Genomic DNA, 109,661 nt, shown 5'->3' on the forward strand with positions numbered 1-109,661 from the left:
CCAGTTCCGCCCTCCCACCGGAGTCGCGCAAGCGCCGGAGTCGCGCGGGCGGTGCGAGCGCGGTGCGGTCAGAGGATGTGCAGCGCCGACAGGACGCGGGTGAAGCTCGACGCCACGCCCAGCTCGTCCGCGACCACCGACATCAGCCGCACGTCCGCCACCTCGGTCGGCAGGCGCAGCGAGCCCAGCGTCACCCCGGGCAGCGGCGCGTCGTGCGCGACCCGCACCACGCGGGGCGCGACGTCGAGATAGGCCGACGCCTCCTCGAGCCGGGTGCGGCGGGCGCCCTTGATGGCGGGATCGCCACCGTCGACGGCGGCCCGCAGTGCGGGCAGGTCGCCATACTGCTGGATCAGGGCGGCGGCCGTCTTGTCGCCGATGCCCTGGACGCCCGGGAGGCCGTCGCTGGTGTCGCCGCGCAGCACCGCCATGTCGGCGTAGGCCGCGCCGGTCGGCACCCCGTGCTTGGTCGCGAGATAGGCCTGGTCGATGACGTCGGCGTCGCGCACGCCGCCGCGCGCGGTGTAGAGCACGCGCACCCCGGAGGCGTCGTCGACGAGCTGGAAGAGGTCGCGGTCGCCGGTGACGATGTCGATGGGGAGCTTGCGGCGGTGCCGGTGGACCAGCGTCCCGATGACGTCGTCCGCCTCGTAGCCTGCCGATCCGACCCGCGAGATCCCCAGCGCGGCAAGGGAGTCCACGATGGCCGGCACCTGTGGGGCCAGCGCCTCGGGGGTGTCCTCGGAGTCCGGTGACCCGTCGGCGAGGCGGTGGGTTTTGTAGGTCGGGATGGCCTCCACGCGGAACGCCGGACGCCAGTCCTCGTCCCAGCACGCGGCCAGGTGGGTCGGGGCATAGGTCGTGACGAGCGTCGCCACCATGTCCAGGAAGCCCCGCACCGCGTTGGACGGCGGCGAGTCCGGCGTCTTGCGACGGTCCGGCACGCCGTAGAAGGCGCGGTAGTAGAGAGACGCCGCGTCGAGCAGCATGAGACGAGGGCTCGCGGAGTGGGGAGGCGGCGTCATGGGGTCAGTCTGCCGGATCTCGGCGCCGCCGTCCGGATGCTCGGGGCATCCGGCCGAGAGCCCCTGCGGCCGCTAGTGTTGCGGGATGGAGTCTGTCGACCAGCAGATCGTCGCGCACCTGTCCCGCGACGGCCGCATGTCCTACACCGACCTGGGCAAGGCGACGGGGTTGTCCACGTCGGCCATCCACCAGCGCGTGCGACGGCTCGAGGAGCGCGGGGTCATCACCGGCTATCGCGCGACCATCGACCCGGACTCCGCGGGGTTGCCGCTGGCGGCCTACATCTCGATCGCGCCGCTCGACCCGACCGAGCCGGACGACATCCCCGACCGGCTGCGCGACGTGAGCGCGATCGAGGCGTGCCACTCGGTGGCGGGGGACATGTCCTACCTGCTCAAGGTGCGGGTCGCCACGCCGCACGAGCTGGAGGAGCTGATCGCGCTGGTCCGCTCGCGCGGCAACGTCTCGACGCGCACCACGGTGGTCCTGTCCACCTCCTGGGAGGGTCGGTCGGCCAGCGGTGGCGGTATGCCGGGCCGCTCGGCGGGCGACACGGCGGCCGCGACGGCGACGTCGGGCACCTCGCCCGGTGACCGCGACGACGTCTGCGAGCGATCGGAGCCGTGACCGCGCGGGTGACCGCGACCAGGTCGGCCGGCGCCAGCTCCAGGTCGAAGCCCCTGCGCCCACCGCTGACGAGCACGGTGCTCTGCTCCACGGCGGACTGGTCCAGGACCGTGGGCAGGGCGCGCTTCTGACCGACGGGGCTGATCCCGCCGACGACATAGCCCGAGCTGCGTTCGGCCGCAGCGGGATCCGCCATCACCACCCGCTTGACGCCGAGGGCGTGCGCCAGGGCCTTGAGGTCCAGCTGCCGGTCGACGGGCACGATGCCGACGGCCAGCCCGGACCCCGTGTCGACGAGCAGGGTCTTGAGGACGCGCGCGGGGTCGACGCCCAGCGCCTCGGCCGCCTCGAGCCCGAACGACGCCGCCGGGTCGTGGTGGTAGGCACGCACCTCGTACGCCACGCCCGCCCGGTCCAGGGCGACCGTGGCGGGGGTCCCGGACGAGGCGTGCTTCTTGGCCATGCCCGTCACTGTATGCCGCAGCCGCTCGCCTCCACGCGGTGATCTGCGTGGCGGCGAGGGGCTCCGTCATACGGCCCGAAGACCCGCCGGGGGTAAAGGCATCGACCTGGCGAACGAAGGCCGGTCGATGCCTCTACCGCCGGTAGGTCTAGGCGTTGATGTCCGAGGGGTGCGTCGCCAGCGGCGTGACCTCGACCGTCATGTACGCGAACAGCGGCAGCCCCCAGAGGATCTCGTGGAGCCGCTCGTTGCTCTCGACGTCGAAGATCGAGATGTTGGAGTACTGCCCGGCGCACCGCCAGATGTGCCGCCACTCACCACCGCGCTGCAGGTCCTGGGAGTACGCCTTCTCGCGGGCGATGGTGGCGTCCCGCTCCGCTGGATCCAGGTCGTGGGGGATCGCGACGTCCATCTTCACGGCATACAGCATGGTGGTGCTCCTCGGTGCAGGTGGTGGGTGACGGCAGGGGCGGTCAGGCGCGGACCGGGTCGATCACGAAGTCGTAGTCGACGACCTTGCCCTGGCCGTCGGCCGCCGGCTTGGGGTCGAGCATGAGCTCGGGCTTGACCGCCGTCGCGATGTCGTCCTGGTTGTGCGGGTCGCCGGGGAAGTAGAGCTGCGCGGTGAGCAGCTCGTGGTCGGGCGCCGACACCTTGAGGTGCAGGTGGGCGGGGCGCCAGGCGTGCCAGCCGGCGGCGGCGATGAGCTTGCCGCACGCGCCGTCGGTGGGGATCTGGTAGGGGGCGGGGACGATCGAGTGGATCTCGAAGCGACCCTCGTCGTCGGTGGTGAAGCTGCCGCGGAGGTTCCAGTCCGGCAGGCCTGGGGCGTACTGGCTGTAGAAGCCGTCCGCGTTGGCCTGCCACAGCTCGACCTTGGCGTGGGGGAGGGCGGAGCCGTCCGTCGTGCGCACCTGGCCCTGGAAGGTCATGGCCTCGCCCGGCTCGTCGTCGCGCATCGGGATGGTGCCGTGCGAGCCCTGCTCGGGCGACCCGGGCACGTAGTACGGACCCTCGATGGAGCCCTTGTTGCCCTCGCGGTGGTCGGTGTTGACGTCCTCGACGACGTGCTCGAGCCACACGTCGAGGAAGAGCGGCCACTCGCCGTCCTCGCCGACCTGGATCAGCCAGCTCTTGAGGGCGTCGTACTCCTCGTAGGTGAGGCGGTGCTTGCGGATGACCTCGTGCAGGGCCTGCAGCGCGTCGGTCGCGATGGCGTCCACGCGCTCCGTGGGCACGTCGAGCGCGCGCTGCTTCTTGCGGAAGGCGGCGGTCGCGTTGGCGCCGGAGTCGGCGGCGCGAGCCTCGAGCGTGGCCTGGGAGGTCGGGTTGGTGTCGGTGCTCATGATCTCTCCTTCGGGTGGCGTCGGTGCCACCTGTCCGTGGTGGGTGCGGTGCGGTTCGTATGTCGTGCCCGGCGTGAGCCGGCGTGGCGTCAGAGGTCGACGCGGTAGTGCTCGAGCTTGTCCTCGTCGACGGTGACCCCGATGCCGGGGCGGCCGCTGACGGCGAGGGTGCCGTCCTGGATCTGCAGGGGCTCGGTGAGCAGGTCGTCGCTCATGTCGAGGAAGTTGGACAGCTCGCCCGCCCGCCGCGTGGTCGCGTCGTAGGCCGAGCCGAACGCGACCGCGCAGGCCGTGCCGAGCTGCCCGTCGATCTGGTTGCCCATGACGACCTCGACCCCGAGGCCCTCGCACTGGTGCAGGATCCGACGCGAGTCGGTGAAGCCGGTGCGGGCGGTCTTGATGCTGATGGCGTCGGCCGAGCCGCCGAGGATCTCTCGGGTCACCTCGCCGGGGGTCGTCGCGCTCTCGTCGGCGACGGTGGGGATGGCCGTATGCCGGGCCAGCCACCGCCGTCCGAGCACGTCGTCGGCGGGGCACAGCTCCTCGGCCAGGGTGAGGTCGAGGTCGGCCATGGCGTCGAGGGCGCGGGCGGCCTCGGAGGGCGTCCAGCCGCGGTTGCCGTCGACGTAGAGCTCCACGGCGTCGCCGAAGTGCTCGCGCAGGGCCCGGCACACGTCGACGTCGAGGCGGAAGGGGCGGCGGCCGACCTTGACCTTGAAGGTCGTGATGCCATAGGTCGAGCGCATCCGCTCGGCCTCGTCGACCATGGCCGCCGGGTCGGCGAAGCCGAGCATGTGGCTGACCCGCATCCGGTCGGAGTAGCCGCCGAGCAGCTCGGTGACCGGCCGCCCGAAGGCCTGGCCGATGACGTCCCACAGGGCCATGTCCAGGGCGGCCTTGGCCGTGGGGTTGCCGACGGTGCGGCGCAGGCGGGCGTGGATCTGCTCGCGGTGCAGGGCGTCGGTGCCGAGGACGGCGGGGGCGAAGATCTGCTGGATGACGGCGACGATCGAGGCCTGGGTCTCGCCATACGTGAAGGGACGAGGCGGAGCCTCGGCCACCCCGACGAGCCCACCGGCGGTGCGGACCCGCACGAGCACGTGCTCGGCCACGGAGACCGAGCCGCTGGCGAAGGCCAGGGGCTTGCGGTAGGGGATGGCGAAGGGGATGGTCTCGACCTCGGTGACGGTGAGATCGGCGGTGCCGGGGGTGCTGGTCGTCGCGCTGGTGCGGCTGGTGGGGGTGCTGGTGGTCATCGGGGGGCCTTCCGGCTCGGGTCGGCCTGCAGGAGGTCGTGCTCCTCGAGGGTCTGCACGAAGGCCTCCACCAGGGGGTTCGGCTGGTCGGCGCGCCAGGCGAGCGCCAGGTCGACGGTCGCGGTGCCGGGCAGGTCGGCGAAGGTCACGCCCTCGAGCCCGGAGGCGCGGGTGGACGCGGGGACCAGGGCGATGCCGAGGCCTCCGGCGACCAGCGAGAGCAGGGTCGACATCTCGGTGACCTCGTGCTCGACGGTGGGATAGAAGCCGGCGTCGAGGCAGGTGCGCACCACGGCGTCGGTGACCACGGAGCGCGAGCTCGGCGCGAGGACCACGAAGGACTCCTCGACGAGGTCGTCGACCGTGACGTCCGGGTCGCCGACGAGGCGGTGGCCGGAGGGGAGCGCGAGCACGAGCGGCTCGCGGGCGATCAGGCGGGTGCGCAGCCGGTCGTCGCGGACGGGCAGGCGCAGGATGCCGACGTCGATGCGGCCGGCGTCGAGGTCCTGGACCTGCTGCGGGGTGAGGCGGTCGGTCTGGAGCTGCAGGCCGACGCCCGGCATCCGGGTCTTGACCAGGGCGGCCATGCGGGGGAGGTAGCCGTAGGTGGCGGACCCGGTGAGCGCGATGCGCAGGACCCCGACCTGGCCGCGGGCGATGCGGCGGGTGCGCTCGACGGTGTCGTCGAGGGCCGCGAGGGTGCGTCGGGCGTCGCCGACGAAGACCTCGCCGGCGGGCGTCAGGGCGACGGTGCGGGTGGTCCGCTCGAACAGCTCCACCTGCAGCTCGTCCTCGAGCTGGCGGACGGCCTGGGACAGGGGCGGCTGGGAGATGTGCAGCGATCGTGCGGCGCGGCCGAAGTGGCGGTGCTCGGCCACGGCGACGACGTAGCGCAGGTGACGCAGCTCCATCGGTGACCTCCTCGTCAGCTGTCGGCGGTGCGTTCGACCTCCACGGTAGGCCGGGTGGATTGATCTACACAAATACCTGATTCGGCCTCATTGATAGGCGGTGCGTGTCAATGGCACCCTGGGTCAACCCTGGGCAGATGACCGGGGCGGGGGTGCCTCACGACCGTGAGAGTGGAGAGGAGCACGCGGCCAGAACGCCTCTGCCGCATCGCAGTCCGTGCCGACGACGCCACAGGAGGAACCATGCCGTACCCCACCGGCACCCCGAAGTTCGATCTGGACCAGGCCGTGGTGGAGCGCCCCGAGGAGGGCATCCACCGCGCCAACCGGGCGATCTTCACCGACGAGGAGCTCTTCGAGCTCGAGATGAAGCACATCTTCGAGGGCAACTGGATCTACCTCGCCCACGAGTCGCAGATGGCGAACCCGGGCGACTACTTCACGACCTACATCGGCCGGCAGCCGATCGTCATCACGCGCGACAAGGACGGCGAGCTGCACTGCCTGATCAACGCGTGCGCGCACCGCGGCGCGATGATCTGCCGCCGCAAGACGGACAACCGCACGACGCTGACCTGCCCCTTCCACGGCTGGACCTTCCGCAACGACGGTCGCCTGCTCAAGGTCAGGGACCCCGACGGCGCCGGCTACCCCGAGCAGTTCAACACCGACGGCTCGCACGACCTGACCAAGGTGGCCCAGTTCGAGAGCTACCGCGGGTTCCTGTTCGGCAGCCTCAACCCCGACGTGCCCTCGCTCGAGGAGCACCTCGGCGACGCCACCAAGGTCATCGACATGCTGGTCGACCAGTCGCCCGAGGGCCTCGAGGTCCTGCGCGGCGCCTCGACCTACACCTACGACGGCAACTGGAAGGTCCAGGCGGAGAACGGCGCCGACGGCTACCACGTGTCCGCGACCCACCGGAACTACGCGGCCACCACGTCGCGCCGCTCCACCGGCGAGTCCGCCAACACCACCAAGGCGCTGGACGCCGGCAAGTGGGGCAAGTCCGGCGGCGGCTACTGGTCCTTCGAGCACGGGCACCTGTCCCTGTGGACCTGGGCCGGCAACCCCGAGGACCGCCCCCTGTGGGACCAGATGGACCGGCTCAAGGCCGAGCAGGGCGACGCCAAGGGCGAGTTCATGGTCAAGGGCTCCCGCAACCTGTGCCTCTACCCGAACGTGTACCTCATGGACCAGTTCTCCACGCAGATCCGGCACTTCCGCCCGATCGCGCCGGACCAGACCGAGGTCACGATCTCCTGCATCGCCCCCAAGGGCGAGTCCGCGGAGTCCCGCGAGTGGCGGATCCGGCAGTACGAGGACTTCTTCAACGCCTCCGGCATGGCCACCCCGGACGACCTGGAGGAGTTCCGCTCCTGCCAGAAGACCTTCCTGGCCACCGCGGCCCCCTGGAACGACATGAGCCGCGACGCCGAGCACTGGCTGACCGGCCCGGACGACGTCGCCCGCTCCCTCGGCATGACCAACGTCCGCAGCAGCGGCATCAAGAACGAGGACGAGGGCCTGTACCCGTCCAGCACGGCTACTGGCTCGAGACGATGCGCCGGGCCGTCGAGACCGAGCGCGAGGCCGCGGCCGCGCGCACCGAGCCCGCCGGCGCCTGAGGAGACGACGATGACCACCACCGAGCTGACCACCACCGCCCAGAGCACCAGCGCCCAGAGCACCATCACCCAGACCAGCATCGAGCAGTTCCTCTACCGCGAGGCCCGCTACCTCGACGACCGCGAGTTCGAGAAGTGGCTGAACTGCTACGCCGACGACGTCGTCTACTGGATGCCCACCTGGGCCGACGACGACCGCCTGACCAGCGACCCGCAGCGCGAGATGTCGCTGATCTACTACGGCAACAAGGGCGGCCTCGAGGACCGGATCTTTCGCATCCGCACCGAGCGGTCCAGCGCCACGAGCCTGCCCGAGCCGCGCACCAGCCACAACATCACCAACGTCGAGGTGATCGAGCGCCGGGGCGACCTGGTGGACGTGCCGCCCCGGCCGAGCCCGGCGAGGGCGGCGACCGGGCACCCGGCGGGACGCCCGCCGACGAGACGGTGACCGACGCGGACGCGGCATACGGCAGTGGCACGGCAGCCGCCGCCGACGGGACCGTGGGTGGAGCAGCCGAGCCGGCCGTCCAGGAGACCGACCCCGAGACCGGCCTCACGCAGGTCGCGGCGCCCACGGTCGGCGTCCAGGTCACGGGCGCGGGCGCGGTCCTGCTCGAGGACCCGAGCGGTCGCGGGCTGGCCGGCCAGGAGATCTTCGCGGCCGACGCCGAGCTCGCCCCGCTGGGCTCCGGCGGGTCTGGTCCGGAGCGCACGGACCCCACCGACCCCTCAGACCCCACCGAGCGAACCGCCACGGCCCGGACCCTCATGGGTCAGGACCTCTGGCCCGCCCGCGAGGGCGACGCGGGGCAGCCCGCCGCGCTCGACGAGGCCTCCACGCTGGTCACCGACCCCGACGCGCGCAGCCTCGCCGGTCAGGCGATCTTCGCCGCCGGGGAGATCGAGCCGCTGCACGAGCCCCGGCCCGTGCCTGCGGCGGCGACGACCGACGCGGGCGGGACCACGGCCGGCGCCGGGAGCACCGACGTCACCGGGACCGGCACCGGTGGCTCCGAGATCGGCGAGGAGCACCCCGACGTGGGGGAGTCCGACGCGATCTTCGAGGCCCGCGAGGCCCTGGAGCTCGGGGCGCTCGCCCTCACCATCGGCCGGCTGTCCACGACGCAGCTCGCGGGCTACCGCCTGCTCGCCGAGGCGACCGTGCCCTACGTCCAGGGCGACCGGTTCGTGGACGCGGCGGCCTACACCGAGACCAACGCGGCCTTCCACGACTACCTGTTCACGCTGACCGGCAACGAGCACCTGCTCCAGGCCTACCAGCGGCTCGGGGTGCGCGGTCACATGGACCAGACCCTGCGCAACGCCACCTGGTGCGACCCCCGCTGCGCCCAGGACCACCTCGACATCGTGACGGCCTTCGAGGGTGGCGACCGGGACGCCGCTCGCACCCTGATCAGCGAGCACGCGGCCCGGTCCAACGAGACCACCCGGCGGGCCATGCGCGAGCAGGCCGCCACGCGCCGTCCGGCGTTCGTCACCCCGGGCCGGTTCGCCGGCCAGGTCGTGGTGGTCACCGGCGCCGCGCAGGGCATCGGCGAGGCCGTCGCCCGGCGGATCCACGCCGAGGGTGGCGCCATCTGGTTCAAGCCGTTCCAGGAGTTCACCCCCGAGCAGATCGACGCGGAGATCGCCCGGTCGCTGATGACCACGCTCTACGGCTGCCGCGCGGTCCTCGAGCCCATGGTCGAGGCAGGCCGGGGCACGATCGTCAACGTCTCCTTGATCGCCACCGGAGGCATCCACCGGGTGCCGTATGCCGCGGCCAAGGGCGGCGTCAACGCCATCACCCGGGCGCTCGCGGTCGAGGCGGCCGAGCACGGCGTGCGCGTCGTCGCCACCGCCCCTGGCGGCACCGAGGCGCCGCCGCGACGGGTCCCGCGCGGTCCCTCGCCGGAGGGCGAGGCCGAGCAGGAGTGGTTCCAGGCGCACATCGACCAGACGCTGGCGTCGGCGCCGATGCACCGCTACGGCACCCTCGACGAGCAGGCCGCGGCGATCACCTTCCTCGCCTCGCAGGAGGCGGGATACATCACCGGCACGGTCCTGCCCGTCGGTGAGGAGACCTGGGCTAGCGCGTGCCCTAGCCTGTGGCAGATGAGCGACGGTGCCACGGCGAGCCGATGGGTCGACCCGGACCAGGCGGCGAGCCTGCGGGACGCCCTCGGTGAGCTCGTGGCCCGCCCGGGAGGACTGGTGGTCGTGATCGGGCCGCTCGGATCAGGACGCGATGCCCTCACCGACGCCGCCGTCGAGCAGGTGTCCCGACGGTCGGGCCAGCAGCCGCACGTGCTGCGGGCCCGACCGGGGGACGAGAGCTGGGCCGTGGGCGAGACCGTCGTCCAGACCGTGGGCGGCGGCGGGACCGTGGGCGGGGACCGCCACGAGGCCCGCCAAGGCGATGCGAACGCCGCCAACCCTCCCTTCGTCGTCGTGCACGACGCCCACCTCGCCGACCCCGACCTCCTGGTCCCGCTCGTGGACCGCGCGGGAGCTCCCGGACCCGACCGCCCCACGGTGGTCCTCGTCCACGACGGCACCCTCGGCCTGCCCCTCGTGCCGGACCACCGGTGCGTCGTGCGCCCCCTCGACGTCCCCCGCGTCCAGGCGAGGATCGACGCGCACGGCCTCGGGCACCGGCTCTCCGCGATGCGCCTGGTCGAGCACACCGCCGGGCTCGCCGACCTGGTCGAGGACCTGCTCTCCCACCTCGCCACCGACCTGACCGCGTCGACCCACGACGTCCGTCTGGGATCGACCCCGACGGCGCGGTCGGACGCTCACGCGGTCGTCTCCCGGCTCGACGGACCCGCCCGCGACGTCGTGGAGCTCGTCTCGGTGCTCGGCACCCTCGACCTGGACGACCTCGCCGCTCTGACGGGCAGGGCCGACCCCACCGCGTCGGTCGACGACGCCGTCCGCAGCGCGCCGGTGCGGCTGGTCGACGACGGCTACCGCGTGCGCGTCGCCCCCGTGGCGCCCATGCTCGCGGCCGCCGTCGTCGAGGCGATGCCGCTCGCCCGACGTCAGGCGGCCCATCGACGGGCAGCCGCCGTCCCGCAGGACGACCTCGAGCGGGCCCGGCACGTGCTGCGCGGCAGCGCGCTCGTCGACGAGGCCGCCGTCGAGGAGGTCGTCCGGCTCGGCCGAGGTGCCGCCCAGCGCGGCGACTGGCGGCGCGCCTCGGCCGCCCTCACCCTCGCCGTCCGCACCACCCGCGAGGCGGACCGGCGCCAGAGCCTGCTGCCCGAGGCGCTCGACGCGGCCGCCGGCGCGGGGCAGCTCGTCACCGCGGACGAGCTGGTCCCCGCAGTCTCGGCCGGCCCGCCGAGCGTGCTGCGCGACGCCGCCCTCGGCTACCACGCGATCATGGTCGGCCGCCCCGACCGGGCCGAGGTCTGCCTCGACCAGGCCTGGCGGCAGTGCAACCCGCGCACCCGCCCCGCCCAGGCCGTCCAGGTCGCCGGTCGTCGCGCGCTGCACGCCCTGTGCAGCTGGGACGGGGCCGAGCTGGAGCAGTGGGGCGCCCGCGCCGCGCTGCTCGGCGGCGACGACCACGCGTCCCGGCTCGAGGCCGAGTGCATCGGCGCGATCGGCACCGCCATCCTCGTCGACGCCGGACGCGCGCGCGCCCGCCTGGCCGAGATCCTGCACGACCACCCCATCGGCCCCCACCGGCAGCGGGTCGCCCTCGCCGCGGGCTGGGTCGAGCTGGCCACGGGCGACGCCGACACCGCCGCCCACCGGCGCGAGGACGCCTGCGGCCGCCCGGGCGACGAGGGCTCCGTCCGCATCGCGATGTGGGCCCTGGGGTGGCTGGCGTGAGCGCGGTTCGACGCCGGGCAGTGGGCCGCCGCCATACGGCTCGTGGAGCGCGGGAGCTCGCTGGGGGACACCACCCAGCTGAGGCTCGGCGAGCCCCTGCTCCACTGGACCGGCGCGCAGGTCAACGCCCTGATGGGGCGCTGGGCGGCCGCCGGCCGGCACGCCCAGCGCGCCGCCTGCCCGGTCGACGCCTACCCGGTCATGCGGATCCCCGCCGCGCTGGCCCGCGCGCAGGTCTGCGAGGCGCGCGCCGACGATCTTCGGGGGTGCGGTGAGGGGTCACGGTCAGACGAGGGACACGGTCAGACGAGGGACGCGGTGCGCGAGGCCGCCGCCGCGGCGACCTCCGCCTCGTGGGCCGACGCCACGGCCGCCTCATCCCGCTGCTCGCGCCACCAGCGCTGCCCGCTCTCGGGGAGGGTGTAGATCGGGTCGTAGTAGGCGTAGTCGGTGCTCGTGACGTCGACCTCCTCGCCCTCGATCGAGGTGCGATAGTTCTTGCGCCACAGCGAGATTCCGCGTTCGCGGTCGTACTCCTCGACCTGGTGGACCCACCGCTTGCCGACGAACGGCACGTCGCACACGATGCGCGGCGTGGCGAAGCCCGGCAGGTAGCCCATGATCGCGTGCTGCAGGTGCTGGGCCTCGGACAGCGACAGCCGCCAGTGCTCGCTGAACGGGATCATGTCGCACATGTAGAAGTAGTACGGGTTGATCGCCGCCTCGTCGCGCATGGTGAAGCACAGGTCCAGCAGTGCCTCCGGCGTGTCGTTGATGCCGCGCATGAGGACGCCCTGGTTGCGGATCGAGCGCACCCCGGCCTCGTGCATCAGCCGGGTCGCGTGGGCGACCGAGGGCGTGACGGACTGGGCGTTGTTGATGTGCGTGTGGACGGCGAGCCCGACGCCGCGGCAGGCGGCGGTCCAGGAGACCCGGCCCAGACCCTCGACGACGTCGGGCGCGGACCAGTGCTGGGGCAGGCCCATGAGCGCCTTGGTGGCGAGCCGGATGTCGCGGATGTTGTCGATCTCGAGCAGACGCATGAGGAAGGACTCGAGGTTCTTCCACGGCATGTTGGCGACGTCGCCGCCCGAGACCACCACGTCGCGGACCTGCGGGGATCCCTTGAGGTAGTCGATCATCGCGTCCAGCCGGTCGACCGGCTTGCCCGCCAGTTTGAGCTTGGTGACCTGCGCCGTGGAGTTGCCGACGAGGTCCATGCGCGTGCAGTGCCCGCAGTACTGCGGGCAGGTGGGCAGCAGCTCGGCCAGCACCTTGGTGGGGTAGCGGTGGGTCAGCCCCTCGGCCACCCACATGTCGGCCTCGTGCAGCGAGTCGCGGGAGGCGTGGGGGTGGCTCGGCCAGTCGGTGCGGCGGTCGGAGTAGACCGGCAGCATGTAGCGGCGGACCGGGTCGGCGAGGAACGCGGCGCTGAACTCCGCGCCGGCCGCCGGCATGGGGGAGTCGACGGCCGGGACCATCGTGTTGAGCATCTGGGGCGGCACGAGCATCGACATCGTGGCGCGCTCGGCCTGGTCGCGCTCGAGGTCGGCGTAGACGTCCTCGGTGAGCAGGTCGCCCATGAGCTCGCGCAGCTGCTTGACGTTCTTGACGCATCGGGTGCGCTGCCACTGGGCGCTCGCCCAGTCCTTGTCGGTCACGTCGCGCCAGCCCGGCAGCCGCCGCCAGTCGGGCTCCACGAGCTCGCGCCGACGGTAGACGTATGGTTGCTCCATCGCACTCATGACCCCTACGGTAGCGGAGAGTTTGCGGCCTGCAACACTGCGGGCAGAAGGTTTTTCATAATCACCCGTCTCAGAGTGGAGAATCGGCATGGAGAGCGCACAGGTCGCCCGCCCCGGCAGCGGTGCCCCCACGCCCCCTGCGACCAGCTCGTCGCCATACGGCCTGCACCGCGTGATCGTCGGCGCGGGAGAGCGCCCGACGCTCCCACAGGCCGCGCGCCGGCTCGACGACCGGCCCGAGATCTGGCCGGACGAGGTCCGGGTGTCCGTCGAGACCCTCAACCTCGACGCCGCGAGCTATCGGCAGCTGAGAGAGTCGTATGCCGGGAGCGCCCTGCGCCAGGCGGTGCTGGACATCGTCGGCGAGCGCGGCAAGATGCAGAATCCCGTGACGGGGTCCGGCGGCATGCTGATCGGCACCGTGGACGAGGTGGGGCCCCAGAGCCCCCTGGGGCTGCGGCCCGGGGACCGCGTGGCCACCCTCGTGAGCCTGTCCCTGACGCCCCTGCGGATCACCGACGGCCTCGCGCGGTGGGACGGCGAGGACGAGCGCGTCCCGGCGCAGGGCCACGCCATCCTCTTCAGCCGCTCGATCGCCGCGACCCTGCCGGACGACCTCGACCCCGAGCTCGCCCTGATGGTGATGGACGTGTGCGGTGCCCCCGCCCTGGTCGATCGGGTCGTGCGCGAGCACCGTTCCCGCGCGGGGGAGGCGCCCGCCGTCCTCGTCCTCGGCGGCGCGGGCAAGTCCGGCTCGTTGTCGCTGGCCGCAGCCCGCCGGGCCGGGGCGGGGCACCTCACCGCGGTGGTGCCCGTCCAGGCCGAGGCGCACCTGCTGCGGGGCACGGGGCTCGCCGACGACGTGGTCCTGGCCGACGCGCGTGACCCGCTCGGGCTGCTCGAGGCGGTCGAGGCCGCCCACGGTCCGGCCGACGTCACGGTCGTCTGCGTCGACGTGCCGGGGTGCGAGCACCCCTCGATCCTCGTCACCCGCGACGGGGGCACCATCATCTACTTCTCGATGGCCACCAGCTTCAGCGCGGCCGCGCTGGGCGCGGAGGGGCTGGCCGCCGACGTGCGCATGCTCGTGGGCAACGGCTACACCCCCGGGCATGCGGCCCTCGCGCTCGACCTGCTGCGCTCCGACGCGTCGGTGCGCGCGTTGTTCGAGGGTCGCCTCGCACCACGGGCAGACTGAGCCCATGCGACGACGCACCCACTACCACAACGGCCACGTCTACGTCCCGACCCGCGGCTTCCCCACGGCCATGCTCGTCGACGACACCCGGGTGCTCTGGGTGGGGACGCAGTCAGAGGCGGACGGGCAGGTCGACGAGGCGGACCGGGTCGTGGACCTGCACGGAGCGCTGGTCACCACGCCGTTCGTCGACCCCATCCACTACGTGGTCGAGACCGCGGAGTGGCACTCGGTGACCCAGCTGATGGGGGCTCGCTCGCTGACGGAGGCGCTCGACCGGCTCGCGGAGGCCGCCCGTCGGTCCGACGGGCCGGTGACGGGGTTCGGCCACGACGAGGGTCGCTGGCCGGAGCAGCGCCCACCGACGCCCGAGGAGCTGGACCGCGCGGTGGGCGGTCGTCCCGCCGTCATCCTGCGTGCGGACAAGGGGGCCTGCGTCAGCTCGCCGGCCTTCACCGCCGCGGCCGAGCGCCTGGGGGTGGACACGTGCGACCTGTCGGACCGGAGCCGCAGACCCAGCGTCGGGGCCCTGCTCAAGGTGCTCGTCGCCCTGCGCACGCCCGCCCAGCAGCAGGCGATCCTCGACGGCGCCCTGTCCGCCGCCGCCGGCTACGGCATCGGGTGCCTGCACGACCACATCTCCAGCCCCCGGCTCCTGGACGGTTTCACCACCGTGCGCCCGCAGCTGCCGGGGCCCGTCGTGCAGCGCTACCTCCGTCACGTCTGCCGGCCCGGCGAGGACCCCATCGAGCTCCTGCGCGAGCACGACCTGTACGGCTTCACGCTCCAGGTCGACGGGCCGGTCAACAGCCACCGGGCAGCCCTGCACGAGACCTACATCGACCTGCCCGGCCAGCTCGGCCCCGACCCGATGCCCGCCGGCATGATCGCCGAGCACCTCGTCACCGCTTCGCTGGCCGGCGTCCGCACCAGCCTGGTCGCCCTGGGAGACCGCGCGGCCGACGCCATGATGACGGCATGCGCACCGCGGTGCGGACCGTGGGGCTGGACCGGTTCCGCTCGATCCGGCACCGCACCGTCACCTTCGCCCTGGCCGACCCCCGGGTGCTGGGCACCCTCATCGACCTCGGGGTGGTGGCCGTCCGCATGCCCCAGGTGGACAGCAGGTGGGGCGGCCCGGACGGCGAGTTCACCCGCAGCCTCGGCCCGGCCCGGGCCCGCGAGATGATGCGCCTCGGCTCGCTCGGCGTCGACGGCCTGGTCACGGCCCTCGCCAGCTCGTCGCCCTGGCTGGAAGCCGACCCCTGGCAGACGCTGCGCTCCGCCCGCTGGCACCGCTCGGAGGAGGACCAGATCTCGGTGGGCGAGGCCTTCCGGGCCCACACCGTCGGCGGCTGGCACGCGTCCGGCCACGACACCCGGGGCTACCTCGACGTCGGGCTCCCCGCCGACTTCGTGGTGTGGGAGGTGCCGCCGGGCGAGCTCGGCGGGGGATCGCGCTCCCCGCTCGAGACGCCGGGCCTGCCGCGGCTGACCCCGGACGTCTCCACACCCCGAGCCCTGCTGACCGTCGTCGGCGGCCGCACGATCCACGAGAGCGAAGGAGCTCTGACATGACCCGCACGCCCGCGCCGGGTGCGCGCGCCCACCTCGACCTGGACCCCCAGGTCGTGCGTCGCGCGAGGAGCCTCGCCCGCCGGGCTGGTCGACCCGTCGTCCGGCTGGCGCAGGAGCACACCACCGTGTCGGTCGAGCGCGCGACGCTGCGCCTGGCGGGACTCGCGGGCGCCGACCACGAGCGCGTCCCGTGGGTCAACCACCTCGTCCAGGGCGTGCGCGACCAGGTGGGGCTCGAGGCCGGCGTCACCACGCCGGTGCACGACGCCCTGGCGCGGGGGGAGGCACCGGACCTGCTCACCCTCGCCCAGAAGTCCGCGGCCGGCGCCGTGACCTTCCGCCTCCCGGAGGGCAAGGACCGCACGGCGGCGCGCCGCCTGGCCATGCGCTCGGTCAAGAAGGGGATGACGCGCATCGACCGGCAGCGCGCCGCACGGGAGCGCCTGATCGCCAAGGTCGGCGACGCGCCCGCCCGCCCGTGGGTCTACCTCATCGTGGCGACCGGCGACATCTACGAGGACATGCCCCAGGCGCAGGCCGCGGCCCGCGGGGGAGCGGACGTCATCGCGGTGATCCGCTCGACCGGGCAGTCCCTGCTCGACTACGTCCCCGAGGGCGCGACCCGCGAGGGCTACGCCGGGACCTACGCGACGCAGGAGAACTTCCGCCTGATGCGGGCCGCCCTGGACGAGACGAGCAAGGAGCTGGGCCGCTACGTCCGCCTCACCAACTACGCGTCCGGGCTGTGCATGCCGGAGATCGCGGCGCTGGCCGGCCTCGAGCGGCTGGACATGATGCTCAACGACTCGATGTACGGCATCCTCTTCCGCGACATCAACCCCGTCCGCACCTTCGTGGACCAGCGCTTCTCCCGCCAGGTCCACGCCCGCGCCGGGATCATCATCAACACCGGCGAGGACAACTACCTCACGACCGCGGACGCCGTCGAGGCCGCCCACACGGTGACGGTCAGCCAGCTGCTCAACGAGTACTTCGCCAAGGAGGCGGGGCTCGCGGACTGGCAGCTCGGTCTCGGCCACGCCTTCGAGATCAACCCGGACGTGCCCGACTCGTTCCGCATGGAGCTGGCCCACGCCATGCTCGCCCGCGACCTGTTCCCGCGCGCGCCCCTGAAGTGGATGCCCCCCACCAAGCACATGACAGGGGACGTCTTCCGCGGCTACCTGCTCGACGGCTTCTTCAACCTCGTCGGGGGGCTCACCGACCAGGGGATCCTGCTGGTGGGCATGATGACCGAGGCCGTCGTCACGCCCTTCCTGTCCGACCGCGACCTGGCGCTGCAGAACGTCCGCTACGCCCTCGAGGCCGGGCGCGGGCTGCGCGAGGACTTCCGCCCGCCGCCCGACGGCTTCGTCCAGACGCGGGCCCGGGCCGTGCTGTCCGAGGCCGTGGACCTGCTCGACCGGATCGCCGACGACACCCTGCTCGACGCCATCGCCGACGGGACCTTCGGCCTGATGAAGCGTCCGGCGGACGCCGGCAAGGGCCTGGACGGCGTGGTCCGCAAGGGCCCCGACTACGACAACCCCGCCACGACCCTGCTCGAGGAGGGAGCCACCCGATGAGCGACATCATCAGGCCGTATGGCGACACCACCGGTGACGGCATGATCCAGGTCTCCTTCACGCTGCCGGTGCCCCACGACAAGCGCGCGGAGGGAGCCGCCCTGCAGCTGGCCGACAAGATGGGGATCCGGCCCGCCCTGCTCGTCCACGCCAAGCCGATCGGTCCGGACTTCACCTTCTTCGTGGTCTACGGCTCCGTGAACCACCTGGTGGACCTGCGCGACGTCCACGTGATGGAGCGCGACTACCCGCTGCTCCCGGCCAAGGACGTCAACGCCGCGATCAAGCGCCAGCTGCGCCGTCCGCTGGTGGTGGTGGGAGCGTGCATCGGCACCGACGCCCACACCGTCGGGATCGACGCGATCCTCAACATCAAGGGTTTCGCGGGGGAGAAGGGGCTCGAGTACTACTCCGAGATCACCGTGGTCAACCTCGGCGCCCAGGTCCTCGTGCCCGAGCTCGTGGAGCGGGCCCGCGCGGAGCAGGCCGACGCCGTGCTGGTCTCGCAGGTGGTCACGCAGCGGGACGCCCACCTCACCAACACCCGGGAGATGTCGGCGGCCTTCCGCGAGGCCTATCCCGCGGGCACCGCGCCGCTGCTCGTCGTCGGCGGTCCGCGCTTCGACGAGGCGGCCGCCGGCGAGCTCGGCGTGGACCGCGTCTTCGGCAAGGGGACGACGCCCGGCGAGGTGGCGTCATACCTTGTCCACGCCATCTCCCAGCGCCACGCCCGCCCCCAGGCACCCACCCGCACCCGGACCGCAGCCGAGGAGCCAGCCCGATGACCACCACCCCCGCGTCCCCGCCCCAGGTCGGCATGACCCTCGTCCACCGCCGCTACGTGCCCTACAGCCACGCGCACTACGCCGGCAACCTCGTGGACGGGGCCTACTCCCTGGCCGCGTTCGGCGACGTGGCGACCGAGATGTGCATCCGCACCGACGGGGACGAGGGGCTGTTCGCGTCCTACAGCGACGTGCAGTTCTCGGCACCGGTGCGGGCCGGCGACTGCCTCGAGATCAGCTGCACCCTGGTCCGGGTAGGCTCCCGGTCGCGGGAGATGGACTTCTCGGTGCACGTGGTGGCCCGTGGCACGCCGGACCGGGGCGCCTCGGCGGCCGAGGTGCTCGACCCACCGGTGGTCGCGACGACGGCCCGTGGAGTGGTGGTCGTGCCCCAGCGTCACGAGCCCTGACACGCAGGTTCACCCTCCGTCCGGAGCGCTGTGGCACAGGGTCATTGCCTCCGCTCGTTCGGCCGAACGCGCCGATGGTGTCCGCATGCTGGCGACACGCCGACGTCAACCGACTATTTTCGGTTCAGGGTCACGCCCCTGACCAGCGGATCTCTGCGTCGTCGCAGGTCAGCGGCTGTTTGACAGCCGCTGTGGGGGAGGCTCTAGGTTGGCCGAGGTTGTCCGACCATTCGAGTGGGGTCCGATCCGGGTCTCCGACGTGGGCGGTGGTGATCACTCCCTGGGGGGAGCGCCCGATCGGGTGAATCCAGGTCATCGTGCGTGCCCGTCGGTGCCACCTCCGCGATCACCCCACCTCGGACAGCAGCACGACCCGCACGCCTAGTAGACAACGGCGCAGCCCCGGCATCCGGTCGGGTCCGCGCCGGCCCCAACGGCCTGCGGGTCGTGCTGTGCCTCAGCGGCGCGCGCTGGCCCCGTGGCGGTGCGCAGGGACCTACCCGCCCGTACGGCTAGGGTGTCGCCGTGCGTCGACTCCTCCTGGCCCTCCCGCTCGCGATCGGCGCGGGTCTGGCCCTGTGGCTGTCCTGGCCGGACCACGACGTCTGGTGGCTCGGCCCCGTGGGGATCGCCCTGCTGGCCCTCGCCACCCACGGAGCCGGCGCCCGTCGTGGCTTCCTCCTCGGCGTCGTGACCGGCCTCGCGGCCTACCTGCCGGCGCTGCACTGGTCCGGGATCTACGTCGGCGACCTGCCCTGGGTCGCCCTGTCGGTGCTGCAGGCGCTCTACGTCGGGATCACCGGCGCCCTGTGCGGGCTGCTCTCGGCCCCCGACGACACCCGGCCACGGGGACGGGCGCCCCGCCGGTTGCCCTACCCCGTCGTCGTCGCGGCCGCCTGGGCCGTGGGGGAGTGGCTGCGGTCCACGACCCCGTTCGGTGGGTTCCCCTGGATCAAGATCGCCTTCGGGATGGCCGACGCACCGATCCTGCCCCTGATCCGGTATGTCGGGACGCCCGGCCTCACCGCGGCGGTGGCGCTCGTCGGCGGCCTCCTCGCGGTGGCCGTCCGCCATGCGCCGGCCACCCGACCCGGCCGGCGCCCGCGCCGCACCGCGGGACGGCATACGGCCCTGTCCCTCGGCTCCCTCGTCGCCGCCGCCGCGCTGGTGTGGGGCCCGCCCCTGCTGCCCGTGCCCACCGACGGCCGGACCGTCGACGTGCTGGCGGTCCAGGGCAACGTGCCGCGAGCGGGGCTGGACTTCAACGCCGAGCGGCGCCAGGTGCTCGACAACCACGTCGGGGTCACCGTCGAGGCGATCCGCTCCCGCACGGCCGCCGGCACCCAGCGCCCCGACCTGGTCGTCTGGCCCGAGAACGCCTCCGACATCGACCCCGTCCGCAACCCCGACGCCGGTCAGGCGATCACCTACGCGGCCCGGACCGCCCAGGCGCCCATCCTGGTCGGCACCCTGCGCACCGACGACCAGGCGCGCATCAAGAACACGACGCTGCTGTGGGACGCCGACCGGGGACCGGTCGCGGACTACGCCAAGCGGCACCCGGTGCCGTTCGCGGAGTACATCCCCTACCGCAGCTTCTTCCGTCACTTCAGCGACAAGGTCGACCTGCTCACCCACGACTTCACCGCGGGCGACACCGTGGGCGTGATGGACGTGCCGACCCGCGCCGGTGCGGTCCGGGTGGGGCTCGGGATCTGCTTCGAGGTCGCCTACGACGACCTGATGCGCGACGCGGTGCACCACGGCGGGCAGATCCTCGCCGTGCAGACCAACAACGCGACCTTCGGCTACAGCGACGAGTCCTACCAGCAGCTGGCCATCTCGCGGATCCGGGCCGTCGAGCTCGGTCGCTCGGTGGTGCACGTCTCGACCGTCGGGGCCTCCGCGATGATCACCCCCGACGGCGTGGCGCACGACCGGACCGGGCTGTTCACCGCGGCCGCGCTCGACGCCCACCTGCCCCTGCGCTCCGAGCTCACCCCCGCGGCCCGGATCGGCGACCTGCCCGTCTGGGTGTGCGTCGCCCTGCTCACACTCGGCCTCGCGCTGCGGCTGCGGCGCCCGCGCCGACACTAGGCTGGCGGAACCATCGGACCCCACGGACGGTTGACTACGACATGCGCACCCTGGTCCTGATCCCGACCTACAACGAGCGGGACAACCTCCCGCTCGTCGTCGAGCGCCTGCGCCGCGCCGTGCCCGGGGCAGACCTGCTCGTCCTCGACGACAGCTCGCCCGACGGCACCGGCGAGGTGGCCGACGCCCTGGCGTCCGCCGACCCCCGGGTGCGGGTGCTGCACCGCGCCGGCAAGGAGGGCCTCGGGGCCGCCTACCTCGCCGGATTCGCCCGCGGGCTCGACGAGGGCTACGACGTGCTGGTCGAGATCGACGCCGACGGCTCGCACCCGCCCGAGACCCTGCCCGCCATGCTGGCGACCCTCGACGACCCCACCGTCGACCTGGTGATCGGGTCCCGGTGGGTGCCGGGCGGCGGCATCGTCAACTGGCCGCTGCACCGCAAGGCCCTGAGCCTCGGCGGCAACCTCTACATCCGGCTGCTGCTGGGCATGCCCGTCCGCGACGCGACGGCCGGGTTCCGTGCCTACCGCGCCTCGACCCTGCGCAGCATCGGCCTGCAGGACGTCGAGTCCCTCGGCTACTGCTTCCAGACCGACCTCACGTGGCGCACCGTGCACGCGGGACTGACCATCCGGGAGGTCCCGATCACCTTCGTCGAGCGCGAGATCGGCTACTCCAAGATGAGCGGCGACATCGTGCGCGAGTCCATGCTGCGGATCACCCGGTGGGGTCTGCGCTACCGCCAGGGGCAGGTGCGCGGCCTGCTCGCCGCCCGCCAGGTCGAGCGATGGGAGTCGTTGTGAGCACCCCGACCCGACGACGCCCGCGCTGGACGTGGATCGCCTTCGTCCTGCTCCTGGTCGTCCCCGTCGCCGAGATCGCCGTCATCATCGGCGTCGGCAAGATCATCGGCGGCTGGCCCACCATCGCGCTGCTGCTCGTCGAGTCCGCCCTCGGCGCCTACCTCGTCAAGCGCGAGGGCCGGGCCGCCTGGGCCGCCCTGCAGCGTGCGCTGACCGGCGGACGCATGCCGGCGGGCGAGCTGTCCGACGCCGCGCTGGTCCTCGTCGGCGGCACGCTGCTGCTGGCCCCCGGCTTCCTCACCGACGTCGTGGGCTTCTTCTTCGTCCTGCCCTTCACCCGGCCGCTGGCCCGGCGGCTGCTGACGACGGTCATCACCCGGCAGCTGCTCGCGAGCGGGCCGGGGGTCGTCCTGTGGGGAGCCGGTATGCCGCCCCGCAACCCGGGCCCGGGTCAGGCGCCGCCGACCTGGCAGCCCGGTCAGCCGTCAGCGGGCCAGCCCGGTCAGCCGTCAGCGGGCCAGCCCGGTCAGCCGTCAGCGGGCCAGCCCCGGCAGCAGCAGCCTCGGCGTGACGGCAGGGACGACGACGTCATCGAGGGCGAGATCCTCTGACCTGGCCCATGCACTCCACCCACCCGCTCCACCCACCACCAAGATCGTGAGGGTTTTGTCCAAGAATGTTGGACAAGACCCTCACGATCTTGGTCTAGCGGGACACGGTGCGGGGATGCGACGAGGCCCGCCTCCCTTCACGGGAGGCGGGCCTCGATGTCGTCCGGCGCTGCTCAGGCGCTGCGCTTGGGCCGTGGCTTCTCGCCACGGGACTGACGCAGCAGCGTGAGGCGCTCCTCGAGCAGCTCCTCGAGCTCCTTGACGGAACGGCGCTCGAGCAGCATGTCCCAGTGGGTGCGGGCGGGTTTGGTGGGCTTCTCCTCGGGGGCGTCGCCGCCCTGGAGCCGGCCCAGCTCGCCACAGCGGCACTCCCACGTCGCCGGCACCTCGGCCTCGATGGAGAACGGAAGCTCGGTCACGTGGCCCTGAGGGCAGGTGTAGGACACGAGCTGGCGTTCGCTGGGGACGACGCCGTCATCGGTCTCCATGCTGAAGGACCCGAGTCGCGAACCTCGAAGTGAACGCTCGGCCATGTCTGATCCCCTTTCGTCGGCACCGCGAGCCCGGTGGGACTGACTCGCGGCATACCCCCATCAACGTCGGCTGATCCGGGGGATGTTCCCGGGCGCGGTGGTTGGCACCCAAAGACACCATTCTAGACGACGGCGGGCGCCTCGTTGCCCGCCGCGCGGATCCCCTCGCGCATGTCGACCCGCGACAGGAGCACCCCGCCGATGACGAAGAACGCGACCAGGGCGACGATCGACAGGCGGTAGGAGTGGGTCAGCTGGTGGACGACGCCGAACAGCAGCGTCCCGAACCAGCTCGTCCCGCGCTCCATCGCCTGGTAGAGGCTGAAGAACTCCGACTCGCGACCCCGCGGCACCAGCTGGCTGTAGAGCGACCGCGCCAGCGCCTGCGTCCCTCCCATGACCAGGCCGATGAGGATGCCGAGCGCGAGGAACGCGGTGAAGACCCCGGACGGGACGAAGTAGGCCACCCCGACGACGAGCGTCCACACCACGAGCCCGCCGAGCACCGTGCGCCAGGCGCCGATCCGACCGGCGACCCGGCCGAAGATCAGGGCGCCACCCACGGCGACGAACTGCACGACGAGGAAGGTCAGCAGCACCTGGCTCTGCGACAGGCCCAGCTCGAGCGTGCCGTAGAGGCTGGAGGACCCGATGACCGTCTGGATCCCGTCGTTGAAGAACAGGTAGGCGAGCAGGAACAGCAGCGTCTGCGGGTAGCCGCGCAACTCGACGAAGGTGTCGCGCAGCTGGGCGAACGCCCCTCGCACGGCGCCGCGCTCGGGAGCGGCCTCGGGCGGGAGCCCCTCGGCGAGCGGCCGGGCCGGCAGGTCGCGCAGACCCAGCACCGGTATGACGGTGAACAGCCCCCACCACAGCCCGGCGCTCAGCAGGCTGATCCGCACGGCGGTCTCCGTGCCGATCCCCACCCGAGGACCGAGGTTGAGCAGCAGGAAGTTCGCGGCCAGCAGCAGGCCGCCGCCGACGTAGCCGAGCGCCCACCCGCGCGAGGACACGCGGTCCCGGTCGTCGGGCGGGGCGACGCGGCACAGGATCCCGTCATACACGACCATCGACGACCCGAGGCACACCGAGGCGACCATGATGAGCACGACGCCGAGCTGCCACGCCGTCCCCTGGACGAGGACCATGGCGCTCGCGGCCGCGGCGCCGACGCCGGCGAACCAGCCCAGGAGCCGCTGGGGACGCAGGGAACGATCGGCGACGGCGCCCACGACGATGAGCAGCAGCGCCGACACGACGGTGGTCACCGTGGTGGTGTAGGAGTACAGCGAGCCGGGGGCGACCGGGATGCCCAGCACCGACAGGTGCGCGGTGCAGCTCTGGCCGACGGGCTGGTCGGGGCAGGCGGCCCGGTTGGCGACGGTGGTCAGGTAGGGGCCCATGAGCACCGCGGCGGTGGTGGTGACGTAGGCCGAGTTCGCCCAGTCGTACCAGTACCACGCACGCTGGTGGCGGGTGCTGCGGCGACGACCCGTCGTCCCCTCGGGCAGGTCGGGGGCCTCGGCGCTGCGGTCGGTGCTGCTGGGCATGCGGTCTCTCCTCGGCCGGGGACCTCGCCGTCGAGGTCGCCGGGCCAGAGCCTACTGGCCGGTCGGGCCGGTGACAGCGATCCTGCTCGACGAGGCGCCGGGGCATGATGGGCTCATGCGCATCCCCGGACCCCACGACCTGCTCACCGCCGCCGTCACCGTCAAGGACGGGGTCACCGACGCCGCCGACCTGTGGCCCCGCGCCCTGGACCTGATCGACCGCGTCGAGGCGATGGTCGGCCGCGGGGAGGCCTTGCTGGAGCAGGCCGAGGAGCTGCTCGCCCAGGCCGCCCTCACGCGGGCGCACGTCGACGAGGTCGCGGACGCTGCCGCGGAGACGTCGGCGCGCGCGGCCGCGCTGGTGGCCCGGGCCGAGGCGCTGACGGCGGTGGGGGAGCAGACCCTCCCGAGGCTGCAGCCCATGGTGGAGCCGCTCACGGCGCTGGCCGACAAGGCCCTGCCGATCGCCTCCGAGGTGGTGGCGAGCGTCGAGCGCGACGAGGTCCTGGCCCTGGTGGGCATGATCGACCGGCTCCCGGAGGCACTCCTGCAGATCGACCGCATCGCTCCCGACGTGCACCAGATCCTCGAGTCGGTCACCGACCTGGCTCACGCGGCTCAGGGCCTGCCCGGCATGGGCTCGCTCATCCGCCGGGGCGAGCGCAAGGACGACGACGACTGATGGGTGACGGGCGCCGGCGCGCCCCGTGGTGGATCGCCGCGGGGGTCGCGACGCTGCTCGCCGCGGCCTGGGGGCGGCTCAACCCCACCAGCTCGTTGCTCGTGCACGAGCTCCTCGACCACCCGGTCGTCCTCGGCCTCGCCGGCTACCTGCTCGTCGCGTGGGGCGTCTCGCTGGTGGCGGTCGACGCGCAGCGACGGCTCGTGGTCCGCATCCTGCTCGCCGCGCTGGGCGCCACGGCCTTCGGCCTGATCGGGATGGTCCTCAGCGTGGGGGTCAACCCTGGTCGCGACGAGGTGGTCCTGCCGGCTCCAGCCCAGGCCGGGATCGACCCCTACGAGGCCGACATCGTCAGCGACGGGGACCTGGTGTCGCCCATGACCACCGTCGTCATCCGTCACCGCGAGTGGGGGCCGTCTGCGCGCTGGTGGCCGGCCGCCTGCCTCAACGGCGAGTACGCGGGCGGCACCATGACCTCGGCCCGCTGGACCGGACCCACCGAGCTGGTGGTGGTGCTGGACGGTGGTCGCGAGGTCCCTGTCTCGATCGAGCCGGCGACGGCGGAGCCGCGCGCGGTCGTGCGGCTGGGACGTCGTTGTGGCGCCCCTTCGTCCACAGGCTGACGCGTTCCCGGCGTCGTCGTCCACAGCCTCCGTCGTGGTCCTTGGTCGTATGCCGACCCGCTGCCACCGTGGTCCTCGACCCCGCCATCGGTGGGCGCGGGCAGCAGCGCAGGAGCGGAGATGGTGCAGGTGGACGTGGCGGATGCGGATGGCGCGGGTGCGGTGTGCAACGAGGTCCGGCTGCGGGGGCGGGTGAGCGGAGAGCCCGAGCTCAGGGCGCTGCCGAGCGAGGTCCTCCTCGTGAGCCTGCGGGTGGTCGTGCCTCGGCCGCCCGACCCGCAGGCGGCCGAGGAGGGCCGGCGCCCCCCGACGGTGGACACCATCGACGTGACCTGCTGGCCGGGCGACGTGCAGGAGCGGGCCGTCGAGCTCGTCGATGGGGATCACGTGGAGGTCCACGGCGCCCTGAGACGTCGCTTCTACCGGACACCGGGCGGCGCGCAGTCCCGCTACGAGGTGCAGGCCGCCACGATCTCGCTCCTGCACCGCGAGGAGCACGGGGGCCCGTGCCCCGGCCGGGCGTAGGCTGAGCACGAGGAGGTGCACCATGCAGACCTCGACGAACGGTGCCGCGGTCCACGACCGTGGGAGGCCTCTCACCCGGGCCGACTGGACCGCGGGGGCCGCCATCGTGTGGTTCCTCGCGGTCATGCTCCCCCTGCTCTATCCGATCGCCGTCTCCGGGATGGCCGTGCAACCGTGGTGGCTGCTGGTGACGGTCGCCGGGTGGTGTGCGGTGCTGGTCAACGGGCTGCGCAGGTGGCGCTCCCCGGGGCGGGTCGCGTTCCTCGTGCTGGGCCCGTTCATCCTTCCCGTGTTGCTGGCGGTGGGCTGGTTCCTGCTGCCGGGAGCGGCCTGACCCGCGCTCTCGTCTCGCCTCTCGGGGACGTCGTCTCGCGGGCCGTCTCCTCGGCGTCCCCATCGGCGTTCCCCTCGGCCCGGCCTGCTCGACCGGCGTGATCGGCTGACGTGATCGACGGTGCAGGGTGTCCTGCGGCTCGGCCCATGACTACAGTCGTGCCATGGCGAACCGACCGGAGAAGTTCGACGTCGTCGTCTCGGCCGTGATCCGCAGCGGGCCCCGCGTGCTGCTGACCCGGCTCGAGGACCACGACTACTGGTTCCTGCCCGGCGGCCCGGTGACCCTGGGCGAGTCGGCCAAGGACGCCCTGCACAAGGACATCCTCGAGGAGCTCGGCCTCGAGGCCAAGGTCGCGGACCTGATAGCCGTCGTGGAGAACGCCTTCGAGCTGGACGGGGTCGCTCATCACGAGATCAACCTCGCCTTCGAGGCCAAGGTCAACCGCACCTCCTCCCAGGCACTGGTGCCCGGCATGGAGTTCCGGTGGTTCGACTCGGAGTCCCTCTACGACCTCGACATCCGTCCGGCGAGCCTGGCGACCGTCGTCCGCTACGGCCCCGAGGCCGTGCGACTCCCGTTGCAGAGCAACGGTCTCGGTCACTGACGAGGGGTCACCCGGCAGGCCCGCCCACGCGCTCCGAGAGCCTGTGCAGCTCGAGGGCGAGGCTGAGCTCGAAGGCTCGCTCGGGCTCTCGCCACCGCTCGCCGAGCAGCTCGTCGATCCGGTGCAGCCGCTGGTAGAGCGTGTTGGTGTGCACGCCGAGGCGGGCGGCGGTCGCGGCGTGCGACCGGCCCGCCGACAGGTAGGCGCCGAGCGTCCCCACGAGGTCGCTGCCGGAGGCGGCGTCGCGGTCCAGCAGCGGACCCAGCTGCCAGCGCACGTGCTCCCCGCCGGCCCCCTCGGCCGCGCTCGAGAGCACCGCCGCCAGGACGCCGAGGTCCTCGGCCCGCACCACCGCCGGTGGCCTGCCCAGCGTCGTGAGGACGCCGAGGCCCCGGTCCGCCCGGCGCCAGGCCGCGGCGACGGCCGTCACGCCGGCGGCCGCCGATCCGTTCGCGCCCGCGCTGGTCGGAGCACGCTCCAGGCGAGGTATGGCCGCGCTACCGTGCGCGCCCGGGACGGCGGCGACGACCACGTGATGGGCGACCGCGGGTCCGAGGACGTCCCTGACCTCGTCAGCCGTCTGGTCGAGCAGGGCCACGGTGTTCTCGCCCACCTCGCCCGACCACGCCCTCGGCATCCTCGCGAGCACCCGTTCCGCGCCCGGCCCGCCGGCGCCCACGACGACGACGGTCGCCACGCGCCCCAGGTCCAGGCCGACGGCCTCGGCCCGGCGACGGACCCGTTGCGGATCGGGGGAGTCGACGAACAGCGCCGCCGCCAGCTCGGCCCCGCCCCGGCGGCTCTGCTCGGCCAGCTCGCGCTCGGTCGCCATGGACAGGGCGATCACGAGGGCAGCTCGCTCGGTGCTGCGGACGTCCGCCGGCGTCAGGCTCTGCGCGCGGCATACCCACAGCCGGCCGTGGTCGACGCCGCCCGCCCGGACCGGCACCCAGTGCCAGCCCGCCCCGGCCGAGGGCGCCGTCGTGGACCCTGTCGTGGACCCAGACGAGGACCCAGACGAGGACCCCGTCGAGGACCCCGTCGAGAACCCCGTCGAGAACCCCGCCGTCGACCCCCCGACCCGGTCGGCACGAGGCGGGCGGAGACCCGGGTCGCTGCTCGCCACCACGTGCCCGGAGGTGGTGGTGATGACGACACCCGCCCCGAGGGCCCGAGCCAGCGCGGCCGCCACCTCGGGCAGGCCGCCACGGTTGGCGACGATGCCGGTCAGGTCGTCGTGCAGGGCCGCCGCCTCCTGCTGGGAGCGCAGCGCCGCCTCGCGCTGGGTGATGAGCTGGGCGTTGCGGATGGCGATGGCGGCCGGGGCGGCGAGCGCGCTGAGCCGCACGACCTCGGCGTCGGTGAACGCGCGAGGACGGTGCTCGGCCACGAGCAGCACCCCGGTCACCTCCTCGCCCGTGCGCAGCGGGACCCCGAGGATGCCGCCGAGCCGCTCCTGGGCGGCCACCTCGTCGACCCCGGTCGCGTGCCGGAGCGTCTCGTCGGTGAGGTAGTCCCCGCTCCAGAACGCCTGGCCGGTCTCGAACACGCGACCACCGATGCCCTCGCCCGGCCTCAGACGGGTCCGCCGCAAGCCGTGGCCCAGGGCCCCATCGACGTACTGGATGGGCAGGGTGCCGTCCGTGTCGGGGAGCATGAGGTAGGCCACGTCGGCGCCGAGCTGCAGCCTGGCGCGACGGGCGACCTCGCGCAGGACCTCCGTGGGGTCGTGCAGCCGGGCCAGCTGCTGCGAGAGGTCGTTGACGACCCCGAGCTCGGCGGTGCGCCGCCGGCCCTGCCGCACGAGATCCCGCAGCCTGCGGGCGCGCTCGGCCTCACGATGGGCCAGGGGCTCCGTGCCCGGAGCGGCCTCCGAGAGGCAGGACGCCAGGTGGGCGGCGAGCCGGTCGTCGTCCGCGTCGTCGAGCACGAGGGTCAGCCAGGTGGGTCGCACGGGGCAACGATCCCACACCGCTGTGGGCGTTCCCCACACCTACCGTTGCGGAATGTGGAGGGTTCACCCCTCGTGGTCATGCCTGCAGCAGCCTAGTTTTGCCCGGGTACCCCGTCGCGGATCCCGCGGCGACAACGACGTCGGCCCACCGGAGACCCATGACCATCGCCACCCTGCTGGACCTGCTGCCCGCCGATCGGGTGATCACCGACCCCTCGCGGCTCGTGTCCTACGCCCACGACGACGCGGAGTGGGCGCCGTCAGCGCCTCCGCTGGCCGTCGTGCGGCCCCGGAGCACCGACGAGGTCGCCACGCTGGTCCGCTGGTGCCGCGACCACGCGGTGCCGGTGGTGCCGCGAGGAGCCGGGACCGGTCTGTCGGGCGGGGCCAACGCCACGGCCGGATCGGTGGTCGTGTCCTTCGAGGCCATGACCGCGATCCGTGAGATCGACCAGCGCGAGCGCCTCGCCGTCGTCGAGCCCGGCGTGGTCAACGACGACCTACGGGCCGAGGCGGCGCGCCACGGCCTGTGGTACCCACCGGACCCGGCCAGCTCCCCGTGGTCGACGATCGGGGGCAACGTCGCCACCAACGCCGGGGGCGTGTGCTGCGTCAAGTACGGCGTGACGGGTGACTACGTGCTCGGGCTCGAGGTGGTGACCGGCACGGGCGAGGTCGTCAGCCTCGGGCGCCGCACCGCCAAGGGGGTCGCGGGCCTGGACCTGTGCAGCCTCATGGTCGGCTCCGAGGGGACGCTCGGCATCATCACCGAGATCACCCTGCGGCTGCGTCCGGCCCGTCCCGCCGAGCGCACCATCGCGGGCCAGTTCGAGGACGTCTCGGCGGCCGGCCGCGCCGTGGCGGCGATCGGCGCGAGCGGCGTCATACCCTCGGCCCTCGAGCTGGTGGACCGGCACTGCCTGGAGGCCGTGGACCGGTGGAAGAACATGGGCCTCGCGGTCGACGCGGGCGCCCTGCTGCTGGCCCGCGTCGACTCCGCCGGCGCCACGGGCGACCACGAGTCCGCGACGATCCTGGCGGCGATGGAGGGAGCCGGCGCGACCTTCGCGGCCCTGTCCACCGACGACGACGAGGCGGAGGCGCTGTTCGCCGCCCGACGGCTCGCCTACCCAGCCCTGGAGCGCCTCGGCCCGGTGCTCACCGAGGACGTGTGCGTCCCGATGGGTGCCGTGCCCGAGATGCTGGACCGCATCGTCGCGACGGGGGAGCGGCACGGCGTGCTCATCGCCAACATCGCGCACGCCGGTGACGGCAACCTGCACCCTCTGCTCATCGTCCCGGCCGACGACCCCGCGGCCACCTCGGCTGCGCAGGCGGCCTTCGAGGACATCATCGGCGACGCCCTCGACCTCGGCGGCACGGTCACGGGCGAGCACGGCGTCGGCCTGCTCAAGCGCCCCGGGCTCACCCGCGAGGTCTCGCCGGTCGTCGCCGCCATGCAGCACGCCGTCAAGCGCGCCCTGGACCCCCACGACATCCTCAATCCCGGCAAGGCCCTGCCCGACGTGCCGGCCGAGCGAAGCGCTGCACCGACCCCTGCACCGAACCCTGCCCTGAACGACGACTCCCTGGAGGACCCCCGATGAGCTCGACCGCGCACCGCGCGACCCCGGCGACGGACGACGCGCTGCAGCGTCGCGTCGTGGCCAAGGTCGCCCGTCGGCTGGTGCCCTTCATGGCGCTCATGTACTTCGTGGACTACCTGGACCGCACCAACATCGGCTTCGCCAAGCTGACGATGGCCAAGGACCTCGCCCTCACGGAGACGATGTTCGGCCTGGCCTCCGGGCTCTTCTTCATCGGCTACCTGGTCTTCGAGGTGCCCAGCAACCTGGCCATGCACAGGTTCGGCGCGAGGCGGTGGATCGCGCGCATCCTCGTCTCGTGGGGCATCGTCGCCGCGGCGATGGCCTTCGTCCCCAACCACCAGTGGCTCTACGGCCTGCGCATCCTGCTCGGCATCGCCGAGGCCGGGTTCTTCCCGGGCATGATCCTCTACCTCACCTACTGGTTCCCCGCCCGCGACCGCGCGAGGATCACCGGGATGTTCCTGGTCGCGATCCCGCTGTCCTCCGCCCTCGGGGCCACCCTGTCGGGCCTGCTCGTGCAGAACCTGCACGGCTTCTTCGGGCTCGAGGGATGGCGGGCGATGTTCCTCGTCGAGGCCGTCCCGGCCGTCATCCTGGGCGTCATCGCGTGGTTCTACCTCACCGACCGTCCCGACGACGCGACGTGGCTTTCCGCCGAGGAGCGCACCTGGCTGACGGAGCGCATGGCGCACGAGCAGGGCGAGACCGAGCGCGCCCACGGCTGGTCCGTGCGCAAGGCGCTGACGAGCGGTCGCGTCCTGGCGCTGTCGTTCGTCTACTTCGGTGTCTGCTACGGGCTCTACGCGCTCAGCTTCTTCCTCCCCACGATCGTCGCGGGCTTCGCCAAGCAGTTCGGCACGAAGTTCTCCCTCGTCGAGACCGGCATGATCGTCGCCGTCCCGTTCCTGTTCGGCGCCGTGGCCATGGTGGCCAACGGTCACCACTCCGACAAGACGGGGGAGCGGCGCTGGCACGTCGCGGTGCCGGCGGTCGTCGCCGGCGTCTCGATCCCGGTCGCGCTCTACCAGCAGTCGCCGTTCGCCGTCATGGTCGCCATCACCTTCACCGCCATCGGGGTCTGCGCGGCCCTGCCCGTCTTCTGGTCGCTGCCCAGCGCCTTCCTCACCGGCGCGGGTGCCGCCGCCGGCATCGCGCTGATCAACTCGCTCGGCAACATCTCGGGCTTCGCCGCACCCTTCGTCACGGGGTTCAGCATCGACCTGACGGGCAGCGCCAAGCCCGCCCTGTGGATGGTCGGGGCCCTCCTGGTCGGTGCCGCCGTGATCACCCTGAGCCTGGGTCACGCGCCCCGGCGCGCCGAGGACGACGCCCCAGTCTCCGAGCGGTCCGGGAGCACCACGGCCTGACGCGGCACCGCGCCAACTCACCGCAGCGACGCGACGCGCCCGCGATCAGCCCGCCCGGCTGGTCGCGGGCGCGTCCGGCGTCCAGGGGAGCCGCGTACGCTGGACGGATCAGCGCCGACGCGCCGTCGCGTGGGTGCGCGGACGAGAGTGGGTGGCACCGATGAGGCGCGACCAGCACGAGCCCGAGACCGTGAGGCGGGCGGACCTGCCCTTCTCCGAGCGGCTGGCCCAGGCCGGGCACGACCAGCGTGAGCCCTGGCCGGACGACGACTACGTCCCTCACGAGAAGGCCAGGGGTCGCAACCCCGCCGTCGAGGGAGTGGCCACCGGAGCCATGCTGGGCGGTGGCGCCCAGCGCATCTGACGGGACAGACCGGCCGTCACACCAGGTGAGCCTCGTGGGCGAGCACGACGAGGGCGACCCGGTTCTTGGCGTGGGACGTCGTCTGACGGGCAGGCCCACGCCGTCTGACGGGCGTGACCGCTCAGTCGTGGATGCGGACCCCGCCCAGCGTCTTGGTCATGCCGGGGTCGCGGTGGTCGAAGAACAGCGACTCGCCCGTGTCCAGGCCGGCGATGCGGGCCATCTCGTCGTCGGTGAGGGTGAAGTCGAAGACGTCGATGTTCTGCGCCATCCGCTCGGCGCGCACGGACTTGGGGATCACCACGACGTCCCGCTGCACCAGCCAGCGCAGCACGACCTGCGCGACGGACTTGTCGTGCGCCTCGCCGATCTCGCTCAGCACCGGGTTGGTGAACAGGTCGTTCCTCCCCTCGGCGAAGCCGCCCCAGGACTCGTGCTGGACGCCGAGCTCGCGCATGAGGTCCTGGTCGGCCCGGCGCTGGTGGAAGGGGTGCGTCTCGATCTGGTTGACGGCGGGCACGACCTCGTTGTGCTCGACCAGGTCGACGAGCCGGTCGGGGTGGAAGTTGGAGACGCCGATCGCACGCACCGCGCCCTCGCCCAGCAGCGTCTGCATCGCGCGCCAGGAGCCGTAGTAGTCGCCGTACGGCTGGTGGATGAGGTAGAGGTCGAGCCGGTCCAGCCCGAGCTGCTCGAGGGAGCGCTCGAAGGCCGTGCGGGCGGCCTGCTCGCCGGCGTCCTGGATCCACAGCTTGGTGGTGACGAAGAGCTCGTCGCGGGAGATCCCGCTGGCGGCGATCGCCCGCCCGACGGCCGCCTCGTTGCCGTAGGCCGCAGCGGTGTCGACGTGGCGATAGCCCGCCGCGAGGGCGTCCGAGACGGCCTGCTCGGTCTCCTCCGGGGGGATCTGGTAGACGCCGAACCCGAGGATCGGCATCTCGACACCGTTGTCCAGCGTGACGTTGGGAACCTGGGGGGACATGGGTGACCTTCTCTCGCAACGGGGGCGGCACCCGGTCCGGCGCCGCACGCTCCATCCAACCGCAGGGTCGTATGCCGCGGGAGGCTCGCCCGAGAGGGGTACTGCCGGTGCCCCGCTGCGCGCACGGCCGGCGCCGATCGGAGGAGGACCCCTCCCGCGGCTTGTTACCAGCCAGTAGGGTGTGCCCACCTGCAGCGCCGCGACGCGGCCCGACGAGAGGCACACGATGGCAAGGACGCCGTTCGCACCCAGGGTCAGCCTGGTCACCGGGTGAGCCGCCGGCATCGGTCGGGCGCTCGCGGTCGAGATCGGGCGACGAGGTTCGCGGGTGGTGATCGCCGACATCGACGCCGCTGCAGCGGAGCGCACCGCCGCGGAGCTCAGGGCGGACGGGCTCACCGTGACGGCGCGGGGCGTCGACGTGGCCGACGCCGCCGCCATGGACGACCTGGTCCGCGAGGTCGTGGCGACGGAGGGTCGCCTCGACGCGATGGTCAACAACGCCGGCATCCTCGTCAACGGCCCGTTCGAGGAGTTCGACGACCACCACTGGCGTCGCGCCCTGGACGTCAACCTGCTCGGCGTGGTCAACGGCTCCCGCGCCGCGCTGGCGGTGATGCGCGAGCAGGGGAGCGGCACCATCATCAACACGGGTTCCCTTGCAGGGCTGATGGTCTCGCCGCGGATGCTGCCCTACACCGTGAGCAAGCAGGCCGTCGTGGCGTTCTCCCGCGGGCTCGCCCTCGAGGTGGCCGCCCAGGGGATCGGGGTGCACGTCTTCTGCCCGGCGTTCGTCGACACCAAGCTGCTGGACGAGCCCTACGACGCCACGACGCACGCGGGCGACTTCCGCCGCTACGCCAGGACCCTGCAGCCGCGGCTCACCACGCCGGAGACGGTGGCGCGCAGGGCGATCCGCGGCGTGGAGGCCGGGAGCACCGTCATACCGGTCGGTCTGCTCGCCCAGGCGCTGTGGCGCTCGGACCGGTTCCTGCCCGGCCTGACCGACCGCGGCTCGCGGCAGGCCTGCGAGCGCCAGGACCGGATCACCCACGAGGGGGAGCGATGAGCACCGTCGTCGTCGGCGCGGGCCCCGGCGGGCTGGCGGTCGCGGCGGCGCTGCAGCAGCGCGGCGAGACCGTGACCGTGGTGGACAAGGCTGCAGGAGTGGGGAGCTCGTGGCGCGGCCACTACGACCGGTTGCACCTGCACACCCCGCGCGAGCTGTCCGGCCTGCCGGGCTATCCGATCCCGCGCAGGTTCGGCCGGTGGGTGTCGCGCGACGACGTCGTGCGCTACCTCGAGCTGTATGCCGCCCACCACCGCCTCGACGTCCGCACCGGCGTCGAGGTGACCGATCTTGCTCAGCAGCACGGCGGTTGGACCGTCACGACGGCGGACGGCGCGAGGCTGGATGCCGAGAACGTCGTCGTGGCAACGGGATACAACAACACGCCCGCCATGCCCACCTGGCCGGGGACGGAGTCGTTCACGGGCGAGATCATCCACGCGTCCGCCTACCGCAACGGCGAACCCTGGCGCGGCAGAAGCGTGCTCGTCGTGGGGATCGGCAACACCGGCGCGGAGATCGCCACCGACCTGGTCGAGCACGGAGCCGGTCCGGTGTGGATCGGCGTCCGCACCCCGCCCTACATCCTGGTGCGCGACCGCGGCCCCATGACCGCCAACCTGCTCGGGATCATGGTGCGGCACCTGCCGGTTCGCGTGGTCGACCGCCTCCAGGACCGGATGCTGAGGCTGGAGACGCCGGACCTGTCCGCCCACGGCCTGCCGCGCCCGTCAGGCGGCCTCTACTCCAAGGTCCTCGCCGGCACCATCCCCGTCCAGGACGTCGGCATCGTCGGCTCGATCCAGAGCGGATCGGTGGTCCCCGTCAAGAGCCCGGCGCGCTTCGAGGGCGACGAGGTCGTGCTGACCGACGGCTCGCGGCTGCGCCCCGACGCGGTGGTCGTGGCCGCCGGCTACCGCCAGAACCTCGAGCCCCTCGTCGGTGACCTCGGCGTCCTGGACGCCCGGGGGCTCCCGCGCTCGCACGGGGCGGAGCCCGCGCTGCCGGGTCTGTACTTCACCGGCTTCACCAACCCCATCTCGGGGATGTTCCGCGAGCTGCGGATCGACGCCACCCGCATCGCCCGCGCCATCCGGCCAGACCGGCGCGCGGCGCGCGGGTCACGAGGAGCCCAGCAGCGCGCTGACCCGGTCGCTGCTGCGCCTGGCCGCGTCCGTGGTGACGAGCAGGGCCACGACGACCAGGGCGATGCCGCACGCCAGCATCACGTGCCAAGCCGTGTGCGAGGCGATCGCGAGTCTGCTCGTCCCTGAGCCCAGCGCGGAGAAGGTCAGCGTCCCGAAGAGCGCGACCCCGAGGGCCGTGCCCACCTGGCGCGAGGTCGACGCCACGGCGGACGCGACACCCGCCTGGTGCCGGGGCATCCCTGTGACGGCGGCGTTGGTGATGGGGGCGTTGAGCAGACCGAACCCGCGGCCGAACAACGCGTAGGCGGCGAGCAGGACGAGCGTGTCGGTGGTCGCCGTCAGGGATCCGAGCACCGCCGCCGATCCGGCGATCCCGATCCCGGCCAGCACCATCGGCGCCCGAGGCCCCCGCGCACCGACCATCCGCCCCGACACCGGCGACAAGAACCCGGTGGCCAGGGCCATGGGCAAGGTCATCAGCCCGGCGTGCAGGGGTGACAGGCCACGCTCGGCCTGGAGGTACAACGTGTTGACCAGCAGAAACCCGGACTGCGCGGCGAACCCGACGACGGCGGACAGGACGGCGCCGCTGAAGGGGATGCTGAGGAAGAACCTCGGGTCGATCAGCGGCTCGGGCAGGTGCAGCTCGACCACCACCAGGGCCATCAGCGACCCGGCCGCCGCGGCCAGGCAGGCCAGCACCACGATCGAGGTCCACCCCGCCTCGCGACCCTCGATCAGGGCGAAGGTCACCGTGGCCAGGACGATCATGACGAGCAGCTGCCCGACCGGGTCGAGGCGACGTGGCCGTGGGGAGCGCGACTCGGGCACGTAGCGCGCAGCCAGGACGAACGCGGTCAGGGTGACCGGGACGTTCATCCAGAAGACCGCCTCCCACCCCAGGGTCTGGACGAGCACGCCGCCGACGACGGGCCCGAGTGCCATCGACAGACCGATCGTGCCGCCCCAGAACCCGATGGCCTGGGCGCGCTCGCGCGCATCGGTGAAGGTGGTGGTGATGATCGACATCGCGACGGGGTTCATCATCGAGCCCCCGACCGCCTGGAGGACGCGGGACGCGATCAGCATGTCCCCCGAGGTGGCGAAGGCGCACCAGGCCGACCCGATGCCGAAGGTCACGAGGCCGGTCTGGAAGACGCGTCGGCGGCCCACGCGGTCGGCGATCGATCCCGACAGCATGAGCAGGCTGGCCAGCACGACCGTGTAGGAGTCGAGGATCCACTGCAGGTGGGAGTCGGAGACGTGCAGGTCGCGCTGGATCGACGGCAGGGCGAGGTTGAGCGCGGAGATGTCGAGCCCGACGACGAAGATGCTCAGGCAGCAGATGGCCAGGACGAGCCATCGGCTGGAGGAGTCCTGACGGGAGCGGCGGGCCGTGGCGGCCGGCGCGCTCACCGGTGTCCCTGCACCTTCGCGAGCAGGGTGTGCAGCGTGGACAGCTCGGTCGGGGACAGGGCCTCCAGGCCGGGGACGGGGCCGGGCAGGGCCCGGATGTCGTCCATGAGCGCGCGTCCTTGCGGCGTGACCGTCACGATCTTGCGCCGGCCGTCCGACTCGTCGGGCTCCTTGCGGACCAGGCCCCGGTCGGCGAGGTCGCTCACGATCAGGCTGGCCGCGGGTGCGTCGACCCCCAGCTCGGCCGCCAGGCCGGCACCGCTCATGGGCCGGCGCTCGATCCGCCGCAGGGCGCGGAACCGGCTGAAGGGAAGCCCCATCCGCTCGACGACCAGCGGCTGCCAGAGGTGCCGATGGTCGGTGAACACCGCCGCCAGCAGGGTCCAGACCTCGGCCGTCGTGACCGTCTTAGTTGTATTCATGCAACCATTGTATACCTACAACCACCGATGACGGCGGAGACGTCATACGGCCAGGTGGGGGACCGGGCTGGAGCGCCGCACCGAGAGGACCCGCCAGCTGGGTGCTCTCGACTGGGCGAGGCGCCACAATGGCGCGTGCGACCTGAGCCCACAGGTCCGACGGACGGAGACCCGATGACGCAGCACAGCGCCGACCACCACGACCTGATCCGCGTGCACGGCGCGCGGGAGAACAACCTCAAGGACATCAGCGTCGAGCTGCCGAAGCGCCGGCTGACCGTCTTCACCGGGGTGTCCGGGTCGGGCAAGAGCTCGTTGGTCTTCGCGACCATCGCGGCCGAGTCGCAGCGCATGATCAACGAGACCTACAGCGCCTTCCTGCAGGGCTTCATGCCCTCCCTCGCGCGCCCGGACGTGGACCACCTCGAGGGCCTGACGACGGCGATCCTCGTCGACCAGGAGCGCATGGGCGCCAACATCCGCTCGACCGTCGGCACCGCGACGGACGCCAACGCCCTGCTGCGAGTTCTGTTCTCCCGGTTGGGGACCCCGCACGTCGGCTCGCCGCAGGCGTACGCGTTCAACATCCCCTCGGTGTCCGGGGCCGGCGCGGTCACCATCCAGACCGGCGCCAAGAAGGGCACCAAGGAGAAGCGCACCTTCTCGATCACCGGCGGCATGTGCCCCGAGTGCGAGGGGACCGGCAAGGTCTCGGACTTCGACCTGACAGCGGTGTATGACGAGACCCGCTCCCTCGCCGACGGGGCGATCCTGGTCCCGGGCTACAGCATGGACGGGTGGTACGGCCGGATCTTCTCGGGCTTCGGCTTCGACATGGACAAGCCGATCGCGCGGTTCACCCAGAAGGAGCTGCAGGACCTGCTCCACAAGGAGCCGACCAAGATCAAGGTCGAGGGCATCAACCTGACCTACGAGGGCATCATCCCGCGCATCCAGAAGTCCATGCTGTCCAAGGACCGCGAGGCCATGCAGCCGCACATCCGGGCCTTCGTCGACCGGGCGGTCGTCTTCCAGGACTGCCCCGCCTGCGACGGCACCCGCCTGGCGCAGCACGCGCTCGACTCGCGCATCGACGGCGTCAACATCGCCGAGTGCTGCGCCATGCAGATCACCGACCTCGCGGCCTGGGTGCGCGGGCTGAAGCACCCCCAGGCGGCGCCGCTCCTCACGGGGCTGCTGCACCTGCTCGACTCGTTCGTCGAGATCGGGCTGGGCTACCTGTCGCTGGACCGGCCCGCCGGGACGCTGAGCGGGGGAGAGGCCCAGCGCACCAAGATGATCCGCCACCTCGGGTCGTCGCTGACCGACGTCACCTATGTCTTCGACGAGCCGTCGATCGGCCTGCACCCGCACGACATCCAGCGGATGAACGAGCTGCTGGTGCGGCTGCGCGACAAGGGCAACACCATGCTCGTCGTGGAGCACAAGCCCGAGATGATCGCGATCGCGGACCACGTCGTCGACCTGGGCCCAGGCGCCGGAGCCGCAGGAGGCGAGGTGTGCTTCGAGGGCACCGTCGCCGGGCTGCGGCGCAGCGGCACGCTGACCGGACGCCACCTGGACGACCGGGCACGGCTCAAGGAGACCGTGCGGGAGTCGTCGTCGACCTTCCCGATCCGAGGTGCCTCGACCCACAACCTGCAGGACGTCGACGTCGACGTCCCCCTCGGCGTGCTGTGCGTGGTGACCGGGGTCGCCGGCTCGGGCAAGTCGTCGCTGATTCACGGGTCGCTGCGCGGCGACGAGGTCGTCGTCATCGACCAGATCGCCATCAAGGGCTCGAGGCGGTCCAACCCGGCGACCTACACCGGTCTGCTGGAGCCCGTCCGCAAGGCCTTCGCCAAGACGAACGGCGTCAAGCCCGCTCTCTTCTCGGCGAACTCGGAGGGCGCCTGCCCGAGCTGCAAGGGGGCGGGCGTGGTCTACACCGAGCTCGGCTTCATGGACACCGTGTCGACGCCCTGCGAGGTGTGCGAGGCCAAGGGCTTCCAGCCCGAGGTGTTGGAGTACCACCTCGGCGGCAAGGACATCGCCGAGGTCATGGCGATGTCGGTGGCCGAGGCGTGCGCGTTCTTCGCCGAGGGGGACGCCCGGATCCCGGCCGCGCACACGATCCTGCAGCGGCTCGAGGACGTGGGCCTCGGCTACCTGACGATCGGTCAGCCGCTCACCACCCTGTCCGGCGGCGAGCGGCAGCGACTCAAGCTCGCCTCGCAGATGGGGGACAAGGGCACGACCTACGTGCTCGACGAGCCGACCACCGGCCTGCACCTGGCCGACGTCGAGAACCTCCTCGGCCTGCTCGACCGGCTGGTCGACGGTGGCAAGTCGGTGGTCGTCATCGAGCACCACCAGGCCGTCATGGCCCACGCGGACTGGATCATCGACCTGGGTCCGGGCGCGGGGCACGACGGCGGACGCGTCGTCTTCGAGGGCACGCCCGCCGAGCTCGTGCGCCGGCGGGACACGCTGACCGGCAAGCACCTGGCCGAGTACGTCGGCGCCTAGGCTTGATCCATGGACAGCCGCAGCAAGCAGCAGGTCAAGGACGACCTCATCGCCTACCTCCGGACGCGTCTTGCCGCCGGCACCTCGAGCACGGCGCAGCAGGCGGCCGCCGGTGCGGGTGCGCCCGACGAGCGACGGGTCGACGACGACTCCCAGCGGGACGAGGCGGGCGACCTGCACGACATCTTCGGCCGGGCGGACGCCCAGGAGCGGCTCGACCTCAAGGAGGCCCGGTCCCTGGACGTGTCCGAGCGCGACGTCGTGGGGCCGGGCGCGATCGTCGAGCTGGACGGGCAGCACTACGTCATCGGTGTGCCCACGGACGCCTTCGAGTCCGGCGGGATCACCTACGAGGGCATGGCGACCGACGCCCCGATCTATGACCTGATCCACGGGTTGCGGGCCGGCGACACCTTCACCTTCGGCGGGCAGGACCAGACCATCACCTCGGTCGACTGACCCCGCCCGTCGGGCGGTTGCATTCGTCCACGGCGCCCGAGTGGGTTAGGCTGGCCGCGTTGTTGAAGTTGATGTGCACAGCAAGGCGGTGCTGATCCACACGGGATCGAACCGTATTTCTGAGCCTGTCCGTGACAAGCATCATCGACATCGCGCGTCCCCGAGGTCCGGGTGACCGCCCTCAGAAAGAGGTTCTGACATGGCAACTGGCACCGTGAAGTGGTTCAACGGCGAGAAGGGCTTCGGCTTCATCGCCCCCGAGGACGGCTCTGCTGACGTCTTCGCGCACTTCTCCGCGATCAACTCGACCGGCTACCGCTCGCTCGACGAGGGCGCCAAGGTCGAGTTCGACACCGAGCAGGGCCCCAAGGGTCTGCAGGCGTCGAACATCACCGTGATCGGCTAATCACCACGCACCTAGGCTCACCAGCCTGACGAGAGGCCCCCGCCACCACTGGTGTCGGGGGCCTCTTGCTGCCCGGACGTCGTACGCCGATGCCCGGCGGCTCAGCGGCTCCCCGCCTCGGCGGGCGGTTGCGGCATACCCACGCGCAGCCGGTCGCTCAGGAACGCGAGGATCTCGTCCCGCGCGACCACCGTGGGGTGGCCGGCCTCGTCGACGAGGTGGGCGGTGACCACGCTGTGGGGCGTCTGCACCACGTGCTCGAAGAACGGTGGGGGAGCAGGGTTGGCGGCGGCGCCAGGCAGCACGCGCCCGTCGAAGGCGTCCCCCAGCAGCCGGCGGTAGGCCGCGAACCGCTGTCCGGTGCACCACCGGTCGTCGTCGAAGCGGTAGGCCAGGACGGTCAGTCCGTCCCGGTCCACCCGCTCGCGGACAGCGGCCTGGTCCGCCTCGTCCAGCTCCACCCCGCCGGGGTCGTCCAGCGGCAGGGACGGGTGGTTGACCACCGGCGCGACCACCGCCGGCTCTAGGGTCATGGTGAGGGCGAAGTTCCCGGTGAAGCACAGGCCCACCGCCCCGACACCCGGTCCGCCGCACTCGGCGTGCGCGACCCGGGCCAGGCCCCGCAGCCAGACGGTCACCGGGCTCGTGCCACCCCCGGCGAACGCCCGGAACTCCTTGCTGACGCAGGCCCGCTGGGCCACCTCGTAGCCCTCCGCCGTGGGGTAGGCGCCGTCCCGCCCGAACAGCGACGGGACGTAGACGGTGAACCCCGCGTCCCGGATCCACCGCGCCAGCCGCAGCACGTCGGGGCTGATGCCCGGCATCTCCGGCATCAGCACGACCGCCGGCCCGCGACCCGCGACGAGGACGCGCTTGACGACGCCGTCCACCGCGACCTCCCGGCGGGCGAAGTCCTCGTGCGGGTCGTCCCGATCGTCCCGGCCGGGCGTGCTGTCACGAGTGTCCGACGTCGTCATGCCTCCAGCCTGAACGAGCGGGCACCGCAAGGACAGCGGCGGGATCGCCATACGCTGGGGTGATCTCGCCACGACGCCGAGGAGGGGCCATGGCCGCACTGCGCATCGGGGTGCTCGCGCATCCGGGCTGCTTCGCGTCCGAGGTGTATGGCGTGCCCGACCTGCTGACGATGGCGAGCCGTGTGGCGCGGGGGAGCGGCGAGGCCGGGTATGCCGTGTCGGTGGTCTCGCCGCGCCGCAGGGTGGTGGCCTCCGGCGGGACACCGATCGCGGTGTCGGGCGACCTGGACGTGGACGTGCTGGTCGTGCCGGGCTTCGAGGCGCCCGACGTCGCCGGGCTCCGGGAGCACGTCACGACGCTCGGTCCGGAGGCCGACGTCGTGTCCGCGCACGCGGCGGCCGGGCGGGCCGTCGTGTCGATCTGCGTCGGTGCCTTCGTGCTGGCCGAGGCCGGCGTGCTGGCCGGTCGTCGGGCCACGACGTCCTGGTTGTTCGCCGACGAGCTCGCCCGGCGCTGCCCGGACGCCGACGTGGTGCCCGCCGAGCTGGTCGTGACGGACGCCGGGGTCACGACCACGGGCGCCTTCAGCGCGATGTACGACTTCGCCCTCGGCCTGATCGCCGAGCACGACGGCCCGCGCGTCGCCCGAGCCACGGCCCGCATCGCCCTGCTCGACGGGGCCAGGACCTCGCAGGCCCCGTATGTCGACACCGCGCTGCTGCCACGACCAGGAGAGACCTTCTCCGACAGGGTGATTCGCCACCTCGAGCAGACGCTGGCGGAGCCGTACGACCTGGCGAGGCTGGCCGACGCCCTGCACGTCAGCACCCGCACCCTGCTGCGACGCGTCGCGGCCGAGACCGGGCAGAGTCCACTGCAGCACCTGCAGACGGCGCGCGTGCAGCGAGCGCGCCACCTCCTGGAGACGACCGACCGCACGGTGGCGGAGGTGGCCAGGACGGTGGGCTACCGCGACCCGGGGGGCTTCGCTTCGGTGTTCGCCCGCAGCACCGGGCTGCGCCCCCGCGACTACCGCGCGGCCTTCGGCCGAGCCACCTCTAGCTGAGCGGATTCGGGCCGAGCACGATCACGCGAAGTCCACCGCCTGCGCGAGGTCGGTGCGCTCCGGGATCGGCAGGTCGTCGACGCCTCCTGCAGCCCGAGCCGCCTGCAGGAGCGCGAGCGCGATGTTGGGTCTGCGTACCGCTGTGGTCACGATGTCGCGGATCTCGGCCTCCAGGGAGCGTCCATGCTCCGCGGCCTGGGCAGCGAGCTGCTCCTGCACTGATTGGTCAAGACCGCGTATGACGATTGATTCCATGGGCCCACCTCCCACGTGTGATGGGGCTGACGATGTCGCTAGCTTCTTGAGACGATCCCGGCATGAGGAACGGCCACAGGCCCGGTGCCTGGCAGACGCTGCTGACCTTCCGGCCCGCGGCGATGAGGCGGCGCAGCACGGCGCTGCTCGTCGCACCTGCCTGGGCGGGCCTGGTCGTCGCAGCGCGATCGGACGGCCGGTCGAGGGACTCCTGGTGGCGCTGGGCAGCTACGTCGTCCTGTTCGGGGGCGGGCGTCCGGTGGGGGAGCGGGTGCGTGCCTACCTGATCTCTGCCATCGGTCTCGTGCTGGCGGTGGCCTCGGGCATGGTGGTCGGTGGCTCGACCTGGTGGACGCTGGCGGCATACCTCGTGGTGTCGGTGGTGGCGGTGCTGGTCACGCGGCTCGTCGACCCGGGACCGCCAGGGCCGTACTTCTTCGTGCTCATGCTGGGTGGGGGGACCCTGCTGACCGGCACCGGGCTGGGGATCCCGATGACTGCGGCCTACCTCGCCCTGGGGTCGGCGCTCGCGATCGCGGCCGGATCCCTGGACGCCTTGCTGCTCGAGCGGGGGAGGTCCCGGCCGGCCTCCGCGCCTGTGCCAGCCGGCCCGACCGGCCCGCCGACCTGGGTGGTGCTCGTCCGCGTGCTGGTGGCTGTCACTGCCTCGGTCATGGTGAGCGTGGCCCGTGGTGACACCCACCCGTTCTGGGGCGTCCTCGTCGTCGTGCTGGTGCTGTCCTATCCCGGCGACGAGGGGCGACTGACGGTGCGAGCGGTCTCCCGCATCGTCGGCGCCCTCGTCGGGATCGCGCTGTTCACGCCCCTGGCGAGAGTCCATCTCGGGACGGCGGGCTACGTCGCGCTGCTGTGCGTCCTGCTCTGGTGCGTCGCCAGGGTCACGGCCCACAACTACCTGGTGGGGAGCGTCGTGATCACGCTGCTCGCGCTGGCGATCTCGGTGCCGCTCTCCCCGAACGAGGGCCCGGGGGAGCTCGCGACGGCCCGCGGGGTCGACACGATCGTGGCTGGCGCGATCGCCGTTGCGGTGATCTGGGTGATCCGCACGACGCGGGAACGCCGGCCCTGAGCCCTTGTCGCGCGGGTCGACATCGGTCAGCCTTGAGGGGGTCCGCATCGCCCCGCTGAAGGAGACCACGATGTTGTCCACCCGACTCTCAGCGTCCTTGGCCGGTCTGGCCGCCGTCGCGCTCGGTGGGATCGGCCCCGCCGCTGCCGGCGCCGACACCGATTCCCACGCAGACTCCCGCGACCACGGGAGGGGCCGCACCGTCCACGCGCAGCTGGTCGATCGGACCGGAGCGGCCGTCGGCCGTGTGACGGTCAGCTCGAGGCGTGGCGTCGCCCAGGTCGAGCTGCGCGCCAGCCACCTCACCCCTGGCTGGCACGGCTTCCACCTGCACTCGGTTGGCCGGTGCGAGGGCGACTTCACCTCCGCCGGGAGCCACCTCAACCCCGACGGGGCGCAGCACCCCGACCACGCAGGCGACCTGCCGCAGATGCTGGTGCGCCAGGACGGCCGGGCCACGCTCTCGTTCGCCACCGACCGGTTCACGGCCGCGTGGCTGCTGGACCAGGACGGCTCGGCCTTCATCGTCCACTCCAGCCCCGACAACTACGCCATCATCCCGACGCGCTACGCGCCGAACGGTCCGGACCAGGCCACCCGGTCGACCGGTGACGCCGGCACCCGCCAGGCCTGCGGGGTCGTGCGTCGACGCTGAGCGCGGGGGCAGGCCTCGCCGTCTCCGTGTTCTCGGCCGCGGGAGTTCGCGACGGCTCGGTCCGAGACGTCGCGGAGCGAGCCGGTATGACGCACGCGGGGCTGCGGCATCACTTCCCGACGAAGCTGGACCTGCTGCAGGCCGTGCTCACGTGGCGGGACCAGGACGCCCTGCAGCGCCTCGACGCGCTGCACGTGGACGGGGTGGACGTCATACGGGCCTGGCTGGCCGAGGTGGGACGAAGCCGGGACACGCCCGAGCTCGTCGACCTGCACGTGACCCTGTCGGCGGAGGGGACCTCCGTCGACCACCCGCTGCACGAGTACTTCGTCCGGCGCTACGACCGGCTCGTGGTCGGGTTGCGGCAGGCCCTGGAGCTGGCCGAGTCGCGCGGGGAGCTGCTGCCCGACGTGGACTGCGAGCACGCCGCGCGCATCCTGATCGCCGTGACCGACGGGCTGCAGGTCCAGTGGCTCCTGGACCGGGAGTCGGTCGACATGGTCGCGATGCTGCGCCGCCACCTCGGATCGATCGTCGCCGTCCCCTTGTGAGCGCGACCGGCGTCAGGGCTGGCGTCTCCCCCTGCACCTCCTTACTCTTGTGTAAGGAGGTGCACATGTCGACTGCCACGATGACGAGCAAGGGTCAGATCACCATCCCCAAGGACGTCCGGGAGGAGATGGGCCTGACGCCCGGCACCACGGTGACGTTCACCCGCAACGAGAGTGGGGACTACGTCCTGACGACGCGACGGCACAGCGTCCTTGATCTGTTCGGGACGTTGAGGGGTGACGGACCGCCGGCCACCCTGGACGACATGGACGAGGCGATAGCCGCCGCAGCGGGGGAGTCCATGCCGTGATCGCCGTTGACACCAACATCCTCGTCCGGTTCCTCGCCGGCGACGATCCGCACCAGAGTCAGCTCGCCCGAAGGGTGATCGCAGACGCGTCACCGCAGGATCCGCTCTTCGTGGGCTCCGTCGCGCTGGTGGAGACGTGGTGGGTCATGCGGCAGGTCTACCGAGCGTCCGCGGACCAGATGCTCGACGCCATCCGCCGCCTGTCCATCGATGACGCTCTGGTCCTGCAGGACCGGAAGGCACTGGCCTCCGCGTTGGCGGCCGTCGCCGAAGGCGCGGACTTCGCGGACGCGCTCATCGCCGCCGTCGCCCGCACGCACGGGTGTCGAAAGACCCTGACCTTCGATCGCAAGGCGGCAGCACGAGCCGGCATGACGCTCCTGGAGGACCTCGACAAGACCTAGGGCTTGCGAACCCCGCCGACCGCGTCATACGGGCAAGCGGTTCAGATGCGCCGCACAGCGGACATGTCGGCGCAGACGACGCCCGGGTTGCCGTCCTGGTCGGCGATCACGGTGAGACCAGGCGCATCGGTGTCGTCGACGACGGTTCCCCCTGCAGCGATGGCGGCGGCGACCCGTCTCTCGACCACCTCGGGCGCCACGTAGACCTCGACATGGAAGCGCTGCTGCGGCTCCTTGCCCTCGTCGACGTCCTGCTTGGTCACCCATTGGACGACGTGCTCGGTGCCTTCGTCGTCCCGATAGATGGCGTCGTCGCTGACCAGCCTGAGGTCGACGTAGCCGGGGCCGATCGACACGATCGGGTGATGCCCAAGCTCATCGCCGGCCCGGCCAGCGGCCGCGACAAAGCTTGCGCCGGTGGAGAATTCGCTGACCAGATAACGGGCGTGGAGGCCCTGGGCGAGCTTGCGCCCGTCGGTGAGGTCGGCCTGGGCGATCTGCTCGCCGCGCATCATGTCCATGAGCAGACGCTAGCGATGGCGCAACAAAGATCAAGGCTTGACCGGATCACCGGGCTGTGCGGCCGGCCCCACACCGATGGTGACGGCGCCACGTCGGTGCTCGATGCACAGGACCAGGACGTCGTGATGATCAGCCCTTGGGCGCCAGCGGTGATGGCGCCCCTTCCAGCCTCACACTCAAAACGCCGATAATCTACATTATGTCACAAGGGACTTTCATGTTGCACTTGAGGTGGCTCTCGACGACGGCGACGATTCGGCTGGGCGGGGTGATCGTCTCGATCAATGCCTGGCCGACCTGGAGGCTCGCCATCTGGCCAAGCAGCGCGGGAGCTGGCGAGCGAGCGATGTCAGCCACGCATGACGGGTCGGTGAGCAAGGGCGCCAACCACACGGCTGGCACGGAGCCGTCGGCCGCCCACGCTGCGGCATACGTACCGAGGGACTTGCCGATCACGAGGCGGTGTGTGGCGAAGGTCGTCCTCTCCCCTAGCTCACGCACCGCGGTCGCGACCACTGCACGGCGAGCCGCGTCGTCGAGGTCCTACAGCTGCCAAACAGCATGGACGGTCCAGCCCGCGAGCGCGAGGGCCCGCAGGGGAAGAGCCAGACCTGGCCTGTCGACCGAGTAGCCACGACCTGCAGGACCAATGCACACCGGCGCGGATCCGCTGCGGGCTGGTTTCCCTTCCACGACTGGGTCTTCACTGTCGCCAACCGAGCAGGCTACTCGCCGTCTGTGGGTGGCAGCACAGGTGAGTCGAGGCGGGCCATGGCGTCGTACTCCGGGCTGCCCGGCTCGGCGTGGTAGGTCATCATCGTCAGCCCGCCCTCCCCCTCGATCCGCAGGACCTGGTAGTCGACGGTGAGCTCGCCGACGAGGGGGTGGAGCAGCCGCTGCGAGCCCGTGACGTAGAGGTCGACGTCATACCGGTCCCACAGTCGGCTGAATTCGGGGCTCGTCCGGCGAAGGTCGGTCACCAGGGCGGCCACGTCGGCAGCGTTGGGCTCGGTCGAGGCCAGACGCCGCAGGGCCGACACGAGTCCCGCAACCTGAGCCTCCCAGTCGACGTAGAGCTCACGCGCCGCCGGGTGCAGGAAGCCGTAGCGCGCCGCATTGCGCTCGGCCTCGGGCCAGTCGGACAGTCCGGCGAGCAGGCGCAGGCCGGACGGGTTCCACGCCAGGTAGTCGCCGATGCGGTTGGTGACGAACGACGGGAGTGGACGCAAGGCGTCAAGCATGCGGATGACACCCGCCGGGACGTCGGACCCGACGGTGACGTTGTCCGCGAGGTCCATGCGGTCGGCCTGCTGCGCCAGCTCGCGCAGGTGGTCGCGCTCGGCGTCGTCGAGCAGGAGCGCCCGCGCCAACGACTCGACCACCGCCGGGCTCGGGCGCCGCTCCTTGCCGCGCTCCAGGCGGATGTAGTAGTCGTTGCTGATGCCGGCCAGCGCAGCCAGCTCCTCGCGTCGCAGACCGGGGGTACGGCGCATCCCGATTCCTCGGCGCAGCCCGGCCTGCTCGGGAGCCAGGCCGTCGCGGCGTGCCTTGAGGAAGGCGCCGAGCGGCGACTCGTGGCGGGGGCGTGAGGGCATGCCAGCCATTCTCGCCGTGGCTGGGGAGGTGTGCCACTCCCCCGAACACGCCGGTCTTCCTCGACTCCACGAGCGACGGGAGGCTCGAGTCATGACGACCACATCCACTCGCGGGGCTACGGCGATGCTCGTCACCGTCCTCACGATCGGCGCCGGAGTCCGGTGACCAGGCCACCACGGCGGCACCAACCAGCGCGAGCTCCAGCCCCAGCACCAGTACTGCTTCGAGCCAGGAGCCGACACCCGAGGAGACGTCGATGTCCGAGAACCTGAGTCAGCGCGACCGCGAGGCGATCGCGGCCAATGTCCAGGCCCGCCAGCGTGCCATGGTCGACGGGGACACAGCAGAGCTCCGGGAGCTATCGGCGCCCGACTCCCGCTCCGAGCACATCTCGGGCTATGACCAGCCGCGCGAGGAGTGGTTCGACCAGATCGAGTCGGGCTACTTCGACTACCACACCATCGACGACGACTCGATCGACATCACGCCGGTCGCAACGGACGCGGTGAGGGTGGTGACCCGCAGGACGATCGACGTCACCATCGCTGGGTCGCGGAACACGTGGCGGCTCGAGTCGACCGCCGACTACGTCAGGGTGGACGGTCGCTGGCTGTCGGGCAACAGCCGCTCGCGGATGCTGTAGGACTCCCCTGGCCAGACCCCGCGAGTCAGCCGCGCTTGGGGTGGATCGCCTTGTCGACCTGGCTCGCCGGACTCTCAGCGGCCTTCTTCTCGCGCCGCTTCTCCTTGAGGGACTTGGTGCTCTTCTGCGACAACGAGTGCCGCGGGGACTTGTCGGACATGGCCACTCCCTAGCGGAGCCAGCGGCTCCTTCCCCTGACCGTACGCCTGTCATGGGTCAGGCGGTACCCCCGACGCGCGGCGCACCCGCCTCGCCCCAGCGCGGTCCCTCGATGGGCACACCTCTTGCGCTGAATACGACCGTATGCAGCAGGGCGAATACGCTCGTATTCACTAGCCAAGGTGGTCACCACCGCCACCACTCCCCTGGCCGGCGTCGCGGCGTGACTACCCTGGACGTCATGCCCCTCACGCAGCGGCAGGCGGAGCTCGCCGACGCCGCCCTCGCGATCGTCGCGCGGGACGGCAGCGCGGCGGTCAGCTTCCGCACGATCGCCGCGGAGTCCGGCTGGTCCCTCGGGGCGGTGCAGCGAGCCTTCGCCAGCAAGGGCGAGACTGAGGCCGCCATGCTCGAGCGGCTCCGCGCCGGGGTCGGCACGCCTCCGGGGGAGCCCGGCCGGCCGACGCTGCAGACCTGGCTCGTGGAGCTCGTCGTCTCGACCCTCCCCCTGGACGAGCGGCGACGAGCCCTGACGCTGCAGGGCGCTGCCTTCGCCGAGCGTGCGGCACACGACAGCTCCATCGGTGCCACCATCGCCGCCGGCGACGACGAGATCCGTGGGCTGCTCGCCTCCCTCGTCAGCCGCGCCACGGCGGAGGGCGAGATCGGCCGCGACATCGATCCGGACGCCACCGCTCACCTCGTCCTCGCCCTGGCGCAGGGCCTCGCGGCTCAGCTGCTCTACCAGCCTCTCGACGAGGACGAGGTGCGCCCGCTCGTCCACACCGCCGTCGGGCGCCTCCTCGGGCACCCCTCCTAGCAGCAGGGTCAGCCCCACGACGTCCTCAGCGGGGCGAGGGTCGTTCCTGCCGCAGCTCGGAGGCCGCCGCCCTGACGGCAGTCATCAGGTCCTGCAGCACCGCCTGCACCTCGTCCGGATCACGCTCCAGGTGAGCAAGGACGCGCACGTAGCCCAGGCCGAAGGCGTCATACGCGCGGTCGTGGATCCGCTGCCCCGCACGGGTCAGCCGCACCTCCTGCCGGCGCTGGTCCGTCCGGCCGCGCTCCTTGACGACCCACCCCCTCCTGGCGGCCGACGCCAGCCAGTCGGACATCGTCGTGAGCGGTATGCCGAACCGCCCCGCCAGCTCGGTCGCCGTCGTCCCCGGGGTGAGCAGGATCGCGCTCAGCATCGCGTAGTCGGGACCATCCAGCTCCAGGTCGGCCAGGGCCACGGCCATCAGCTCGCCGACCGCTCGATCCAGCACGAATGCGTCGAGGAGCGGAGTGCTGCGGAGCGGCCTGACCTGCATGGACGGATGCTACCCCGAGACAATGCTACGGATCCGGAGTATCTTGTCGGCATGTCGCGACGCCGCCGTTCGACCCTGGCCGTGATCACCCTGGCCCTCGTGGCCGCGTGCGCGGACGGCGCAGGCTCGGCCGGCCCCAGCACGGGCCCGTCCTCCAGCGGAGCGGGCGGAGGATCGACGAGCACCACTGCGGCGCAAGGCCCCTCGGCCCTCCCCACGCTGTCAATCCCCGGCCTCCGGACGGCCGTCGTGACGGACCAGCTGGCCGTGCCCCGCCGGGTCGTGCGCCTCGACCGGACCCGCCGCCTCGTCCAGGACCAGGTCGGCACGATCCGCGTGCTGCAGGGCGACGTGCTGCGCGCCCAGCCGTTCCTGGACGTGCGGGCCAGCACGCTCGGCCCCAGCTCGAGCTCGCTGGAGCTGGGCCTGGCGGGGTTCCAGCCGGCACCCGACTTCGCGACCTGGACCACGATCAGCCTGCCGATCACGACGGGCGGCAAGCTGTGGGACCTCACCACCGACGGGGAGCACCTCTATCTCATGCTGGCCACCCCCGGTGGGCCCGCTGGGACGATGCTGCGAATCGAGCGGGCCTGACGTCGCCGTCATCACCGTCCCGCCTCGCGCAGGGCATCCTGGACCAGACACCCAGGAGGCAGAGGCACCGTGCCCGACGACACCAGCTCCCGCGAGCACAGGCCGGGGCGGCGCGCCGTCCTCGTCGGCGGCGCCGCGACGCTCGCGACCGCCGCGGCCCTGTGGGCAGCACGAGATCCCTTGCAGGAGACCGTGGACCAGCTGTCAGAGAGCGACCCGTCGACGCCGTCGGGCGATCCGACCGGCGTCGCGTCCGAGCAGCTGCCGCGCCTCGATCGGCTGGCTGGCGCCCGCCTCTACTACGAGGTCTCCGGGACACCGACGGGGTTCCGGATCGAGCCTGCGTTCGCCCAGCGGCTGTCCGACACCCTGGCCCGGCACTGGACCTACCTGCCCGCACCGCCACCGGCCCAGCTCTGGTCGTATGGCGCCTGGGTCAGGGCCGAGGACCGCCCTCGCCTCTCGTGGCACCACGCCGGACGCGCCTTCGACCTGGCCCGGGTCCGCACCGGTGCAGGTCAGGAGCTGGTCAGCTGCCGCTACGACCTGTGGCAGAGCGCCACCGGCGGGGAACGGGCCGCGCGCGAGCGCTCGTACTGGCGCCTCGCCGCCAGCCTGCACCACGACTTCGCCTCGGTCCTGACCTATCTCTACGACCAGGCGCACCACAACCACATCCACGTCGACGACGGCCGCTCCGGTCCCGCCGGCAGCGCCTTCTCCCCCGGCTCGCGCGTGCAGGTCCAGGCCGTACAGGCCATGTGCCGTCACGTCTGGGGCCTCGACATACAACCGACCGGGTCCTGGGACGACGACACGCGGTCGGCGACGCAGGACGTCCTCGAGCGCGTGGGCGTCGGCGGCCGGCTCACGCAGGGGCAGAGCCACTGGCGGGCCTTCCTCGACGCGACGGCGCGGCAGGCCTGACGCGCCTGCCCCTCCCCGCACCGGCAGGCGGTCACACCTGGGCTGATCCCGGAGTCACTACCCATGACGGACCACGTGATGGGAGTGTGACGACCATGGACCAGACGGACGCCTTCGAGGCGGTGCGGCCGCGGCTGCTGCGGATCGCGGGCGGGGTGCTCGGGGACCGCGCCGAGGCCGAGGACGTGGTGCAGCAGGCGTGGATCCGACTGCAGGGCACCGACGCCGACATCGACAGCCTGACCGCCTGGCTCACCACCGTGACCACGCGACTGTGCCTGGACCGGCTGCGGGCCCGCACCCCCCTGCCCGTCGACGACCTCGAGCTCACCGCCACCGCGCCCGACCCGGCCGACGAGGTCGCCCTCGCCGACACCGTCGGTGTGGCGCTGCAGGTCGTCCTCGACCGGCTGACCCCGGCAGAGCGGGTGGCGTTCGTGCTGCACGACACCCTCGCGATCGACTTCCCCACGATCGCGGCGATCCTCGGCACGACCCACGCGGCCGCTCGCAAGCTGGCCTCCCGTGCGCGACGCAAGGTCACGCAGCCCCGGGCCGAGGAGCGACGCGCCGACTGGGAGGTCGTGGACGCCTTCCTCGCCGCGGCCCGCGAGGGTGAGTACGCCCGGCTCCTCGAGCTGCTCGCGCCCGACGCGGTCGTGGCCGCCGACGCGGCCGCCATCACCGCGGGCACCCCCACCCGGCTGGAGGGCCGCCGGGCCGTGGCGGAGATGTTCGACGGGGCCGCCAGGGCCGCGCTGCCCACCCTCCTCGAGGGCCGCCCCGGCGCGGCGTGGTACCACCGCGGCGAGGCGCGGGTCGCCTTCGACTTCACGATCGTCGACGGGCTGGTGCACCGCATCGACTTCCGGGCCGACCCGGCCGTCCTGGCAGCCCTGACCCGTCGTTGACGCCCGGCGGTCACACTCGGCCGCCGCCTGTCGTCACCAGAGCATCACCGCACCATCACAGCGACCAACAAGGAGCACGATCGTGAAGACCGTGAAGAACATGACCTGCCGCCAGCTCGGCGGACCCTGCGACACCACCCACACGGGCGAGACCGCCGACGACGTCATCCACGCCCAGGACCAGCACCTCAAGGACGCCGTCGCCGGCGGCGACACCGCCCACGAGGAGGCCGCCCGCGAGATGCGGGGACGCTGGAAGAACCCCGTCAAGGGCATGGGGTGGTACCGCGACGCCAAGAAGGCCTTCGCCGCGCTTCCCGAGGGCTGAGCCCTGCGCCGCAGCTGTTGCTAGCGTCGGAGGCGTGACCCTGCTGCGTCCGATGACGCTCGCGCGGCGGCCTGCCACAGGTGCATGACGGCGTAGGACCGCCATGGCGCCCAGGACTCCGCCCGCCGGGCCAGGACCCGGTGCGCCTCGCGTGTGGGCACGGGGGCCGGGAGCATGCCCAGCGAACGGGCGCCGGCCACCAGGGCCACGTCGGTGGAGAGCCAGGCGTCGGGGTCGCCCAGCACGCGCATCGCGACGTACGCAGCGGTCCACGGACCGATCGACGGTCGCTGGACCAGGCTCTCCCGCAACAGGACCGGGTCCGTCGCGCGGTCGATCACGAGTGCACCGGAGGCCAGGTCACGAGCAGCCGTCAGGACAGCTGCCGTGCTGCGTCCCGGCAGCCGGAGCGGACGCTGCGGGTCCGGAGCCGTCCCGGGCACCGGATCGGGGACGACCTCGGCGATCTGGGTCGGGGTGGGAAACAGCCTATCCAGACCCGGGACTCGCGCGTCGTATGCCGAACCGCCCGCCTGGACAAGGCGACTCAGGTGCGTCCGGGCCGCGGCGACGGAGATCTGCTGGCCCACGACGGCACGCACCAGCAGCTCGGCGGCGTCGACCGAACCGGGTACCCGGATGCCCGGCACGTCTCGAACCGCCAACGACAGCAACGGGTCTCGCGCCAGCGCAGCGTCGGCGGCGATCGCGTCGTGGTCGAGGTCGAGCAGTCGCCGTGCCGCGTCCACGAGCTCGGACTCCTGCGCTCCGCCGGACGTATCGACCTGCACCTCGAGTCGCCAGCCCGCGCCGGCGGCACGGGCCGAGACGCCGAGAGTGCCTGTGCCAGAACGTGTCCGGAGCGTCCGGGCATAGGTCAGCCGGTCGCCCGCCAGGTGGGCGACCTCCACGCCCGGCACGGCGCGAGCGGCCAGGAAGGCGAAGACGCCGGGCGCGTCATACGGCTCGTGCACGCCCAGGTCGACGACCGCTCCCCCGGTCATCCCACGGGCCATCCCGTCGGCCGCGCCCCTCCCGGCCGTCGTCACCCGGGGGTCACCACGCCGTTCTCGTAGGCGAACACGACGGCCTGGGCGCGGTCGCGCAGCGCGAGCTTGGTCAGGACCTTGCTGACGTGCGTCTTGACCGTCTGGTCCGAGAGGTAGAGGCGGGCGGCGATCTCGGCGTTGGACATGCCGGTGGCGACCAGCTCGAGGATCTCGCGCTCGCGGCCGGTCAGCCGCGCGAGGGAGCCCGTGGCGGCCCGTCGCGGGGGTCGGCGCCGGGTCACCTCCTCGATCAGCCGGCGGGTGATCGAGGGCGCGAGCAGCGACTCCCCCGCCGCGACGACCCGCACGGCGCGGACCAGCTCGTCGGCGGGGGCGTCCTTGAGCAGGAAGCCGCTGGCGCCCAGCCGCAGCGCCTCGTAGACGTAGTCGTCGATGTCGAAGGTCGTGAGCATGAGGATCCTCGACGGCGGGTCAAGTCGTCGCGAGACGATCTCGGCGGTGGCCTCGAGGCCGTTGAGCACGGGCATGCGGACGTCCATGAGGACGACGTCGGGCCGCAGCCGCACGACCTCGGAGACCGCCTCCCGGCCGTCCGCGGCGTGGCCGACGACCGTGAGGTCCCGCTGGGCGGCGAGCAGCGCGCCGAAGCCCTCGCGGACCATGGCCTGGTCGTCGGCGATCAGCACGGTGACTGGCACGGTCACAGCCTAGGCCTCGTCCCGGACGGTGGCCCGGGCCGGCAGCGTGGCCCGCACCTCGAACCCGCCGTCCTCCGACGGCCCGGCGCTCAGGGAGCCCCCGACCGAGGCGGCCCGGAACTGCATGCCCAGGATGCCGTTGCCCGCGTGCGTCCCCGGCTCCGGCGTGCGGGACGAGAGCCCGTTGCGGACGCGCACGACGACGGTCGGACCGAGGTCCAGGTCCACCTGCACCTCGGCGCCCGGTGCGTGCCGCGAGGCGTTGGCCAGAGACTCCTGCAGGATGCGATAGGTCACCATCGCGGTGGCCGTCCCGCACCCGTCCGGATCGCCCTCGACGTCCCAGCGCAGGTCCAGCCCCGCCTCGCGCGCCTCCCGCAGCAGCTCGAGGGCGTCGGCGATGCCGGGCTGCGGGACGTCCTCGGCCAGCTGCCCGTCGCTGCGCAGCACGCCCAGCAGCCCACGGACCTCGTTGAGGGCCTCCCGGGCCTGGTCGGCGATGGCGGTGAACTCGACGGACACCTGCGGATCCACCCCGCCGAGCCGGTATGGCGCGCTCTGGGCCTGCACGACGACCATCGACATGCGGTGGGCGACCACGTCGTGCAGGTCGCGGGCGATGCGGGTGCGCTCCTCGGCGATCGTGCGGCGAGCGCGCTCGAGCTCGCCGAGCTCGGTCTGCTGGGCCAGCTCGCGCTGGGACCGCAGCAGCCAGCGGGCGAGCAGGCCCACGCCGAGGACCGCCGTCAGGCCGAAGACCCAGCCGGGGGCGAGCTCTCCCGGCAGGAAGGCGATGCACAGGGCGGTGGTGGCGACCCAGGTCGTGACCAGGGCACGCCGGCTCTCCCGGACCCCGACGGCCACGAGCAGGGCCAGCAGCACCAGGAACGCCGTGACCTGCCACGGGAAGTCGTAGCCGGGCTGGCGGCGGAACAGCACCGGCACCACCATGCCGCCCGCGCACCACAGCGCCCACCCCAGGAAGGGATGGCGTCGCAGCAGCAGGAGCGGTGCGACCCCGGCAGCGGCGACGACCGGACGCAGGCTCGTCGGCACGTCGTGCGTGAGCGACAGGGTCGGCCACGCGATCGTGAACAGCAGCAGGGTGAGGGCCCACAGCCAGTAGGACAGGGCCCGCACGCTGACCGCCGAGATCCGACGGATCCCGCCGCGGGCCAGCCTCGCCGGGGCGCGCGGCGGCGCTGGGCGCCTCCACGGCCGTTCACGCGTCCTGGTCACGCTTCGACAGTACGCACGGACGGCGGCCGCGTCGTCATACCGGCGGGTGAGACAGGACCGACCCTCCACGGTGAGAGGGCTCGCCCACCCCGCCGCAGCGGCGGGCCGCTCACGGCACTCGCGGGCGATCCGCCGCTCGTCGCGAATTCCTAGCGTCACAGCCATGACTCGTCCTCCGCCCCGTGTCCTCGCCGTCCTGCTGGTCGTCATCGCCGCCGCGCTGGCCCTGACGCTCGTCAACCTCGTGCGGGGAGGCTCCGACGTCGCCCCGCCGTCGTCGCCCGCCGGCCGAGCCGTGACGGCCCTCACGACCAGCACCGGCACCCAGGCGCTGCGGGCGGTCCCGGACGACTTCGAGGCCACCCTCGGCTACCAACCGGTCCTGCAGGACGGCGAGCTGGTGCGTCCCGACGGCGACTGCTCGTCCCCGGTCCCGCTCCCCCGCACGTTCGAGCCGGCCTGCCGCCAGCACGACCTCGGCTACGACCTGCTGCGGCACGCCGCGCTGACCGGGCGCCCTCTCGGCGGCTGGGCCCGCACCTCGATCGACGAGCTGCTCCGCGTCCGCCTCCAGCGGGCCTGCGCGGCCACGGGGAACCCTGCGTGCGACGTGAGCGCGCAGGTCGCCTCGTCGGTGGTCGCCCTGAACTCCTGGCGGCAGCTCGGAGGCGTGCCCCAGGAGACGCCGGCCGTCCAGGCGTCCCTGGCGGCGTCGACCGCCGGCGTGCTGGGTGTGGGGACGCTGACGCTGCCGGGTCGGCGCCGTCGCGCGGTGGCGGCTGCGCTGCGGGCCCGCCTGCCGGGCGCCCTCACCTCCGCGCTGGTCGCGGTGGCGGTCCTGGTGTCCCTGGCCCCCTCGCTGCTCCCTCGCCCCGCCGTCGTGCAGGGGCCGCTGACGGGGGTGCTGGTGGCCGTTGCCCTCGGGGTTGGTGGGGTGGTGCGGCTCGTATGGCGCCGCCTGCCCCCTCGCCGCCTGCCCCCTCGCCGGCCGCTGCCGATCGGCCGGGGCCGCGCCCTGGCGGTCGGCAGCGGTCTCGCGGCGGTGGGCGTCGGGTCAAGCCACCGCTACCAGGAGAGCCTCGCGCTGCGCCTGGACATGGCGGGTCCTGACGGGACCTACTGGCCGGCGGTCGTGACCCTGGCCGTCGTCGTGGCGCTCCTGCTGACGGGGCTGGCTCGTGGGGTCGGGCTCGGGGTCAGGGTCGGCGTCTCCCAGTTGCGCGCCCTGCGGCCTCGGGTGCGGCTGCTCGTGACGGGGGGGTGCGGCGTCATCATGCTCGTGCTGGGGCTGGCGGCGGGGTCGGGGGCGGTGCAGGGGCCGGTGCTCGGCCTGCTGGACAAGGACCTCGACGCCCATCACGCGATGCTGCAACGGTCCTCGGTGGGGTCCGGTCGGGTCTTCGTGCGGGTGTCGGACGTCGGCGAGGCAGCCGCGCCCGAGCAGGCGGCCCGGCTCGCCGCGTCCCGCCTCGTGGAGGCCGGGGTCCGGGGACGCCGCGCGGTCGTGGTCGTGGTCCCGACAGGGAGCGGCTGGGTCAACCGCAACGCGATCGAGGGCTTCGAGCGACAGCTCGGCGCGGGGGTGGCGACGGTGGCGGTGCAGTACGACCGTTCGCCCAGCTGGTTGAGCCTGCTCGCCGAGCGCGACGTTAGCGCGGCGTCGGCGCGGGCGGTCGTCGACGCCGTCGCCGCGCGGATCGACGAGCTGCCGGCCGGGGAACGCCCCGCCCTCTACGTCTACGGTGAGTCGCTCGGCGCCCTGGCGGGGCAGGCGGCCCTCGCCGATCACGCGCGGGCCTCACACGTGTGCGGATCCTTGTGGTGCGGCGTGCCGGGCGGGGGCACGCTCGGCATCGCCCGCGAGCGGGCCCTCGCCAACGCCGACGACCCGATCGTGCACCTCGTCCCCGGCACGGCCACCCACCGGCCGCTGCGCTGGGCCGGCGCGCTGTGGCTGCCGTGGGTGAGCTACGGCGGGGCCGCCGTGGACACCCTGTCCTCCCTCGCGCCCGGAGACGGTCACGGCCACCGGTACGGACCCGAGCAGGACTGGACCCCGCCGACGTGCAGCACCCCCGTGGCGGCCGGGGCCCGGCATACGGGCTGACCGGGGGTCCGGCCAGGGTCGTCCCCGAGTGCGAGCCCCCAGGCCCCCTGCCTAGGTTGGAGGCATCACCACCGACAACCTCCAGGGGGAGCAGATCATGAGCGACGCACCGCAGGACAAGCAGACCTTCACCGAGCGGATGGACGTGGCCAGCCACCAGCTGGTCGGCAAGGTCCGCGAGCTGGTCCAGGACGGCAACGCCAAGCGCGTCGTCATCAAGGACCAGGACGGCAAGGAGCTGCTGACCGTGCCGCTGACCATGGGCGTCGCCGCGGGTGGCGTCCTGACGCTGGCCGCCCCGATGCTCGCCGCCATCGGAGCCGTCGCGGCCCTGGTGACCAAGGTGCAGCTCGAGGTGGTGCGCGAGGGCACGCCCGGCGAGGCTGCCGCGACCGGCTCGGACGAGCCCGGCGCCGGTCAGCCGGACGTCACGCCCCTCGGCGACGGCAGCTGAGCAGCCGTACCGCGACCCACCCGAACCACCCAGCGCGAGGGCGCCCGTGTCAGCGGGCGTCCTCGTCGGGCTGGTGGATGCCGAAGACGTTGCCCTCGGTGTCGAGGTAGTAGCCCTGCCACGCCATCCCGGGGAGGGCGTACTTGGGCAGGGCCAGCGTCCCGCCCGCCTCGAGGATGCGCTGCTCGGACTCGTCGTAGTCCTCGACGCCCATGGTCAGCACGGCGCCCTTGACCGCGCCGTCGGCCGCCGGCGACGGGCCCTGTCGCTGCATGAGGGCACCGTTGATGCCGAGCGTGCCCTCCTCGCCGGTCGTGACGCCGGCGTAGGGCAGGCCGGCGAACTCGCTCCAGTCCTCGTAGCTCCAGCCGAACGCCGCGGCGTAGAACGCCATCGCGCGGTCGAGGTCGTCGACGTGGATCTCGAAGTGCACAGGACGGGACATGGTGGCCTCGCTGGTTCGTCGGTGGGCGACGGTGGACGTCGGTGGACGTCGTCGGTGACGTCGGACCGGCACGAGTCTGCCGGACTAGGGTGGCCATGGCCAGACTCTCGACGACGAACGGCGCCCACCATGACGGATCACGTCGACACCCCTCCCCTGCACTCCTTCACCCGCGCCGGGCTGACCTTCGAGGTCATCGACAGCGGGCCGCGCGACGGCGAGGTGGTCGTGCTGCTGCACGGCTTCCCCGAGGACGCGACGGCCTGGACGGCGGTCTCGGAACGCCTGCACGCCAAGGGTTTCCGGACCCTCGCGCCCAACCAGCGGGGGTACTCCCCCGCCGCGTCGCCGGCCGGCAACGACGCCTACCGCGTCAGCGAGCTCGTGCGCGACGTGCTGGCCCTCGTCGACGCGTCGGGCGCCGGGCGCGTCCACCTGGTCGGGCACGACTGGGGAGGTGCCGTCGCCTGGGCCACCGCGCTGTCGGCACCCGACCGCCTGCTGTCCCTGACCGTCCTGTCCACGCCCCACCCCGCGGCGATGGAGCGAGCCATGCGGACGCCGGACCAGGCACGACGCAGCTGGTACATGCTGGCGTTCCAGGTGCCCGGCCTGCCCGAGCGGGTGCTGTCCCGGTCGATGCTGCGGTTCCTGACCAGCGCCGGCCTGCCCGCCGACCACGCCCAGCGGTATGCCGCCCGCTTCGCCACCCCGGCGAGCCTGCGCGGCCCGATCGGCTGGTACCGCGCAAGCGCCCCCTGGCGGTCGCTGACGTCCGGCGGTCTCGGCTCGAGAAAGGTTGCTGACGGGCGTGGGGCCGCGGCGAGGAGTGCCGGCTCGACGAACGGTGCTGCTGCGCAGCGGTCCTCGCAGGTCCAGGTCCCGACGACCTACGTGTGGGGACGCCACGACGTCGCCCTCGGCCGCGCCGCCGCGGAGGCCACGGCTGCGCTCGTCGACGCGGACTACCGGTTCGTGGAGCTCGACGCCGGGCACTGGCTCCCCGAGTGCAACCCCGACGACGTCGCCGACGCGATCACGGACCGAGCGCGAGGCGGACGCGGCACGCATGACTGACGCGCCGGCTCCCCGCAGCCCGGCGGCTCGCGTCACCGATCGTGACGTCGGGCCGGACGGGCGGCGGTGACCAGCTCCGTCATACGGGCTGAGCCTGGGTCCTGCTGAGCCTCAGGGCATCTCGATCTCACCGAGCTCGTCCCAGCCGGTGCCGGGCTTCTCGAACGAGATGACCTTGGGACGTGTGGCGGCGTACTTCCCCTGCGTCTTCATGGCCTCGGCGAAATGGCCGGACTCCACGTGCTCCTTGCCGGCCTGCGCGTCCTTGTAGGCCTCGATGAGGACGTACTCGTTGGGGTTGTCGCACGAGCGCGACCACTCGAACCACAGGCAGCCCGGCTCGGCGCGGCACGCCTCGGTGAACTCCCGTGTCAGCTCGAGGAAGTCGTCGGCGTACTCCGGCTTGACGTCCCACTTGACGGTGATCGTGATCATCGGGCGCTCCTCGCAGATCGGGTTTGTCGTCGCCCCATTGTGGGCCAGGCTGACCCCCATGACGGACCTCTCCCCCGCGGACCTGCTCGCCCGGTACGACGCCCAGCTCCGCGACGAGGCCGAGCTCGTCTCGGCCGGCACCAAGGAACGGCACGGGCCCGTCCTCTGGGGGGTGTATCGCGGGGTGCGCGGCTTCGTCACCTACCGGGACCTGGGCGGGCTCGACGCGGCCAGGATCGAGCAGCTGGTGCAGGAGACGCTCGAGCACTATCGCTCGGACGAACGAATCACCAGGGTGGAGTGGAAGACTCGCGGCCACGACGTGGCGCCAGGACTGCACGACGCCCTGGTCACCCAGGGGTTCGTCCCGGGCGCACCGGAGTCCGTGATGATCGGCGAGGCTGCGAAGCTCGCGGTGGACGTGCCCCTGCCTGACGGGGCGGCCGTCGAGCTGCGGCGGGTCGAGTCGGAGGCCGACGTGCGGCGACTGTGCGAGGCCGCGGACGAGGCCTTCGGCGAAGCCGTCCCGGGGATGGCCGATGAGCTGCTCGACCGCCTGGCGCTCGGGCGCGACGACCTGGAGCTGTGGGTCGCCGAGATCGACGGGCTGGTCGTGTGCACCGGTCGGATCGAGCCTGTCGTGGGCACCGAGTTCGCCGGCCTCTGGGGCGGGGCGACGCTCGCACAGTGGCGTGGGCGAGGGATCTATCGAGCCCTGACGGCGGCGCGGGCACGCTCGGCGCTGCGGCGCGGCGCGACCTTGCTGCACAGCGACTCGACCGAGCACTCCCGCCCCATCCTCGAGCGCTCCGGCTTCGTGAAGGTCACCACGACGACGCCGTACGTCTGGCGGCGGCCGTGAGCCTCTGGCGCTGGGGCCCTCGCCTCGCGGGTGCGAGATGACGTCGACCTCACAGGTCGTGGCGGCTGATCGGCATACGGTCAAATGATGGCTATCAGGGTCAAACGCTCTATATTTTCGATGTATCGTTCGATACCGTGGTCGTATGACGTACACCGACGTTCTCGCGGCAAGGGGCACCCTCGACGGGGCCCTGGAGGCGTTGCGCGTGCTCGGTGCTGGGGTGAGCTCGGTCCAGTCCATGGATCTGGCCGGGTTGGCGGTGACCGCGACGCAGGTCGCTGCGGCGGCGCGGGGCCTGGCGTGCGCCGTCACCATCGAGGCCGGCGAGCGGGGTGTGATCCGCGAGTCGGGGTCGACTGGCGCGGCCGCCTGGCTGACCGATGCCGGCGCCGCGCTCACCGAGACCGACGCGCACGCCATCCGACGGGCGATCGACACGACGACCCGGCCGGTACTGTCCGGGCTCCGCGACGCGCTCAGGACGGGTGACGTGACTCCGAGCGACGCGGGCCGCGCCGCCTCTGTCTTCGACGAGCTGCGCACCGCCACCGACCCGGCCATGCACGACGAGATCGCCGAGGCCGCCACGACCCTCGCCCGCCAGTGCACCAGCCGGCGCTCGCTGGCCCGGTTCAAGACCGACATGCTCGCCCGCTACGGCACCCTCGACAGCGAGGAACGCACCCGCAGCCACCACGCCGCCCAGCGCGGCCTGTCCGGATTCACCGAGATGCCGGACGGGCTCTATCGCCTCGAGGGCCTGCTCTCCCCGACCGACAAGGCCACCTTGGACGCCGCCCTCACGGCTCTGTCGGCGCCGGTCCCCAACCCCGAGCCCGGCCAGATCGACACCCGGCTCCCCCGCGAGCGCCGCTTGGACGCTCTCATGCGGATGGCGGAGCTCGTCGGCGCCTCCACGGTGACCGGACCCATGGGTGCCGGCACCAGGGTCAACCTCACGCTCCCGCTGGATGCGCTCGCCCGGCCGTGCGAGCATCGGGCCAAGGACATGTTCGGGCTCTGGCGGCCCACCGGGGAGCCGTGCGACTGCACCACGCCCGTGGCCGCCGTCGACGACCTCGGCACCCACCTGCTTCCGGCCTACGCCCGCGAGCTCTCCTGCGATGCCGAGGTCACGCCCGTCTGGCTGGGTGAGGGTGGTCAGCCCCTGACCCTTGGACGGACGGAGCGTCTGGCCAGCAAGGGGCAGCGGAGCGCGCTCGAGGTGCGCGACGGCGGATGCAGCTTCCCCGGCTGCGACAACCCCGCCTCCTGGTCACGGGTCCACCACATCGTCCACTGGGCCGACGGTGGCGCCACCGACGCCGACAACCTCGCCCTGCTGTGCGGACCGCACCACCGGTTCGTCCACCGGCACGACATCACCGGACGCGTCACCCCCGACGGCGGCCGGGTCGAGTGGGACGTGGTCAACGTCCTGGGCGGGTGGCGCCCCGCACCCCGACCTGCAGACGCAACTGGCCCGCCCGACCCGGCGGACGCCACAGGCACCCCTGACCGGACACCACCGGCAGGCGACTCCGTCGAGGCGCACGGGGAGACGCCGGGCGTGAACCGGCCGGAGACCGATCCGCCCGGCGACCACGACCTGGCGACCTGACCCGTTGCCGTGTGCCCTGGTGCCTCCGCGCCGGGGTCAGGCGGCCATGCCCACGCACAGCTGCCAGGTCACGCCGTAGCGGTCCCCCACCCACCCGAAGTACGGCGCGAATCCGTAATCACCGCGCGGCATGTAGACCTGCCCGCCATCGACCAGGACGTCCCAGACCCGATCGAGCTCGGCCTGGTCCGCGCAGTCGACCCACAGCGAGATCGACGGGGTCAGGCCGAACGCATGGGAGACCCCCGAGTCCACCACCATGACGCGGTGGCCCTTGAGCTCGGCGGACGCGTGCAGGACCGGCCCGGTCGCCTGCCCCAGATCACCCTCACGACGAGCCACCAGCCCCGCGACCCAGTCACCCCCGAAGGCCTCGGCATACAGGTCGAGGGCGCCCTCGGCGCCTCCCTCGAGCATGATGAACGTCGCGGCACCCTGGGTCTGCGTCATGACGCCACCCTAGACGGGCATGACGGGCCGGAACAGGCATGATGACCCGGTGCCTCCCCGCTCCCCGCTCCCGCCCCGCCACGGGCTGCAGTCGGCCTGGGTGCGTACTCCGGACCGGGATCCGGGCCGGGTCGCCCCCTGGGAGACGATGCGAGACTGGTTACGGCACAAGCTCCCTGACGAGGTCGATGTCGAATCGATGCTGGCCGCAAAGCGATTCGTGGACGACGATGGTCACCCCTGGACCGGAGACGAGCCCTACCGCCCGCACACCTTCGTGTGGTTCCACCGTGACCTGCGCGAGGAGCCTGTCGTGCCAGGCGAGCTCACCGTCCTGCACCAGGACGAGCGGATCGTCGTGGTGGACAAGCCGCACTTCCTCTCGACCATCCCGCGCGGGCGCCACGTCACTCAGTCGGTGGTCGTCCGTGCGCGCGGCACGCTCGATCTACCCGAGCTCGGACCCGCTCACCGGCTCGACCGACTGACCGCCGGGGTGCTCGTCCTCACGACCGAGCGACGCTGGCGGGCGCCCTACCAACGGATGTTCGAGCAACGGATCCCGGTCAAGACCTACGAGGCCATCGCCCCGCTCCGCCCTGATCTGACCCTGCCTCTCACGCTGCACAGCCACATCGTCAAGGACCGGGATGTCCTGACGGCCCGCGAGGTCCCGGACGCGCCACCCAACGCCGAGACCGCGGTCGAGCTGGTCGAGGTGCGTGGCGGATTCGGACGCTACCGGTTGTCGCCCCGCACGGGACGGACGCATCAGCTGCGCCTGCACCTGGCGTCCCTCGGCATCCCCATCGTCGGCGACCCGCTGTATCCCACCGTCCTGCCCGACGCCGTCGACGACGTCAGCGAGCCCTTGCGCCTCCTGGCCCGGACGCTGGCGTTCGTCGATCCCGTGGACGGGACGCGGCGCAGGTTCGACAGCGAGCGCGAGCTGGCCTGGCCTAGCTGCCCGTAGCCTTGCCGCCATGCAGTGCGACTACTTCGACGCGGGGCGGTGCCGGTCGTGCACCTTCATGGGCGTTCCCTACACCGAGCAGCTCGCCGACAAGCAGCGCACCGTCGCCGACGTCCTGGCGGGCCACGTCCCCGAGGACGCGTGGCTCGACCCCCGACCCAGTCGCGAGAGCGAGTTCCGCAACAAGGCGAAGCTCGTCGTGGCGGGCACCACGGCAGCGCCGACCTTCGGCATCCTGGACGCCGGCGGGGCGGGGGTCGACCTGCGCGGATGCGGGCTCTACGAACCCGGGCTGCACGAGGCGGCGCTGGCGCTCGCCGAGGTCGTCCCCCGTCTCGGGCTCCAGCCGTATGACGTGCGCGGACGCCAGGGCGAGCTCAAGCATCTCCTCGTCACCCACTCCCCCACGGGCGAGCTCATGGTGCGCTTCGTGCTGCGCTCGACCAACCAGCTGGGTCGTCTGCGACGCGGCGTCCCGGTGCTGCTCGAGGCCCTGCCGCAGATCCGGGTCCTGTCGGCCAACCTCCAGCCCCGCCACGCCGCCGTGCTCGAGGGTGACGAGGAGGTCCTTCTCAGCGAGGCCGATACCCTGCCGATGCCTGTCGCCGGCGTGACGCTCCACCTCGGCACCCGCAGCTTCTTCCAGACCAACACCTCTGTCGCGGAGTCGTTGTACGCCCAGGCGGGCGACTGGGTCCTCGACGCGCAGGTCGGCACGTTGTGGGACCTCTACTGCGGCGTGGGCGGATTCGCGCTCCACGCGGCCGACCGGGCCTGCGCGTCCGGTCGGTCGATCCAGGTGCTGGGCATCGAGGTCTCACCCGAGGCGATCAGCAGCGCCCGCCGCAGCGCCGACGAGCTGGGTCTCGGCACAGCCCGATTCATCGACGGCGACGCGACCAGCCTTGCCCTGGAAGCGGACTCGCGTCCGGATCTGGTCGTGGTCAATCCCCCACGACGCGGGATCGGTGGCCCGCTCGCCCGCTGGCTCGAGGAGTCTCCCGCCTCCACCGTGATCTACTCCAGCTGCAACCCCGCCACGTTGGCGCGCGACCTGGCGGACATGCCCTGCTGGCAGGTCACCGCGGCAAGGCTGTTCGACATGTTCCCCCAGACCGCGCACGCCGAGGTCCTCGTGCGCCTGCAACGCCCCAGACCTCGCTGAGATGATGGCCCCATGACCGTCATCCGGCCCCTCGACCTGGCGGACGTGCCCGCTCTGACCGAGCTGGTCCTCACGAGCCGAGAGCACCTGGCGCCGTGGGAGCCGGCGCGCCCGGAGCGCTTCTACACCGAGGAAGGCCAGCGCGAGATGGTGCGCCTGGCCCTCGCCGAGCGCCATGGTGGCCGCATGGGCCCCTATGTCGTCACGGACGAGCGCGGGCGGATCGCGGGACGCATCACCCTCAACAACATCGTCCGGGGCGCCGGGCAGTACGCGAGCGTGGGGTACTGGCTCGGCGCGGGATTCACCGGACGGGGGCTGGCGACGCGTGCCGTGGCCGAGCTGTCGGACCTTGCCTTCGGCGAGTGGCAGCTGCACCGCCTCGAGGCCGGCACCCTGCTGCACAACCTCGCCTCGCAGCAGGTCTTGGAGCGCAACGGATTTCAACGCTACGGCCTGGCGCGCAAGTACGTCATGATCGCGGGCACCTACCAGGACCACCAGCTCTACGAGCTGCTCTCGCCGGACCTTCGCTAGCTCACCGCCGGTCGTTCACGGTCGGCCCTGGGGGCAGGGGTCTTGTGCGGCATCGTCACGGATGTATACGGTGTTCACATGATGAGCATGGATGCTACCCAGCTGATCTCCTCCTACGAGCAGGCGGTCGCCTCGATCGACGTCGACGGGCTGCTGGAGCTCTACGCGGACCACGTCCGGGTCTTCGACGGCACGTCGGCCTGGCAGTATCCCTCCAAGGACGAGTGGCGGGCCGCCGTCGTCGAGTGGTTCGGCTACCTGTCCGGCAACGGGATCTGCGAGATCCGCGAACCACGGGTCGCCGGCTCCGACGACCTCGTCGTCATCTCCGGGCTGGCGTTCTACGCCGCCGACGATCGCCAGGGCGGGCGCGCGGAGATCGTCTCCCGGTTCACCCAGGTGTGGGAGCCCGGCGATGGCGGCCCGCGCATCACGCACGAGCACACCTCGCTCCCGCTCGACGACCAGTGCCAGCACCCGCTGCCGCAACCCACGACCTGACCCGGACCGCGAGCGCGTCCCGAGCACGACACATCTCCCCGCCGGCCACGAGCCCGGCCTACGCTGGGACGCATGGCAGTGCGACGACCCGCCGTCGCGGGCACGTTCTACCCCGCCCAGCCCGCGGTCCTCGAGCAGCTGGTGGACCAGCTGCTGGCCGAGGCCGGCACGTCGGGCACGTCACGAGTGCCGCACACGGACCCGCTGCGTGCTGACTCGCCGCCCACTGAATACTCCGGCCCGAACCCGTCACGCACCGCCTCGCCTGCGGCCACCGCACCGATCCGGCTCGGCGCGTGGTCGGTCATCGCCCCGCACGCCGGCTACGTCTACTCCGGGTCGACGGCCGCGGTCGCCTACCGCCACCTCCGTCGCGACGGCATCGAGCGGGTCGCGGTGCTGGGCCCGACGCACCGCGTGCCCCTCCGTGGTGTCGCGACCTCGAGCGCCTCGGCGTGGAGCACCCCTCTCGGGGAGGCCCGGGCGATCGTGCCACCCTCCGTGGCAGCGCTGCCCCAGGTCGTCGTCAGTGACGAGGCCCACGCCCCGGAGCACTCCATCGAGGTCCACGTGCCCTTCCTGCAGCGGCTGCTCCCCCAGGCCGACCTCGTCCCGCTCGCGGTCGGTCGCGCCACTCCCTCCGAGGTCGCCGACGTCGTCGACGCGCTGCTGGACGATCCGGCGACAGTCGTCGTCATCAGCTCCGACCTGTCCCACTACCTGCCGTATGACGCCGCCCGTCGCCTCGATCGCGACACCATCGACCAGGTCACCGCCCTGAGGGGCGACCTCGACCACGAGCAGGCCTGCGGCGCGACCCCCATCAACGGCCTCATGGAGCACGCCCGCCGCCGAGGGGGCACGATCCGCGCGCTGGCGTCGTGCTCGTCCGGCGACACGGCAGGCGACCGCGACCGGGTCGTCGGCTACGCGGCCCTCGCGCTCGAGGAGAAGGCGTTCGAGGAGACGGCATTCGTGGAGGCCGGGCCATGACCTCCACCGTCCCGGCCGACGCCGGCCCCGTCCTCCTCGCCGTCGCACGCGGCGCGATCCACGGCCGCCTCGGCATCGCCGCCCGGCAGTCCGACGCCGACTTCCCCGACCCGCTGGACGGCCCCACCCGGGAGAGGTGGCTGCTCGACGACGGCGCCTCGTTCGTGACCCTGCACCTCGACCGCCGCCTCCGCGGCTGCATCGGCACGCTGACGGCATACCGACCGCTCCTCGACGACGTCCGCGCCAACGCCGTGGCGGCGGCCAGCACGGACCCGCGCTTCCCGCCGGTCGGGCCCGACGAGGCGCCGCACCTCGCCATCGAGGTGTCGGTCCTGTCGGTCCCCGAACCGATCCAGGTCACGTCGGAGCGCGACGCGGTGCTCGCCCTGCGGCCGCGGGTGGACGGGGTGGTCCTCGAGGCAGCTGGTCGTCGCGCGACCTACCTGCCACAAGTGTGGGACCAGCTCACCGACCCCCTGGACTTCCTGCGCAGCCTGCGCGCCAAGGCGGGCCTGCCCCGGGACCACTGGGACGATGGCGTGCGCCTCTCCCGATACAGCGTCACGTCCTTCGAGGAGGAGCCGTGAGCAGCCTCGCCCGCTACTGGCACGCCACCGACGACGGGCGGGTCCGTTGCGTCCTGTGCCCCCGCGAGTGCACGCTGCGCGAGGGGCAACGCGGCTACTGCTTCGTGCGTCGCAACGAGGGCGGCGAGCTGCACCTGACGACCTACGGGCGCTCCAGCGGGTTCTGCCTCGACCCCGTCGAGAAGAAGCCGCTGCGTCACTTCTACCCCGGCACCAGCGTCCTGTCCTTCGGGACCGCGGGGTGCAACCTCGGCTGTCGCTTCTGCCAGAACTGGGACATCTCCACGTCCCGCGAGATGGACCGCCTGCAGGACGACGCCTCCCCCGCACAGATCGCCGACGCGGCCCGCGACTGGCAGGCCGCCTCGGTGGCCTTCACCTACAACGACCCGGTGATCTTCGCGGAGTACGCCATCGACGTCGCGCACGCCTGCCACGAGCGCGGGGTCCGGACGATCGCCGTGACCGCGGGCTACGTCCAGGGCGAGGCACGTCGCGACTTCTTCGCGCCCATGGACGCCGCGAACGTCGACCTCAAGGGCTTCTCCCCCGAGTTCTACCGCGGGGTCACCGGCGCGCGTCTCGACACGGTGCTCGCGACCCTCACCTATCTGGTCCACGAGACCGACGTGTGGGTCGAGCTGACCACGCTGCTCATCCCGGGGCACAACGACAGCGACGACGAGATCGAGCGCATGTGCCGGTGGGTCGTGGCAGAGCTCGGCCCGGACCTGCCGCACCACTTCACGGCCTTCCACCCCGACAACCGGATGCGAGACGTGCCGCGCACTCCGGTCGACACCCTGGAGCGCGCCAGACGCATCGCGACGGACGCCGGCGAGCACTTCGCCTACACCGGCAACGCGCGCAACCCTGAGGGCGACACGACGCGATGTCCCGGATGCGGCTCAGCGGTGATCGAGCGCGCCGGCTACACCATCACGGGCTACCGGCTCGACGAGCAGGGCCGGTGCGAGCGCTGCGGCATCTCTCTCCCGGGCCGGTATGCCGACCAGCCCGGCGACTTCGGCACCCGCCGCATCCCGCTGAGGATCACGCCCGCGGGGCGCTGACACGTCGGGTGCGGCGAGGTGAGGCGGCTTGCTCTCCAGGGCCTTGAGACGGCCCGCTCGTCGTCGGCCCGGGCTCACTAGGCTGTTCGCATGAAGCTCGGCGTGGATCTCGGCACCACTCGCACCATCGTCGCCACGGCCGACCGCGGCAACTATCCGGTCGTCACCTTCTACGACGGAGACGGCGAGGCGCACGAGCACCTGCCGTCGGTGGTCGCGCTGGACGATGACCGGCTCGTGTTCGGCTTCGAGGCGCTGGCGGCCGCTCGAGCCGGGGCACCGCTGACGCGGTCCTTCAAGCGGGTGCTGGCAGCCCCGGACGTGACAGCCGAGACACCCGTCACCGTCGGCACCAGGCAGGTCCCCGTGCTGGAGCTGCTGACGGCATACGCCGCTGCTCTGCGCACGGCCCTGGTCGAGCAGTCGAGCCTGTCCGAAGAGCTGACCGTTGACTCCGAGCTGCAGGCGGCCGTCGGGGTCCCCGCCCACGCTCACGGACCGCAGCGCTTCCTGACGCTGGAGGCCTTCCGGCGGGCGGGCTTCACCGTGGTCGCCATGCTCAACGAGCCCTCGGCCGCGGGGTTCGAGTTCACGCACCGCAGACGCCGGGAGATCACCCGCAACCGCACCCGCGTCGTCGTCTACGACCTCGGCGGCGGGACCTTCGACGCCTCGGTGGTCGACGTCGCGGGCACCCACCACGAGGTGCTCGGGACGGTGGGTCTCAACCACGTGGGTGGCGACGACTTCGACCTGCTCCTGGCCGACCTGGCCGCCGAGTCGATCCACCAGCGGGTGGACGACCTCTCGGCCCCCGACCGCGACGACCTCCTGGAGCAGGCCAGAGAGCTCAAGGAGCACCTGTCACCCCAGACCCGGCGCCTGACCCTCGAGGTCGCCGGGACCGAGGTCGGTGTCCCTGTCACCGCGTTCTACGGCCGTGCCACACCGCTCGTTGAGCAGACGGTGGACGCCATGGGCCCGCTGATGGGAGACGCCGACGACCACGTCGACGAGCTGCACGACGTGGCCGGCATCTATCTCGTCGGGGGTGCGAGCGGCCTGCCTCTCGTCCCGCGGCTGCTCAAGGAAAGGTTCGGTCGGCGAGTTCACCGCTCACCGCTGCCCGCGGCGTCCACCGCCATCGGGTTGGCCATCGCGACCGACGACGACGCGGGCTACTCGCTCCGGGACCGGCTGTCGCGCGGTTTCGGCGTCTTCCGAGAGCTGCGCGACGGGGAGGCCGTCGGCTTCGACCCCATCCTCGGGCGCACCGACGTCCTCGAACCGAGCGGCTGCCGCACGGCCACCCGTCGATATCGCGCGGCCCACGACGTCGGGTGGTACCGCTACGTCGAGCACACCGACCTCGACGAGCACGGTGGCCCCACCGGAGATCTCGTCCCTTTCGCCGAGGTTCTCTTCCCCTTCGACCCCGTCCTGCGCGACGGCCGTGACCTGACCCGCGTCCCCGTGCAGCGTCGGGACGACGGCCCGCTGGTCGAGGAGCGCTACACCCTGGACGAGCACGGGATCGTGCAGGTGCGCATCACCGACCTCGACAGTGGCTACAGCCAGGTCCACGCCCTGCGCGCGGACGGGTAGGTCCGGCCGTGGTGGACGGATCGAGTGCTGGTGATCGCACGGGGGACCCCGGCCACCCCGGCCACCCGGATTACACCGAGTACGACACCCGGCTCGCGGCCTACTGCGTGATCGTCGACGATGAGGGCCGCCTCCTGCTCGCGCTCTGGAACGAAGGGACGCGCCCGATGTGGACGCTGCCCGGAGGCGGGGTCGAGCTGCACGAGACGGTGGCCGAGGCGTCCGTGCGCGAGGCCGCGGAAGAGACCGGGCTCGAGGTCGAGCTCGGTCCCCTCCTGGCCGTGGACACCCGCGTCATCCCCGCCGAGCAGCGGTGGAGCGGATCCGGTCGCCCGCTCAGAGCGGTGCGGGTCCTGCACGAGGCCACGGTCGTCGGTGGCATCCTCACCAACGAGGTCGCGGGCACCACGGACGAGGCCCGGTGGTTCCCCATGGCCGAGGTGCACGCCCTCGACCACGTCTCGCTGGTCGACGTCGCCCTGGCACACCTAGCAGGCCCACCACAGCGGCGTGCGGGCGCCTGAACCTCCGCGCAGCTGAACCTAGGGGCACCTGAACCTAGGGGCACCTGAACCTAGGGGCACCTGAACCTCGGTGCAGCTGAACCTCGGTGCGACTTGGGCGCCTGATCCTCTCGATCGCTCGCCGTACATGCCTCAGGGCGGCTGGGCGTCACTTCAGACGCTTGAGCACCGCCTTGGCGACGCTCTCCGCGCTCTGGGGGTTCTGCCCCGTGATGAGGTTCTTGTCGCGCACCACGTTGTCCTTGAAGGGCAGCAGCGCCTTGGAGTACTTGGCTCCCAGCGCCTTGAGCTCCTCGTCCAGGCGGAAGGGCACGGCATCCTGGCGCTTGGCCAGCTTCTCCTCGGGCCAGGAGAAGCCCGTCACCTTGCGTCCCTTGATGACGGGTGCGCCGTCCTCGCGACGGGCGCCGAGCAGTCCGGCAGGGCCGTGGCACACCGCAGAGACGACCTTGCCCTGGGCGTCGAGATCGGCGACCAGGGCGCCGAGTGCCTCGCTGGTCGGGAAGTCGAACATCACGCCGTGGCCGCCGGTCAGGTAGATGGCGTCGAACTCGTCCGCCGTGAGGTCCTCGACCCGGACGGTGTCGTCCAGCAGGGACATGAAGGCCGGGTCGGCGTAGCGCACACCGGTGCCCCCGCTCTTGAGCATCATCGTGGACAGGCTCTCGGGGTCGAGCGGCACGGCCCCTCCGTCGATGCTCGCGATGGTCACCTCGTGGCCGGCGTCGGTGACGACGTCGTAGAAGTGGGTCAGCTCCCCCAGCCACAGCCCGGTGCGGTAGCCGGCAGAGGTGTAGCGGGGGGTGCTCGTGACGACGATCAGGATGCGCTTGGGGGTGCGTGTCATGCGGCTCGGCATACCCACGATGGTCACGAGGCAGTCCCGGGGCCGGCGTCCGGCGCCTCCGGGGAGCCCTCGCCACGGGTGTGCCCCGATGGCGCCTCGTAGGGCGCCTCCGCCACCGGCTCCCGGGTCTGCGCTAGGTGGCTGTTGTTCTCCGGGGTCGACGCCAGGTGGCTGTCGTCGCCGGTCAGCGCCGCCAGGATCCGCCGTTGCGTGGCCGCCTCGGCCCCTCGCCCCTGACGCTCGAGCGTGCGGGCGAGCAGCAGCCGGACGTAGTCGTCCGTCGGGGCTCGGCCGACGAGCTCGGTGAGCTGCTCCTCGGCCCGACCGAGCTGGGCCGAGTGGTAGTAGGCGCGGACGAGGAGGAGTCGGACGGCGACGTTGTCGGGCTCGGAATCCAGCAGGTCGGACAGCGAGTGGGCGGCCGAGGTGTACTTCTTCTCCTCGAACAGGTGCTCGGCCATCGACAGCTGCAGGTAGCGCAGGTCCTCCACGGGTGCTCCTTCGGTCAGGACGATGTCGGCCTAACACGTCTGCGGCGCATGGCATTCCCCCGCCCACCAGTTGCGCTGCGCCAGGCGCCAGAGGCGGCACGGCTGCGTCGATCCCGCCCGGACCTCGAGGCAGTGACCGACCGACGCGATCGGGCCGTCCCAGGACACGGCGAGCGCTCGTGGCTCCACCTCGTAGGCCCGCAGCTGCAGCTCGCAGTCGCACGACGCCCCGCGCGCACCGAGCCGACGCTCGAGACGGCTGGCGCGCGGTGCCCGCTGCTCGCGCCACGTCTCGACCCACCGCCACGACCCGTCGCAGTCGAACCGCTGCACCATGCGTCCCACGTAGCACACGACGCACTCGTGCGGGTGCGCGCCCATCAGCTCGCGCACGACCTCCGTCGGGTCGATGTCCGCCACCGTCATCTGGGGTCTCCTCCCTCGCCGGGCCCAGTCTGGCGGGCGAGGGGCGGGCCGTCGGACGATCGGCGGCCGCCTGTGGACGACGGTCGCGGAGACGAGACGACCTGTGGACAAGTCGTCGTTCAGACGCGGACCACGGCCACCGGTGCGTGCGAGGCCTGCAGGACCTGCCGGCTGGTCGACCCGAGCAGCATGCCCGCGAAGCCACCCCGCCCGCGGCTGCCCACGACGACCATCGAGGCGCTGCGGGACTCCTCCGCGAGCGCCTTGACCGACGAGCCGCGGCGGATGCGGGCTTCGACGACCACGTCCGGGTGCTGCTCGCGGCCGTGCTGGAGCACGTGCTCCACCAGCTCGGTGTGACGCCGGGTCATCTCGTCGTGCGCGGAGGAGCCCTGCTCCGTCGGGACGACGCCGCCCTCGAACTCCATCGTCCAGGCCCGGACGGCCACCAGCGGCACACCTCGACCGTCGGCCTCACCGAAAGCGAACGCCGCGGCCCGGTGCCCCTCGGCCGAGTCGTCGACGCCGAGCACCACCGGCCCGTCCGCCGGGGCTCCGGCCGCACGGTCGGGGACGACGACCACGGGACAGTGCGCGTGCGCAGCGACAGCGCCCGAGACGCTGCCGAGCAGCAGCCCCTCCCATCCGCCCGCCCCACGGCTTCCCGTGACCACGAGCTGCGCGTGCCGGGACGCCTCGATCAGCGCCGCCGAAGGGCTGCCCCAGACGGCCTGGCTCGTCACCTCGAGGTCGGGGTGGGCCACGCGCACGGCAGCCTGGGCCTCGTCCAGGACCCGCTCGGTGCCCTGCTGGACGAGCTCCTCGAGCCCGTAGGACCACCCCAGCTCGTGCGGCGCTGGCTGCGCGACCTCTTGGGCCATCACGAGCAGCAGTCCCGCTTTGCGTCCCTCAGCCTCGCGAGCCGCCCACTCCAGGGCCGGGCGCGCGAGCGCTGAGCCGTCGACCCCGACGACGATGAGGTCGGTGGGGATGGTGTCGTGGGTCATGACAGGCTCCTTCGCTCGTCGGCGGAGCCCGCGTCGTGGGGTCACTCGGCGTCCGGTCGCACCTGCGCCCGGCGAGGCTCCTCACCTGACTCGATGTTAGCGATGGGGGTCCCCACCTCGACGGTGCGCCCCACCGTGCAGAGCCGGTCGTGCGACATACGGATCGCGTCAGGGAGCACCCGGCGGGCCGCGTCGCCCTCCGCTCCCTCCGGGAAGGTGACCTGCCAGGTGATCGTCAGGCCCTCGAGGCGCGACTCGCCGTCGACCTTGACCTTGTCGCCACCCACCTCCACCGAGAACCCCGCAGGCTCGGCACGCCGCGAGGTGAGGTGGTCGAGGTCGACCATCGAGCAGCCTCCGATCGCGGCCAGCAGGGCCTCGACGGGGGTGAACGCCGCGTCCTCGCCGGTGCCTAGCTCGAGCGTCCCGCCGCGAGCGTTGGTGGCGGCATACCGCCCAAGGCTGGTCCGCTCGAGCTGGACGGAACGGCGGTGGTCAGGCTGCTGGGAGGTCGTCATGACCGCTAGCCTGCCACCGTGAGCAACGACACCGGTAGCCCCACCGTCCGCCCCGTCCCCGAGGGCCGACTCGTCCTGATCCGTCACGGCGAGACGGAGTGGTCCAAGGCCATGAAGCACACCGGCACCACCGACCTGGACCTCACCGAGCACGGCGCGGAGGCGGCGCGCCGCACCGCTCCCCTGCTCGAGGAGTTCGACTTCGCACTGGTCCTGTCGTCACCCATGCGGCGAGCGCGACGCACCGCCGAGCTCGTGGGTCTGCCCGAGCCCGCGATCGACCCCAACCTCGTGGAGTGGGACTACGGCGGCTACGAGGGCCGCACGACGGCCGAGATCCGCGAGGAGCTCGGCTACGACTGGACGGTCTGGCAGGACGGGGTCGCCGCCGGCGACAGCCCCGGCGAGTCGATCGAGCAGGTCGCCGCCCGGGCGCGCGCGGTCATCGACCGCGTGATGCCCGTCCTCAAGGAGGGCAAGGACGTCGTGCTGGTCGGGCACGGCCACACCACTCGGATCCTCACCAGCGTGTGGCTGCGCACCGAGCCGAGGTTCGGAGCCCAGCTGGAGCTGCACGCCGGGTCGATCAGCGTGCTGGGCTACGAGCGTGCCTTCCCCTCGATCCAGCGCTGGAACCAGCCCGCACCGCGCTGATCAGCGCGGCAGCGACCACGTGTGCACGGGCTCACCCTCGTGCATGTTGTCGACGTAGCGGTGCAGCATCCGCCGCAGGGCCTCGTCGCGGTTGGCGCCCCGGTCCTGCAGCCGGTCCACGCAGCGCACCTGCCAGGCCGCGCCGTTCATCTCGGCCTTGCACCGCTCCTCGATGATGCCGAGGTAGCGGTCGCGCACGGCTGTCGCCACCCCCCACGACTCCAGTCCCGAGTCGGCCAACGGCAGCAGCTGGCGCAGGACCAGCTCGTCCACGGGGACGTCACCGCGACCCGGCCAGTAGAGGTTGGCGTTGAAGCCTCGGCGGGCACCGGCGAAGAAGTTCTCCTTGGCCGAGGCGAAGCTCATCTTGGACCACAGCGGCCGCTCCATGCTGACGAGAGCGTTGACGAGGCCGTAGTAGAAGGCCGCGTTGGCCATCGTGTCGGCCACGGTGGGGCCGGCCGGCAGGACGCGGTTCTCCACCCGCAGGTGCGGCTTGCCGTTCACGGTGTCGTAGATGGGGCGGTTCCAGCGATAGACGGTGCCGTTGTGCAGCTTGAGCTCGGACAGCTCGGGAGCCGTGCCCGACTCCATCACACCCACCGGGTCCTCCTCGCTGACCTCGGGGATGAGCGCGGGGAAGTAGCGGACGTTCTCCTCGAACAGGTCGAAGATCGAGGTCACCCACCGCTCACCGAACCACACTCTCGGCCGCACCCCCTGGTTGCGCAGCTCGATCGGGCGGGTGTCCGTGGCCTGGTGGAACAGCTGGATCCGCGTCTCTGCCCAGAGCTGGGAGCCAAAGAGGTATGGCGAGTTGGCCCCCACCGCCATCTGCACCCCCGCGATGGCCTGCGCGGCGTTCCAGAAGTTCGCGAAGTCCGCGGGCGCGACCTGCAGGTGGCACTGCACCGACGTGCAGGCGGCCTCGGGAGCGATCGTGTCCACGAAGGTGGCCACCCGCTCGCCGCCCCGTCCCTCCATGTCCAGGAGCAGGTCCTCGCCCCGCGCCTCCATGATCGCGTCGTTGAGCCCGAGGTAGCGCGGCGTCGGCGTCAGCGCGTCACGCCCCAGGTGCTCCTTGGTCAGCGTGGGCAGGATGCCGATGGTGACGATGTCCGTGTCACCGGTCTTGTCCCGGGCCGCGCGCAGGTGCTCGCGCAGCGTCTGCTCCAGCGCGTGGAGGCGATCGCCCGCGAGCGGCTCCGGCTCGACGTTGAGCTCGATGTTGAAGCGCGCGAGCTCGCTCTGGAAGAAGGGGTCGTCGATGGCCTCGAGAACCGCCTCGTTGGTCATGCTGGGTCGCAGGTCCTGGTCGACGAGGTTCATCTCGATCTCCAGTCCTGCCATCGGCTCGCTGGTCTCGAAGTCCTGCTGCCCGAGCATGCGCTCCAGCACGTCCAGGCACTGCTGGACCTTTTCTCGATAACGTTGACGCAGCTCGCGGGCGTTCAGCCCGGCGGAGATCTCTTGACCCATGCGGACTAGCGCACCACATGCGGGGCCGCGGCGCGCACCATGACCGGTCCGCGGCGCGTCCGGTCTGCGATCTGCCGCTCGAGGGCGCGTCCCCGAGGGTCTGTCGGTGGTCGCTCCTAGGGTGTCGACCATGCGGATGCTCCACACCTCGGACTGGCACCTGGGCCGTTCCTTCCACCAGGTCGGGCTGCTGCCTGCCCAGGAGCAGTTCCTCGACCACCTTGTGGAGGTGGTGCGCTCGGAGGGCGTCGACGTCGTGGCGATCGCGGGCGACGTCTACGACCGGGCGCTGCCGGCCCCGCAGACCGTGTCGCTGCTCTCGGAGGCCCTGCGCCGCATCACCGACGCGGGGGCCCAGGTGGTGCTGGCGAGCGGCAACCACGACTCCGCGGTGCGGCTCGGCTTCGGTGGCCCGCTGCTCGAGCGGGCGGGGGTCCACCTGCGCACGTCGGTCGCCGACCTGTCGCGGCCCATCACGATCGGCGCCACCCGCATCTATGCCCTGCCCTACCTCGAGCCGTCGGTGGTGGCGGACGAGCTCGACGGCGCCGAGCGGTCCCACCACGGGGTCATCGAGCGGGCGCTGGCTCGGGTGACGGCCGACGCCGAGCGGCACCAAGGGCCGGTGGTGGTGCTGGCGCACGCCTTCGTCACCGGGGGCGAGGCGAGCGACAGCGAGCGGGACATCAGCGTGGGCGGGGTGGGCGACGTGCCCCTCTCCCTGTTCCGCGAGGCCGACTACGTGGGCCTCGGGCACCTGCACGGCGCCCAGACGCTCGACGAGCGGGTGCGCTACTCCGGGTCCCCCGTCGCCATGAGCTTCTCCGAGGCTCGGCACACCAAGTCGTCGTGGCTGGTGGACCTCGGCGACGCGCGCTCCGGCGACGTCCGGACCGAGCGGATCGAGGCCCCCGTCCACACGCCTCTGGCGGTCCTGCGAGGCGACCTCGAGGACCTGCTGCGCGACCCGGCGCACCAGGCCGCCGAGTCCGCCTACTGCCAGGTCACGCTGACCGACGCGGTCCGTCCGCTCGATGCCATCGACAAGGTCCGCCGACGCTTCCCCCACACCTTGTCCCTGCAGCTCGACCCCCAGGGGATCGAGCCGTCGCAGAGCCGGTCGTATGCCGCCCGCATCCGCGTCGCGTCCGACCCCGAGCTGGTGGACGGCTTCCTGGAGCACGTCCGCGGCGGGGCGACCCCCAGTGCCGAGGAGCACGCCGTGGTCGTCGAGGCTCTCGAGGCCGTCCGCGTCGCCTCCAGCGGGGAGGGATCGACGTGAAGCTGCACCACCTGCGGGTCACCGCCTTCGGCCCCTTCGCCGGCACGGTCGAGGTCGACCTCGACGAGCTCGGCGCGGCCGGGCTGTTCCTCATCAACGGCCCGACCGGCGCAGGCAAGACCAGCCTGCTCGACGCCGTGTGCTTCGCCCTCTACGGCGACGTCCCGGGCGCCCGGCAGAAGGGGTCCCTGCGCTCGGACCATGCGGCTGCCGAGGCGGTCCCCGAGGTCGAGCTCGAGTGGTCGGTGGGCTCCCGACGGTTCCGGACCACCCGCTCCCCGGAGTACGAACGCCCCAAGAAGCGCGGCACCGGAACGACGAGGCAGCAGCACAAGGTCGTCATGGTCGAGCGCGTCGAGGGCAGCTGGATCGACCGTGGGTCCGGTCGCGCCGACGAGGTCGGCGGGATCGTCCGCGAGGTGGTGGGCCTGGGCCTCGAGCAGTTCGCCACGGTCGTCCTGCTCCCCCAGGGCGAGTTCGCCCGCTTCCTGCGGGCCTCGACGGACGAGCGTGCCGCGATCCTGCAGCGACTGTTCGACACCACGCGGTTCGAGCAGGTGCAGCGTTGGCTGGAGGCCCGGCGCCGCGAGGTGGAGGCCGAGGTCAAGGAGGCGCGTGCGCGTCTCACGAGCACGCTCACCCGCGTCAACGACGCCGCGGGCCAGGCGCTGGCCGTTGCACCAGCGCCCGCATCGAGCAACGCCGTCCACGACCCCACCCAGCCCGAGAAGTCACCCCACGACGACCGGCGGCAGCCCGTGGGCGCGGACCTCGCGCACGGGCAGGCGACGAGCCCGACGCCCGAGGCGACGGATGCCGTGGAGGACCTGCTCGTGGACACCACGGCGTCCGACGCTGACGCCATCAGGCAGGCACTCACGACGCTCCGCGCCCGGGTCGAGAGCGTGGTCGCCGCGCTCGGCGCTGCGGCCGCCGACGCGGACGCGGCCCGCCGAGGCGCCGCGAGCGCCGACGAGACCGGGCGCCGGGTGCACGCCCTGCGCGCCAAGGCGGCGACGGCCACAGCCACGCTCGCCGGCCTCGAGGCGCAGGCCGACGACATCCGGTCGGTGCGGGCGCAGGTTGGTCGCGCGGCGGCGGCGGCCGAGCTCATCGCCTACGTCACCACCGCCTCCCAGCGGTCTGCGGCCGCGGTCGAGGCGGCGGCCGCTCATGGTCAGGCGGTCGAGGCCCTCCCCGCGGGACTGGGCTCGGGCCTCGGCCTGCGGCCACGGGCTGCACCTGACGACGCGGGTCTCGACGTACAGCCGGGAGGCGCCGAACAGCCCGACGAGCCCGAACAGCCCGACCAGCCCGACGAGCCCGACCAGCTCGACGAGCTCGACGAGCAGGTGCTGCGGGACGTCACCCGCCGCGTCGACGCTGCGGCGGACCTCGCCACCCGCATCGCGGTCCAGGTGTCCCACGCGGACAGCGCTCGGGAGGAGGCCGAGACCAGCGCGGCAGCCGTCACCGGGCACGCCGCCGCGGTGGCGGAGTCACGGACGCGCCTGGAGCGCGCCCAGGGCACCCGGACCGAGCAGGCCGAGGCCATGGCTGCGCTGACCGCGACGGCAGAGGGAGCGGAGTCGGCCCGGCTCAAGGTCGAGCGGCTTCGAGACGCGGCGGCGCGCATCAAGACGCTGACCGCGGACGAGGGACGGGTTGACGCGCACGCGCGCGCTGCCGCGTCCGCTGCGGCGGAGCGCAGTGCCCGGCAGGAGGACGCCGCCCGGCTCCACCGCCGACGCGCCGACGGCCTGGCGGCCGAGCTGGCGCTCGGCCTCGAGACGGACGAGCCCTGCCCGGTGTGCGGGGCGACCGAGCATCCGGACCCTGCCACGGGCGAGGCCGGCGACCTGGTCACGTCCGAGGACGTGGAGGCCGCCGAGGCGGTCCTCGCCCAGGCCCGGTCCGCGGAGGTCGAGGCGGTGTCCGCGCTCGAGTCCGCTCGCGCCACCCGGGCCGCGCACGCCGACGAGCTGCGCGACCGGCTCGCCACGCTCGACGACCTGCCGGCGGAGGAGGTCGCGCCGGCCCTGGCCACGGCCCAGGCGCATCACACCGCGGCGCAGCGGGCCGCTGCCGCTCTGGTCAAGGCTGAGGCGCGCCTGCACGAGGCGGACCTCGACATCGAGCGCCGGCGGACCGCGCTCGGCGCCGCTTCCGAGCAGCTGGCGGCGGCCCGCTCACGCGTCGAGCTGGCCCGCAGCCGCAGCGAGGCCGAGCGCGCCGAGGCCTGGAGGCTGCTCGACGAGCTCGGTGAGGAGGAGACCCTGCAGCTCGTGCTCCCCCCGGCCGACTCCCCGCAGCGGTCCTCGGTCCCGCGTGCGTCACTGGTCCGTGAGCTCCTCACGAGCGTTCGCTCTGCGGTCGAGTCACTGGGAGTGCTGCACGAGACCCGCTCCGCCCACGCACGGGCTCGACGCGACCTGCTCCGAGCCGAGGAGACCCTGGCCGAGAGCCTGCAGGGCTCAGACTTCGAGGACGCGCAGGAGGTGCGAGCGGCCGCGCTGCCCACCGAGCAGCGGCGCCGGCTCGAGACCACCCTGGCGCGCCACGACCAGGCCCTCCTGCAGGCACGCGCCGTCCTCGACGACCCCGAGGTGGCCGACGCGATGGCCACCGACACCCCTGACCTGGAGGCCCTGGCGATCAGGGTGGAGCGCGCCAGGGCGGCTGCGCGCGAAGCGACCGGCTCCGCGCGGGTCGCGGAGGACGCCGGCGCGCTCCTCGCCCGGCACACCGCCGAGGTGCTCGGCCTCCTCGAGTCGCTGGCTCCTGCCGTGCGTCGTGCCGACACCATCCGTGAGGTCGCGGACACGGTGGCCGGGACCGGTGCCAACAACCTGCGCCGGATGAGCCTGCCCACCTACGTGCTGGCGGCCCGTCTCGAGGAGGTCGTCGTGCTGGCCAACGAGCGGCTCGCCGTGATGACCGACGGCCGCTACGAGCTGCGCCACTCCGACCGGCTGGCGGCGCGCGGTGCTCGCAGCGGGCTGGGTCTGGAGGTCGTCGACGCCTGGAGCGGCAAGGCACGCGACACGACGACGCTGTCCGGCGGTGAGACCTTCATGGCTTCCCTGGCGCTCGCGCTCGGGCTGGGCGACGCAGTACGGGCCGAGGCCGGCGGTGTCGACCTGGACACACTGTTCGTCGACGAGGGGTTCGGCACGCTCGACGAGGCGGCTCTGGAGCACGTGATGGAGGTCCTCGACGGCCTCCGAGCAGGCGGTCGCAGCGTCGGCATCATCAGCCACGTCGCCGAGCTCAGGCAGCGAATTCCAGCCCAGGTCAGGCTGATCCGGACCCAGAACGGCTCCTCCCTCGAGGTCCGCGCCCTGCCGGAGGCCGTGTGACTCGCCTCGTGTGCCCCTGGGATCACGCCTTCCGCCGCGGCGAGACCCGACGTCAGACGGGCCATCGGTGGAACAGAGCCCTCACCCACGGAGCCTGACCTCGATCCACGGATGACGGCCGAGGTCGTCCGACGACAGGTCCCCCACCGCGACGTAGGCAGGGTCCGGCAGGAACCGCACGCTCGTCCCCGTCCCCTCACCGGGGGACGGCGTGACGTCCTCCAAGATCGTCGTCGGCACACCGTGCTCGTAGCGCTGCGACCAGGCGCCCTCCTCCCGGCGGTTGGTGTGCACGAGCCAGCGCGAGACGGCGGCTACGGACGACATCCCCGCCCTCGGTCGACCGTCCGCGAACCGTGGCGCGGACCCGGGATCGGCGAAGCGCACATCCTGCGTCGCCATCACGGGCTTGCGCACGATCCTCCCGGCGTCGTCGCGGCGGGTGTCCGTCCCCCGTCCGTCGTCACGGATCTCCACGGACCCGTCCGGGTGCAGCGTGACGACAGCCAGTCCCTGGCGAACCAGCTCCTCGGCCTCGTCGTTCGCGTAGGCCAGCACCTCCAGCACCAGGTGGCGCAGGCTGACGCCCCCGAGCGCCCGTGCACGGGAACGCAGCTCGGCGAGATGCCCGTGGTCGACCGAGGTGCCCCAGTCGTGCGTCGTCGTCCGCCAGTCATGGACCGGACGACCGAACCTCGCCGTGAGGTGCCAGACCTGCTTGAGGCTCTGCGGATGGTGCAGTCCCGTGCGCGCGGCCTCCCCGATGATGGCGGCATCGAGCAGCCCGTCCCGCGCTACCGCCACCCCCACCTCGTACGCGCCAGGGTCGCGGTAGTGCCGACGCCGCCCGAGCTCCTCGACCATCAGCACCCGGCCCTCGTGCCACTCGACCGGCACCCCCAGCGCGCCGGCTGCTTCCTCGGCCTCGGTTCCCCGGTATGACGGATCCAGCACCACCGCCTCGACGTCGTCCGGGATCGCGACGACGCCGTGGACGTGGGCCTCCACGTAGTCGTCCAGCAAGCCGCCCTGCTCGGCCTCCTCCCGCTCCGAGGTGCACGCCGCCGCAGCGAGGTCGAAAGCGTCCGACAGACGCAGCAGGTCGAAGCGACGGGCCGTCCCGAAGTCCGCCGGTTCGCGGAACGAGTCCGGGAAGCAGAAGGTCGTCCGGTCCAGGACAGGCTCGGCCAGGCGCAGGTGGGACGACCCGAAGCGCACCGCTCCCCCGACCCCGCGGCGACGGTGGTTCAGCGCGCCGTACCGAGGCCGCTCCGAGAAGGGCGCGTCGTCATACGCACCCCCGAACATCCTTGTCTCCCAACGGAACCGATCACCACCAGGATGTGCGGTGAGGCCGCCGTTGCTGGTGCCCGTCTCGAACTGGCTTCGATAGATGCCGTCACGAGCGAGGCGGTCCATGACCGTGTCGCCGCGGGGTCCCCGGTCCGGGTGGAAGTTCACGGTGACGCGCAGCGAGCGGTCCAGAGCCCCACCTCTGCTCAGGCCGTCCACGTGCGCCACCGCGGACCGCGCCCAGCGGCTTGCCTCCGTCACCGCCTTCGCTCCGCGTGGGCACCGCGCTCGTGGGACGTCATACGACGACCCTAGCCAGCCCGCTCACCCGGCGTCACCGGCGTCACCGGGGCAGCCGGTTCCTGGGCGCGGGCCTGCAGCCAGGCCTTGACCTGCGCGACGTACTCGTCGAACTGCGACGCGGCCTGGGGAACGGCCCTCGCCACCAGGTCCAGGTCGACCTGCACGTACTCGTGGATGACGATGTCGCGCAGGCCGACGCTGGGGCCGAGACGTCTCGCCAGCTCGTCAGTGATCAGTCCAGCGCGCGCAGCCTGGCGGAAGGACGAGCGGTAATCCGTGGGCTCAGCGATCCCCGCGACGGCCACGACGTGCGAGTTGACGTCGCTGGCCAGGTCGACCAGCTGAGACAGAGCGCGCTCCACGGCCAGGCGCAGCACGAGGTCGTCCCGCAGCTGCGCCCCGCTGACCTCCCCCTGGCGGGCCAGCAGGTCCACCAGCTCACGGATGGCGGTCAGCCGTCGTACGACCACCTGGTCGTCGAGGTCGCGAGGGGGCATCAGAGCCGCTCCAGGGCGCGATCGCGCATCCACTGCGTGTCCCGATAGGCGCCGACGGCCGCCAGGTGCTGCTCGGCGTAGAGGTGTGGCTCCGCCTCGTGCAGCAGCTCCCCCCGCTGGAGGGCGGCCAGCCGCGCGACCGGGTCGGCTCGGCCCAGGTCCATCAGGTCCAGGTGGTCGCCCGGCACGAGCTCGTGGAACCGGTTGACCAGGGTGAGCTCGTCCGACGCCGGCTCACCGAGCACGGCGTAGGCCAGGTCGACGTCGCGGGCCCGGTCAGGGCGCGTCAGCACGGATCCATGGACCACGAGGAGCGCCACCCCGATCTCCAGGCAGGCGCTCGCCAGGCTGCCGTCGTCGGCGACGCGTCGCAGCCGGGCGAGGCTGTCCTGGACCGTGATCACGATCCCCACGATAGCCGGGAGCGTGCCTGGGTTGCCGAGGCAATGTGCTTGTCACGCGCGTCCGTCGCCACGCACAGTGGGCTCGTGTCCGCCCCCGACTTCACCCGCAAGCCCGTCCTGGACGGTCGACTCGTGCGGTTCGTCCCCGCGACCCGCGACAGCGTCGATCACCTGTGGCCCCTGCTCGCCGACCCCGAGGTCGGTCGGCTCACCGGGTCCGTCCACTCAGGCGCTCCCGACCAGCCACACCGGTTCACCCGGGACCGGCTCGAGGACATCTATGACGCCTGGTCGACGGCCGACGACCGCACGGTATGGGTGATCGAGGAGCGTGAGACGGGACGCGTCGTGGGCGAGTCGGTGCTCAACGACGTCGACGTCGAGAACCTGTCGTGCGGCTTCCGGATCTGGATCTCCGGTGCGACCGGCCGGGGCCTGGGGACCGAGGCCACGTGGCTGACGGTGCGCCACGCCTTCGAGGAGCAGCACCTGCACCGGGTCGCCCTCGAGGTCTACGCGTTCAACCCGCGCGCCCGTCACGTCTACGACACGGTGGGGTTCCGGCACGAGGCACCCTGCGTGACGCCCTCCGGTTCGACGACGGCTGGGTCGACGCCCACGTCATGGCCATGACCGCAGCTGACTGGGCGTCCCTCGCCGACGGGCCGGGACAGGCTCGGTGAGCACGACGGGCGGTACCTGCGGGTAGCACGAGGTGGCCCCCGGAGGGGTCTAGCGTGGCTAGATGACGGCACCCGCGCCGCCCGCACCCGAGGTCTACCGAAAGTGGGTCCCTCCATGACCGCAGCCCCGTCCCTGACCACCCAGGCCGATGCCGGGACGCTGGCGCCTGGCCGTCACCGCCCGCGGCCGGTGATCATCCAGGGCGGCATGGGCGTGGCGGTGTCCGGCTGGCGGCTGGCTCGCACGATCTCCACCAACGGTCACCTGGGTGTGGTCTCCGGAACGGCTCTGGACGCGGTCCTGGCGCGGGTCCTGCAGCACGGTGACCCGGGCGGGCACTACCGACGGGCGCTGGCGCACTTCCCCAACCTCCCCGTCGCCCAGCGCGTGCTCGACACCTACTTCATCGATGGTGGGCGACCCGACGACGCCCCCTATCGCCCGGTCCCCAAGCTGACGCTGTCGACCAGCCGCGAGGGGCAGGAGCTCGCCGTCGTCGCCAACTTCGCGGAGGTCTGGCTGGCCAAGGAGTGCCACGACGGGGTCGTGGGCGTCAACCTGCTGGAGAAGATCCAGATGGCCACGCCGACCGCGGTGCTCGGAGCGATGCTCGCGGGGGTGGACTACGTCCTCATGGGTGCCGGCATCCCCCGCGAGATCCCGGCGCTGCTGCGCGCGCTCGCTGCCGGGCAGGTCGGCCGGATCACCGCCGACGTCGTCGGGGCCAGCACCACGCGGTCGATCGAGGTCGATCCGGTGGACCTGGTCGGACCCGAGATGCCCACCCTCACCCGACCCGACTTCCTCGCCATCATCTCGATCAACCAGCTCGCGTCCTACCTGCACCGTGACCCCGAGATCCGCCCCGACGGCTTCGTCGTCGAGCGGCCCCCTGCCGGAGGCCACTCCGCCCCTCCCCGCGGCAGGCTGCAGCTCGACGAGACGGGCGACCCGGTGTACGGCCCCCGGGACGAGGCCGACCTCGCCAAGCTGACCCAGCTCGGGCTGCCCTTCTGGGTGGCCGGCGCAGCAGCGACCCCGGCGCACCTCGCCACGGCGATCCGGTCCGGAGCGGTGGGCGTCCAGGTGGGGACGTTGTTCGCGCTCAGCCTGGACTCCGGCCTCAGCGACGACAATCGCAACCAGCTGCTGGCGCGCCTGCGCGATGGCGACCTGACCGTGCGCAACGACCCGCGTGCCAGCCCCACCGGGTTCCCGTTCAAGGTGGCGGTGCTCCCCGGCACGGCCAGCGATGCCGACGTCTATGCCGCTCGCCCGCGCCTGTGCGACCTGTCCTACCTGCGCCAGCCCTACGAGCGATCGGACGGCAAGGTCGGATACCGCTGTCCGGCGGAGCCGGTGCACATGCACCTGCGCAAGGGCGGCAGCCTGGCGGACACCGTCGGACGGCAGTGCCTGTGCAACGGGCTGATGGCCGACATCGGCCTGGGGCAGCACCGCACCGACGGGTATGCCGAGGTGCCGCTCGTCACCCTCGGCCAGGACCTCACCGGGGCCGTCGAGCTCATCGCGCGTCACCCGCAGGGGTGGACCGCGCGCCAGGCGCTGACGTACCTCCAGGAGTCGCTGCCCTAGGTCGACGCCGGGTGCCCCAGGCATCTGCCGGTGGAGATCCCACCGAGTCTCGCCGCGGCCAGGGGGCTGGCTCAGGCGAGCGTCTGCCTGATGCACGCGATGCCCGGCCCCTGCTCCACCCTGGCGAGGGCCCCGTTGACGAGCGGCAGGTAGGGGGCCCAGTGTCCGCACTCGACGTCCGCGACGATGGGGATCTCGAGCATCCCAGGGCGTCGACCACCGCCTCGTGCTGCGTGAGGGTCTCCCCCGGTGGCGCATAGGTGCGTCCGACCAGGACGGCGCGGGCGTGGTCGAACACCCCGTTGAGCCGCATCCCGTGCAGGTTGCGGCAGATCGCCGGGGCGTCGTCTCCGGCCGCCTCCACGTAGACGAGGAGGCCGTCTCCCAGCTCCGCCAGCCGGCTGGTGTCGAGATATCTGCTGCCGGCCAGGTTGGCCAGCGTCTCGATGCAGCCCCCCACGAGCCGACCGGTGACGTCGACCTCCCCGCCCAGGGAGTCCAGCCGCGTCCACGATCCGGGGACGTCGAGCAGGTACTCGTCGACGCCCGGATGCTCGACGTAGTCGACGAATCCCCGTCGGTGCCGACCCGGCGGCGTCTGGACGACGGTGGCCCCCTGGCCGAGGGTGACGATGTCCAGCCACGACACGAGGCCCTCGGGAGTGAGGTAGGGGGTGTCCATGAGGTTGTTGCCGTGGATGGTCGCCCAACCCGCGACCAGCGTCAGCGTGGTGATGAGCGTGGCGATGTCGGAGAACCCCACGACCCACGTCGGCTCCGCTCGGCCGATCTGCTCCCAGTCCAGCAGGCCGATCAGGTCGATCGCCGTCTCACCGCCCCACGGCGGCACCACGGCCCGGATCGACGGGTCCAGCAGCATGCCTTGCAGCTCGTCGGCCCGTTGGGCGGCGGGCGCGCTGAGGTGGCCCGAGCCGTCCATGCAGTCACCGACAACGACCTGGTAGCCCCGGTCACGCACCGTCGCCAGGGCGACGTCGAGGCGCGCCTGCAGCGCCCCCGACACCCCGGACGAAGGGCTCGTCACCCCGACGGTGTTGCCGGGCCGCAGCGGGGCGGGGAATCGCAGGTTCATCGGTCTCCTCGGGCACGGGGTCGGATGGTCAGGCGGGCCGGGTGGTCGCGTGGCTGGCGCTGCGGTCGAGGTCAGGCCCGCCACTCGCGGGCGAGCAGGCCGTATGCCGCGCCGTCCACCCAGCCGTGGTCGGGATGCCACGAGTCGCGGACACCGTACTGCTCCAGGCGCATCCCGAGCCCGGACAGCAACCGGGCCGACGCCACGTTGTCGGCATACAGGCCGGCGGTCACCCGACGCACCCCGAGCTCGCGGAAGCAGCGGTCCAGGCCGGCAGCGGCGATCTCCCGCCCGTAGCCCTGTCCGTGGAAGGCCGGGTCCAGCACGTAGCCGAGCTCCGCCTCGCAGCCGTGCACGGGTCCGCCGGGCTGTCCGCCGCCGTCCCGCACCTCGATCGAGCAGGTGCCGACCACCCGGTCCCCGAGGCGCGCGACGAACGACCGGTCGTTCTGCCCGGGCTCCAGCCACGCGCGACGAAAGGCCCTCGGCTCCACCTGCGCTCGCAGCATCCAGCGTCCGACGTCGGGCAGGTTCCGATAGCGCAGCATCTGGTCCACGTCGTCCGGTGTGGCGTCGCTCAGGGACAACCTGGCCGTATGCCGCGCCCCGCTCTCCCACGGCACAGCCTCAGGGAGGGCCCGTCGTGGCGGGACCGCCGCCGACGCGTCGCGGATCTCACGAAGGCCACGCACCTCACCCCGCCACTCCTGCGCCAGGATCGCGTAGCCGTAGCCGTCGACCCACCCGTGCTCGGCGTGCCAGGAGTCCTCGACGCCGTGCTCCTCGCGCCGCATCCCGGCCTTCTCCAGGACGCGGGAGGACGCGGGGTTGTCCCGGTTGCAGTAGGCCTTGACGCCGCGCAGCCCCAGCGTGCCGAAGGCCACCGCGAGCAGCCCTCGGGTGAGGTCGGTCGCTACCCCCTGGCCGGCGTGGCGCGGGTCGACGATGTAGCCGATCAGCGCCTCGACCCCGCGTGGCGTCTCCTCGTGGTAACCGTGCTCCACGAGCTCCAGGAAGCCCATGGCCACGACCGTGCCGTCGCGCTCGGCGACGCACGAGTGGTCGGTCTCGCTGTCCGGCACAGCGGCCCACCCGCGACGGAACTCCTCCGGCTCCACGGAGGTCCGCATCATCCAGCGGTTGACGGCGGGGTCGTTGCGGAAGGTCAGCAGCTGCTCGACGTCGACGGGCGTCGCGTCGCGCAGGACGAGGTCGCCGCTGCGGCGCGGCCAGGGTGAGGGCATGCGGCCCACGCTAACGACGGCCGCACCGGGGCGTCACGCCGGTTTCCACCGCGCGACGGTCTGGAGGAGGTCAGAGCACGCAGGGGCGTCAGCCCAGCTCTTCGCGTCGGTCAGGCAGAACGGGTGTCCCGCCGGGTCGCGCAGCACCCGCCAGGTCCCCTCCTGGTCGTCGGCGTCGTCGGCCGGCTGCTCGTCGGGCACCGTCGCGCCCAGCTCGACGCAGCGCTGCTCGGCCGCCTCGATGTCCTCGACCGCCAGGTCGAGGTGGAACTGCTTGCGGCCCCCGGCGTCGGGCCATGCGGGCGGCTCGTAGCCCTCCACTCGGCCGAATCCCAGCGCGTGCGTGGGGCCGGTCAGCATGGCGTAGTTCTCGTCGCCGTACGCCTTGTCCCACCCCAGCACGGCGGTCCAGAAGTCCGCGACCGGGCCCGGGTCGGCGCAGTCCAGGGTCACCATCGCCAGGCGCGCCACGGGGGGTTGCGAGGTGTGGGTGGTCGAGTCGTTGGTCGTCATGCCGACAGGCTCCTACGATCGAGCGATGCCGGCTTGGACGAACCCGTCAGCGCCGACGCCCCCGCCGGGCGTGGTGCTGCACCCGAGCGCCCAGGCCCAGGCTGCTCCCCCGCGGAGCATCGAACCCGGACCCGAGCTCGCGCCACTCGTCGAGCGCCACTGGCTGCTCTCCTGGGACCTGCCCGCGCAGCAGCGCTTCCCCGGCTCGCTCGTCCCCCACCTCTCCCACAACCTCACCCACGAGGTGGGCTCGGGCCGGCCAGGGATCCCGTATGACGCCGTCGTGGTCACCGGCGTCCCGACGCGCCGGTTCGACGTCGACCTCGTCGGCCGCGGTCACGTGCTGGGCACGAAGTTCCACCCCGGTGCCCTCGCCGCCGTCATCGACGTCCCCGCCCGTGCCCTCACCGACCGAACCGTCCTCGCCGACGCCGTGCTGCCCCGCGCGGTCGTCGACGCGTATGCCGGTGCCGACGATCCCGGTGACCCCGAGGCCTTCCGGCATCCGGTCGAGCCGGCCCTGGCGACGCTCCTGGACCGGGTCGACCCGGCGTGGGCCGAGGTCCACGAGGCCGTCCTCCGCATCGCGGCGGACCCCAGGCTGACCACCGTCTCACGTCTCGTCGCCGAGACCGGGAGCAGCGAGCGCACCCTCCAGCGGCAGTTCGCGCGGTACGTCGGCGTCGCCCCCAAGCGGGTCATCACGCGCTACCGCCTGCACGACGCGGTGGCCGCCCTGGACGCGAGCACCGACGAGTCCCTGGCCGACCTGGCCGCCCGGCTCGGGTTCTTCGACCAGGCCCATCTGGCGCGGGAGTTCACGCGCTTCGTGGGGATCGCGCCCAGCGCCTACCGCGCCGGACGTCCCATCCGTGACTGACCGGACCGACCGGACCGACCGGACCGACCGGACCGAACGGACTCACCGCCGGTAGTCACACCTACCGGCCCTGGTCTCCCAGGCCGATGCGACTACCGGCGGCGGGTTCGTGCGCTGCGCGTCAGTCGTTGTCGGCGAACGCCTCGGGGGGCGGGCACGTGCAGATCAGGTTCCGGTCGCCGTACGCGCCGTCGATCCGCCGCACCGACGGCCAGTACTTCGACCGCGGGTCCACGCCGGCCGGGAACGCCGCCGTGCGGCGGTCGAACCCGTAGTCCCAGTCCCCCGCCAGCGACTCCGCGGTGTAGGGCGCGTGCCGGAGCACCGACGCGTCCGCCGCCACCTCGCCCGACCCGACCTGGTCGATCTCGGTCTTGATCGCGATCATGGCGTCGCAGAACCGGTCCAGCTCCACGAGGTCCTCGGACTCCGTCGGCTCGACCATCAGCGTCCCGGCGACCGGGAACGACATCGTGGGCGCGTGGAAGCCGTAGTCGATGAGCCGCTTGGCGACGTCGTCCACCGTGACGCCCGTGTCGTGGGTGATGCCCCGCAGGTCCAGGATGCACTCGTGCGCCACGAGCCCGTCCTGGCTGTAGAGCACCGGGTAGTGGTCGCGCAGCCGCGCCGCCACGTAGTTGGCGTTGAGCACGGCCGCGAGCGTCGCGCGGCGCAGCCCCTCGCCGCCCATGAGCCGGATGTACGCCCACGAGATCGGCAGGATCGACGCCGAGCCGTACGGCGCGGACGCCGCAGGTCCGGTCGCCGTCTCCGGCCCGGCCTCGGGCGCGAGCGGGTGGTTGGGCAGGTATGGCGCCAGGTGGGACCGCACGCCGATGGGGCCGACGCCCGGGCCGCCGCCACCGTGGGGGATGCAGAAGGTCTTGTGCAGGTTGAGGTGCGAGACGTCCGCCCCGAACTTGCCCGGACGCGCGACACCGACCAGGGCGTTCATGTTGGCGCCGTCGACGTAGACCTGGCCGCCGGCCTCGTGGACCAGCTCGCACAGCTCGACGATGGTGTCCTCGTAGACGCCGTGGGTCGAGGGATAGGTCACCATGATCGCCGCGAGCACCTCGCAGTGCTCCTTGACCTTGCCGCGCAGGTCCTCCATGTCGACCGAGCCGCCGGCCGTGGACTTGACCACGACGACCTTGAAGCCCGCCATCACCGCGGACGCCGCGTTGGTGCCGTGGGCGCTGGACGGGATGAGGCAGACATTGCGCTCCTCCTGCCCGTTCGCGCGGTGGTAGGCGCGGATCGCCATGAGGCCGGCCAGCTCGCCGGACGCGCCGGAGTTGGGCTGCATCGACACGGCGTCGTAGCCGGTGATCTCCACGAGCCACTGCTGCAGGTCCGAGACGATCTGGCGCGAGCCCGCCGACTGGTCGGTCGGCACGAAGGGGTGCAGGGACGAGAACTCGGGCCAGGTGATGGGCTCGAGCTCGGTGGTGGCGTTGAGCTTCATCGTGCACGAGCCCAGCGGGATCATGCCGCGGTCGAGCGCGTAGTCCTTGTCGGCGAGGCGGCGCAGGTAGCGCATCATCGCCGTCTCCGAGTGGTGCGCGCTGAAGACGGGGTGCGTGAGGTACTCGCTCGTGCGGGTCAGCGCCTCGGGCCAGGACGGGGCCAGGTCGCCGGGCACCGCACCCGAGAAGCTCGCGCCGAAGGACTCGACGACCGCCGCGACCTGCGCCCGGTCCGTCGTCTCGTCGAAGGACAGCTGCACCGTGTCGGCGTCCACGCGCCACAGGTTGAGGTCGCGCTCGAGCGCCGCCGCCATGACAGCGTCGGCGCGGCCGGGCACCGAGACCGTGAGGGTGTCGAAGTGGTGCTGGGTGCGCACGTCGACGGACGCGGCGACGAGGGCCTGGCGCGCGGCGGCGGTGTGCCGCTGGACGCGCTCGGCGATGCGCCGCAGCCCCTCGGGACCGTGCCAGACGGCATACATGCTGGCCATGACGGCCAGCAGCACCTGGGCGGTGCAGATGTTGGAGGTGGCCTTCTCCCGCCTGATGTGCTGCTCTCGCGTCTGCAGGGCGAGCCGGTATGCCGGAGCGCCCACCTCGTCGACGGACACCCCCACGAGGCGGCCGGGCATGGACCGCTCGAGGCCCTTGCGGACCGACATGAAGCCGGCGTGGGGACCACCGAAGCCCATCGGGACCCCGAACCGCTGGCTGTTGCCCACCGCGATGTCGGCGCCCCACTCGCCGGGCGGCGTCAGCAGGGTCAGGGCGAGCAGGTCGGTGGCGGCGGTCACGAGGGCCTTGGCCTCGTGGGCGGCCTCGGCCAGGGCGCGCCAGTCGCGCACCTCGCCGTCGGCGCCGGGGTACTGCACGAGGACGCCGAAGACGCCCTTGCCGCCGGAGGCCTCGAGCAGCCCCTCGGCCGTGGTCACGGACGACAGGTCCAGCCGCTCCACCTGGATGCCGAGCGGCAGGGCGCGCGATGCGATCACGGCGTAGGACTGCGGCAGCACCTGCTCGTCGACCAGCAGCACGGCGTCCTTGGCCGCCTTGCTGGACCGCCGCATCAGGGTCATGGCCTCGGCGGCCGCCGTGCCCTCGTCGAGCAGGGACGAGTTGGCGATGTCGAGCCCGGTCAGGTCGTTGACCATGGTCTGGAAGTTGAGCAGGGCCTCGAGCCGGCCCTGGCTGATCTCGGGCTGGTAGGGCGTGTAGGCGGTGTACCACGCGGGGTTCTCGAGCACGTTGCGCCGCACGACGGGCGGCGTCACGGTGCCGTAGTAGCCGAGGCCGATGAGCGAGGTCTTGACCTGGTTGCGGTCGGCGATCGCGCGCAGCTCGTCGGTGACGGCCTGCTCGGTGGGGGCTCCCTCGAGCGCGAGGGACGGGCCCCCGAGGATGGCGGCCGGTGCGGTGCGGGCGATGAGCTCCTCGACGCTGGGCTGGCCGATGACCTCCAGCATGCGCGTGACGTCGTCCTCGCGCGGGCCGATGTGGCGGGAGACGAACTCCGGCACGGTGGTGGTGCTGTCTGCGCTCACGGCAGGCTCCTCGTGGCAGGCGGGCGTAGGTCGGGCTCGCCGCTGCGGCGGGTCCGTCCCCTCCAGTCTGCGACGCCGGGGCGACGCATCCAGGGTGCCTGCCCACGCGGTCCGGGTGCCTGAGAGGTTCCGGGGTAGTTGCCCCTTCGGCGCCCCGCCGACGTCGACCTGCGGCACTTCGTCGCCTCGTCGCGACGGAGCATCATCGGCCTTCGCCGCGCAGGATCTCTCCCGCGTGAGGTGATCAGCGCTGCAAACCCTAGCAGCAGGGTGCCGCCCCGGCCGGCGCGACCCGGGTCGTCACGACCCTGGCGCGAGGGGTGGTCAGCCGGCGGAGCGGGTGCGGCGCCGGGCGGTGAGCTCGTCGCCCGGGAAGTCGGGCTGCTCCTCGTCCTCGAAGCGCTCGCTCGGCAGCGAGGACAGCTCGCCCTCGATCTCGCGCCACACGCGTCCGACCGCGATGCCGAAGACGCCCTGACCACCCTGGACGAGGTCGATGACCTCGTCGGCGGACGTGCACTCGTAGACGGAGGCGCCGTCGCTCATGAGGGTGATCTGCGCGAGGTCCTCGACGCCGCGCTCGCGCAGGGTCGAGATGGCCACGCGGATCTGCTGGAGGGACACGCCGGTGTCGAGCAGCCGCTTGACGACCTTGAGCACGAGGATGTCGCGGAAGCCGTAGAGCCGCTGCGTGCCCGATCCCGTCGCGCCGCGCACGGACGGCTCCACCAGGCCGGTGCGGGCCCAGTAGTCGAGCTGGCGGTAGGTGATGCCGGCGGCTTTGCAGGCGGTGGGTCCGCGGTAGCCGATGTCCTCGGACAGGTCGGGAAGGTCGTCGGTGAAGAGCAACCCCTGCGAGGCGGTCGGCACGACCGGGCGGTCGGTGTGCTCCGGTCCCACGGCCCCTCCCCCTTCGCGCTGCTCGTCTCGGCTGTCGGGCGTCGCGCGCAGTCGCGTGACGTGGTGCCGGGCTCGAGTTCGACGGTACGTCCCGGCCTGGGGGTCGTCAATCACATCAGCCCCCACCCGGCACGTGTGTCGGGCTGCGTCGGCGGCGGCGCGCCCAGGGGCTACCCGAACGGCCTACCGGGTCGCCCACCTTCTCTGCGACCCGGCTGACCGGCTGACCGGCTCGTCGGACCCCGGGGCGCGGGCCGGCCCAGACGTGGCACCTGGTCGTCAGGCCTCGTGAGGGCCCTCGTCCTGGCGTCCCTCGAAGTCCTCGGGCGTCACGTGGTCGAGGAACTCGCGGAAGCGCTCGACCTCGTCCTCGGCGGCCACCTCGCCGTCCTCGCCGGTCTCCCCGGAGATCGTCACGCCCGCCTCGTCGAGGATGGCCTCGGTGGTCACGAGGCCGGTGCCGGTGCGCAGCGCGATCGCGATGGCGTCCGACGCGCGGGAGTCCACCTCGATCGTGCCGTCGAAGACGAGCGTGGCCCGGAAGTAGCTGTCTTGCAGCGAGCTGATCCGGATCTCGGTGAGCCGGTGGCCGAGCGCGGGGATCAGGCTGGCGATCAGGTCGTGGGTGAGCGGCCGCGGCGGCTCGACCCCCTGCTGCGCGTAGGCGATCGCGGTGGCCTCGGCCGCTCCGACCCAGATGGGCAGGAAACGACTGCCGTCCGTCTCCTTGAGCAGCACGATCGGCTTGTTGGTCGGCATCTCGACCCGGACCCCGAGCACCTCTAGTGACCTCACCTCGCCACCGTACCTCGCGATCGGCGACCCGTCGCCGATGGCGCTCGTGGTGCTCAGTCCCCGAGACCGCCTCGAACCAGGGCGGCGTGCAGGGACAGGCAGGACCGCAGTATGTCGACCGCGGGGTCGTCGTCACGGCGTCGGGCCGCAGGCCCACGCACCTGCTCGACGAGGGCCAGCTCACGGTCGGCCGCCGTGCGGAACGGCCGCAGGTGCCGCGGCTCGATCCCGTGGGACGCGAGCTGGCCGGCCGCCCGGGCCACCGCCAGGTCGTCCTCGTCGAAGTGGCCGTGACGGTCGGGGCGCAACAGGCCGTAGGTCAGCAGCCCGGTGAGCGTGGCCTCGTCGATGCCGGCGGAGCGACGCACCTCGCGCTCGGTGAGCCGCAGCGAGGAGGCGGGAGCCGTGAGCAACGAGTCGACCGCGTCGGCGGCGACCGTCTCGGGGACGGTCGGGAGCGTGGACTCCCCCGGCCCCGACGGGGTGAGCCCGCGGTCGATGGCGTCCAGCGCGTCACGGATCACCTCGAGCGGCCAGAACCGGTCGCGCTGCGCGGTGAGGATGTAGCGCAGCCGCTCGACGTCCTCCTGGGAGAATACGCGATAGCCCGACGGGCGACGCTCCGGGGTGAGGAGCCCCTTGGACTCCAGGAACCTGACCTTGCTGATCGACAGGTCGGGGAAGTCGTCGACCAGCGCAGCGACGACGGCGCCGATCGTGAAGGTGCTGCGGGAGGAGGAGCCGTCGCTCACCGGCATCAGCTGGACGACGGGGCGTAGAACACGAGGCGGAACTTGCCGATCTGCACCTCGTCACCGGCCTGGAGGCGGCCGGCGTCCGTGCGCTCACGGTTGACATAGGTGCCGTTGAGCGACCCCACGTCCCGCACCTCGAAGGTGTCGCCCATCCGAACGAAGACTGCGTGCCGACGGGAGACGGTCACGTCGTCGAGGAAGATGTCGCTGTCGGGGTGACGACCGGCGCTGACCTCCTCGGCGTCGAGGAGGAAGCGGGCGCCGGTGTTGGGTCCACGCAGGACCACCAGCAGCGCCGTGCCGGGACGCAGCGCGTCGACGGTGGCCTGGTCGTGCGGCCCCTGCGTGCCGCCCCCGTCGGCGGTGAGGTCCGGCTCCTGACCGACGCCCTGGAACTGCTGCGTCGACGGGCCCTCGGGGAGAGGGCGACGGCCCTCCTGCTCAGGGTGGCTCATGATGCAGTCCCTCCTTGGCGATCAATCGGTGTCACCCGCGTGCCCGTCACGCGAACGTGCGGGTCACCGCGGGTGACACCGTATGAGAAATGTGTCCGAGGCACCAGCCTATCGGTCAGTCGAGCTGGGCCTTGTAGGCGCTCACGTCCATGAGACCGTCGAGCTGGCCGGGGTCGCTGACCTTGACCGTGAACATCCAGCCGCTGCCGTAGGGGTCGGAGTTGACCGACTCGGGGGTCCCGTCGAGCTCCTCGTTGACCTCGACGACCTCGCCGGACACCGGGGAGTACAGGTCGGAGACGGACTTGGTGGACTCCACCTCGCCGCACGAGTCGCCGGCGGAGACGGTGTCGCCCACGGCAGGGAGGCTGACGTAGACGACGTCGCCCAGCGCGTCCTGCGCGTAGGCGGTGACGCCGATCTTGGCGAGGTCGCCCTCGACGGCGACCCACTCGTGCTCGGCGGTGTAGCGAAGGTTCTCGGGGTAGGACAGCTCCGACATGGCGCTCCTTGTAGGTCGCGGATGACGTCCGGCTCGGACGGGCCTCCGTGGACGGGTGCTACGGAGCTGGTCCCGTCGTCGGGGCCGGCACGGGTTGAGCGTGACGTGGCTGCGCCGGCGTCGCCAGCGCGTCCACGGTGATGCTATCTGCCCGTGCCACGGCCGCGTCAGCGCCCTCCTGCCTCATGCTCTCGACGACGCCGCCCGGGATCCGCATGGCGGCATCCATGGTGGCCGGGTCGCCGATCGCCTTGACGACGTAGGGGGCGCTGAGCGGCTTGCCGTCGGCGCGCAGGGCGCCGTCCTGGGCACCGAACCACGTCGACGCGACGACCCGCACGTCACCGACCTGGATCGCCTCGGCGCCCGCGTCGCGCAGCTCCTGGACGACGTCCAGCAGCATGGGGGCCTTGACCTTGCCCTGCGGGTCGGTGATGCGGATCGTGACCCCGGGCCCCTTGGCCTTGGCGGTGCCCGCGAGGATGCCGAGCGTGTCGAGCCGCTCCCGGGCCGCGGTGACGGCGGCCTGTCCCTGCTGCGACCCGTTGACGAGCTCGTCCCGCTGGGCCTGCAGCTGACGCGCCTCGGCGTCGAGCCGGTCCGAGCGCGCGTTCTGGTCGTCGAGGATGCGCACGAGGTCGCTGGTGCGCAGGGACTCCAGACCGCGTCGTGACTGCGACTGCAGCTGGGTGGCGAGCGCGAACCCCAACAGCACCGCGAGGGCCGTGGCCATCGCGTTGGCCTTGGTGAGGCGGGGGCGGCCGACGCGGGCGAGCCGCCGCCACGCGGAGGGAGGGGTGGCGGTCGTGGGCGCGGTGGAGTCCGACGGAGAGGTGGAGGGCTGCGAAGCGGTGGAGGGCTGCGAAGCGGTGGAGGGCTGCGAAGCGGTGCGGGGCTCCGGCGTGGTGCCGTCGCCGTCGGGCGGGTCGGGGAGGCGCGTGCTCATGCGTGGAAGAGGTGTCGGCGGATCGACGCGACGTTGGAGAAGATGCGGACGCCGAGGACCACGACGACCCCGGTGGAGAGCTGGGCGCCGACGCCGAGCTGGTCACCGAGGAAGACGATGAGCGCCGCCACCACCACGTTGGACAGGAACGAGATGACGAAGACCTTGTCGTTGAAGATGCCGTCGAGGACGGCGCGCAGACCACCGAACACGGCGTCGAGCGCCGCGATGATCGCGATCGGGAGGTAGGGCTGGAGCCACACCGGCACCGAGGGGTCGAGGAAGACCCCGATCACGATGCCGATGAGCAGTCCGAGTGCGGGGATCACGGGTTGGCCTCCGTCGTGCTGGGCGTGGTGCTGGCTGGCTTCGTGCTGGTCGTCGTGCTGGCTGGTTTCGTGCTGGCGGGCTTCGCGCTGGTCGTCGTGCTGGTGGCTGGCTTCGCAATAGCAGCGGGTATGGCGGAGGCGGGCACCGGGGTCGCGTGGCGCAGCCGCACCCCGCTGTCGCCCTGCAGCACGAGCCGTTCCTGCGTCGCGACGTCGTGACGGATGCCGACCTCACGGCCGAGCGCGTCCAGCCAGCGGCCGCCCTCGGTGGCCTGGAACCGCGTGCGCAGCTGCTGCGGGTCCCCGATGGCATGGATCACGTAGGGCCGGGTCAGGGGACGGTAGTCGACCAGGATCGCCTCGCCGGCGAAGCGCACCGCCGAGGTCGACGTCAGCCGGTGCCCGTTGACGTCGACCGCCTCGGCGCCCGCCTCCCACAGCCCGTTGACGACGAGCTGCAGGTCGCTGGACTGCACCCGCCCCGGGTCCTGCTCGGACGTGCGGGGGTTGCCGTCGGCGGACGCCTCGGTGCTGGTGCGGGCGTCGTCGACGGTGACCGCCAGCCCCGGCCCCGTGACGGGGGTGGCCGCCGCTCCGAGCTCGGCCTGCCGCAGCCGGTCGGTCAGTCCCTGCTCGGCCTGGCCGGCCAGGACCTGCTCGCGGACGCGGGTCATCTCGGCCTCCCACGTCGCCATCTGCGCCTGGGTCCGGTCGGCCTCGGTCTGGCGGCGCTCGATCTGCGCCACGAGCGCGGACTTCTCGGCGGTGACGGCGGCCTTGGGCTGACGCAGGGCCATGCCGGCGCTCGCCACGAGCACCCCGATGAGCAGGAGATAGACGGTGGTGCGCCACGTGCGCCCGGACGGTGTCGGCGTGAGACCCGCCGCGACCCGGCGGTCGGCCTCGGCGGCATACCCGGGGTCCAGGGGACGGTGCATCATCTCCGTGAGCAGGGTCATGCTCTCGTCGGGACGACGCTGCCGTGGTGTGGGTGCTGACGGTGCCGGCCGTGCCCCTGGTGGCGTGCTCATGGTGCCTCCTCCCCCGACGGACGGCGCACGACCTGCTGCGCCTGGATGTAGTACATGATCGCCGACAGCCAGTACAACCCGGCACCCCACCAGGCGAAGGCCCACGCCACGGCCCGGACGACGGCCGCGGGGGTGCCCGGACCGTGCCCCAGCAGCATGAGCGGGAAGGCGGTGAGCAGGGCGAAGGTCGCGGCCTTGCCGATGAAGGACACCGGCAGCGTGCGCAGGCCGTGGCGTCGCAGGCGCACCATCTCGGTGACGCCCCACAGGTCGCGGGCGAGCAGCAGGGCCACGAACCACCACGGCACGACGCCGTGCACCATCAGGCCCAGCATCGTGGTGAGCACGAACAGCCGGTCCGCGACGGGGTCCAAGGTCTGCCCGAGCCGGCTGACGAGGTCGTAGCGGCGGGCCACCACGCCATCGACCCAGTCCGTCGCGGCCGAGACGGCCAGCACCCAGAACGCCTCGAGCTCGGCGTGCCGCACCAGCAGCAGCCAGAGGAAGACGGGGATCAGCACGAGCCGCAGGAGCGTGAGGGCGTTCGGCAGCGTGAGCACGCGCGTCGAGACGCCGGGCTCGGGTCCGCTCGGCATACCTGGGTCCCCCACGGGCTCCAGGCTAGGACCTCGGCAGACTCGGCCGGGCTGACGCGCCGACGCGTGGACGGGTCACCTGCGAGAGTGCGCCCGCTGCTGCGCTGCTCACCGGGGCTGACATGTCAGGATGCTGGCATGACGACGTCGCAGCGCCACGCCGCCCTCACCGACCGAGGGCGCGTCAGCGACCACAACGAGGACGCGTATGCCGTCGACGACGACCTGTGGGTCGTGGCGGACGGGATAGGCGGGCACGCCGGCGGGGAGATCGCCAGCCAGGTGGCCGTCGACGCCGTCGTGCGGATGGCCGGTGGCGGCGCGGTCGGACGCAGCGCGGACGTGCAGGGACTGCTCGAGGATGCCGTCGCCGCCGCGCGCGGCGCGGTCGTCGACCGGTCCCGTCAGGACCCCGCGACGGTCGGCATGGGGACGACGCTCGTCGTCGCCGCCCGCAGCGGGGACGGGCAGCTCGTGGTCGCGTGGGTGGGCGACAGCCGGGCCTACCTGCTCGTCGACGGGGACCTGGTGGCCCTCACCAGCGACCACAACGTCGCCCAGGAGATGGTGGACCTCGGGATGATCACGCTCGAGCAGGCACGCACGCACCCGGGGCAGTACCGCATCACGCGCGCGATCACCGACGACCCGCAGAGCGAGGCGACCCCCGGCGTGGCGGTCGTGCCCGCGGCCGGACGCCTGCTCCTGTGCTCGGACGGCCTTAACGGCGAGCTCGAGGACTCCCGGATCGCCGCCCTGCTCGCCGACCACGACCCCGGCACCGCCAGCCGGGCCCTGGTCCACGAGGCCCTCGACGCCGGCGGCCGCGACAACGTCACCGTGGTGGTCGTCGACCTGTGAGCAGGCTGCGCCGTCCAGTCGATGTCGCCGCTCTCGCCACCCTGCTGATGGGCGCGACCGGCCTCGGTGCCTGCGCCCCGCCGGACCCGGAGCCGACGCCCACCCGGCTCGAGCTGTCCACCCCCGGGGACACCCCGCCGGCCGCGCGTGACCTCTCGACCGTCTCGCCGACGGCATCGTCGAGCGGGTCGGCACCCACGAGCCCTGGTATGACGACCCCGGCGACCCCCGCGACCGCTGACGGCACCGGTTCGCCCACGGCGGCGACGACGACGGCGGCTCTGCCGGCCGGGCTCGACCCGGGCAACCGCTTCTACGACACCGACCGTTCGCTGCAGCGATCACCCTGGTTCGCGGGGGCCTGGCCGGTGATGGTGCCCTACGGCTGCACGAGCGCTCCGTACTACGACGCCGACGCGCGGTGCCCCGCCAGCCGGGGCTTCCACCACGGGGCCGACGTGGCCCTGCCGTGCGGCACCGTGATCACGTCCGGCGTGGCCGGCACCGTCGTCGACCCCGCCACCCCGAGGCGGCCGGGCCCGGCATACGGCCCGAACGCCCTCCGCGTCCGCACGACGGACGCGACCCGGGACGTGCTGGTGGGGCACGCCCGCCGGGTCCTGGTCTCCCCCGGTCAGCGGGTGGAGCCGGGCACGCCGCTGGCCGAGGTCGGCGACCTGGGGGCGCCGGACGGCTGCCACCTGCACCTGGAGGTGCGGGCCGCCGGCGGCGCGGTCGAGACCGCGACGGACCCCGCGCCCGTGCTGCGGCTCAGCGCGAGCGACCCGGTCGGTGGCTGACCCGGTCCCACCGATCGGCCCCGCGGCGCAGCTGGTAGCGCGACGCCCTCCCCACGAACCACGCCCCGCGGGCGATGCTCGACCCGACGACCAGCCCCACCGCGATGGCGCAGATCACGCCCACCGACAGGGCGATCGTGTCCGACGCGAAGGGCGTGTCCAGCCCGAGCTGGGTCACCGACATCAGGCCGAGCGACCCGGGCACCAGCAGCCAGAAGCTCGGCAGGAACACCACGAGGCGTGGCAGCCGGGGCCGCAGCAGCTCGACCGCGCTGGCCCCGAAGCTCGCCGCCACCGCCCCGAGGAAGGCCCCGAACCACGGGCTCGGCACCAGCGTCTGGCCCACCACCTGCGAGGAGAAGGTGGCGGCCAGGATGAGCAGCACCCAGGGCACGAGCCGCGGCGGGACGGCCTCCATCAGGCTGATGCCGATCGTGAGCAGGAGCAGGCCGAGCAGGGCCGCCCACCAGCCGAGCTCGTGGCTGCGCTCGTTGGCGAGCATGTCCGGCGGCACGCGCAGCAGGACCGCGGCCGCCCCCGCGCCGAGCCCGAAGAGCACGAGCTGGCTGGCGCCGAAGACGAGCCGTGAGGTCCCCGCGACCATCGCGCCGGCAGCCAGCTCGGACAGACCGGTGACGATGAGGGCGCCGGGCAGCAGGACGGCCAGGGGTGGCAGCAGGCTGCGCAGGGGGCCGGGGACCCAGCCGTGCTCCCCCGCCCAGAACGCCAGCACGCTCACCAGGAAGGCCGCCACGCTGGGGAACAGGATCGTGAGCAGCCGGTGCCGTCCGCTGACCCGCATGAGCGCCACGACCAGCGGACTGCACAGGAGGGCGAAGAGCACGCTGCGTGGTGACGGCTGCAGGATCAGGGCGATGCCGGCGGCCACGAGCGCGCCTCCGGCATACATGCCCGGGACGTCGTAGCGGTGCGGGCGGGCGCGGAGGGTGACCAGTCGCTCGAGCGCCTCCGTCGCGGTGACCGAGCCGTCCTCGAGGCCGCGCTGGATGGCGTTGACCTCGGCGCTCTGGTCGAGGCGCAGCGAGCCCTCGACGGCCTCGAAGGTCGCCGGCGAGCCGTAGCCGAGCGACAGGACCACCCCGGTGGGCAGCGCGGACAGCTGGCAGCCGGACTGGCCCAGCGCCCGCGCGCACCGCCGCACGTCGGCCTCGACCTCGTGGACCGGCATGCCACCCGCGACCAGCGCCGCAGCGAGGTAGGCCAGCAGCCGACGCGTCTGACGCTCGTCGGGGGCGCCCGCGGGCGCGGCCTGCTCGTGTGGCACGAGCGAAGACTACCGTCGGTGACGGCTCCGGCCCTGTGTCTGCCGAGGACCTGCGGGGGTCTGTCGGACGTCGGAGTTACGCTCGTCGCGCCGAGCCCGCACCCCGGACAGGGGCAGGCGGGCGGCATACGACCCGTCCGGAAGGACCCACGTTGAGACTGCGACTCCCCAGGCGACCGGCGACCGAGCCGGCGCCGGCCGACGAGCTGGCGTCGCCCGCGCCAGGGCCGGCCGACGCCTCGGTGTCGTCCGCTCCGGCGGGGCCGACCGGGGCGACGGTGCCCGAGCGCTCGCGGGCGTCGGTCGAGCCGCCCACCGCCACGGTCGCCCTCGACCAGCAGTCGGTATGGCGGGCCGCCTGGGTCGTGGTGGCCGTGGTGGCCCTGGCGCTGTTCGCACGATTCGTGCTCAAGGACGGCGCGCAGGTGCTGTTCACGGTCGTCATGGCCTTCTTCGCGGCCTGCGCGATGGAGCCCGCCGTCTCGCGGCTGGCCACCCGGATGCCTCGCCCGGTCGCCACGGCTCTGGTGATGCTGGGGGTGGCGCTGCTCGCCGTCGCGTTCTTCCTCGCCTTCGGCGGGATGCTGCGCGACCAGCTGACCAGCCTCGTGACCCAGGCCCCCAGCCTCGTGCAGTCGGCCGTCGAGCAGGCCAACCAGCGCTTCGGCCTCGACATCGACCAGGGCTCGATCATGGACCGGCTCAACCTCACCTCCGAGCGCATCACCGCCTTGGCCGGCCAGGTGGCGACCGGGTTGCTGGGCTTCGTCACGAGCCTGCTGTCGGCGCTGCTCAGCACCTTCGCCTTCCTGCTGTTCACGTTCTACCTCTCCGCCGACTCGCCGCGGCTGCGCACCTGGCTGGCCCGGCTGTTCCCGCCGCGGCTGCAGGGCGTCGTCCTCAGCATGTGGGAGATCGGGCTGGTCAAGATCGGCGGCTACGTCTCGAGCCGGCTGGTCCTCGCCGCCATCAACGCCACGGCCATGGGCCTGTTCATGTGGTTCATCGACCTGCCCTACTGGCTGCCGCTGGCGCTGTGGACCGGCCTGGTCGCGCAGTTCGTGCCCAACATCGGCACCTACGTGTCCATCGTGCTGCCGGTCCTCGTCGGCCTCGTGAGCAGCGAGCCGCGCGACGGGCTCTGGGTGCTGATCTACGCGATCGCCTACCAGCAGGTGGAGAACGTCTTCGTCGAGCCCCGCATCAGCGCGCGGGCCGTCGACGTCCACCCCGCCGTGGCGTTCGCGTCGGCCATGATGGGCGGCGCGCTGTTCGGAGCCTCCGGTGCCCTGCTCGGCGTGCCCGTCGGCGCCACGATCATGGCGCTGTTCGACCTCTACAAGCGCAGGTACGAGTTCTCCGAGGCCGCCGAGGCGGTCGCCGTCGCCGCGGCCGCCGGCGAGCCCGTCGAGGAGGCGGTGCGGGCCGAGATCGACGACTACGACATCTGAGGGCGACGCAGCCTGACGGACCTCCCGCCCCCGGCATACGGTGGAGGCATGACGAGCACGCGCACCGAACGAGACAGCATGGGCACGGTCGAGGTCGCCGAGGACCGTTACTGGGGGGCGCAGACGCAGCGCAGCCTGGGCAACTTCGACATCGGGCGGGACACCTTCGTGTGGGGTTCCCCGATGATCCGGGCCCTCGGCATCCTCAAGAAGTCGGCGGCCCTGGCCAACGCCGAGCTGGACCAGCTCCCCCGGGACGTCGCCGACCTGGTCGTCCGCGCCGCCGACGAGGTGATCGCCGGGCGACTCGACGACCACTTCCCCCTCGTCGTCTTCCAGACCGGGTCCGGCACGCAGTCCAACATGAACGCCAACGAGGTGGTCTCCAACCGCGCCATCGAGCTGGCCGGCGGCGTCATGGGCAGCAAGGAGCCGGTGCACCCCAACGACCACGTCAACCGCGGCCAGTCCAGCAACGACACCTTCCCCACGGCCATGCACATCGCCGTGGCCCTCGAGCTGACCGAGCGGCTCTATCCCTGCGTGGAGGCGCTGCGCGACGAGCTCGCCCGCAAGAGCGAGGAGTTCGCCGGCGTCGTCAAGGTCGGACGCACCCACCTGCAGGACGCCACCCCCATCACCCTCGGGCAGGAGATCGGCGGCTGGGTCGCCCAGGTCGACCAGGCCCTCGACGCCGTCCGCCAGTCCGAGGGCCGCGTCCTCGAGCTCGCGATCGGCGGCACCGCGGTGGGCACCGGCCTCAACGCCCACCCGGAGTTCGGCGCGCTCGCGGCCCGCAAGATCGCCGACGAGACCGGCCTGGACTTCGTGCAGGCGCCCAACCTCTTCGCGGCGCTGTCCGCGCACGACGCCCTCGTCGGCGTGAGCGCGGCGCTGCGCACGCTGGGCGGCGCGCTGATGAAGGTCGCCAACGACGTCCGCTGGCTCGCGTCCGGCCCCCGCAACGGCATCGGCGAGATCACCATCCCCGAGAACGAGCCCGGGTCGAGCATCATGCCGGGCAAGGTCAACCCCACCCAGTGCGAGGCGCTGACCATGGTCGCCACCCGCGTCTTCGGAAACGACGCGACCGTCGCCTTCGCCGGGTCGCAGGGCAACTTCCAGCTCAACGTCTACAAGCCCGTGATGGCGCACGCCGTGCTCGAGTCGATCCGGCTGCTCTCCGACGCGTGCGAGTCCTTCCGGGTGCACTGCGCCGTCGGCATCGAGCCGCAGCGCGAGCGCATCGAGGCCAACCTCGAGCAGAACCTCATGGTGGTGACCGCGCTCAACCGGCACATCGGCTACGACAAGGCCGCCGCGATCGCCAAGCGCGCCCACAAGGAGGGCACGACGCTGCGCGAGGCGGCGATCGCCAGCGGCGACGTGGGCGAGGCCGACTTCGACCGCTGGGTGGTGCCGATGGACATGACGCACCCCTCCGCCTGACCCGCTCCTCCCCTAGCACCACCCCTCGACACCTCCCCCAACATCGTGAGGGTTTGGTCCAACATCCTTGGACCAAACCCTCACGATCTGCGTGGGTCCGGGGCAGCGGGCTAGGCGGGCGCGTGCAGCAGCTCGAGCATCTCGGGCAGGTCGAAGTACTCGCAGATCGCGATCGCCGAGCGTTCACCCGTCGCCGGGTCGGCCCCGGCGTCGAGCAGGAGACCCACGATCGTCGCGTTCCTGCGGAAGCACGCCGACGCCAGCGCGGTCTGCCCGTTGTCGTTGACCCGCTCGGTGTCGGCGCCGCGCGCGAGCAGCGCCGACACGAGCTCCGCGTGCTGGTGGTACGCCGCGAGGATCAGCAGCGTGTCGCCCTTGGAGTTGGTCAGGTTGACCGGCAGACCCTCGTCGACGAGACGAGGCAGCTGCGGGTCGCCGTCGCGAGCCAGGTCGAAGCATCCCTGCAGGAAGGCCAGCTCCTCCTCGGTCAACGGCTCCATCAGCAGGGGCGGCCCTGCGGGGCACGGGCCGCGGTCTGGCCGGCGTCGCGCTGCACGACCCCGCCGAGCGCGTCGTCGATGCGTCGCAGGATGTCGTCGTCGAGACGCACCCCGGCGGCCTTGACGTTGTCCTTGATCTGCTCCGGGCGGGAAGCCCCGACCAGGGCGGCGGCCACGTTGTCGTTCTGCAGGACCCACGCGACGGCCAGCTGCGGCATCGTCAGCCCGGCGTCCTTGGCGACGGGGACCAGCTGCTGCACGGCCTCGAGCACGTCATCGCGCATGAGGTCGCGCATGCTCTGGCCCGCCTCGGAGTGTCCGGCGCGGGTGTCCGAGGACGGCTGCTGACCGGGGAGGTACTTGCCGGAGAGGACGCCCTGCGCCATGGGGCTCCACACGATCTGGGAGATGCCGAGCTCCTCGCAGGCGGGGACGACCTCGGGCTCGATGACGCGCCAGAGCATGGAGTACTGCGGCTGGCTCGAGACCAGCGAGATGCCGAGGTCCTTGGCGAGGGCGTGACCAGCGCGGATCTGGTCGGCGGTCCACTCGCTCACGCCGATGTAGAGCGCCTTGCCCTGCCGGACGATGTCGGCGAAGGCCTGCATCGTCTCCTCCAGCGGCGTCTCGGTGTCGAACCGGTGCGCCTGGTAGAGGTCGACGTAGTCGGTCTGCAGGCGGCGCAACGAGCCGTCGATCGACTCCATCACGTGCTTGCGGGACAGTCCGCAGTCGTTGTGACCGCCGGGCCCGGTCGGCCAGTAGACCTTGGTGAAGATCTCCAGCGACTCGCGCCGCTCGCCCTTGAGGGCCTCGCCGAGGACGGTCTCGGCCTTGGTGTTGGCATAGACGTCGGCGGTGTCGAAGGACGTGATCCCCTCGTCGAGGGCGGCGCGCACGCACTGCTTCGCCGTCTCGTTCTCGACCTGGGAGCCGTGGGTGAGCCAGTTGCCGTAGGTGATCTCGCTGATCTTGAGACCGCTGTTGCCGAGGTATCGAAACTCCATGCCAGCCACCGTAGGCCGCATCGGCGGCTCGTGGGGAGTCGCGCTCAGGCGCAGTGCACGCAGCGGGCGGTCGTGGGGCGGGCGACGAGCCGTCCGGCGGGGACGGGCTCGCCGCACACCTCGCAGCGCCCGTCCCACCCGCCATCGAGCCGGGCCGTCGCGGCGTCGATCTCGGCGAGCCGGGCACGCGCGTCCCGCAGGAGCGCGGCGGTCTGCTCGCGGTCCCAGGCGATGGTCTGGCCCTCGGGGTCGTGCTCGTCGTCGGCGTTGCTGGACCGGCTGGCGTCGACGATGCGCGACCGGTCCTGCTCCAGGTCCCGGACGCGCTCCAGGGTCTGTCGGCGCAGGGCGTCGAGGGCGGTGCGCACCTCGGGAGGGACCATCCCAGCAGTATGCCGGTCACGCCTGCCTGGCGTCGGCAGCGCGACGCATCCTGAATCGTATGATATTTGCGTCATGACGCCGGGCTTCGTCATACTTGTCAGTGGTGACACAACGGGGTGCCCGCACCATGCACACCGACGACAGGAGGTCACCCGATGACTCGCATGAAGACCTGGCTCCGTTCCTTCGACCGCTGGACGCTCGCCGCGTTCAACCCGGAGGTGCCGGGCTACCGGGGTCGCTGACCGACCCCGACCGCTCACGACCGAAGGCCCCGCCGTGTCCCCCGCGTGGCGGGGCCTTCGGCGTCCGAGTACGCCGAGGACGCAGAAGACGCAAGGTGCGCATCGGTCCTCGATAGGGTCGACGGATGGATCCGAGCCCGCTGAGATATCTGTCCGACGCCGAGGTCCAGGGGCTGCTCCCCGAGCCGAGGACCGCCGTCTCGCTGGCGCGCCGAGCCCTCGTGGCGCGGGCCAAGGGGCGCGCGCAGGTGCCGCCCAAGCCGGCCGTCCGCCTCGCCGGTGACGGCTTCGCCAACGCGATGCCCGCGGCCGTGCTCGACGAAGACCTGCTCGGGTGCAAGTGGGTGACCCTGGTCCCCGACAACCCCGCCCGCGGCCTGCCCACCGCCCAGGGCGTGATGATCCTCAGCGACGCCCGCACCGGCGAGACGCGGGCCCTGATGGGCGCAGCCGCCCTCACCGCTCAGCGGACCGCCGCCGTCAGCGGCGCCTGCCTCGACGCGCTCGGTGACCGGTCGTCGCCCGTCGCGTTCCTCGGCGCGGGGGTCCAGGCGCGGTCGCACCTGCTGGTGCTGGAGGCCCTGGGGTATGCCGAGACCCGGGTCTACGCCCGCCGCCCCGAGGCGCGCGAGGACCTGTCGGCGTGGGCGGCCGAGGCCGTGCCCACCTTGAGGCTGGAGGTCACCGACGACCCGAGGGCCGCGGTCGAGGGCGCCGGCACCGTCATCACGGGGTTGAGCATCGGCCTGCGCGGCCAGGAGCTGGACCCGGGGTGGGTGCGCGAGGACGCGCTGCTGCTGCCGCTGGACTACTCGAGCAGCGTCGGCAGCCGGCTCGCCCGCGAGGCGACCCTGGTCTCGGACGACGTCGAGCAGCTGGCCGCCGTCGCCCCGGCCAAGCTCGCCGCCGACTATCCGCCGGCCACCGGGTGGACGGGCGACGCGATCCGTCAGCCTCGGCCTGCCGGACGGCTCGTCTGCCAGAACCTCGGCATCGCGGCGACCGACGTCGTCTTCGCGGCATACGTCGCGGACCGGGCCGCCGACCGCGGGGCCGGCACGGTGCTCGCCCGCTGACCGCGGGCGTCGAGCGACCGTCGAGTCTCCCGGCTGACAACCTCCCCCCGGCCCGGCCGCCCTGGTGGGATGAGAGCGTCAGCCCACGACCAAGGAGACGCGACCGTGAAGCGCATCGGCTACTTCCTGTCCTGCGAGGAGTACTCCCCCACCGAGATCGTCGAGCAGGCCCGCCTCGCCGGGGAGGCAGGCTTCGACGCCCTGTGGATCAGCGACCACTTCCACCCCTGGACCAACGAGCAGGGCGAGTCCGCCTTCGTGTGGTCCGCGATCGGCGCGATCAGCCAGGTCTGCGACCTCCCGGTGACGACGGCCGTGACCTGCCCGACCGTGCGCATCCACCCGGCGATCATCGCGCAGGCCGCCGCCACCAGCGCCGCGCTCCTCGGCCCCGGCCGCTTCACTCTTGGCGTCGGCTCCGGCGAGGCGCTCAACGAGCACATCCTCGGCGACGTCTGGCCGCACGCCGACCTGCGCCTGGAGATGCTCGAGGAGGCGATCGGCCTGATCCGGCGCCTGTGGACCGGCGAGGTCGTGTCCCACGAGGGCGTCCACTACACGGTCGACACGGCCCGGATCTACTCCCTGCCTGAGGAGCTGCCGCAGATCTACGTCTCGGCGTTCGGGCCCAAGGCGCTGGACCTGGCCTGCCGCGTCGGCGACGGCTTCATCTCGGTCATGCCCGACGCCGAGGGGGTCTCGACCTTCCGCCAGGCCAAGGGCGCCCACGCACCGACCCAGGCCGGGTTCAAGGTCGGCTGGGGCGCGGACAAGGAGCAGGCCATCGACGACGCCTACCGCCTGTGGCCCAACGCGGGGGTGCCCGGCGAGCTGAGCCAGGTGCTGCCGAGCCCCCAGCACTTCGAGCAGGCGGCCGAGCTCGTCACCCGCGACAAGATCGCCGGCTCGGCGACCTTCGGCGACTCCGTCCAGGAGCACGTCGACGCGTTCACGCCGTTCGTCGATGCCGGGTTCGACGACGTCTACGTCGCCAACATGGGGCCGCGCTACGCCGAGATGATCGAGGCGTACGGCAAGGAGGTCCTGCCCGAGCTGCGGTCCCGCCACGTGCGCGCCTGACCGCTGCGCCCACCCGTCCCGCCATACCGCCCTCGACCACCAGGAGTCCTCATGACCCACGACACCAGCCGGACCGACCAGCCGACGACGCGCCCCCGCACCCCGCTCGCCGCACCCCTCCACGCGATCGAGAGCTCCACCGCGCTCGACCCCGTCGTGGCGGTGGGCGATCGCGTCTCCGGGGCGATCGTCGCCGACGACCTGCGGCGCCAGGTGCTGCAGGGCGCCTGGCTCGGCCACGCGCTGCACCCCCTGCTCGTCGAGGTACCCATGGGCACGTGGATGAGCGCGACCCTGCTCGACCTGGCCGGCGACGACGCCTCGCGCGACGGGGCCCGCCTGCTGACCGGCGTCGGCGTGCTGGCGGCCGTGCCGGCCGCGCTGTCGGGCTGGTCGGAGTATGCCGAGACCGACACCCGCTCCCGCCGCGTCGGGGTGGTCCACGCCATCGCCAACGGCGCCGGTGC

Annotated in this window: 111 protein-coding genes, 5 pseudogenes and 1 riboswitch (1 of these 117 cut by a window edge); of the genes and pseudogenes, 65 read left to right on the top strand and 51 right to left on the bottom strand. The window is 72.4% G+C overall.

Annotation, left to right across the window (positions count from 1 at the left end; genetic code table 11):
- Positions 1-68 precede the first annotated feature (68 nt).
- Positions 69-1,025, bottom strand: coding sequence for a 5'-3' exonuclease (locus B4K29_RS11300; RefSeq protein ID WP_029210655.1), 957 nt, complete (start codon positions 1,023-1,025; stop codon positions 69-71).
- 85 nt (positions 1,026-1,110) lie between these two features.
- Between B4K29_RS11300 and B4K29_RS11305 the strand changes: the two are divergent.
- A pseudogene (locus B4K29_RS11305) lies at positions 1,111-1,536 on the top strand (Lrp/AsnC family transcriptional regulator); the annotation flags it as partial.
- 97 nt (positions 1,537-1,633) lie between these two features.
- Here the strand turns inward: B4K29_RS11305 and ybaK are convergent.
- The 5 genes and pseudogenes from ybaK to B4K29_RS11330 form a co-directional block, all read right to left on the bottom strand.
- Positions 1,634-2,116 (bottom strand): annotated as a pseudogene (gene ybaK / locus B4K29_RS11310) (Cys-tRNA(Pro) deacylase); the annotation flags it as partial.
- Positions 2,117-2,264: 148 nt separating this feature from the next.
- Positions 2,265-2,546 carry a muconolactone Delta-isomerase gene (gene catC / locus B4K29_RS11315; RefSeq protein ID WP_019284929.1) on the bottom strand — a complete coding sequence of 94 codons (282 nt, stop codon included), beginning with the start codon at positions 2,544-2,546 and terminating at the stop codon, positions 2,265-2,267.
- 43 nt (positions 2,547-2,589) lie between these two features.
- Positions 2,590-3,462 (bottom strand): catechol 1,2-dioxygenase, encoded by an 873-nt coding sequence (gene catA, locus B4K29_RS11320; protein ID WP_286967344.1) that lies wholly within the window; start codon positions 3,460-3,462, stop codon positions 2,590-2,592.
- Between the two features lie 89 nt (positions 3,463-3,551).
- Entirely contained in the window at positions 3,552-4,718 is a 1,167-nt protein-coding gene (locus B4K29_RS11325) for a mandelate racemase/muconate lactonizing enzyme family protein (RefSeq protein ID WP_286967346.1), read from the bottom strand.
- A complete protein-coding gene (locus tag B4K29_RS11330) occupies positions 4,715-5,629 on the bottom strand; it encodes a LysR substrate-binding domain-containing protein (protein ID WP_029210649.1) in 915 nt (304 codons plus the stop codon). Before B4K29_RS11330 ends, B4K29_RS11325 begins: the two co-directional genes overlap by 4 nt.
- Before the next feature lie 417 nt (positions 5,630-6,046).
- On the opposite strand from B4K29_RS11330, the pseudogene B4K29_RS18350 reads away from it, so the two are divergent.
- The 3 genes and pseudogenes from B4K29_RS18350 to B4K29_RS11340 form a co-directional block, all read left to right on the top strand.
- Positions 6,047-6,964: pseudogene (locus B4K29_RS18350) on the top strand (Rieske 2Fe-2S domain-containing protein); the annotation flags it as partial.
- Between the two features lie 303 nt (positions 6,965-7,267).
- A pseudogene (locus B4K29_RS18355) lies at positions 7,268-7,639 on the top strand (aromatic-ring-hydroxylating dioxygenase subunit beta); the annotation flags it as partial.
- 65 nt (positions 7,640-7,704) lie between these two features.
- Entirely contained in the window at positions 7,705-11,103 is a 3,399-nt protein-coding gene (locus B4K29_RS11340) for an SDR family NAD(P)-dependent oxidoreductase (protein ID WP_286967350.1), read from the top strand.
- Between the two features lie 302 nt (positions 11,104-11,405).
- Here B4K29_RS11340 and B4K29_RS11345 read toward each other — a convergent pair whose 3' ends face one another.
- On the bottom strand, positions 11,406-12,848 hold the full coding sequence (locus tag B4K29_RS11345) for a KamA family radical SAM protein (protein WP_239266426.1): 1,443 nt from the start codon (positions 12,846-12,848) through the stop codon (positions 11,406-11,408).
- Between the two features lie 88 nt (positions 12,849-12,936).
- Between B4K29_RS11345 and B4K29_RS11350 the strand changes: the two genes are divergently transcribed.
- The 9 genes from B4K29_RS11350 to B4K29_RS11390 all read left to right on the top strand — a co-directional run bounded on the left by B4K29_RS11350 (position 12,937) and on the right by B4K29_RS11390 (position 21,919).
- Positions 12,937-14,046, top strand: a complete 1,110-nt coding sequence (locus B4K29_RS11350) for an L-erythro-3,5-diaminohexanoate dehydrogenase (RefSeq protein WP_286967352.1) — start codon at positions 12,937-12,939, stop codon at positions 14,044-14,046.
- 4 nt (positions 14,047-14,050) lie between these two features.
- Positions 14,051-15,235 (top strand): amidohydrolase family protein, encoded by a 1,185-nt coding sequence (locus B4K29_RS11355; RefSeq protein ID WP_286967354.1) that lies wholly within the window; start codon positions 14,051-14,053, stop codon positions 15,233-15,235.
- A complete protein-coding gene (locus tag B4K29_RS11360; RefSeq protein ID WP_286959450.1) occupies positions 15,163-15,624 on the top strand; it encodes an amidohydrolase family protein in 462 nt (153 codons plus the stop codon). Before B4K29_RS11355 ends, B4K29_RS11360 begins: the two co-directional genes overlap by 73 nt.
- The gene (locus B4K29_RS11365) at positions 15,621-17,210 is read left to right on the top strand and encodes a lysine 5,6-aminomutase subunit alpha (RefSeq protein WP_239264928.1); all 1,590 of its coding nucleotides are present in this window, start codon (positions 15,621-15,623) and stop codon (positions 17,208-17,210) included. Before B4K29_RS11360 ends, B4K29_RS11365 begins: the two co-directional genes overlap by 4 nt.
- Positions 17,207-17,995 carry an OAM dimerization domain-containing protein gene (locus B4K29_RS11370; protein ID WP_286955905.1) on the top strand — a complete coding sequence of 263 codons (789 nt, stop codon included), beginning with the start codon at positions 17,207-17,209 and terminating at the stop codon, positions 17,993-17,995. Before B4K29_RS11365 ends, B4K29_RS11370 begins: the two co-directional genes overlap by 4 nt.
- Entirely contained in the window at positions 17,992-18,405 is a 414-nt protein-coding gene (locus tag B4K29_RS11375; protein ID WP_286955903.1) for a hotdog domain-containing protein, read from the top strand. Before B4K29_RS11370 ends, B4K29_RS11375 begins: the two co-directional genes overlap by 4 nt.
- Before the next feature lie 525 nt (positions 18,406-18,930).
- Positions 18,931-20,502 (top strand): apolipoprotein N-acyltransferase, encoded by a 1,572-nt coding sequence (lnt, locus tag B4K29_RS11380; protein WP_286959456.1) that lies wholly within the window; start codon positions 18,931-18,933, stop codon positions 20,500-20,502.
- A gap of 41 nt (positions 20,503-20,543) precedes the next feature.
- Positions 20,544-21,308, top strand: a complete 765-nt coding sequence (locus B4K29_RS11385) for a polyprenol monophosphomannose synthase (RefSeq protein ID WP_286967356.1) — start codon at positions 20,544-20,546, stop codon at positions 21,306-21,308.
- The gene (locus B4K29_RS11390; RefSeq protein WP_286967357.1) at positions 21,305-21,919 is read left to right on the top strand and encodes an FxsA family protein; all 615 of its coding nucleotides are present in this window, start codon (positions 21,305-21,307) and stop codon (positions 21,917-21,919) included. Before B4K29_RS11385 ends, B4K29_RS11390 begins: the two co-directional genes overlap by 4 nt.
- Before the next feature lie 173 nt (positions 21,920-22,092).
- Here the strand turns inward: B4K29_RS11390 and B4K29_RS11395 are convergent, their stop codons facing one another.
- Positions 22,093-22,452 (bottom strand): RNA polymerase-binding protein RbpA, encoded by a 360-nt coding sequence (locus B4K29_RS11395; protein ID WP_019285870.1) that lies wholly within the window; start codon positions 22,450-22,452, stop codon positions 22,093-22,095.
- Positions 22,453-22,574: 122 nt separating this feature from the next.
- Positions 22,575-24,002: an MFS transporter gene (locus B4K29_RS11400; protein ID WP_286955897.1), complete on the bottom strand. Its 1,428-nt coding sequence runs from the start codon at positions 24,000-24,002 to the stop codon at positions 22,575-22,577.
- 115 nt (positions 24,003-24,117) lie between these two features.
- On the opposite strand from B4K29_RS11400, the gene B4K29_RS11405 reads away from it, so the two are divergent.
- The 5 genes from B4K29_RS11405 (at position 24,118) to B4K29_RS11425 (ending at position 26,773) form a co-directional block, all read left to right on the top strand.
- Positions 24,118-24,684 carry a hypothetical protein gene (locus tag B4K29_RS11405; protein ID WP_286955896.1) on the top strand — a complete coding sequence of 189 codons (567 nt, stop codon included), beginning with the start codon at positions 24,118-24,120 and terminating at the stop codon, positions 24,682-24,684.
- A complete protein-coding gene (locus B4K29_RS11410; RefSeq protein WP_286955895.1) occupies positions 24,684-25,307 on the top strand; it encodes a hypothetical protein in 624 nt (207 codons plus the stop codon). Before B4K29_RS11405 ends, B4K29_RS11410 begins: the two co-directional genes overlap by 1 nt.
- A 120-nt stretch (positions 25,308-25,427) precedes the next feature.
- Positions 25,428-25,832: a single-stranded DNA-binding protein gene (locus B4K29_RS11415; RefSeq protein ID WP_019285866.1), complete on the top strand. Its 405-nt coding sequence runs from the start codon at positions 25,428-25,430 to the stop codon at positions 25,830-25,832.
- Between the two features lie 22 nt (positions 25,833-25,854).
- Entirely contained in the window at positions 25,855-26,166 is a 312-nt protein-coding gene (locus tag B4K29_RS11420; RefSeq protein WP_286955893.1) for a hypothetical protein, read from the top strand.
- A 163-nt stretch (positions 26,167-26,329) separates the two neighbouring features.
- Complete coding sequence (locus B4K29_RS11425; RefSeq protein ID WP_239264949.1) at positions 26,330-26,773, top strand: NUDIX hydrolase; 444 nt, start codon at positions 26,330-26,332, stop codon at positions 26,771-26,773.
- 7 nt (positions 26,774-26,780) lie between these two features.
- Here the strand turns inward: B4K29_RS11425 and B4K29_RS11430 are convergent, their stop codons facing one another.
- Positions 26,781-28,727 (bottom strand): helix-turn-helix domain-containing protein, encoded by a 1,947-nt coding sequence (locus B4K29_RS11430; RefSeq protein WP_286955890.1) that lies wholly within the window; start codon positions 28,725-28,727, stop codon positions 26,781-26,783.
- 158 nt (positions 28,728-28,885) lie between these two features.
- On the opposite strand from B4K29_RS11430, the gene B4K29_RS11435 reads away from it, so the two are divergent.
- From B4K29_RS11435 to B4K29_RS11445, 3 genes are all read left to right on the top strand, one after another.
- The gene (locus B4K29_RS11435) at positions 28,886-30,334 is read left to right on the top strand and encodes an FAD-binding oxidoreductase (RefSeq protein WP_286955888.1); all 1,449 of its coding nucleotides are present in this window, start codon (positions 28,886-28,888) and stop codon (positions 30,332-30,334) included.
- Complete coding sequence (locus tag B4K29_RS11440; protein WP_286967360.1) at positions 30,331-31,704, top strand: MFS transporter; 1,374 nt, start codon at positions 30,331-30,333, stop codon at positions 31,702-31,704. The genes B4K29_RS11435 and B4K29_RS11440 overlap by 4 nt, the downstream gene beginning before the upstream one ends.
- A 151-nt stretch (positions 31,705-31,855) precedes the next feature.
- Complete coding sequence (locus B4K29_RS11445; protein WP_029210625.1) at positions 31,856-32,068, top strand: hypothetical protein; 213 nt, start codon at positions 31,856-31,858, stop codon at positions 32,066-32,068.
- A 121-nt stretch (positions 32,069-32,189) separates the two neighbouring features.
- On the opposite strand, the gene B4K29_RS11450 is transcribed toward B4K29_RS11445, so the two are convergent.
- Positions 32,190-33,050 carry an aldo/keto reductase gene (locus B4K29_RS11450; protein WP_286955884.1) on the bottom strand — a complete coding sequence of 287 codons (861 nt, stop codon included), beginning with the start codon at positions 33,048-33,050 and terminating at the stop codon, positions 32,190-32,192.
- Positions 33,051-33,333: 283 nt separating this feature from the next.
- Here B4K29_RS11450 and B4K29_RS11455 point away from each other — a divergent pair, with 283 nt between their 5' ends.
- Together B4K29_RS11455 and B4K29_RS11460 are read left to right on the top strand one after the other, a co-directional pair.
- Positions 33,334-34,119: an SDR family NAD(P)-dependent oxidoreductase gene (locus B4K29_RS11455; RefSeq protein WP_286955966.1), complete on the top strand. Its 786-nt coding sequence runs from the start codon at positions 33,334-33,336 to the stop codon at positions 34,117-34,119.
- Entirely contained in the window at positions 34,116-35,393 is a 1,278-nt protein-coding gene (locus B4K29_RS11460) for a flavin-containing monooxygenase (protein WP_286967363.1), read from the top strand. The genes B4K29_RS11455 and B4K29_RS11460 overlap by 4 nt, the downstream gene beginning before the upstream one ends.
- Positions 35,394-35,423: 30 nt before the next feature.
- On the opposite strand, the pseudogene B4K29_RS11465 reads toward B4K29_RS11460, so the two are convergent.
- Both B4K29_RS11465 and B4K29_RS11470 read right to left on the bottom strand, forming a co-directional pair.
- Positions 35,424-36,683, bottom strand: a pseudogene (locus B4K29_RS11465) (MFS transporter); the annotation flags it as partial.
- The gene (locus B4K29_RS11470) at positions 36,680-37,105 is read right to left on the bottom strand and encodes a MarR family winged helix-turn-helix transcriptional regulator (RefSeq protein WP_034251664.1); all 426 of its coding nucleotides are present in this window, start codon (positions 37,103-37,105) and stop codon (positions 36,680-36,682) included. The gene B4K29_RS11470 and the pseudogene B4K29_RS11465, both read right to left, overlap by 4 nt.
- Positions 37,106-37,279: 174 nt before the next feature.
- Here B4K29_RS11470 and B4K29_RS11475 point away from each other — a divergent pair, with 174 nt between their 5' ends.
- The 3 genes from B4K29_RS11475 (at position 37,280) to B4K29_RS11485 (ending at position 40,499) form a co-directional block, all read left to right on the top strand.
- Complete coding sequence (locus tag B4K29_RS11475; protein WP_286967366.1) at positions 37,280-39,634, top strand: excinuclease ABC subunit UvrA; 2,355 nt, start codon at positions 37,280-37,282, stop codon at positions 39,632-39,634.
- Between the two features lie 9 nt (positions 39,635-39,643).
- Positions 39,644-40,093 (top strand): hypothetical protein, encoded by a 450-nt coding sequence (locus B4K29_RS11480; protein ID WP_286959467.1) that lies wholly within the window; start codon positions 39,644-39,646, stop codon positions 40,091-40,093.
- Between the two features lie 199 nt (positions 40,094-40,292).
- Positions 40,293-40,499, top strand: a complete 207-nt coding sequence (locus B4K29_RS11485) for a cold-shock protein (protein WP_019285853.1) — start codon at positions 40,293-40,295, stop codon at positions 40,497-40,499.
- 101 nt (positions 40,500-40,600) lie between these two features.
- Here B4K29_RS11485 and B4K29_RS11490 read toward each other — a convergent pair whose 3' ends face one another.
- The gene (locus tag B4K29_RS11490; protein WP_286959478.1) at positions 40,601-41,476 is read right to left on the bottom strand and encodes a dienelactone hydrolase family protein; all 876 of its coding nucleotides are present in this window, start codon (positions 41,474-41,476) and stop codon (positions 40,601-40,603) included.
- 89 nt (positions 41,477-41,565) lie between these two features.
- On the opposite strand from B4K29_RS11490, the gene B4K29_RS11495 reads away from it, so the two are divergent.
- Positions 41,566-42,543 carry a GlxA family transcriptional regulator gene (locus B4K29_RS11495; RefSeq protein WP_286959471.1) on the top strand — a complete coding sequence of 326 codons (978 nt, stop codon included), beginning with the start codon at positions 41,566-41,568 and terminating at the stop codon, positions 42,541-42,543.
- A 21-nt stretch (positions 42,544-42,564) separates the two neighbouring features.
- On the opposite strand, the gene B4K29_RS11500 is transcribed toward B4K29_RS11495, so the two are convergent.
- Positions 42,565-42,798, bottom strand: a complete 234-nt coding sequence (locus tag B4K29_RS11500; protein WP_239264970.1) for a FitA-like ribbon-helix-helix domain-containing protein — start codon at positions 42,796-42,798, stop codon at positions 42,565-42,567.
- A 214-nt stretch (positions 42,799-43,012) separates the two neighbouring features.
- Here B4K29_RS11500 and B4K29_RS11505 point away from each other — a divergent pair, with 214 nt between their 5' ends.
- From B4K29_RS11505 to B4K29_RS11525, 5 genes are all read left to right on the top strand, one after another.
- On the top strand, positions 43,013-43,888 hold the full coding sequence (locus B4K29_RS11505) for an FUSC family protein (RefSeq protein WP_029210615.1): 876 nt from the start codon (positions 43,013-43,015) through the stop codon (positions 43,886-43,888).
- Positions 43,889-43,958: 70 nt separating this feature from the next.
- Complete coding sequence (locus B4K29_RS11510; protein ID WP_286959474.1) at positions 43,959-44,543, top strand: superoxide dismutase family protein; 585 nt, start codon at positions 43,959-43,961, stop codon at positions 44,541-44,543.
- A 26-nt stretch (positions 44,544-44,569) separates the two neighbouring features.
- Positions 44,570-45,094 carry a TetR/AcrR family transcriptional regulator gene (locus B4K29_RS11515; protein WP_029210613.1) on the top strand — a complete coding sequence of 175 codons (525 nt, stop codon included), beginning with the start codon at positions 44,570-44,572 and terminating at the stop codon, positions 45,092-45,094.
- A 65-nt stretch (positions 45,095-45,159) separates the two neighbouring features.
- Positions 45,160-45,405, top strand: coding sequence for an AbrB/MazE/SpoVT family DNA-binding domain-containing protein (locus B4K29_RS11520; protein ID WP_029210612.1), 246 nt, complete (start codon positions 45,160-45,162; stop codon positions 45,403-45,405).
- A complete protein-coding gene (locus B4K29_RS11525) occupies positions 45,402-45,809 on the top strand; it encodes a PIN domain-containing protein (protein WP_286959470.1) in 408 nt (135 codons plus the stop codon). Before B4K29_RS11520 ends, B4K29_RS11525 begins: the two co-directional genes overlap by 4 nt.
- Before the next feature lie 41 nt (positions 45,810-45,850).
- Here B4K29_RS11525 and B4K29_RS11530 read toward each other — a convergent pair whose 3' ends face one another.
- Both B4K29_RS11530 and B4K29_RS11535 read right to left on the bottom strand, forming a co-directional pair.
- A complete protein-coding gene (locus tag B4K29_RS11530; protein ID WP_286959466.1) occupies positions 45,851-46,330 on the bottom strand; it encodes a VOC family protein in 480 nt (159 codons plus the stop codon).
- A 726-nt stretch (positions 46,331-47,056) separates the two neighbouring features.
- Entirely contained in the window at positions 47,057-47,926 is an 870-nt protein-coding gene (locus B4K29_RS11535; RefSeq protein WP_286959459.1) for a helix-turn-helix transcriptional regulator, read from the bottom strand.
- A 257-nt stretch (positions 47,927-48,183) separates the two neighbouring features.
- Here B4K29_RS11535 and B4K29_RS11540 point away from each other — a divergent pair, with 257 nt between their 5' ends.
- Positions 48,184-48,570 carry a nuclear transport factor 2 family protein gene (locus B4K29_RS11540; RefSeq protein WP_286959453.1) on the top strand — a complete coding sequence of 129 codons (387 nt, stop codon included), beginning with the start codon at positions 48,184-48,186 and terminating at the stop codon, positions 48,568-48,570.
- Between the two features lie 25 nt (positions 48,571-48,595).
- Here B4K29_RS11540 and B4K29_RS11545 read toward each other — a convergent pair whose 3' ends face one another.
- On the bottom strand, positions 48,596-48,730 hold the full coding sequence (locus B4K29_RS11545; RefSeq protein WP_286967369.1) for a hypothetical protein: 135 nt from the start codon (positions 48,728-48,730) through the stop codon (positions 48,596-48,598).
- A gap of 240 nt (positions 48,731-48,970) precedes the next feature.
- Here B4K29_RS11545 and B4K29_RS11550 point away from each other — a divergent pair, with 240 nt between their 5' ends.
- Positions 48,971-49,549, top strand: a complete 579-nt coding sequence (locus B4K29_RS11550; protein ID WP_286959446.1) for a TetR/AcrR family transcriptional regulator — start codon at positions 48,971-48,973, stop codon at positions 49,547-49,549.
- Positions 49,550-49,574: 25 nt separating this feature from the next.
- On the opposite strand, the gene B4K29_RS11555 is transcribed toward B4K29_RS11550, so the two are convergent.
- Positions 49,575-50,042: a MarR family winged helix-turn-helix transcriptional regulator gene (locus B4K29_RS11555; RefSeq protein ID WP_286959438.1), complete on the bottom strand. Its 468-nt coding sequence runs from the start codon at positions 50,040-50,042 to the stop codon at positions 49,575-49,577.
- 51 nt (positions 50,043-50,093) lie between these two features.
- On the opposite strand from B4K29_RS11555, the gene B4K29_RS11560 reads away from it, so the two are divergent.
- From B4K29_RS11560 to B4K29_RS11575, 4 genes are all read left to right on the top strand, one after another.
- A complete protein-coding gene (locus B4K29_RS11560; RefSeq protein ID WP_286959437.1) occupies positions 50,094-50,639 on the top strand; it encodes a hypothetical protein in 546 nt (181 codons plus the stop codon).
- 69 nt (positions 50,640-50,708) lie between these two features.
- Positions 50,709-51,566 (top strand): hypothetical protein, encoded by an 858-nt coding sequence (locus B4K29_RS11565; RefSeq protein ID WP_286959479.1) that lies wholly within the window; start codon positions 50,709-50,711, stop codon positions 51,564-51,566.
- A gap of 95 nt (positions 51,567-51,661) precedes the next feature.
- Complete coding sequence (locus tag B4K29_RS11570; protein WP_019285836.1) at positions 51,662-52,477, top strand: sigma-70 family RNA polymerase sigma factor; 816 nt, start codon at positions 51,662-51,664, stop codon at positions 52,475-52,477.
- Positions 52,478-52,559: 82 nt separating this feature from the next.
- Positions 52,560-52,805: a hypothetical protein gene (locus B4K29_RS11575; protein ID WP_286959480.1), complete on the top strand. Its 246-nt coding sequence runs from the start codon at positions 52,560-52,562 to the stop codon at positions 52,803-52,805.
- Positions 52,806-52,825: 20 nt separating this feature from the next.
- On the opposite strand, the gene B4K29_RS11580 is transcribed toward B4K29_RS11575, so the two are convergent.
- The 3 genes from B4K29_RS11580 to B4K29_RS11590 are packed head-to-tail and all read right to left on the bottom strand — an operon-like array spanning position 52,826 to position 55,752.
- On the bottom strand, positions 52,826-53,809 hold the full coding sequence (locus B4K29_RS11580) for a DNA-3-methyladenine glycosylase family protein (RefSeq protein ID WP_239262322.1): 984 nt from the start codon (positions 53,807-53,809) through the stop codon (positions 52,826-52,828).
- A 41-nt stretch (positions 53,810-53,850) separates the two neighbouring features.
- Positions 53,851-54,513, bottom strand: a complete 663-nt coding sequence (locus B4K29_RS11585; RefSeq protein ID WP_029210605.1) for a response regulator — start codon at positions 54,511-54,513, stop codon at positions 53,851-53,853.
- 9 nt (positions 54,514-54,522) lie between these two features.
- On the bottom strand, positions 54,523-55,752 hold the full coding sequence (locus B4K29_RS11590) for a sensor histidine kinase (RefSeq protein WP_084412469.1): 1,230 nt from the start codon (positions 55,750-55,752) through the stop codon (positions 54,523-54,525).
- A gap of 163 nt (positions 55,753-55,915) precedes the next feature.
- On the opposite strand from B4K29_RS11590, the gene B4K29_RS11595 reads away from it, so the two are divergent.
- On the top strand, positions 55,916-57,859 hold the full coding sequence (locus B4K29_RS11595; protein WP_286967371.1) for an alpha/beta-hydrolase family protein: 1,944 nt from the start codon (positions 55,916-55,918) through the stop codon (positions 57,857-57,859).
- 97 nt (positions 57,860-57,956) lie between these two features.
- The gene (locus B4K29_RS11600; RefSeq protein ID WP_029210602.1) at positions 57,957-58,313 is read left to right on the top strand and encodes a DUF4342 domain-containing protein; all 357 of its coding nucleotides are present in this window, start codon (positions 57,957-57,959) and stop codon (positions 58,311-58,313) included.
- Between the two features lie 49 nt (positions 58,314-58,362).
- On the opposite strand, the gene B4K29_RS11605 is transcribed toward B4K29_RS11600, so the two are convergent.
- A complete protein-coding gene (locus tag B4K29_RS11605) occupies positions 58,363-58,758 on the bottom strand; it encodes a VOC family protein (RefSeq protein WP_037214151.1) in 396 nt (131 codons plus the stop codon).
- A 129-nt stretch (positions 58,759-58,887) separates the two neighbouring features.
- On the opposite strand from B4K29_RS11605, the gene B4K29_RS11610 reads away from it, so the two are divergent.
- Positions 58,888-59,835: an alpha/beta fold hydrolase gene (locus B4K29_RS11610; protein WP_286967372.1), complete on the top strand. Its 948-nt coding sequence runs from the start codon at positions 58,888-58,890 to the stop codon at positions 59,833-59,835.
- 111 nt (positions 59,836-59,946) lie between these two features.
- On the opposite strand, the gene B4K29_RS11615 is transcribed toward B4K29_RS11610, so the two are convergent.
- Entirely contained in the window at positions 59,947-60,270 is a 324-nt protein-coding gene (locus tag B4K29_RS11615; protein WP_019285826.1) for a putative quinol monooxygenase, read from the bottom strand.
- 58 nt (positions 60,271-60,328) lie between these two features.
- Between B4K29_RS11615 and B4K29_RS11620 the strand changes: the two genes are divergently transcribed.
- Positions 60,329-61,132 (top strand): GNAT family N-acetyltransferase, encoded by an 804-nt coding sequence (locus B4K29_RS11620; RefSeq protein ID WP_286967374.1) that lies wholly within the window; start codon positions 60,329-60,331, stop codon positions 61,130-61,132.
- A gap of 145 nt (positions 61,133-61,277) precedes the next feature.
- On the top strand, positions 61,278-62,756 hold the full coding sequence (locus tag B4K29_RS11625) for an HNH endonuclease signature motif containing protein (protein ID WP_286959388.1): 1,479 nt from the start codon (positions 61,278-61,280) through the stop codon (positions 62,754-62,756).
- Between the two features lie 36 nt (positions 62,757-62,792).
- Here the strand turns inward: B4K29_RS11625 and B4K29_RS11630 are convergent, their stop codons facing one another.
- A complete protein-coding gene (locus B4K29_RS11630; RefSeq protein ID WP_019285823.1) occupies positions 62,793-63,206 on the bottom strand; it encodes a VOC family protein in 414 nt (137 codons plus the stop codon).
- Between the two features lie 199 nt (positions 63,207-63,405).
- Here B4K29_RS11630 and B4K29_RS11635 point away from each other — a divergent pair, with 199 nt between their 5' ends.
- The 9 genes from B4K29_RS11635 (at position 63,406) to B4K29_RS11675 (ending at position 71,167) form a co-directional block, all read left to right on the top strand.
- Positions 63,406-64,179 (top strand): pseudouridine synthase, encoded by a 774-nt coding sequence (locus B4K29_RS11635; RefSeq protein WP_286959387.1) that lies wholly within the window; start codon positions 63,406-63,408, stop codon positions 64,177-64,179.
- A gap of 10 nt (positions 64,180-64,189) precedes the next feature.
- Positions 64,190-65,344: a methyltransferase domain-containing protein gene (locus B4K29_RS11640; RefSeq protein ID WP_029210595.1), complete on the top strand. Its 1,155-nt coding sequence runs from the start codon at positions 64,190-64,192 to the stop codon at positions 65,342-65,344.
- 12 nt (positions 65,345-65,356) lie between these two features.
- Positions 65,357-65,881 (top strand): GNAT family N-acetyltransferase, encoded by a 525-nt coding sequence (locus B4K29_RS11645; protein WP_029210594.1) that lies wholly within the window; start codon positions 65,357-65,359, stop codon positions 65,879-65,881.
- Between the two features lie 78 nt (positions 65,882-65,959).
- Positions 65,960-66,382, top strand: a complete 423-nt coding sequence (locus B4K29_RS11650) for a YybH family protein (RefSeq protein ID WP_084412465.1) — start codon at positions 65,960-65,962, stop codon at positions 66,380-66,382.
- 72 nt (positions 66,383-66,454) lie between these two features.
- On the top strand, positions 66,455-67,375 hold the full coding sequence (gene amrB, locus B4K29_RS11655) for an AmmeMemoRadiSam system protein B (RefSeq protein ID WP_286959488.1): 921 nt from the start codon (positions 66,455-66,457) through the stop codon (positions 67,373-67,375).
- The gene (gene amrA / locus B4K29_RS11660; RefSeq protein WP_019285817.1) at positions 67,372-67,965 is read left to right on the top strand and encodes an AmmeMemoRadiSam system protein A; all 594 of its coding nucleotides are present in this window, start codon (positions 67,372-67,374) and stop codon (positions 67,963-67,965) included. The genes amrB and amrA overlap by 4 nt, the downstream gene beginning before the upstream one ends.
- A complete protein-coding gene (gene amrS / locus B4K29_RS11665) occupies positions 67,962-69,038 on the top strand; it encodes an AmmeMemoRadiSam system radical SAM enzyme (protein ID WP_239262351.1) in 1,077 nt (358 codons plus the stop codon). The genes amrA and amrS overlap by 4 nt, the downstream gene beginning before the upstream one ends.
- A gap of 90 nt (positions 69,039-69,128) precedes the next feature.
- Positions 69,129-70,643: an Hsp70 family protein gene (locus B4K29_RS11670; protein WP_029210590.1), complete on the top strand. Its 1,515-nt coding sequence runs from the start codon at positions 69,129-69,131 to the stop codon at positions 70,641-70,643.
- An 8-nt stretch (positions 70,644-70,651) separates the two neighbouring features.
- Positions 70,652-71,167 (top strand): NUDIX hydrolase, encoded by a 516-nt coding sequence (locus B4K29_RS11675; protein ID WP_019285814.1) that lies wholly within the window; start codon positions 70,652-70,654, stop codon positions 71,165-71,167.
- A gap of 148 nt (positions 71,168-71,315) precedes the next feature.
- Here B4K29_RS11675 and B4K29_RS11680 read toward each other — a convergent pair whose 3' ends face one another.
- The 5 genes from B4K29_RS11680 to B4K29_RS11700 all read right to left on the bottom strand — a co-directional run bounded on the left by B4K29_RS11680 (position 71,316) and on the right by B4K29_RS11700 (position 74,456).
- Complete coding sequence (locus B4K29_RS11680; protein ID WP_239262353.1) at positions 71,316-72,014, bottom strand: type 1 glutamine amidotransferase domain-containing protein; 699 nt, start codon at positions 72,012-72,014, stop codon at positions 71,316-71,318.
- A 23-nt stretch (positions 72,015-72,037) separates the two neighbouring features.
- The gene (locus B4K29_RS11685) at positions 72,038-72,505 is read right to left on the bottom strand and encodes a tetratricopeptide repeat protein (RefSeq protein ID WP_019285812.1); all 468 of its coding nucleotides are present in this window, start codon (positions 72,503-72,505) and stop codon (positions 72,038-72,040) included.
- Positions 72,506-72,535: 30 nt separating this feature from the next.
- Positions 72,536-72,931 carry a DUF2695 domain-containing protein gene (locus B4K29_RS11690; protein ID WP_029210588.1) on the bottom strand — a complete coding sequence of 132 codons (396 nt, stop codon included), beginning with the start codon at positions 72,929-72,931 and terminating at the stop codon, positions 72,536-72,538.
- 119 nt (positions 72,932-73,050) lie between these two features.
- On the bottom strand, positions 73,051-73,938 hold the full coding sequence (locus B4K29_RS11695) for a universal stress protein (RefSeq protein ID WP_019285810.1): 888 nt from the start codon (positions 73,936-73,938) through the stop codon (positions 73,051-73,053).
- 41 nt (positions 73,939-73,979) lie between these two features.
- Positions 73,980-74,456 (bottom strand): OsmC family protein, encoded by a 477-nt coding sequence (locus B4K29_RS11700; RefSeq protein WP_286967380.1) that lies wholly within the window; start codon positions 74,454-74,456, stop codon positions 73,980-73,982.
- Positions 74,457-74,474: 18 nt separating this feature from the next.
- On the opposite strand from B4K29_RS11700, the gene B4K29_RS11705 reads away from it, so the two are divergent.
- Entirely contained in the window at positions 74,475-75,110 is a 636-nt protein-coding gene (locus B4K29_RS11705; RefSeq protein ID WP_286959338.1) for a histidine phosphatase family protein, read from the top strand.
- Here B4K29_RS11705 and B4K29_RS11710 read toward each other — a convergent pair whose 3' ends face one another.
- Complete coding sequence (locus B4K29_RS11710) at positions 75,111-76,589, bottom strand: hypothetical protein (protein ID WP_019285807.1); 1,479 nt, start codon at positions 76,587-76,589, stop codon at positions 75,111-75,113.
- 130 nt (positions 76,590-76,719) lie between these two features.
- Here B4K29_RS11710 and B4K29_RS11715 point away from each other — a divergent pair, with 130 nt between their 5' ends.
- Both B4K29_RS11715 and B4K29_RS11720 read left to right on the top strand, forming a co-directional pair.
- Positions 76,720-77,871, top strand: coding sequence for an exonuclease SbcCD subunit D (locus B4K29_RS11715; protein ID WP_029210587.1), 1,152 nt, complete (start codon positions 76,720-76,722; stop codon positions 77,869-77,871).
- Positions 77,868-81,230, top strand: coding sequence for an AAA family ATPase (locus B4K29_RS11720; RefSeq protein WP_286959496.1), 3,363 nt, complete (start codon positions 77,868-77,870; stop codon positions 81,228-81,230). Before B4K29_RS11715 ends, B4K29_RS11720 begins: the two co-directional genes overlap by 4 nt.
- 81 nt (positions 81,231-81,311) lie before the next feature.
- Here B4K29_RS11720 and B4K29_RS11725 read toward each other — a convergent pair whose 3' ends face one another.
- From B4K29_RS11725 to B4K29_RS11735, 3 genes are read right to left on the bottom strand one after another with little or no spacing between them, the layout of a single operon-like run.
- Positions 81,312-82,784, bottom strand: coding sequence for a DUF3626 domain-containing protein (locus B4K29_RS11725; RefSeq protein ID WP_029210585.1), 1,473 nt, complete (start codon positions 82,782-82,784; stop codon positions 81,312-81,314).
- 50 nt (positions 82,785-82,834) lie between these two features.
- Positions 82,835-83,323, bottom strand: a complete 489-nt coding sequence (gene hepT / locus B4K29_RS11730) for a type VII toxin-antitoxin system HepT family RNase toxin (protein WP_286959309.1) — start codon at positions 83,321-83,323, stop codon at positions 82,835-82,837.
- The gene (locus B4K29_RS11735; protein WP_019285800.1) at positions 83,323-83,727 is read right to left on the bottom strand and encodes a nucleotidyltransferase domain-containing protein; all 405 of its coding nucleotides are present in this window, start codon (positions 83,725-83,727) and stop codon (positions 83,323-83,325) included. The genes hepT and B4K29_RS11735 overlap by 1 nt, the downstream gene beginning before the upstream one ends.
- An 84-nt stretch (positions 83,728-83,811) precedes the next feature.
- On the opposite strand from B4K29_RS11735, the gene B4K29_RS11740 reads away from it, so the two are divergent.
- The gene (locus B4K29_RS11740) at positions 83,812-84,360 is read left to right on the top strand and encodes a GNAT family N-acetyltransferase (protein WP_286967382.1); all 549 of its coding nucleotides are present in this window, start codon (positions 83,812-83,814) and stop codon (positions 84,358-84,360) included.
- 165 nt (positions 84,361-84,525) lie between these two features.
- Positions 84,526-86,007, top strand: a complete 1,482-nt coding sequence (locus tag B4K29_RS11745; RefSeq protein WP_313666756.1) for a nitronate monooxygenase — start codon at positions 84,526-84,528, stop codon at positions 86,005-86,007.
- Here the strand turns inward: B4K29_RS11745 and B4K29_RS11750 are convergent.
- The 3 genes from B4K29_RS11750 to B4K29_RS11760 form a co-directional block, all read right to left on the bottom strand.
- The gene (locus B4K29_RS11750; RefSeq protein WP_313666755.1) at positions 85,937-87,100 is read right to left on the bottom strand and encodes an LD-carboxypeptidase; all 1,164 of its coding nucleotides are present in this window, start codon (positions 87,098-87,100) and stop codon (positions 85,937-85,939) included. The two genes, B4K29_RS11745 and B4K29_RS11750, sit on opposite strands and share 71 nt — an antisense overlap.
- 71 nt (positions 87,101-87,171) lie before the next feature.
- The gene (locus tag B4K29_RS11755) at positions 87,172-88,344 is read right to left on the bottom strand and encodes a GNAT family N-acetyltransferase (protein ID WP_286967383.1); all 1,173 of its coding nucleotides are present in this window, start codon (positions 88,342-88,344) and stop codon (positions 87,172-87,174) included.
- A gap of 33 nt (positions 88,345-88,377) precedes the next feature.
- Entirely contained in the window at positions 88,378-88,857 is a 480-nt protein-coding gene (locus B4K29_RS11760) for a VOC family protein (RefSeq protein ID WP_286967384.1), read from the bottom strand.
- A gap of 25 nt (positions 88,858-88,882) precedes the next feature.
- Between B4K29_RS11760 and B4K29_RS11765 the strand changes: the two genes are divergently transcribed.
- Positions 88,883-89,737 carry an AraC family transcriptional regulator gene (locus B4K29_RS11765; protein WP_286967385.1) on the top strand — a complete coding sequence of 285 codons (855 nt, stop codon included), beginning with the start codon at positions 88,883-88,885 and terminating at the stop codon, positions 89,735-89,737.
- A 121-nt stretch (positions 89,738-89,858) separates the two neighbouring features.
- Here B4K29_RS11765 and gcvP read toward each other — a convergent pair whose 3' ends face one another.
- The 10 genes from gcvP to B4K29_RS11815 all read right to left on the bottom strand — a co-directional run bounded on the left by gcvP (position 89,859) and on the right by B4K29_RS11815 (position 99,071).
- Positions 89,859-92,813: an aminomethyl-transferring glycine dehydrogenase gene (gene gcvP / locus B4K29_RS11770; protein ID WP_376783665.1), complete on the bottom strand. Its 2,955-nt coding sequence runs from the start codon at positions 92,811-92,813 to the stop codon at positions 89,859-89,861.
- Positions 92,814-92,844: 31 nt separating this feature from the next.
- Positions 92,845-92,991: riboswitch (glycine riboswitch) on the bottom strand.
- Between the two features lie 80 nt (positions 92,992-93,071).
- Entirely contained in the window at positions 93,072-93,647 is a 576-nt protein-coding gene (locus B4K29_RS11775; protein WP_019285791.1) for a MerR family transcriptional regulator, read from the bottom strand.
- Between the two features lie 279 nt (positions 93,648-93,926).
- Complete coding sequence (locus tag B4K29_RS11780; RefSeq protein ID WP_037214111.1) at positions 93,927-94,442, bottom strand: bifunctional nuclease family protein; 516 nt, start codon at positions 94,440-94,442, stop codon at positions 93,927-93,929.
- 53 nt (positions 94,443-94,495) lie between these two features.
- A complete protein-coding gene (locus B4K29_RS11785) occupies positions 94,496-95,200 on the bottom strand; it encodes a MerR family transcriptional regulator (protein WP_019285789.1) in 705 nt (234 codons plus the stop codon).
- On the bottom strand, positions 95,200-95,652 hold the full coding sequence (locus tag B4K29_RS11790; protein WP_019285788.1) for an FHA domain-containing protein: 453 nt from the start codon (positions 95,650-95,652) through the stop codon (positions 95,200-95,202). Before B4K29_RS11790 ends, B4K29_RS11785 begins: the two co-directional genes overlap by 1 nt.
- A 115-nt stretch (positions 95,653-95,767) precedes the next feature.
- Positions 95,768-96,154 carry a glycine cleavage system protein GcvH gene (gene gcvH, locus B4K29_RS11795; protein ID WP_239262375.1) on the bottom strand — a complete coding sequence of 129 codons (387 nt, stop codon included), beginning with the start codon at positions 96,152-96,154 and terminating at the stop codon, positions 95,768-95,770.
- Between the two features lie 58 nt (positions 96,155-96,212).
- Positions 96,213-97,100 (bottom strand): DUF881 domain-containing protein, encoded by an 888-nt coding sequence (locus tag B4K29_RS11800; RefSeq protein WP_286959222.1) that lies wholly within the window; start codon positions 97,098-97,100, stop codon positions 96,213-96,215.
- Positions 97,097-97,429, bottom strand: coding sequence for a small basic family protein (locus B4K29_RS11805; protein ID WP_019285785.1), 333 nt, complete (start codon positions 97,427-97,429; stop codon positions 97,097-97,099). The genes B4K29_RS11800 and B4K29_RS11805 overlap by 4 nt, the downstream gene beginning before the upstream one ends.
- On the bottom strand, positions 97,426-98,460 hold the full coding sequence (locus tag B4K29_RS11810; RefSeq protein ID WP_286959212.1) for a DUF881 domain-containing protein: 1,035 nt from the start codon (positions 98,458-98,460) through the stop codon (positions 97,426-97,428). The genes B4K29_RS11805 and B4K29_RS11810 overlap by 4 nt, the downstream gene beginning before the upstream one ends.
- On the bottom strand, positions 98,457-99,071 hold the full coding sequence (locus tag B4K29_RS11815; protein WP_286967388.1) for a CDP-alcohol phosphatidyltransferase family protein: 615 nt from the start codon (positions 99,069-99,071) through the stop codon (positions 98,457-98,459). Before B4K29_RS11815 ends, B4K29_RS11810 begins: the two co-directional genes overlap by 4 nt.
- Before the next feature lie 123 nt (positions 99,072-99,194).
- Between B4K29_RS11815 and B4K29_RS11820 the strand changes: the two genes are divergently transcribed.
- Entirely contained in the window at positions 99,195-99,917 is a 723-nt protein-coding gene (locus B4K29_RS11820) for a PP2C family protein-serine/threonine phosphatase (RefSeq protein ID WP_286967390.1), read from the top strand.
- Positions 99,914-100,717, top strand: a complete 804-nt coding sequence (locus B4K29_RS11825; protein WP_286967392.1) for a M23 family metallopeptidase — start codon at positions 99,914-99,916, stop codon at positions 100,715-100,717. Before B4K29_RS11820 ends, B4K29_RS11825 begins: the two co-directional genes overlap by 4 nt.
- Here the strand turns inward: B4K29_RS11825 and B4K29_RS11830 are convergent.
- Positions 100,689-102,002 carry a threonine/serine ThrE exporter family protein gene (locus tag B4K29_RS11830; RefSeq protein ID WP_286967394.1) on the bottom strand — a complete coding sequence of 438 codons (1,314 nt, stop codon included), beginning with the start codon at positions 102,000-102,002 and terminating at the stop codon, positions 100,689-100,691. The two genes, B4K29_RS11825 and B4K29_RS11830, sit on opposite strands and share 29 nt — an antisense overlap.
- A 152-nt stretch (positions 102,003-102,154) precedes the next feature.
- On the opposite strand from B4K29_RS11830, the gene B4K29_RS11835 reads away from it, so the two are divergent.
- Entirely contained in the window at positions 102,155-103,453 is a 1,299-nt protein-coding gene (locus B4K29_RS11835) for an AI-2E family transporter (RefSeq protein WP_286967396.1), read from the top strand.
- Between the two features lie 48 nt (positions 103,454-103,501).
- The gene (gene fumC / locus B4K29_RS11840) at positions 103,502-104,902 is read left to right on the top strand and encodes a class II fumarate hydratase (protein WP_286967397.1); all 1,401 of its coding nucleotides are present in this window, start codon (positions 103,502-103,504) and stop codon (positions 104,900-104,902) included.
- A 110-nt stretch (positions 104,903-105,012) separates the two neighbouring features.
- Here fumC and B4K29_RS11845 read toward each other — a convergent pair whose 3' ends face one another.
- From B4K29_RS11845 to B4K29_RS11855, 3 genes are read right to left on the bottom strand one after another with little or no spacing between them, the layout of a single operon-like run.
- Complete coding sequence (locus tag B4K29_RS11845) at positions 105,013-105,402, bottom strand: ankyrin repeat domain-containing protein (protein ID WP_205621812.1); 390 nt, start codon at positions 105,400-105,402, stop codon at positions 105,013-105,015.
- Positions 105,402-106,409, bottom strand: a complete 1,008-nt coding sequence (locus B4K29_RS11850) for an aldo/keto reductase family protein (protein WP_029210568.1) — start codon at positions 106,407-106,409, stop codon at positions 105,402-105,404. Before B4K29_RS11850 ends, B4K29_RS11845 begins: the two co-directional genes overlap by 1 nt.
- A gap of 44 nt (positions 106,410-106,453) precedes the next feature.
- The gene (locus B4K29_RS11855) at positions 106,454-106,792 is read right to left on the bottom strand and encodes a TraR/DksA family transcriptional regulator (RefSeq protein ID WP_019285773.1); all 339 of its coding nucleotides are present in this window, start codon (positions 106,790-106,792) and stop codon (positions 106,454-106,456) included.
- A gap of 371 nt (positions 106,793-107,163) precedes the next feature.
- On the opposite strand from B4K29_RS11855, the gene B4K29_RS11860 reads away from it, so the two are divergent.
- The 3 genes from B4K29_RS11860 to B4K29_RS11870 form a co-directional block, all read left to right on the top strand.
- Positions 107,164-108,114 (top strand): ornithine cyclodeaminase family protein, encoded by a 951-nt coding sequence (locus tag B4K29_RS11860; RefSeq protein ID WP_286967399.1) that lies wholly within the window; start codon positions 107,164-107,166, stop codon positions 108,112-108,114.
- Positions 108,115-108,219: 105 nt separating this feature from the next.
- The gene (locus tag B4K29_RS11865) at positions 108,220-109,194 is read left to right on the top strand and encodes a TIGR03557 family F420-dependent LLM class oxidoreductase (RefSeq protein WP_286967401.1); all 975 of its coding nucleotides are present in this window, start codon (positions 108,220-108,222) and stop codon (positions 109,192-109,194) included.
- Positions 109,195-109,245: 51 nt separating this feature from the next.
- Positions 109,246-109,661: the 5' portion of a DUF2231 domain-containing protein gene (locus B4K29_RS11870; protein ID WP_029210566.1), read on the top strand. It continues 184 nt past the right edge of the window; the window shows 416 of its 600 coding nt (coding positions 1-416); its start codon is at positions 109,246-109,248; its stop codon lies off the right edge, out of view.

Origin of the sequence: Arsenicicoccus sp. UBA6765, assembly GCF_002453335.1 — a bacterium.
Taxonomy (GTDB): Bacteria; Actinomycetota; Actinomycetes; order Actinomycetales; family Dermatophilaceae; genus Arsenicicoccus; species Arsenicicoccus bolidensis.

Coding starts and splice junctions, on each gene's coding strand:
- amrA (WP_019285817.1), top strand. CDS start 67,372: ATGACCTCCACCGTCCCGGCCGACGCCGGCCCCGTCCTCCTCGCCGTC.
- B4K29_RS11400 (WP_286955897.1), bottom strand. CDS start 24,002: ATGCCCAGCAGCACCGACCGCAGCGCCGAGGCCCCCGACCTGCCCGAG.
- B4K29_RS11450 (WP_286955884.1), bottom strand. CDS start 33,050: ATGTCCCCCCAGGTTCCCAACGTCACGCTGGACAACGGTGTCGAGATG.
- B4K29_RS11745 (WP_313666756.1), top strand. CDS start 84,526: ATGACCGCAGCCCCGTCCCTGACCACCCAGGCCGATGCCGGGACGCTG.
- B4K29_RS11820 (WP_286967390.1), top strand. CDS start 99,195: ATGACGACGTCGCAGCGCCACGCCGCCCTCACCGACCGAGGGCGCGTC.
- catC (WP_019284929.1), bottom strand. CDS start 2,546: ATGCTGTATGCCGTGAAGATGGACGTCGCGATCCCCCACGACCTGGAT.
- B4K29_RS11695 (WP_019285810.1), bottom strand. CDS start 73,938: ATGACCCACGACACCATCCCCACCGACCTCATCGTCGTCGGGGTCGAC.
- B4K29_RS11395 (WP_019285870.1), bottom strand. CDS start 22,452: ATGGCCGAGCGTTCACTTCGAGGTTCGCGACTCGGGTCCTTCAGCATG.
- B4K29_RS11645 (WP_029210594.1), top strand. CDS start 65,357: ATGACCGTCATCCGGCCCCTCGACCTGGCGGACGTGCCCGCTCTGACC.
- B4K29_RS11420 (WP_286955893.1), top strand. CDS start 25,855: ATGCAGACCTCGACGAACGGTGCCGCGGTCCACGACCGTGGGAGGCCT.
- B4K29_RS11355 (WP_286967354.1), top strand. CDS start 14,051: ATGCGACGACGCACCCACTACCACAACGGCCACGTCTACGTCCCGACC.
- B4K29_RS11605 (WP_037214151.1), bottom strand. CDS start 58,758: ATGTCCCGTCCTGTGCACTTCGAGATCCACGTCGACGACCTCGACCGC.
- B4K29_RS11860 (WP_286967399.1), top strand. CDS start 107,164: ATGGATCCGAGCCCGCTGAGATATCTGTCCGACGCCGAGGTCCAGGGG.
- catA (WP_286967344.1), bottom strand. CDS start 3,462: ATGAGCACCGACACCAACCCGACCTCCCAGGCCACGCTCGAGGCTCGC.
- B4K29_RS11490 (WP_286959478.1), bottom strand. CDS start 41,476: ATGACGACGTCGGACACTCGTGACAGCACGCCCGGCCGGGACGATCGG.
- B4K29_RS11615 (WP_019285826.1), bottom strand. CDS start 60,270: ATGATCACGATCACCGTCAAGTGGGACGTCAAGCCGGAGTACGCCGAC.
- B4K29_RS11550 (WP_286959446.1), top strand. CDS start 48,971: ATGCCCCTCACGCAGCGGCAGGCGGAGCTCGCCGACGCCGCCCTCGCG.
- B4K29_RS11580 (WP_239262322.1), bottom strand. CDS start 53,809: ATGACCGGGGGAGCGGTCGTCGACCTGGGCGTGCACGAGCCGTATGAC.
- B4K29_RS11715 (WP_029210587.1), top strand. CDS start 76,720: ATGCGGATGCTCCACACCTCGGACTGGCACCTGGGCCGTTCCTTCCAC.
- B4K29_RS11530 (WP_286959466.1), bottom strand. CDS start 46,330: ATGGACATGATGCGCGGCGAGCAGATCGCCCAGGCCGACCTCACCGAC.
- B4K29_RS11750 (WP_313666755.1), bottom strand. CDS start 87,100: ATGAACCTGCGATTCCCCGCCCCGCTGCGGCCCGGCAACACCGTCGGG.
- B4K29_RS11650 (WP_084412465.1), top strand. CDS start 65,960: ATGATGAGCATGGATGCTACCCAGCTGATCTCCTCCTACGAGCAGGCG.
- B4K29_RS11520 (WP_029210612.1), top strand. CDS start 45,160: ATGTCGACTGCCACGATGACGAGCAAGGGTCAGATCACCATCCCCAAG.
- B4K29_RS11435 (WP_286955888.1), top strand. CDS start 28,886: ATGACCATCGCCACCCTGCTGGACCTGCTGCCCGCCGATCGGGTGATC.
- gcvH (WP_239262375.1), bottom strand. CDS start 96,154: ATGTCGGAGCTGTCCTACCCCGAGAACCTTCGCTACACCGCCGAGCAC.
- B4K29_RS11800 (WP_286959222.1), bottom strand. CDS start 97,100: ATGAGCACGCGCCTCCCCGACCCGCCCGACGGCGACGGCACCACGCCG.
- B4K29_RS11670 (WP_029210590.1), top strand. CDS start 69,129: ATGAAGCTCGGCGTGGATCTCGGCACCACTCGCACCATCGTCGCCACG.
- B4K29_RS11625 (WP_286959388.1), top strand. CDS start 61,278: ATGACGTACACCGACGTTCTCGCGGCAAGGGGCACCCTCGACGGGGCC.
- B4K29_RS11855 (WP_019285773.1), bottom strand. CDS start 106,792: ATGGTCCCTCCCGAGGTGCGCACCGCCCTCGACGCCCTGCGCCGACAG.
- B4K29_RS11495 (WP_286959471.1), top strand. CDS start 41,566: ATGGCCGCACTGCGCATCGGGGTGCTCGCGCATCCGGGCTGCTTCGCG.
- B4K29_RS11405 (WP_286955896.1), top strand. CDS start 24,118: ATGCGCATCCCCGGACCCCACGACCTGCTCACCGCCGCCGTCACCGTC.
- B4K29_RS11535 (WP_286959459.1), bottom strand. CDS start 47,926: ATGCCCTCACGCCCCCGCCACGAGTCGCCGCTCGGCGCCTTCCTCAAG.
- B4K29_RS11640 (WP_029210595.1), top strand. CDS start 64,190: ATGCAGTGCGACTACTTCGACGCGGGGCGGTGCCGGTCGTGCACCTTC.
- B4K29_RS11370 (WP_286955905.1), top strand. CDS start 17,207: ATGAGCGACATCATCAGGCCGTATGGCGACACCACCGGTGACGGCATG.
- B4K29_RS11345 (WP_239266426.1), bottom strand. CDS start 12,848: ATGAGTGCGATGGAGCAACCATACGTCTACCGTCGGCGCGAGCTCGTG.
- B4K29_RS11620 (WP_286967374.1), top strand. CDS start 60,329: ATGACGGACCTCTCCCCCGCGGACCTGCTCGCCCGGTACGACGCCCAG.
- B4K29_RS11635 (WP_286959387.1), top strand. CDS start 63,406: ATGCTGGCCGCAAAGCGATTCGTGGACGACGATGGTCACCCCTGGACC.
- B4K29_RS11555 (WP_286959438.1), bottom strand. CDS start 50,042: ATGCAGGTCAGGCCGCTCCGCAGCACTCCGCTCCTCGACGCATTCGTG.
- B4K29_RS11350 (WP_286967352.1), top strand. CDS start 12,937: ATGGAGAGCGCACAGGTCGCCCGCCCCGGCAGCGGTGCCCCCACGCCC.
- B4K29_RS11500 (WP_239264970.1), bottom strand. CDS start 42,798: ATGGAATCAATCGTCATACGCGGTCTTGACCAATCAGTGCAGGAGCAG.
- B4K29_RS11570 (WP_019285836.1), top strand. CDS start 51,662: ATGGACCAGACGGACGCCTTCGAGGCGGTGCGGCCGCGGCTGCTGCGG.
- B4K29_RS11760 (WP_286967384.1), bottom strand. CDS start 88,857: ATGACGACCAACGACTCGACCACCCACACCTCGCAACCCCCCGTGGCG.
- B4K29_RS11690 (WP_029210588.1), bottom strand. CDS start 72,931: ATGACGGTGGCGGACATCGACCCGACGGAGGTCGTGCGCGAGCTGATG.
- B4K29_RS11330 (WP_029210649.1), bottom strand. CDS start 5,629: ATGGAGCTGCGTCACCTGCGCTACGTCGTCGCCGTGGCCGAGCACCGC.
- B4K29_RS11785 (WP_019285789.1), bottom strand. CDS start 95,200: ATGCCGGTGAGCGACGGCTCCTCCTCCCGCAGCACCTTCACGATCGGC.
- B4K29_RS11850 (WP_029210568.1), bottom strand. CDS start 106,409: ATGGAGTTTCGATACCTCGGCAACAGCGGTCTCAAGATCAGCGAGATC.
- B4K29_RS11385 (WP_286967356.1), top strand. CDS start 20,544: ATGCGCACCCTGGTCCTGATCCCGACCTACAACGAGCGGGACAACCTC.
- B4K29_RS11510 (WP_286959474.1), top strand. CDS start 43,959: ATGTTGTCCACCCGACTCTCAGCGTCCTTGGCCGGTCTGGCCGCCGTC.
- B4K29_RS11755 (WP_286967383.1), bottom strand. CDS start 88,344: ATGCCCTCACCCTGGCCGCGCCGCAGCGGCGACCTCGTCCTGCGCGAC.
- B4K29_RS11610 (WP_286967372.1), top strand. CDS start 58,888: ATGACGGATCACGTCGACACCCCTCCCCTGCACTCCTTCACCCGCGCC.
- B4K29_RS11470 (WP_034251664.1), bottom strand. CDS start 37,105: ATGAATACAACTAAGACGGTCACGACGGCCGAGGTCTGGACCCTGCTG.
- B4K29_RS11765 (WP_286967385.1), top strand. CDS start 88,883: ATGCCGGCTTGGACGAACCCGTCAGCGCCGACGCCCCCGCCGGGCGTG.
- B4K29_RS11845 (WP_205621812.1), bottom strand. CDS start 105,402: ATGGAGCCGTTGACCGAGGAGGAGCTGGCCTTCCTGCAGGGATGCTTC.
- B4K29_RS11700 (WP_286967380.1), bottom strand. CDS start 74,456: ATGACGACCTCCCAGCAGCCTGACCACCGCCGTTCCGTCCAGCTCGAG.
- B4K29_RS11600 (WP_029210602.1), top strand. CDS start 57,957: ATGAGCGACGCACCGCAGGACAAGCAGACCTTCACCGAGCGGATGGAC.
- B4K29_RS11475 (WP_286967366.1), top strand. CDS start 37,280: ATGACGCAGCACAGCGCCGACCACCACGACCTGATCCGCGTGCACGGC.
- B4K29_RS11810 (WP_286959212.1), bottom strand. CDS start 98,460: ATGAGCACGCCACCAGGGGCACGGCCGGCACCGTCAGCACCCACACCA.
- B4K29_RS11365 (WP_239264928.1), top strand. CDS start 15,621: ATGACCCGCACGCCCGCGCCGGGTGCGCGCGCCCACCTCGACCTGGAC.
- B4K29_RS11480 (WP_286959467.1), top strand. CDS start 39,644: ATGGACAGCCGCAGCAAGCAGCAGGTCAAGGACGACCTCATCGCCTAC.
- B4K29_RS11540 (WP_286959453.1), top strand. CDS start 48,184: ATGTCCGAGAACCTGAGTCAGCGCGACCGCGAGGCGATCGCGGCCAAT.
- B4K29_RS11325 (WP_286967346.1), bottom strand. CDS start 4,718: ATGACCACCAGCACCCCCACCAGCCGCACCAGCGCGACGACCAGCACC.
- B4K29_RS11545 (WP_286967369.1), bottom strand. CDS start 48,730: ATGTCCGACAAGTCCCCGCGGCACTCGTTGTCGCAGAAGAGCACCAAG.
- B4K29_RS11790 (WP_019285788.1), bottom strand. CDS start 95,652: ATGAGCCACCCTGAGCAGGAGGGCCGTCGCCCTCTCCCCGAGGGCCCG.
- B4K29_RS11485 (WP_019285853.1), top strand. CDS start 40,293: ATGGCAACTGGCACCGTGAAGTGGTTCAACGGCGAGAAGGGCTTCGGC.
- B4K29_RS11440 (WP_286967360.1), top strand. CDS start 30,331: ATGAGCTCGACCGCGCACCGCGCGACCCCGGCGACGGACGACGCGCTG.
- B4K29_RS11595 (WP_286967371.1), top strand. CDS start 55,916: ATGACTCGTCCTCCGCCCCGTGTCCTCGCCGTCCTGCTGGTCGTCATC.
- B4K29_RS11375 (WP_286955903.1), top strand. CDS start 17,992: ATGACCACCACCCCCGCGTCCCCGCCCCAGGTCGGCATGACCCTCGTC.
- B4K29_RS11560 (WP_286959437.1), top strand. CDS start 50,094: ATGTCGCGACGCCGCCGTTCGACCCTGGCCGTGATCACCCTGGCCCTC.
- hepT (WP_286959309.1), bottom strand. CDS start 83,323: ATGCCCCCTCGCGACCTCGACGACCAGGTGGTCGTACGACGGCTGACC.
- B4K29_RS11680 (WP_239262353.1), bottom strand. CDS start 72,014: ATGACACGCACCCCCAAGCGCATCCTGATCGTCGTCACGAGCACCCCC.
- B4K29_RS11425 (WP_239264949.1), top strand. CDS start 26,330: ATGGCGAACCGACCGGAGAAGTTCGACGTCGTCGTCTCGGCCGTGATC.
- B4K29_RS11300 (WP_029210655.1), bottom strand. CDS start 1,025: ATGACGCCGCCTCCCCACTCCGCGAGCCCTCGTCTCATGCTGCTCGAC.
- B4K29_RS11415 (WP_019285866.1), top strand. CDS start 25,428: ATGGTGCAGGTGGACGTGGCGGATGCGGATGGCGCGGGTGCGGTGTGC.
- B4K29_RS11460 (WP_286967363.1), top strand. CDS start 34,116: ATGAGCACCGTCGTCGTCGGCGCGGGCCCCGGCGGGCTGGCGGTCGCG.
- fumC (WP_286967397.1), top strand. CDS start 103,502: ATGACGAGCACGCGCACCGAACGAGACAGCATGGGCACGGTCGAGGTC.
- B4K29_RS11630 (WP_019285823.1), bottom strand. CDS start 63,206: ATGACGCAGACCCAGGGTGCCGCGACGTTCATCATGCTCGAGGGAGGC.
- B4K29_RS11710 (WP_019285807.1), bottom strand. CDS start 76,589: ATGGGTCAAGAGATCTCCGCCGGGCTGAACGCCCGCGAGCTGCGTCAA.
- B4K29_RS11410 (WP_286955895.1), top strand. CDS start 24,684: ATGGGTGACGGGCGCCGGCGCGCCCCGTGGTGGATCGCCGCGGGGGTC.
- amrB (WP_286959488.1), top strand. CDS start 66,455: ATGGCAGTGCGACGACCCGCCGTCGCGGGCACGTTCTACCCCGCCCAG.